Annotated in this window: 57 protein-coding genes and 1 pseudogene (1 of these 58 only partly in view); 18 read left to right on the top strand and 40 right to left on the bottom strand. The window is 42.9% G+C overall.

All coding sequences use genetic code 11. The annotated features are described in order from the left end of the window. Nucleotides 1-159: 159 nt before the first annotated feature. From AB5062_RS02555 to AB5062_RS02470, 18 genes are all read right to left on the bottom strand, one after another. The gene (locus tag AB5062_RS02555; protein ID WP_032953536.1) at nt 160-1,395 is read right to left on the bottom strand and encodes a glycosyltransferase; all 1,236 of its coding nucleotides are present in this window, start codon (nt 1,393-1,395) and stop codon (nt 160-162) included. Nucleotides 1,396-1,404: 9 nt separating this feature from the next. Beyond that, complete coding sequence (locus AB5062_RS02550; RefSeq protein ID WP_050505509.1) at nt 1,405-2,424, bottom strand: glycosyltransferase family 2 protein; 1,020 nt, start codon at nt 2,422-2,424, stop codon at nt 1,405-1,407. 46 nt (nt 2,425-2,470) lie between these two features. Beyond that, entirely contained in the window at nt 2,471-3,478 is a 1,008-nt protein-coding gene (locus AB5062_RS02545) for a glycosyltransferase family 2 protein (protein ID WP_032953537.1), read from the bottom strand. Further along, nucleotides 3,475-4,893 (bottom strand): flippase, encoded by a 1,419-nt coding sequence (locus tag AB5062_RS02540; protein WP_032953538.1) that lies wholly within the window; start codon nt 4,891-4,893, stop codon nt 3,475-3,477. The genes AB5062_RS02545 and AB5062_RS02540 overlap by 4 nt, the downstream gene beginning before the upstream one ends. A 13-nt stretch (nt 4,894-4,906) precedes the next feature. Next, on the bottom strand, nt 4,907-6,190 hold the full coding sequence (locus AB5062_RS02535; RefSeq protein ID WP_117795205.1) for an NAD(P)/FAD-dependent oxidoreductase: 1,284 nt from the start codon (nt 6,188-6,190) through the stop codon (nt 4,907-4,909). Next, the gene (locus AB5062_RS02530; protein ID WP_022508252.1) at nt 6,183-7,094 is read right to left on the bottom strand and encodes an NAD(P)-dependent oxidoreductase; all 912 of its coding nucleotides are present in this window, start codon (nt 7,092-7,094) and stop codon (nt 6,183-6,185) included. The genes AB5062_RS02535 and AB5062_RS02530 overlap by 8 nt, the downstream gene beginning before the upstream one ends. A gap of 13 nt (nt 7,095-7,107) precedes the next feature. Then, a complete protein-coding gene (locus AB5062_RS02525) occupies nt 7,108-7,539 on the bottom strand; it encodes a hypothetical protein (protein WP_022508253.1) in 432 nt (143 codons plus the stop codon). Then, entirely contained in the window at nt 7,539-8,639 is a 1,101-nt protein-coding gene (gene rfbG / locus AB5062_RS02520; protein ID WP_007853875.1) for a CDP-glucose 4,6-dehydratase, read from the bottom strand. Before rfbG ends, AB5062_RS02525 begins: the two co-directional genes overlap by 1 nt. Nucleotides 8,640-8,658: 19 nt before the next feature. Further along, nucleotides 8,659-9,432: a glucose-1-phosphate cytidylyltransferase gene (rfbF, locus tag AB5062_RS02515; protein WP_007850828.1), complete on the bottom strand. Its 774-nt coding sequence runs from the start codon at nt 9,430-9,432 to the stop codon at nt 8,659-8,661. 21 nt (nt 9,433-9,453) lie between these two features. After that, entirely contained in the window at nt 9,454-9,810 is a 357-nt protein-coding gene (locus AB5062_RS02510; RefSeq protein ID WP_257219712.1) for a hypothetical protein, read from the bottom strand. A gap of 240 nt (nt 9,811-10,050) precedes the next feature. Continuing rightward, on the bottom strand, nt 10,051-10,884 hold the full coding sequence (locus tag AB5062_RS02505) for a transcriptional regulator (protein WP_008782608.1): 834 nt from the start codon (nt 10,882-10,884) through the stop codon (nt 10,051-10,053). Nucleotides 10,885-11,502: 618 nt separating this feature from the next. Continuing rightward, nucleotides 11,503-12,705 (bottom strand): site-specific integrase, encoded by a 1,203-nt coding sequence (locus tag AB5062_RS02500; protein WP_005840344.1) that lies wholly within the window; start codon nt 12,703-12,705, stop codon nt 11,503-11,505. 83 nt (nt 12,706-12,788) lie between these two features. Beyond that, nucleotides 12,789-14,654: a ribosomal protection-like ABC-F family protein gene (gene abc-f / locus AB5062_RS02495; protein WP_011965823.1), complete on the bottom strand. Its 1,866-nt coding sequence runs from the start codon at nt 14,652-14,654 to the stop codon at nt 12,789-12,791. Between the two features lie 7 nt (nt 14,655-14,661). Beyond that, on the bottom strand, nt 14,662-15,495 hold the full coding sequence (locus AB5062_RS02490) for a DUF3805 domain-containing protein (RefSeq protein WP_005840339.1): 834 nt from the start codon (nt 15,493-15,495) through the stop codon (nt 14,662-14,664). A gap of 42 nt (nt 15,496-15,537) precedes the next feature. After that, a complete protein-coding gene (locus AB5062_RS02485) occupies nt 15,538-15,915 on the bottom strand; it encodes a VOC family protein (RefSeq protein WP_005840337.1) in 378 nt (125 codons plus the stop codon). Between the two features lie 17 nt (nt 15,916-15,932). Beyond that, nucleotides 15,933-16,724 carry an MBL fold metallo-hydrolase gene (locus tag AB5062_RS02480; RefSeq protein WP_368326900.1) on the bottom strand — a complete coding sequence of 264 codons (792 nt, stop codon included), beginning with the start codon at nt 16,722-16,724 and terminating at the stop codon, nt 15,933-15,935. A gap of 9 nt (nt 16,725-16,733) precedes the next feature. Then, entirely contained in the window at nt 16,734-17,924 is a 1,191-nt protein-coding gene (locus AB5062_RS02475; protein WP_005840329.1) for a hypothetical protein, read from the bottom strand. Nucleotides 17,925-18,086: 162 nt separating this feature from the next. Further along, on the bottom strand, nt 18,087-18,464 hold the full coding sequence (locus AB5062_RS02470; RefSeq protein WP_005840327.1) for a RidA family protein: 378 nt from the start codon (nt 18,462-18,464) through the stop codon (nt 18,087-18,089). Between the two features lie 427 nt (nt 18,465-18,891). Between AB5062_RS02470 and rho the strand changes: the two genes are divergently transcribed. From rho to AB5062_RS02445, 5 genes are all read left to right on the top strand, one after another. Continuing rightward, nucleotides 18,892-20,901: a transcription termination factor Rho gene (rho, locus tag AB5062_RS02465; RefSeq protein ID WP_005840325.1), complete on the top strand. Its 2,010-nt coding sequence runs from the start codon at nt 18,892-18,894 to the stop codon at nt 20,899-20,901. A gap of 223 nt (nt 20,902-21,124) precedes the next feature. Next, the gene (locus AB5062_RS02460) at nt 21,125-23,005 is read left to right on the top strand and encodes a right-handed parallel beta-helix repeat-containing protein (protein ID WP_195666933.1); all 1,881 of its coding nucleotides are present in this window, start codon (nt 21,125-21,127) and stop codon (nt 23,003-23,005) included. Nucleotides 23,006-23,015: 10 nt separating this feature from the next. Further along, complete coding sequence (locus tag AB5062_RS02455; RefSeq protein ID WP_368326899.1) at nt 23,016-25,262, top strand: alpha-xylosidase; 2,247 nt, start codon at nt 23,016-23,018, stop codon at nt 25,260-25,262. Between the two features lie 5 nt (nt 25,263-25,267). Beyond that, entirely contained in the window at nt 25,268-27,070 is a 1,803-nt protein-coding gene (locus tag AB5062_RS02450) for a cobalamin-dependent protein (protein WP_057099120.1), read from the top strand. 33 nt (nt 27,071-27,103) lie between these two features. Then, nucleotides 27,104-28,675: a sodium:solute symporter gene (locus tag AB5062_RS02445; RefSeq protein WP_016270416.1), complete on the top strand. Its 1,572-nt coding sequence runs from the start codon at nt 27,104-27,106 to the stop codon at nt 28,673-28,675. Between the two features lie 291 nt (nt 28,676-28,966). Here the strand turns inward: AB5062_RS02445 and AB5062_RS02440 are convergent, their stop codons facing one another. The 18 genes from AB5062_RS02440 to AB5062_RS02355 all read right to left on the bottom strand — a co-directional run bounded on the left by AB5062_RS02440 (nt 28,967) and on the right by AB5062_RS02355 (nt 65,117). Next, nucleotides 28,967-29,653 (bottom strand): vitamin B12 dependent-methionine synthase activation domain-containing protein, encoded by a 687-nt coding sequence (locus tag AB5062_RS02440; RefSeq protein ID WP_057099119.1) that lies wholly within the window; start codon nt 29,651-29,653, stop codon nt 28,967-28,969. Beyond that, nucleotides 29,646-30,656, bottom strand: a complete 1,011-nt coding sequence (locus AB5062_RS02435) for a uroporphyrinogen decarboxylase family protein (RefSeq protein WP_057099118.1) — start codon at nt 30,654-30,656, stop codon at nt 29,646-29,648. The genes AB5062_RS02440 and AB5062_RS02435 overlap by 8 nt, the downstream gene beginning before the upstream one ends. 149 nt (nt 30,657-30,805) lie before the next feature. Then, nucleotides 30,806-32,086, bottom strand: coding sequence for a histidine-type phosphatase (locus tag AB5062_RS02430; protein ID WP_084830409.1), 1,281 nt, complete (start codon nt 32,084-32,086; stop codon nt 30,806-30,808). 14 nt (nt 32,087-32,100) lie between these two features. Next, a complete protein-coding gene (locus AB5062_RS02425; RefSeq protein WP_032945002.1) occupies nt 32,101-33,876 on the bottom strand; it encodes a RagB/SusD family nutrient uptake outer membrane protein in 1,776 nt (591 codons plus the stop codon). 23 nt (nt 33,877-33,899) lie between these two features. Beyond that, nucleotides 33,900-37,049: a TonB-dependent receptor gene (locus AB5062_RS02420; protein ID WP_154577220.1), complete on the bottom strand. Its 3,150-nt coding sequence runs from the start codon at nt 37,047-37,049 to the stop codon at nt 33,900-33,902. Nucleotides 37,050-37,528: 479 nt separating this feature from the next. Further along, nucleotides 37,529-39,499: a RagB/SusD family nutrient uptake outer membrane protein gene (locus AB5062_RS02415; protein WP_005844668.1), complete on the bottom strand. Its 1,971-nt coding sequence runs from the start codon at nt 39,497-39,499 to the stop codon at nt 37,529-37,531. Between the two features lie 24 nt (nt 39,500-39,523). Then, the gene (locus AB5062_RS02410; protein WP_005844670.1) at nt 39,524-42,724 is read right to left on the bottom strand and encodes a TonB-dependent receptor; all 3,201 of its coding nucleotides are present in this window, start codon (nt 42,722-42,724) and stop codon (nt 39,524-39,526) included. A gap of 34 nt (nt 42,725-42,758) precedes the next feature. Next, complete coding sequence (locus AB5062_RS02405; protein WP_032938975.1) at nt 42,759-43,043, bottom strand: hypothetical protein; 285 nt, start codon at nt 43,041-43,043, stop codon at nt 42,759-42,761. Nucleotides 43,044-43,091: 48 nt separating this feature from the next. Continuing rightward, nucleotides 43,092-43,646, bottom strand: coding sequence for an RNA polymerase sigma factor (locus tag AB5062_RS02400; RefSeq protein WP_005844675.1), 555 nt, complete (start codon nt 43,644-43,646; stop codon nt 43,092-43,094). A 186-nt stretch (nt 43,647-43,832) separates the two neighbouring features. Then, nucleotides 43,833-46,919 (bottom strand): DUF6298 domain-containing protein, encoded by a 3,087-nt coding sequence (locus AB5062_RS02395; protein WP_117885015.1) that lies wholly within the window; start codon nt 46,917-46,919, stop codon nt 43,833-43,835. A 1-nt stretch (nt 46,920) separates the two neighbouring features. Next, complete coding sequence (locus AB5062_RS02390) at nt 46,921-48,603, bottom strand: polysaccharide lyase (RefSeq protein WP_005844680.1); 1,683 nt, start codon at nt 48,601-48,603, stop codon at nt 46,921-46,923. Between the two features lie 199 nt (nt 48,604-48,802). After that, the gene (locus tag AB5062_RS02385; RefSeq protein ID WP_005844681.1) at nt 48,803-49,471 is read right to left on the bottom strand and encodes a DUF3826 domain-containing protein; all 669 of its coding nucleotides are present in this window, start codon (nt 49,469-49,471) and stop codon (nt 48,803-48,805) included. Between the two features lie 24 nt (nt 49,472-49,495). After that, nucleotides 49,496-51,229, bottom strand: a complete 1,734-nt coding sequence (locus AB5062_RS02380; protein WP_005847858.1) for a hypothetical protein — start codon at nt 51,227-51,229, stop codon at nt 49,496-49,498. A gap of 168 nt (nt 51,230-51,397) precedes the next feature. Beyond that, entirely contained in the window at nt 51,398-53,407 is a 2,010-nt protein-coding gene (locus tag AB5062_RS02375) for a RagB/SusD family nutrient uptake outer membrane protein (protein ID WP_008667374.1), read from the bottom strand. A gap of 20 nt (nt 53,408-53,427) precedes the next feature. Beyond that, nucleotides 53,428-56,883: a TonB-dependent receptor gene (locus AB5062_RS02370; protein WP_016270406.1), complete on the bottom strand. Its 3,456-nt coding sequence runs from the start codon at nt 56,881-56,883 to the stop codon at nt 53,428-53,430. A gap of 29 nt (nt 56,884-56,912) precedes the next feature. Beyond that, nucleotides 56,913-57,797 (bottom strand): sugar phosphate isomerase/epimerase, encoded by an 885-nt coding sequence (locus AB5062_RS02365; protein WP_032936718.1) that lies wholly within the window; start codon nt 57,795-57,797, stop codon nt 56,913-56,915. 165 nt (nt 57,798-57,962) lie between these two features. Then, nucleotides 57,963-62,366, bottom strand: a complete 4,404-nt coding sequence (locus AB5062_RS02360) for a two-component regulator propeller domain-containing protein (RefSeq protein ID WP_118292529.1) — start codon at nt 62,364-62,366, stop codon at nt 57,963-57,965. A gap of 126 nt (nt 62,367-62,492) precedes the next feature. After that, nucleotides 62,493-65,117 carry a glycoside hydrolase family 2 protein gene (locus AB5062_RS02355; RefSeq protein ID WP_368326898.1) on the bottom strand — a complete coding sequence of 875 codons (2,625 nt, stop codon included), beginning with the start codon at nt 65,115-65,117 and terminating at the stop codon, nt 62,493-62,495. Between the two features lie 1,262 nt (nt 65,118-66,379). Here AB5062_RS02355 and AB5062_RS02350 point away from each other — a divergent pair. Next, nucleotides 66,380-67,342: an Abi family protein gene (locus AB5062_RS02350; protein ID WP_005844695.1), complete on the top strand. Its 963-nt coding sequence runs from the start codon at nt 66,380-66,382 to the stop codon at nt 67,340-67,342. A 266-nt stretch (nt 67,343-67,608) separates the two neighbouring features. On the opposite strand, the pseudogene AB5062_RS02345 reads toward AB5062_RS02350, so the two are convergent. Further along, nucleotides 67,609-68,452 (bottom strand): annotated as a pseudogene (locus AB5062_RS02345) (PDDEXK nuclease domain-containing protein); the annotation flags it as partial. A gap of 374 nt (nt 68,453-68,826) precedes the next feature. Between AB5062_RS02345 and AB5062_RS02340 the strand changes: the two are divergent. The 4 genes from AB5062_RS02340 to AB5062_RS02325 all read left to right on the top strand — a co-directional run bounded on the left by AB5062_RS02340 (nt 68,827) and on the right by AB5062_RS02325 (nt 75,524). Continuing rightward, nucleotides 68,827-70,956, top strand: a complete 2,130-nt coding sequence (locus tag AB5062_RS02340; RefSeq protein WP_032953576.1) for a Tex family protein — start codon at nt 68,827-68,829, stop codon at nt 70,954-70,956. Between the two features lie 22 nt (nt 70,957-70,978). Continuing rightward, on the top strand, nt 70,979-71,776 hold the full coding sequence (nudC, locus tag AB5062_RS02335; RefSeq protein WP_005844701.1) for an NAD(+) diphosphatase: 798 nt from the start codon (nt 70,979-70,981) through the stop codon (nt 71,774-71,776). Between the two features lie 76 nt (nt 71,777-71,852). After that, nucleotides 71,853-73,514 carry a putative transporter gene (locus AB5062_RS02330; protein ID WP_032938984.1) on the top strand — a complete coding sequence of 554 codons (1,662 nt, stop codon included), beginning with the start codon at nt 71,853-71,855 and terminating at the stop codon, nt 73,512-73,514. Nucleotides 73,515-73,523: 9 nt separating this feature from the next. Further along, a complete protein-coding gene (locus AB5062_RS02325) occupies nt 73,524-75,524 on the top strand; it encodes a fructose-bisphosphatase class III (protein WP_005847875.1) in 2,001 nt (666 codons plus the stop codon). Nucleotides 75,525-75,653: 129 nt separating this feature from the next. Here AB5062_RS02325 and panD read toward each other — a convergent pair whose 3' ends face one another. After that, a complete protein-coding gene (gene panD / locus AB5062_RS02320; protein WP_005843461.1) occupies nt 75,654-76,004 on the bottom strand; it encodes an aspartate 1-decarboxylase in 351 nt (116 codons plus the stop codon). A gap of 21 nt (nt 76,005-76,025) precedes the next feature. After that, nucleotides 76,026-76,874 carry a pantoate--beta-alanine ligase gene (gene panC / locus AB5062_RS02315; protein WP_005843459.1) on the bottom strand — a complete coding sequence of 283 codons (849 nt, stop codon included), beginning with the start codon at nt 76,872-76,874 and terminating at the stop codon, nt 76,026-76,028. A gap of 352 nt (nt 76,875-77,226) precedes the next feature. Between panC and AB5062_RS02310 the strand changes: the two genes are divergently transcribed. Both AB5062_RS02310 and AB5062_RS02305 read left to right on the top strand, forming a co-directional pair. Then, the gene (locus AB5062_RS02310; protein ID WP_005843457.1) at nt 77,227-78,051 is read left to right on the top strand and encodes a glycogen/starch synthase; all 825 of its coding nucleotides are present in this window, start codon (nt 77,227-77,229) and stop codon (nt 78,049-78,051) included. A gap of 19 nt (nt 78,052-78,070) precedes the next feature. Further along, nucleotides 78,071-79,501: a DUF4270 domain-containing protein gene (locus AB5062_RS02305; protein WP_016270391.1), complete on the top strand. Its 1,431-nt coding sequence runs from the start codon at nt 78,071-78,073 to the stop codon at nt 79,499-79,501. A 249-nt stretch (nt 79,502-79,750) separates the two neighbouring features. On the opposite strand, the gene AB5062_RS02300 is transcribed toward AB5062_RS02305, so the two are convergent. Further along, on the bottom strand, nt 79,751-80,128 hold the full coding sequence (locus AB5062_RS02300) for a DUF3127 domain-containing protein (protein ID WP_005843453.1): 378 nt from the start codon (nt 80,126-80,128) through the stop codon (nt 79,751-79,753). 153 nt (nt 80,129-80,281) lie between these two features. Between AB5062_RS02300 and dnaN the strand changes: the two genes are divergently transcribed. The 6 genes from dnaN to AB5062_RS02270 form a co-directional block, all read left to right on the top strand. Further along, nucleotides 80,282-81,406, top strand: coding sequence for a DNA polymerase III subunit beta (gene dnaN / locus AB5062_RS02295; RefSeq protein WP_005843451.1), 1,125 nt, complete (start codon nt 80,282-80,284; stop codon nt 81,404-81,406). Between the two features lie 51 nt (nt 81,407-81,457). Next, entirely contained in the window at nt 81,458-82,234 is a 777-nt protein-coding gene (locus tag AB5062_RS02290) for a 3'-5' exonuclease (RefSeq protein ID WP_005843449.1), read from the top strand. Beyond that, nucleotides 82,231-83,427, top strand: coding sequence for a bifunctional phosphopantothenoylcysteine decarboxylase/phosphopantothenate--cysteine ligase CoaBC (gene coaBC, locus AB5062_RS02285; protein WP_008667349.1), 1,197 nt, complete (start codon nt 82,231-82,233; stop codon nt 83,425-83,427). Before AB5062_RS02290 ends, coaBC begins: the two co-directional genes overlap by 4 nt. 115 nt (nt 83,428-83,542) lie before the next feature. Further along, the gene (gene recN / locus AB5062_RS02280) at nt 83,543-85,204 is read left to right on the top strand and encodes a DNA repair protein RecN (protein ID WP_005843444.1); all 1,662 of its coding nucleotides are present in this window, start codon (nt 83,543-83,545) and stop codon (nt 85,202-85,204) included. Between the two features lie 50 nt (nt 85,205-85,254). Next, a complete protein-coding gene (rlmB, locus tag AB5062_RS02275) occupies nt 85,255-86,022 on the top strand; it encodes a 23S rRNA (guanosine(2251)-2'-O)-methyltransferase RlmB (RefSeq protein WP_005843440.1) in 768 nt (255 codons plus the stop codon). A 36-nt stretch (nt 86,023-86,058) separates the two neighbouring features. Next, nucleotides 86,059-86,671 carry the beginning of a serine protease gene (locus AB5062_RS02270; protein ID WP_005843437.1) on the top strand. The gene runs 1,088 nt beyond the window's last position, so 613 of the gene's 1,701 nt are visible here — the first part of the coding sequence; the start codon lies at nt 86,059-86,061; the stop codon falls past the right edge of the window.

The following is an 86,671-nucleotide window of genomic DNA, read 5'->3' as shown; positions in this document are numbered from 1 at the left end:
GCTATACATAAATCCTAAAATTTTTGTTCGCAGCGAAGATAGAGATTTCAATTATGAGCCAATTTTTGACTGCTTACATTTATTAGTTGGAATATTAATTTTCAGCATCTTAGAACATTATTGAGAACAAGGCTAATCGTAATTTCATTTTCAAAGTATTTATTGTATGTTGCCCAACTCTCGATGAAGTGTAAGTACTTTGCCATAAGAGCAATGATTTACAATAAAATTTCTAGCATTCAAAGTCAATTGATGATAACGGGAAGCATCCTCAAATATCCATTCGATACCTTTTGTCAAGTCCGAACTTTTTTTATATTTTGCCAAATAACCAGTAATTTCATGTTTAATTAAATCTGGAATACCACCAATATCAAATCCGACACAGGGCACTCCACAAGACATGGCTTCTACTATGACATTCGGATAATTATCCGCCAATGAAGAAGATACAAACACATCGGAAGCATTATATACCAATATCATCGAATAATCATCACTCAGATAACTAGTAAAATGAACATCTATATCCAAGCCCTCAAAGGGTTTCTCATCTACATATCCAAAAACTAGGCATTCATATTTGTCCTTGTCCAATTTTCGAATACACTCCTTCAAGTATTCCCATCCTTTATAGGGACTATTCACATTCACAGCACCAAACAGAATTGTTTTTTTATTAGAATTTAATCCAAAAAGTTCTTTGGCGTTTTTTTTATCCAGAGGCTTATATTTATCTGTATCTAGCACATTGGGACATACAAAAACCTCATGCCCACGAAATAAAGTACTATTCCTAGCACAGCTTGCCAACCATTCACTAGGTGTAACGACTTTTAAATTAGAATATTTCGTCCAATGTTTCAATTTCTGCCTAAATTGCTTTTGTGCGATATCTCCCCACTTACAATGTTGCAACGTTTCACAATCAACACATTCTGTTTCGTACTTTGTACATTGAAAAGCATGATGACACCCTCCTGTCAAAGGATACATGTCATGCATATACCAAAAAATTGGTTTCCCTGTTTTTAATAATCTCTCTATTCCATGTATACTCAACGTAGAAGCATTTATCCAATGTAAATATATAGCATCTGCCTGTTGCACCAAAGGATGCTTATCAACCCTATGTCCAAACAGAGCATAACAAAAATCAGCACGTGGTTTAAATCTTCTAATTACAAAAGAATGGAGAAAATTATATAAGTTATCCAAAACTTGGAGTTGTACTCGGTTTTTACGCAATACATAAATTGTATTATCCCGCGTCATTTTCAATACAACAAGCATATTGGAATTAAGCCCTATTCTATTCATTGCTTCATTATGCCGATAGGCGGCTATACCAGCCCCTCCTGACTTATCTGAATAATTTATATGAAGAATTTTCATAAAAGTGCATTATCTTTTAAGACTGTTTTCTAATTTTTGTAGTAATAATAGCAAATGACGAAATCTATTAGGAAAAATAATTCCTTTTCGAAAGTATTTAACATAAGATACCATATACATGGCTTGGTTACTAAATTTTTTATAGAAATCCAAATTATAAGAAAAAATCATTTTGTCAATCTTATTCAATATTTCTATATTACAAAGTTCTTTTCTCTTACTTAAAAGTTCTACCCTATAGATTAATTCAATCTGTACTTGCAATACATTCTCGACATATTTTCTCCTACAAACAGAAATATCATTCTTGTAATCCGTTAACCGAATTAACATCTGCATTACAATATTCTCTATCATTCCTATATTGCGACAAAGAGTACCCCAGTCCATTGTTTGTCCCTCTCTTCCCAATGTATATCGATAAAGAGATAAATTAAAAAAAACGGCAGAATCGGCTTTCAACATGGGATAAAAAATCCATTCTTGATCTGTATAAGAAATACCTTCTGTCTGGATATAATCCATATTTTTAAGAAGGGAACGTTTATAAATAACATTATGCATGCTAAAATATTCGACAACATCGCTATCAATATTTACCACTTGGCCATCTGCATAATTTAAAAAGAAACTTTCTGTTTTTTCATTCCTTACAATAACATAATTAGTTAATATAACATCTGTATCAATATTCATTAATCGCTGAATAACATCCTGTAAAGCTCTAGCATTAAAGCAGTCATCTGCATCCAAAACTTTTATATATTTCCCGGTTGCCTCCTTTAATCCTCTATTTATACAACTTCCATAATTCCCATTTACTTTATCAATTACATAAAATGTATTAGGATATTTATCTTGATATTCGCGTGCTATTTTTGATGAACGATCTTTACTTCCATCATTAATAACAAAAACTTCCAGTTCATCCATTCCCTTATCAATAATTAATGAATCCAAACAATGACGAAGGTATGGTTCCATATTATATGTAGGGATTATTATAGATAATAATTTCGTTTGCATCATGTATATAATATTATTTACGTTTTCAAAGTATAGAACGTTTTTCAATTTATAGTTCTAATTTATAATGCCCAAATTCCAAAAGTCTATTTACTATGATTATTATCAATTTGTCATCGAACCTCATTTTATTAGTTAACGAAACATCTTTCTTTCCCCAAAGAATAGCAAATTTGATTTTAGAAATATTATAATTTGCCTTTACAATCCTATTTAGAACAAAATTGGGAAGACCGATATGTTTTTTCATACAGTTTCTAAAATGCCGATCCACCTCTGCAAACTTATCGTAAACTGTTAATGACTCATTTTCAGCCACACGATAGTTGAATGTAGGAATACAATTATAGACACTACCATAACGAAATGTATAGTGAGCCTGCATGGCATAATCTGACGCCGGATAAAATTCAGGATCATATCCACCTATTTCCAATAAGCATTTTTTAGAGAACAAACATCCCACGCCAAATCCTGCAGAACCAATAAATTGATTAAATAAAGTATAAGGATAACAGTCACATGAAACTAAGATTCCCCATTTACGTTTAGAAAAATATTCGCTTGAGGAAAATATAGTTTCCCTATCATCCATTTTGTTAAATGCTGAAAATATAGCCTTATCACCTGTTTTTTTTTGAAGCTCCATTAATCTAGATAATGCACTCGGTAATAGCATATCATCATCATGGCAATAAGTCACAAAAGGTGCTCTTGCCAATTCAATACCTCTATTCCAATTACCTAACATTCCTATATTTTTTTCATTCTTGTAATACAAGACCTTAGGACTTTTAAATTCTTCTACAATCAATTGGTTACTAGTCGGTCCATCAGTCTGATCATTATTATCAATCACTATAATTTCATAATCACCAGTATAGTCTTGATTAATTGCTGAGCTCAATGATTTCCGAAAATAATCAGGATGATTAAACACCGGCATAATAATAGATACTTTAGGACTCTTACAATAATTTAAATTGCCCCATAACAGATTGCTCTTAATCCCTTTATAGAGGGAAAAATTATCTTTTATTTCTAATATATCTCTCATCGGTTTATTATTTTGAAAATCATTTCTTTCATAAACTCATCTCTCATTAGAAGTAAAGCACCCACATAAACCAAGGCACCTACCATACTCCAAGCTACAACACAAACAATATGATCACCATAAAAAAAGCCCTTATAGACCACTAGAGCCATTACTAGAGTTGAAACAATGGATTTGATAGGAATAAAGTCATGAAATTTTAATTTCATATACCTCATTGCAAAAATATAATGTACCAAAGTAATCACCATTTCAGCACATACCACCGAAATAGCTACACCGATATAAGAATATCTGGGGATTAAAAAGAAATTCAACACTAGATTTACTAATGCTCCAGTAACGACTGCATAATTACCATACTTTTCTTTTCTTATAGGATAAAGTATCTGTAAGCCTAAAAATGACGACCAGGGAATGATGATAAGCAAAAATGACAATATTTGCAGAACTATAACAGAAGGCAGAAATTCTTTACCGCTAAATACCAATATAATCGGTTTTGCCAAAATTACTAAACCTGCTATCATAGGTAACGCTATATAATTTAACAAGTTAATAGTTTTCTTTTGCAATAAAACAGCTTCCTCTTCCTTACCGCTACCTACTAAATAAGACATTCTCGGAATAATTGTAGAAGTCACCGCTGTAATAATAGTCATTACCAGACTCACAACTTTATTGCCTGTTGTAAAAAATCCTACAGCTTCCATTGTTCCCAAAGCACCTACCATAATACTATTTAAATTAGTATAAAGACTGACAGCTATAGTACCTAGAAATAAAGTCGAAGCTCCCCTAGTATGTTTCCAACAATCAACTAAAGAAAAGCGAAGTTTTACATATTTATTAATCCGAATCAGATTTAATATATTATTACCACAAGTTCCTACAATTGAAAGTATAGCATAAGCCAGTAAATCAGACTTGTCATGAACAAAAATAAAAAGCCCAACTATTGAAACAACTTTTATTATCAGACTTCGAACTGTAATATACCTAAAATCTTCTATACCTTGGTAAAACCAGTCAAAACTGATACAGCTCATCAAAACCGATAATCCTATAATAAAATAAAGCAATAAATATTCTCCACTAATCAATAATGCCACCACAGAATATGCTAGATAAACAATAAAGGTTGCTATTACATTAGCAGTAAATATTGAATTTACAATATTGCCAAATTCTTCAGGTTTATCCTTTACATTTGCTATTTCACGTACCCCATATATAGGAAATCCCAATGAGGCAAATAATGTAAAATAGGCTGCAATGGCTGTGACATAATTAAATAGTCCAATAGTGTCTGGACCTAACACACGAGATACATAAGGAAAAGTAACCAAAGGGAAAACTAAGTTACTTCCTACCCGTACAGAATTCCAAAAAATATTTTTTTTTAATGAAGTCATAAAGCAAATACAACTATGCCTTCAAATTTAATCCACTCATCAAACTCTGATCACTCCACAGATATCCCCATTTTCCAAATCTCCCAATCGTTTCAATACCAAGGGAAAAAAGGTAATCACGGACAGTCTTACGGGCTTCATAAATATTATGATCAAAAATGACATTGGCGTATGGTTCGAAACGGATATCAGTAAAAAGGATATCTTCTTGTTTTAAAATGTTTAAAGAAACAAGTTTTCCCACTGAACGTGCCAACAGCTCTTCCCGGGTATATTCATTACGGTTACAATACACTTCCATCTGAAGTGAGGAACAACCTTCGGGAACATTGTCGGGCGACTTCAAGGAAGGTGAGTAGACGCGAGCAGGAAGAATATCCTCATCATAAATGTACCACCAAAGATAAGGAGGGATATTCTTCGTCTTCAGTCCGACCGATATCTGATAACCACAGGTACAGTGTAACCGTGCAACTGCATTGCAAACATCAACAGGAACGTTTTTCAGCATCTTAATTACCTCAGGAAGCGGAAGACTGCTAATCAAACGGTCAAATTGATATTCATCGCCTTTTGATGTACGAAGAAGACGATTCTCTACATCTATCGATATGACCTGTTGGTTATAACGAATATCCTGGTTTTCTACCAAAGCAGACAAAAACTGCTTAAACCCACCTTTTCGTGGATAACGCATCTCCTTACTATAATAGGTTACAGGAGTTTCGGATGTATTGCACCCCTGTATCACTTCTTCAACGGAAGGCTGGTATAAACGGCTTCCTTCCCGGCTGCCCATCCATCTTGTTTCCAAATCCTTTGCCTCAGTCATCCAATATTTCTTAGTATAAGGAATCGGGAAATGTTCTGCAAAAAAATGACCGAATTGAAGCCGTAACCATTGGTCGTAATTTTGTATCTGAGAAGAGTCAATATCTGTCGGACGGGATAAAAAATCTCTTACTACGGCATCCTTCATCTTCTGACTGAGCGGATAAAGATTATTTTGGGCCGGATGCTTTATCCATATTCCCTGATAAAGATTATATGCATTAGGAACATGTCTGAATACATCTCCGGCTCCATCCATAAAGATTCTATTTACTTGTTCATCTTTAGCAAAGGAAAAATGAACAAAACGGTCAAAACGGAAACCGTCAATGGTAAAGTTACCGCAAAGACCTCCATAAGTAGTATCCTTTTCCAAAACTACAGTCTGCTGACCATTGCAAGATAATTTGTATGCAGCTCCAAGACCGGATATTCCAGCACCAAGGATTAGAACGGGATTATTCATTTTCATATGTCTTCATATCTTCATGCAATATCCTGATACCCTCCTTCAAGGAGATGGACGCCTTCCATCCCAGCAAAGTGATGTTCCTATTTATAGGAGCCACGGCATACATGGCATCAGAAGGAGAATACGGGCGGCCGCCCCAATTTGCTTTTACGGGACGGTTCCAGACTGACTCTATCATATCCGCCACTCCGCGTAACGAATGCCCCTCACCTGTTCCAAGATGAAACTGGTAATAGCTGTCTTTCAAGTTATCCAAGGAAAGGATTAATGTATAAAAGAAATCTGCTATATCATCAACATGTATGAAGTCAAGTACCTGGTTACCCGGAGAAAAATCCACGGGCTTTTCCGCCTTTACCGCATCGACCAGATAATCAATCACCTTCTTGCTTGAATTATACCGCCCATAGGGAGAGTAGACTACCACATTAATCCAATTCCAACATGACTGTGCCTGATAATACCTTATAATAGGGCGTACCGCTGTTTTGGTAGCGGAATAAAGATTATTGGGCAAATATTCACCCGCGCCATTTAAAAATTCAGTAAATGTACCTATATTAATGAAGTGGCTACAGGAAGTATGGGAAACTGCTTCAAGCAAGTGGGTGGTAAACAGGATATTTGATCCAATCAGTTTTTCTATGGACATATCATCCCTTCTTGCAGTAAAGAAAGTTGCCATATGGATGACAACATCAGGAGAATAACCGATAACCTGCTTGCACCATTCGCCCTCTGTCGTAGCAATTATTTCCAAGCAAAGACCAGGAAACATGCTTTCTGCTTTCTGTCTGTCCCTTACCAACAGACAAATATCTGTCAATGAATGACTGAACAGATAAGGAATCAGTGTCCTACCTACAAATCCGGTAGCTCCTGTAATCAATATCTTCATAAAGCTACAATGTTTAAAATTTATAGTCTATCGCCTCCAGCTCCATCCGGCTTGCTTCCGAAGGATCATGAGGTTCAGGTATAATATCCATCAGCATGGATATGCCCTCCCCCTCTCCATAAAAAGCCATCCATAGTCCGGGAGCTACAGTAAGCCGCTGATAGCAGCTTTCAGGTGACAGGGTTATTTCTTCAAACTGCCCACAGGTGGGACTGCCCTCACGGTCATCATAAATTACGAACTTGACAGCACCGACGGGCACAACCAGATTCAAAGTCATGCGGTTATGGCGTTTCCAGCCTTTGGCTGCACCGTGTTCTATCTGTGAGAAATAAGCCTCACCAAATCCGACATAACCTTCATCAGTAGATTTTAAAGCATGATAAATATCCCCTTTGGGTACGACAATATGCTTCAGGGGATGAACTGTCACTCCTTCCATCATTATTCCGCCCATTTTAAATGTTGTGCTCCGGCAGCCCTGACATAGGAATCTATCTGGGCAGTGGTCAAGCTGTACATATCCACATTGGCATCTGTATAAAAAGCTTTGTACCAGTCAGCAATAAAATGTACACATTCCTCATAGTGCAATGTAGAATGCCAGTCAAGATAAGCCAGTGCCTTGTCACAATTAAGCTTCAATAAAGTAGCCTCCTCGAAAGGCACATTGCCGGTCAGCCGGGCTGCCGTATTCCTATCCAGCCCCCAAAGTTCGGCCAAGTCCTGAACCAACTGAAACACTGTCTTGGTCTGCTCCGCACGAGGGCCAAAGTTAAACGGTTCTCCATTCTTCACCTTTCCTTCATAAAGGTATTGTCCAAGATTGAGATAACCGCTCAATGGTTCCAATACGTGTTGCCAGGGGCGGGTAGCTTTGGGACTACGTATCTCCACCACCTCATTCCTTGAAAATGCCTTGACACAATCTACGATGATACGGTCTTTCGCCCAGTCACCACCTCCGATAACATTCCCGGCACGGGCCACTCCCAGTTTGATATTGGGCATAGCCTGGATAAAGGATTTCCAATAACACTTGATAGTAAGTTCAGCTGCACCCTTTGAACCGGAATAGACATCCTTTCCGCCTACCGCATCTGTCTCACGATATCCCCAGATCCACTCCACGTTATCGTAAGCCTTGTCACTGGTGATAAGAACACAGGTACAATTCCATGTGATATTACGGATGGCCTCCAGCACGGAAGCCGTACCTACCACATTGGTAGTGATGGTATCAAAAGGCTCCTTGTAGGAAGTAGAAACAATGGCCTGTGCAGCAAGATGAAAGATAAAGTCAGGCTTTACAGCCTGAACATAATCACTCATCTCCTCTTTATTACGGATGTCACCATAATGGTGATGGATTCTGTCGGGTAGGCCAACAACCTCGAACATGGACGGTTGGGTAGGTATACTATTTGAATAGCCGTATACCTCCGCTCCCAGCATGAGTAACCATGCTGACAACCAGCTCCCCTTGAAACCGGTATTACCGGTTATCAATACTTTCTTTCCTCTATATACATTATTGAATGCCATATTTATCCTTTTATTTTTATCATTTCCAATATTTCCAAGGTGCTTTGCCCGAAGCCAAGAGGCTCTCCAGTTTCTCCTTGTCACGCAACGTGTCCATGCACTGCCAAAAGCCATGATGCTTATAGCAGGAAAGCTGCCCCCGGGAGGCAAGCGTTTCAAGAGGTTCACGCTCCCAGGTCGTTGTGTCATTTTCTATATATTCCAATGCTCCCGGCTCCACAACCATGAAACCTCCGTTGATCCATCCCATATCATCCCGACTCTTTTCACGGAAAGACCTTATCATAGAACCGTCAATGTCCATTACTCCGAAACGACCTTCGGGAAGCACACCTGTCAACGTGACCATAGTCCCTGTCTCTTCATGAAACCGGATACATTCATTAATGTCAACATCTGATACACCATCACCGTAAGTCATAAGAAACGGCTCACCAGATATGTAATCTTTAACGCGTTTAAGACGTCCGCCCGTCATGGTATTCAAACCTGTGTCAACCACCGTCACTCTCCAGTCTTCTGTATGATCACTATGTACAGTTACTTTCCCATTGGCAGAAAAGTCGAATGTCATATCACTATTATACATATAGTAGTTGGCAAAATAATTCTTGATAACCTGTTGCTTGTATCCGCAACAGATAATAAACTCATTATGACCAAACTTGGAATACCATTTCATGATATGCCATAGGATAGGTTTGCCACCTATCTCAATCATCGGCTTGGGCTTAAACTGGCTCTCCTCGCTAATACGAGTACCAAAACCTCCGGCTAAAATCACTACTTTCATATAAAAATTATTTCTATTTCATCATGCACTGGCACGCATTATACGTATTAATTCGTCATAGTTCTTACAAATGTCATCAGCCCATTTATGCAGTTCTTTTTTATAAGAAATGAATTTTTCTTCATCTCTTCTTATGAAATCTGATATGATTAATCGGCCAAACTCATTCTCCGTTGTATTCCTCAGAAGATAATCCTTAAAAGATTTGATACTAGACAACAAATCAGATTTGATCTGTTCCAATCGGGGATTATTAAATTTATACTGTGGATTATCTACAATCCACTCAAAATCCATTAAAGCTTTCAAATCATCTACAGAAACAGGTTCTCCAAAATCATGATTTTTCAAATAATCATAAATAAAAGATTCCGGCAAGTCTTTTGTTATAATTTGCTTAAATAACGCTTTATCCTGTATATAAGAAATTCTACCGCATCTAGAGTTTCTCTTCTTGAAAAAAAAAATGGAAAATCACACATAATATTAATAAGATTATACACAAACGAATAGAAAAAATAGACGTTATTATGAAGACTATTACTGCGCTCCACACAGGATCTTTCCATACTTTCTTTATTTTCTCTATCATTTTAGGTTATCAGAGTTAATCTTTTATCACTCCACCTTCTCAAACGGAAAAGCCTGAAGATAACTAATAGCCACCGTCATATTACCAAAAGCAAACACCAGCTTGGTATTCCGATGCAGACGCATGATACACCCCTCCTTCCCTTGAAAAACACCACCCGTAATACGTATCTTCTGCTTTTTCTGAATATACTCCTCAAGAGGCTTATCCATCAGTTCAATGTTATAAGGCATGGATTCATACAGATAAATAAATTCTTCCATCTGTCTATGGGGAATAACAGCCACGCTATAGGAATTGCGGTCTTTTGCAAGATACTGCCGGGGGAACAGATGGGCAAGGATGAGATTCAACTCATCCAACGGGGCACATACAAACAGATAACCATCACCCGTGATTTCCTTTTCATCCGTCAAAGCGTTCAACTTCTGTACAGAGCCTGTCGCGAACGCCTCCTTTACGGCAAAGGCGGACTCCCGACGGGCCGCATATTCTTCCTTGCTATAAGGACACCGTTCAAAACGTCTTTTATGGTCAGCAGAGGTATATGAAAACACTTTGAAGCAGAAATATCTTTCTTCCTTTATGCCAGACCGAGTATTAATCATCACAGCCCTCCTGCCGGTAAAGATTTCGATATAGCGTTTCAGCTCTCTGTTGCGCAGGAACATATAATACCACTTGTGGTTAGGATATTCTTTTTCTTCCCCCGTCTGTGACGTGGTTATCAGATCTGACCCCTGGTCTGGGCAGGAAGCGATTGAACTGCATGGCAGTAACCTAGGCGCTTTACCCGTTATGTTTTGATTCTGCGGAAAGGAGTATTCAGTACCCAAATCCGCATCATTACAGATTTGCATCAAAACATAAATTATTTATCATTTGTACTTCTAAAATGAAGACTTGTTGAAGCTTCATTTTTGGGGTTCTCTTAGTAAGAGATCCCCATTTCTATTTAATTTATTGATAATGTGAAACATACATATCGTAATTCATAACCTTTTACGAACAATTCTCATACATTTCTTGTTAAAAGCATTTTAAAACAACAAAAGATTTCCATTTCTTGGGAATTATAGCTATTTTTGCAGCCGAATGGGGATCTCTTACTAAGAGAACCCCATTTTTTATAAAACAAACCATGCTATCAAACAGCTGATTTTCAGATCTATCACACTTGTTCATGATAAAAAATAAATTATCCCAAATTAGATATCACACGAAGTCACACAGTATTTCCTAATGGCACGATCCTTTAGATCAGCATTCTGTATATTTCTATATCTCCCCATACAAAAGTCATTCAATATTTTGTATCTATCACCAACAAGGCATATTTTGATTACTTTGCCGAATATTGAATATTCTCCCAGCTCTTATGTTAGGATTCTAGAAATATTTCTCCGAAAATGATCTGATTTTATCCAAGCCAATAGAACATTCAGGCTGTCATCCTACAGCCTGAATGAATACTTCCCCTACAACCCCCTTAAAATAATCTGATTGGCTCGGTCTATCTGTGAAGTGGAGATGGATGCCAGATAAATATGAGTGGTCTTTTCATTATCGTGCCCCAACCCTTCGCGGATGATGTCTGTAGACACCTTCCTGTCCTGCGCTATGCTGGCCCAGCTATGGCGCGCCACATAGAAAGTCAACGGCGCCTTTAATTCCAGCCGCAAGCCTATTTTATTCAAACCCCGTCCTATTTGCTTGGCCCTCAGTTTATATTGCTTGCGGTCATTTATGTCACAATACCGCAAAATAGGCAGCAGGTACTCGGAAGTGTCATCCTTGTATTTATCCACAATCTCCTGCATCAGCTCCTCCCACAGAATAGTCAGCCGTTGCCCGGTCTTTTTCCGGCTGTATGTCAGAATTCCATTCTGGAGGTTGCTCTTCTTCAAGTGTGCCATATCAATAAACGACATGCCCCGGGTATAGAAACTGAAAAGGAAAATATCCCGTGCCAGCTCCAACTGGGGTTCGAATGACAAATCAAGTTCCTTGATCATTTTGATGATTTTAAAGGGAACGGCCCGTTTTACGGTCTTGTCTATGCCGGTATAGACATGTTTGAAAGGTTTCTTGTCGGTGGTATAGCCTTGCTCTACAGCCAGATTATACACACTCCGCCAGATTCTCATATAATAGGAAGTACTGTTCTTTACCAAGCCCTTCTCTTTCAGATAGGCTTCATACATCTCCATCAGCTCCGAATCAAAGGCTTCAAAACTCAGATCTTCATTCTTTCTGAATTGGATAAAGCTGTTCATTGTCGAGGTATAGCCTTCTGCCGTCCGTCCCCTTTTCTGCCGCTCCAGTTTATTGATACATCGTTGCATGAAGTTGAACACACTCTCTACAGAAGGGATTTTCCGGAAAGAAGCCACGATATCATCAATGGTGTATTCCACACCGGTCCGCTCCAGATCATTGATAATACCTTGTAACCGCGTCATCTCCCAATTCGTCTGGTCACGTATCAGCAGAAGACGCGCTTTACATTCAGACTGTGTTGAAATAAGCAGACTGCCGGTGGAGTCGTCCCACTCGGAAGGCATGATCCGATAAGAAGTCTTGATGAGCCGTGTCAGTCTGTAATGAATAATTTGATAACTTAATACGCCCTTTTTTCCTTTTACGCTCGATGGGCGGAATTTCAATTTAATGGATGCCATATTTCTTTTCTATATTATGGTTTTGTTATTCAAAACGAATATAGCAATATGGCATCAGGTACACTGTTGCACCTCCGGTTATTCTATCCTTCTATCTCGCTCAGTTCCAACCAGCGCATGGTCTTTTCATCAATCAAATCATTCAGTTCCGGCAATCGTTTGGATTTCTCCGTCAGTTCCTCCACTCCCAGCGTACCGCTGCAAAGGGCGGCTTCTATATCGGCCTTCTCCTGCTCCAGCCCGGCTATTTCTTGTTCCAGCTGCTCGAACTCTTTCTTTTCCTTGAAAGACATTTTCCGCTTGTCATTCAGGCGCACGCGGGCGGTCTTTTCCTCTTTTGGCTTTTCCGCCTCTTTGTCGCGCTGCTCTTTCGCCTCGCGCCAGTCACGATAATCGGAGTAGTTGCCCGGAAAATCACGAATGTCTCCCTGTCCCTTGAATACCAGCAAGTGGTCTACCACCTTGTCCATGAAATAGCGGTCGTGGCTTACTACGATTACACAGCCCTTGAAGTTCTGCAAATATTCTTCCAATACCTGAAGGGTGATGATATCGAGATCGTTGGTAGGCTCATCCAGCACCAGGAAGTTGGGATTACGCATCAATACCGTACACAGGTACAGGCGGCGGCGTTCTCCCCCACTCAGTTTATATACATAACTATGCTGTGTTTCGGGAGTAAACAGAAAATGTTGCAGGAACTGGGATGCGGTCAGTTTCTTGCCATTTCCCAATTCGATGACTTCGGCAATATCCTGCACCACGTCGATGACCTTCATTTGCTCGTCAAACTTCAGGCCGTCCTGAGAATAGTATCCGAAACGGACTGTCTCACCGATATCCAGTGTTCCACTGTCCGGCTTCTGTTCGCCCATCAGTATTTTAATGAACGTGGACTTTCCCGTACCATTGTTTCCCACGATGCCCATCTTCTCATAACGGGCAAAGATATACGAGAAATCTTCCAGAATCTTCAAATCACCGAAACGCTTGTACAGATGATCCGCCTCAAAAATCTTGGAGCCGATGTAAGAGGCTTTCATATCCAGTTTCACATTGCCATCGTTGAAACGCTGCTTCGCCACTTTCTCCAGTTCGTAGAAAGCTTCTTCCCGATAACGCGCTTTATGTCCGCGTGCCTGGGGCATACGGCGCATCCACTCCAGCTCTGTGCGGTACAAGTTATTGGCGCGGGCTATTTCGGCATTGGTAGCCTCGATACGCTCCTGCCTCTTTTCCAAGTAATAGCTGTAGTTCCCTTTATATGAATAGACCTGCTGATTGTCTATCTCGATAATTTCAGAGCAGACGCGGTCCAGGAAATAACGGTCGTGCGTCACCATGAGCAGACTGATGTTTCCCCGGCCGAGATACCCCTCCAGCCACTCCGTCATATCCAGATCAAGATGGTTGGTAGGCTCGTCCAAAATCAGGAAATCGGGCTCGGTTATCAGCACATTCGCCAAAGCCACCCGTTTCAACTGACCTCCGGAAAGATGTTTGATCTGCTGGCTGAAGTCCCGGATTTTTAATTGAGAAAGGATTTGTTTCGCCTTCCGTTCATAATCCCATGCCTTTTCGTGCTCCATCCGTGCCAACAACTCTTCCAGTCCCGGATTGCCTTCGGTTTCCATGCAGCTTTCATATTCTTTGATGAGTTCCACCGTGCTGTTTCCGTGATAGAAACAGGCTTCGAGCACGGTCAGGTCTTCGGGATAATGTGGGTCTTGCTCCAAATAGCCCACCCGCAAATCACGACGAAAGACGATGCTTCCTTCATCATATCCCTCCTTACCGGCTATTATATTAAGTAAGGTAGTCTTGCCTGTACCGTTCTTTGCTATCAGACCGATGCGTTGTCCTTCGGCCACTCCAAATGAAATCTTCCGGAACAATACCAAGTCACCGAATGACTTGGTAAGCCCGTCTACTTGCATATATGGGGTCATTATTTGTCTATTTATTTAAATCATCCAACACTGCCTCCGCCTCTCGCTTAATTTTCCTGAATTCGGATTTCAAGTCGCAGGGAAGTCCCTTTTTAGCTTGTCCCCACACCAGTGCGGCAGGGTCCAGCACCATATCCGAACACATAAACTGCAAGGCGGGATATTCTTTCTGTCCCTCAATGACAGTCACCCATTCCATACCTTCCATCTCATTCACCAGAATGGCTCCGAAGGCAATACCGAAATTCTCCCACGCCATACGCTGCTGGGTCTGGAAACGTCCGCTGTCCATTACCTGCTGTATACTGTCAATATCGCTCTCCGACGCAGTGAAATCCTTGGTGAGTTGCTTTTTAATCGTGGTAGAAGCCCACTCAAAGGCGGTGTTCACCTCCCCGATTTCCAAGACACGGATCGGAATGATCTCACGCGGGTGACTTACACCTTCTTTGCGGATCTGCAAAGACCGGATGATTTCTTCTGCCGGATGCTTGTCACCTCCTTTGGACACGGTAAAAGAACATTCGAAAGAAAGATCCCCCTCTCCTGTCACCCAGATATGAGTGGTGTACCAGGCGCCTTCTTCCTGAAAAGTTTCCGCGCTGTAAGCACAATCCCACTTGCCCACTTTCACCAGGGTGGAAGAAGTATTTTCTTTCAATTCGTATGCGATGCACTGCGGACCATAGTCAGCCGCTTCATCCTTATAGGCCGATATGCGGAAATTACCTGTCCACCGGTCAGGATTATAGAATAAAAAACTCTCTTCTGTATCTTCAAACTCGTGCCAGCCCATCGGGTATTCCAATGAGAACCAGCCACCGGGAGAAATGTATTTCATAGTCTCTATCTTTTTAATTCATTACTAACGGAAACGATCGTCTTACTTTACCGGCAATATCTCAATCCAGTAATCATCAGGATCATTGATGAAATACAAGCCCATAGCGGTGTTCTCGAAGCAAACGCATCCCATTTCCTTATGGAATTTACGGACTTCGTCATAATCACCTTCCACACGCAGACACAGATGGCTTTCGTTCTCACCCAACTCGTATGGCTGGGTATGGTCACGCAACCAGGTCAGTTCCAACAAGAAATTGCTGTGGTCATCGGCCATATACACCAGCACGAAGGAACCGTCCGAAGCTTCCTTACGATGAGACTCATGCAAACCTAACGCTGTTTCATAAAACTTGATACTCTTGTCCAGATCAGTTACATTGATATTGAAATGATCAAATCTTCCTTTTACTTTCATATTGTGTTATTCTTTTGTTATTCAATCTCTATTTTTTGTCCGCGATGTGTCAATGACACAAAACGCACTCCATGCGCTTCGGCAAAGTCGCGGAAAGCATTTGCCTTGGCATACTCCGGTGTGAAATGCATGGGTACAAAGATATGAGTTTTTATCTTTGTTACAAACTGTCCGGCACCCCGCATGTATTCTTTTCCCAAACGGGGGTCAACGGGAAACATCGCCACATCCACTTCGGGCGTATAGGCGTAAAGATCATCCAGCTCATGCAGGAAATTCTTCTCGGCTCCCTTCCACTCCGCCTCGGTACTCTCGTCCATCCAATGCCAGTTATTCAAATCACCGGCATGAAAAATCTTTTTTCCACTTGCCTGAAGCAAAAACGATACTCCCACATCCGTGGAACCGAAAGCACGCACGCTCAATGTTTCATCCTTATATTCCTCTCCTTTTTTCAGCCAGACGGCATCTTCTTTCTGCGCCCTGCGATGACGCAAAATGTCTTTCGAGAAAATATAGATAATATCCGGCCACTGTTCACGCCATTGCAATACCTCTTTATTAAAATGATCCGGATGAAAATGACTGGCCAGCACATACAGTTTTCCGGGTCTCCGCAATAATTCGCTGTGTACGGTTCCTTCCGGCATTCCCGCCTCTTGATTGCTGAAAGTCCCATCCATCAACCGGTTCAAATCCGCCTGCGCCTGTCCATCCTCCGAATCACGGTAATAATCCATGATTACAGTAAAGCCATCGCCTGACAAGGCGAATCCGCTATGATATATATAAGTAAGTTCCATATCCATACAACAAATTTATTTACCGATAGGTTGCACCTGCGCACGGGTCTTTTTATCAATCTCCAGAAACATATAATTCACTTTACCCGAATGTATCAGGGAGTCATTCTCCCGGTATTTCCTCGTAGCGTATTCCTTTGATTTCTCGTAGGTCAGTTTCGACATCTGGTTCTGGGATTTGCCCACCATGGTAGAATCCAGCTTCTCATCCGGAAAGAAATCATCCAGATTCACATCCCCTATCATCGTGGTTTCCAGAAAATTCATATTCTTATGTGATTTGTCCGTGTAATAACCCACAAACATATGTCCCGGAATACGCACCAGGATAGGATTGATATTGATGGCTTTCATCAGTGAGGCCAGCAACACGCTGCCATCCACACAGTTTATCTGCGAGGATTCCAGCGCATCGTCCAAGGTACGGACGCGCTGTGTATAAACCACATTGGACGAAAGACTGGTATTGGTGGTGGAGCTGTACTTAAAGTTCCGCTTTTGCAACACATTCCACAATGCATAGACCTGTTTGTCCACATTCTCCGACTGGTGTGCATTACCTTGATACCCAAGAAAACGATTGACGATACGTGTATCCAAGGCTTCACGCAATAATTTGTCAATCTGAGGATGCTCCTCGTTGACGTAGGCCGCAAAAAACTCTCCCGTATCGTGAAACTTCATTTTATCGTCCACATATCCTAAAGGGCACTCATTGATACTGCGCATCGAGATGGTTTTCAAACGCTGTGGAAGTTCTTTCTTATTCAATTCCGCCTTGACGGAGATGCTAACGGGCACTGCCTGATTATTATCACGCAAAGCCTGATAGTTCCATATAATATCCGGGAAAACCAGATATTCTTTCCCCGCCTTGGGTAAAATAAACTCAGATACAGACTGAGAGAAAAAAGGAGTCTCGGCCACTTCTATACGCAATTTGCTATTGGCATAACTGTTCTTCAGCCGGATGGCGATACACGACTTGGGATTTCCGATATAATCGGAATCGGCAGGTACGATTAAACTGGCATCTGTGGTTGCGGTAGAAAGAATGGTTGCAGGGAAAATATTACCACCCAGCTGGTCGGTAATCTCGAACCCGGATTTAAAAGGCTCATACCGATAAATAAAGACTGAAAATGCCATTACCAGTATAGCAGATAATATTAATGTGGACCATTGCCACTTGTTCAGTTGTTTCATATTCCACTTTTCTACGCTATCTGTTAATCAGTTGTTTTTATGATTCCCCATCCACCATCATTCACTACAGACTACACTGATTGACACAGGTTCCATATCAAGCAATTGCTTTTCAATAGAAATAATCTGCATCAATCCGTGCAATCGGTGGCGAAAAGCTCGTTATCTCACTGCGATACTCTCTATCTCCACAAGCGCTCCTTTCGGCAAAGCCTTAACAGCTACAGCAGAACGGGCAGGGAAATCTCCTTCGAAATACTTGGCATAAACAGCGTTCATTTCAGCAAACAAAGACATATCTGCCAAAAATACGGTTGTTTTTACGATATTAGCGGTAGTCAGACCGGCTTCTGCCAATACATTCTTGATATTCTCAAAAACCTGGGTAGTCTGTTCAGTCACTCCTCCCGGAACAAATTCACCGGTAGCAGGATCAACGGGAATCTGACCTGACAGGAATACCATACCATTCACTTCAACAGCTTGACTGTAAGGACCTATAGCAGCAGGAGCCTTTTCTGTAAAAATCACTTTTTTCATCTTTTCTCTATTTATAATTAAGTAAAAATCAAATTTGACGGGCTAAATTAGTATTTTTTTCGCTATTTCATGCAGACTCTGCTGAACAATCTGACCTATTTTTACGTTCATTTAACATCAGGGTTTTCACAGACAGAAAGGATGTTTCCCCACGTCGTTTTTTTTATTAATTTCATTAAATTCGGCAAAAAATCTTCTGTAATATGCATGAGATTAAAAAAAAATATCTACTTTTGTCCTCGGTAAATACGTCAGTTCCCTATCCGGGAAAGTCTGTTTACTTCCTGATAACAATCAAAACAACATCAATCCCATAATCGTAATTATGAGTGCATTTCCCCCTTCTAACACATTTTTGTGTAGATTGCGCTCCTTAATTATACCATTAAAAGATTATAAAGAAATATATTACTAATAACTATACTCTATGTATAACATTATTCAATTAAACGACAAAGACTTGTCGGAATTACAATCGATTGCCAAAGAGTTGGGTATCAAGAAAACAGACTCTCTAAAAAAAGAGGATCTGGTTTATAAAATTCTGGACGAGCAAGCCATAGTCGGAGCAACCCAAAAAGTAGCGGCAGAAAAAGCCAATGAAAGTCAACCCCGTAAAAGATCACGTATCAACGTTAAAAAAGACGGTGACAAGGTCTATACTGCAACCAAGGACAAGGCACAGAAACTGGAAGCCAATACCCCGCAGCCTGCCGCCGCAGCTGCCGAAACAGTAAAAGAGACTGCTCCTGTAGCGGTAACACCACAAACAGAAGCCGTGGCCGAAACAAGCGCGGAAGAAAAAACACCTAAAAAAAGAGGACGCAAACCGGGTAGTAAGAAAGTAACAGCCAAGACAGAAGAACAACCTGCAACGAAAACGAAAGAAACTGCAAAAGAGGAAGTGAAAGCTGAAGCACCGGCGAAACCGACACCCAAAAAAGCAAAAAAAGAAGAAACACCGGCTATTCCCGAAGAAAAAGAAGTGATTCTTCCCGAACTGGAATTCGGCAGTGAAACCGATGATTTTATTCCCATCGAGGATCTTCCTTCAGAAAAAATAGAACTTCCTACTGAGTTGTTCGGCAAATTTGAGGCTACCAAAGTAGAAACACCGGCTCCGGTACAGACACCTGCCCCCAAATTCCAACCACGCCAGCAGCGCGATCAAAATCAGAAGTACAACAATCCGCGCAACAATAATTACAACAATCCTCGTCAGGCAAACAATAATAACAATACGACGGCTGAGGGAGAAGCGTCTGCCAGCATTCCTCAACAACCGGAACGCAAACAGGTGGAAAAGCCTTACGAATTTGAAGGTATCCTGACCGGTACCGGGGTATTGGAAATCATGCCCGACGGATACGGTTTCCTCCGTTCATCCGATTACAACTATCTTTCCTCACCCGATGATATTTACGTTTCACAATCGCAAATAAAACTGTTCGGTTTGAAGACCGGTGATGTAGTGGAAGGCTCTATCCGTCCGCCCAAAGAAGGAGAAAAATATTTCCCGTTGGTAAAGGTGGAAAAGATAAACGGTCTGGATCCCGGATTGGTACGTGACCGCGTTCCGTTTGATCACCTGACCCCGCTGTTCCCCGATGAAAAGTTCAAACTTTGCAAAGGGGGATATAGTGATAACCTTTCAGCCCGTGTGGTAGATATGTTCTCACCTATCGGTAAAGGACAGCGTGCTTTGATTGTGGCGCAGCCCAAAACCGGTAAGACGATCCTGATGAAAGACATCGCTAACGCAATCGCAGCCAACCATCCGGAAACGTACATGATCATGCTGCTTATTGACGAACGTCCCGAAGAAGTGACAGATATGGCGCGCAGCGTAAATGCCGAAGTGATCGCTTCTACATTTGACGAACCGGCAGAACGTCACGTAAAGATTGCAGGTATCGTACTGGAAAAAGCAAAACGCATGGTAGAATGCGGTCACGATGTGGTAATCTTCCTCGACTCTATCACCCGACTGGCACGTGCATACAATACGGTTTCTCCTGCTTCCGGCAAGGTATTATCCGGTGGTGTGGATGCAAATGCCCTGCATAAGCCCAAACGTTTCTTCGGTGCTGCCCGTAACATTGAAAACGGTGGCTCGCTGACCATTATCGCAACCGCACTGATTGACACCGGTTCCAAGATGGATGAAGTAATCTTCGAAGAATTCAAGGGTACAGGTAACATGGAACTCCAGCTGGACCGCAACTTGAGCAACAAACGTATCTTCCCGGCAGTAAACATCGTGGCATCAAGCACCCGCCGCGACGACTTGCTGCTCGACAAGACTACTTTGGACCGTATGTGGATTCTTCGCAAGTATCTGGCAGATATGAATCCTATCGAAGCCATGGATTTCGTAAAGAGTCGTTTGGAAAATACCAAAGACAACGAAGAATTCCTGATGAGCATGAACTCATAAAAAATAAATCTCTTTTATTAAATGACGCAGGCTATACCTTTTCATTAAGGTATGGCCTGTTTTTTATTATACTTCAATCAATATATCAATGCATCAATTTGCTAATATGCCCATGACCACGCAGAGTAGAATGCAGCAAATTGACACATTGGCAAATTATCCAATGGGTACAAAACCTGATTCCTTCCGTCTGATTAAAAAGACCTTTAAATCCGGAGAACCCATGAAAACAAAAATAATCTGCTTTATCGCATTTGTCAGTTATACCTTTTATTTAACCGCAGGAGATATTTATGTTTCTCCCTACGGTAACGACAATGCTGCCGGTACACGCCAATCTCCCCTCCAGACTCTGGAACAAGCCATCAAGCAAGCGCGCGAATGGAGAAGATTGCAATCACCCGAAACAACCGGAGGCATAAATATCCTATTGGAGGAAGGAATATACCCACAATATAAAAGCCTGTTCATCCGCCCCGAAGATAGCGGGACAACAGACTCTCCCACCCGTATCACCGCTGTTCCCAATGCCCGTGTAGTCTTAAGTGGCGGAGTTCCTGTGACAGATTGGGAACAAGGATGCAAAGATACCAGAATACCAGAAACACTTAGAAATAAAATATGGGTAGCGGAAGCGCCCCGTATGGGAAACAGGATATTGGAAACCCGGCAAATGTGGGTCAACGGAACAAAAGCACAGCGGGCCGCACAGTTTCCCGACGGAGTAATGGAACGCATGATTGATTTTAACCCTGAGGAAGAGACGATCACCATTCCCACTCCACAAACAGCAGGGTTGAATGCCGCTTCACAAGTAGAGATGATCGTTCACCAACGTTGGGCCATCGCCATACTGAGAGTGAAGGAAATGATTACTGAAGGGGCAAATACAATCGTCCGTTTTCATGATCCCGAAAGCCGGTTGGAGTTTGCCCATCCCTGGCCTCAACCTGTCATTGACGGAGAAAAAGGAAACTCCACCTTTTGTCTGGTCAATGCTCTGGAACTATTGGACCAGCCCGGAGAATGGTATCAGGATTACCCTTCCGGACGCATCTATTATTACCCGCGTCCTCACGAAGACATGACGAAGGCGCAAGTCATTATTCCGGTTTTAGAGACTTTACTGACTATAAGCGGAACATTAGAACGCCCGGTAAGGAATATATATTTTCAAAATATATCTTTCGAACATACTTCATGGATGCGCCCCTCTTATCAAGGACACGTTACATTGCAAGGAGGCTTCCATCTGCTGGATGCTTACAGACTACCCATACCGGGGCTGCCCGAAAAAGCGGAACTGGAAAACCAGGCATGGATAGGCAGACCCGAAGCTGCAATACAGATAAAATGCGGCAATAACATAAACTTCAACCACTGCACATTCCAGCATTTAGCAGCCACCGGAGTAGATTATGAACGCGCCGTATCGACTTCTATTGTCGAGAATTGCCATTTCACCGATATTGGTGGCACAGCCTTACTGGTGGGCACCTTTCCCGATGAAGGATTTGAAACCCATGTGCCTTATACACCTTTTCATGAACAGGAATTATGTACGGGAATCACCATACGGAACAACCTAATTGAGGAAGTGACCAATGAAGATTGGGGAGGTGTAGGCATCGGAGCCGGATATGTAAAGAATATCCATATCGTACATAATGAAGTCTGCCACGTCAATTATTCAGGTATCTGTGTGGGCTGGGGATGGACCCTGCAGGAAAGCGGAATGAGCGGCAATCGGATTGAAGCCAATTACGTCCACCACTTTGCCCGGAGGCTGTATGATGCAGGAGGACTTTATACCCTCTCCAACCAACCCGGCTCCGTGATGCGCAATAACCGGATTGAACATTTAATTGACGCGCCCTACGCTACCAACGACCGTGCGTTTTACATCTACTTTGATGAAGCGACGGATGGCTATACCGTAGAAAACAACTGGTGTCCGTCCGAACGTTTCGACTCCAACCGTCCGGGACCTCATAATGTGTGGAAGAAGAATGGTCCGCAAGTAGATGAAAGTATAAAGCAAAAGGCAGGCAGGGTCGCTGTAGATGGGGTATCACAACCAAGAATCATTATAAAAACAAAATAACAAAAAGAGAATGAAACCAACCAATTACCACTTATTCGATTTTCTGGACTTTGATCCCGATCTGTCAAGAGACGAATCATTATGGAAAGCATACAAGCCCACCTCTGTCTATGAAAAAGACGGGGATATCTGTATAAACGTCCCCTTTCAAAAGCAAGTGCTCTCTAACGATATGGCGCCCGATACGACATCGCCCCGTGAAGAGTATACGCTGGTCATCCGTCAGTACACCTCAGGTATCACCCGGCTCTTTATCGGATTCGGTGAAGAAAGCATGACGGATCAGTCGGAAATGCTCCAATTCAGTGACCGGGTAAAGAAACTCCCTTTGCAAGTGACACAAACAGAAGGGGAATGGTTGATCACTACCCAAGACGGAATCCAATGGGCACTTATCCATGTAAAGCCCCCGGTACTGGACCGTTGGAGCGAACTGCTGCCCGATCCTCAAGAGACCTTGGATCTTCGCCTTTACCCCGACGGCAAACGTGAAATCCGACTGGCTGCCTACGACCACTTCTCCCCTCCCCGTTACGATGCACTGCCACTGGCTTTCTGCAAACGAAACGGAGTGAAGGAACGTGCCACCCTTTCCTTTGAATCAAAACCCGATGAATGTTTTGCCGGAACAGGGGAACGCTTTGCCAAAATGGACTTAAGCGGACAAACGTTCTTCTTAAAGAACCAGGACGGACAAGGTGTGAACAACCGCCGTACCTATAAGAATATTCCTTTCTACCTCTCCAGCCGGATGTATGGAACATTCTATCACACCTGTGCCCACAGCAAACTGTCACTGGCCGGGCAATCCACCCGCTCGGTACAGTTCCTGAGCGACCAGGCCATGCTGGATGTTTTCGTCATAGCAGGCGACACGATGGAAGAAATCCTCCGGGGTTATCGGGATCTGACCGGATATCCTTCCATGCCCCCCCTCTGGAGTTTCGGCATCTGGATGAGCCGCATGACCTACTTCAGCGCTGATGAAGTAAATGAGATATGCGACCGGATGCGTGCCGAACATTACCCCTGTGATGTCATCCATCTGGATACCGGCTGGTTCAAGACCGACTGGCTGTGCGAATGGAAATTCAACGAAGAACGCTTTCCCGATCCCAAAGGGCTCATCCAAGGACTGAAGAAAAAAGGATATCGCGTGTCCTTATGGCAACTCCCCTACGTGGCGGAGAACGCCGAACAGATAGACGAAGCACGCAAAAACGATTATATAGCTCCGCTGACAAAGAAACAAGATTCGGAAGGTTCCAATTTCTCCGCTTTGGACTATGCCGGAACCATTGACTTCACTTACCCCAAAGCAACCGAATGGTATAAAGGACTGCTGAAGAATCTGCTGGATATGGGCGTGACCTGCATCAAAACCGATTTTGGAGAAAACATCCACATGGATGCCCTCTATAAAGGCATGAAACCTGAATTGCTGAACAACCTGTATGCATTGCTTTATCAGAAAGCCGCTTATGAAATCACAAAAGACGTAACCGGTGACGGCATCGTATGGGCACGCTCGGCATGGGCGGGATGCCAACGCTATCCGCTGCATTGGGGAGGCGACTCATGCAGTTCATGGGATGGAATGGCAGGCTCGCTGAAAGGCGGCTTGCATTTCGGGCTTTCCGGTTTCGCCTTCTGGAGTCATGATGTCCCCGGATTCCACACATTGCCCAACTTCATGAACTCTATAGTGGACGATGATGTATATATGCGCTGGACACAATTCGGTGTATTCTCCTCCCACATCCGTTATCACGGAACAAACAAACGCGAGCCGTGGCATTATCCCGCTATCGCACCTATGATAAAAAAGTGGTGGAAGTTGCGCTATACGCTTATACCTTATATCGTAGAACAAAGCCGTAAGGCCATCGCAAGCGGAGCACCTCTCTTGCAAGCTCTGATTTTTCATCATCCCGAAGACAAATTGTGCTGGCACATCGACGATGAATACTATTTCGGCAACGACTTCCTGGTAGCCCCGGTCATGAACAGCGAGAACCGCCGGGATGTCTATCTGCCCGAAGGGAAATGGGTGAATTTCTTCACAGGCGAACGCTTGGAAGGGGGACGCTGGCTGAAGAATCTGGATGTCCCTCTGGACGAAATGCCCGTATATGTACGTCAAGGAGCGACCATCCCCGTTTATCCGGATGAAGTGGAATGCACGGACGATATGGATTTAAGCAAAAGCATCGGTCTGCACATAGACCCTCATTTTAAAGGAATATTTAAGAACTGACGAATATGGAAACTTGGAAAACGAATTTAGACGAGACAAAGAAACGATATATAGATTGGTGGAACCATAAAGGAATCATACTGAACATGTGGGAGCACTTTCAGGAAGGTGTGAAACCTCATGCGGATATCCCTGCACCCTCCCCGGCAAAAGACCTGAATCAGAAATGGTTCGATCCGCAATGGCGTGCAGAATACCTGGACTGGTACGTGGCACACAGCAGTCTGAAAGCAGATATCCTGCCGGTAGCCAATACCCAGTTAGGTCCCGGTTCATTGGCAGCCATCTTGGGCGGCGTGTTCGAAGGAGGGGAAGATACCATTTGGATTCATCCCGATCCCGATTTCAACGATGAGATTGTTTTCAATCCCGAGCATCCCAACTGGCTCTTGCATAAAGAATTGCTGAAGGCATGCAAGGCGAAAGCAAACGGTCACTATTACGTAGGAATGCCCGATTTGATGGAAGGGCTGGACGTACTGGCCGCCTTGAAAGGTACAGACAAAGTTTTGCTGGATACCGTGATGCAGCCCGAAGTGCTGGAACAGCAAATGCAACAAATCAATGATATCTATTTCAAAGTCTTTGATGAACTTTACGACATCATCCGTGAAGGGGACGAAATGGCTTTCTGCTATTTTTCTTCATGGGCTCCCGGTAAAATGAGCAAATTACAAAGCGATATTTCTACCATGATCAGCGAAGATGATTATCGTCGTTTTGTACAACCCTTTATCCGCGAACAATGCCAAAAGATAGACTACACCCTGTATCATCTGGACGGTGTGGGCGCCATGCACCATCTGCCCGCCCTTCTTGAAATTGAGGAACTGAATGCCATTCAATGGACTCCGGGCGTAGGTGAGCCACAAGGAGGATCACCCAAATGGTACGACCTTTACAAGAAGATCCTTGCCGGAGGCAAAAGTATCATGGCTTGTTGGGTAACCTTGGACGAACTGAAACCTTTGCTGGACAATATCGGTGCGGACGGTGTGCATCTGGAAATGGATTTCCATAACGAGAGAGAAGTGGAACAAGCGATGCGCATTGTCGAAGAATACTCCTCTTCTTCCTCTGACGTATCCAAAGAAGACCTTTCGAAAGAAGAAGCCGCTGCAACCAAACAAGAAACAATCGTCGTCAAAGACTCTGCGGCAGCCGGGAATGAAGCCTTGAAACCTTTGTTCAATGCCATTGTGGACGGAAAGCTGGAACCGGCCGTAGAAGTAACCAAGAAAGCCATCGCCGAAGGAGTACAGCCCCAGGAAATTATCAACAACTACATGATAAAGGCTATGGGCGAAGTGGGACAACGCTTCCAGGACGGAAAAGCGTTCGTGCCCCAACTGCTGATGGCAGGACGCGCCATGAAGGGAGCTTTGGAACTTCTGAAGCCTTTACTGCAAGGGAGTGCCTCGACCACCATAGGCAAGGTGGTCATTGGAACCGTGAAAGGCGACTTGCATGATATCGGCAAGAACCTGGTGGCTTCCATGCTGGAAGGTTGCGGCTTTGAAGTAATCAACATAGGCATAGATGTATCTTGCGACAAATTTGTGGAAGAAGTCAAGAAAAACAAGGCAGACATCCTGTGCATGAGCGCCTTGCTGACAACAACCATGACTTATATGCAGGAGGTGATCAACGCTTTGGAAGCAGCCGGTATCCGTCATCAGGTAAAAGTGATGATAGGCGGCGCTCCGGTAAGCCAGGGATTTGCCGATGAAATAGGTGCGGACGGGTATAGCGACAATGCCAATACGGCCGTAGCGGTAGCCAAGGAACTGATGGGGCTTCATAAATAAACGGAATATTCATCTTAATCTGATACATGAATTATGCACGCTAATTATTTAGATACGTTAGATTGGGGCATTCTTATTGCCTACTTTCTGATTCTTATAGGCATCGGTATATGGGCCAGCCTGAAACGCAAAAAAGGCAGCAGCCTTTTTCTTGCCGAGCGTTCCCTGAAGTGGCATCACATCGGTTTCTCCATGTGGGGAACCAATGTGGGCCCTTCCATGCTGATAGCCTCTGCCAGTGCCGGGTTCACCACCGGCATCGTTTCGGGCAATTATGCCTGGTATGCGTTTGTTTTCATCTGCTTGCTGGCTTTTGTCTTTGCCCCCCGTTATTTGGGAGCGCGTATCACCACCTTGCCGGAGTTCATGGGGCGGCGTTTCGGACAGTCCACCCGCAACATTCTTGCCTGGTACACCATTGTGACGATCCTTATCTCGTGGCTTGCCCTGACCTTATTCGCCGGAGGTATCCTTATCCGTCAGGTTTTCGATATTCCCATGTGGCAATCGGCATTGATCCTGCTCGTTATCTCCGCATTCTTCACCATGGCCGGAGGGCTGAAAGCGGTAGCCTATACCAATGTGTTCCAGATGCTTCTGCTTATTTTCGTATCGGCCACGCTTACTATAGCAGGGCTTTACAAGGTGGGTGGAGTCAGCGCATTGGCCGAAGCGGTTCCGGCCGATTACTGGAACCTGTTCCGCCCGAATGACGATCCCGCCTTCCCGTGGCTGCCCATCATTCTGGGTTATCCCATCATGGGAGTCTGGTTCTGGTGCACAGACCAATCCATGGTACAGCCTGTATTGGCTGCCAAGAATCTGAAAGAAGGCCAAATGGGTGCCAACTTCACCGGCTGGTTGAAGATACTGGATGTTCCTCTCTATATCCTTCCGGGTATCATCTGTCTGGCACTCTACCCGGGCTTGAAGAACCCCGATGAAGCCTACATGACTATGGTCACTAACTTATTTCCTGTAGGCATGGTGGGGTTGGTACTGGCCGTATTGACCGCCGCACTGATCAGCACTGTCGGCTCTGCCCTGAATGCGCTGAGTACCGTCTTCACGATGGATATTTATGTCAAGAAATTCAGGCCACTTGCCAGCCAGAAAGAGATCATCCGTACGGGGCACGTGGTTACAGTGGCGGGAGCACTGATTTCGGTGATCATCACCATTGCCATAGACAGTATCAAAGGATTGAATCTGTTCAATGTATTCCAATCGGTACTGGGATTTATCGCACCGCCTATGGCGGCTGTTTTCCTGTTCGGCATCTTCTGGAAACGAACTACCACGATGGCTGCCAACATGGCATTGACGCTTGGCACGGCGTTCAGCATGGGAGTGGGCATTCTCTATTTATGGGTATTCCCTGCGGAAGAATATACGACATGGCCTCATTTCATGATGCTGTCCTTCTACTTGTTCGTTATCATCAGCGCAGGCATGATCTTGGTATCCTTATTGGATAAACATCGACAAGAATGTACATTAAATATGAAGAAAGTCATGGAGAAGCCGGCTAAATCCGTTATCCTTGCATGGGCGTTACTGGCTATTGTCATGGTCGGGCTTTATCTATTCTTCAATGGGCATTAAAAGAAGGTGCAGAAGGCTGAAAAGATTGTATTTTTATATGCCTGCATTTGGTATTCCACTTGGGTGGTGAGGCAGTCCCACCCCGGTGAGATTGCAGCTCCACCCCGGTGGAACTGGAGTTTCACCGGGGTGGAATATCAGATGAAAGTGGTTGTTATAACAGATGGAAATGGCTGTTATACCCTGTCTGATAGGACAGGAGATTCATTAAGGTTGCAACAAATTGCAAAATCAGTGAGGTTAATAACAACATCTAGCCATTTTTGGACTCTGATTTTTGTAGTCATCCTATTATCCTCGCTGCTTCCGCCTGTAACATTTATCGTACGTACAGAGACCGCAAGTATATTCCAGCTTACGGACATCCTCCCCCAGCCCTATTACTCCACTGACCGATTTTATAGGAAGCATCAAACTGGAATCTGTCAACCGGATGCCGCAAGGTTCCGCCGAAGGGAATAAGGGAAATAATTTCTTTTGTTCCGACACATGCCAGCCGCAATATCCGGGACTGAAACGGTTGGTATGCTTCCACCCCCTGTTGCGGATGTATTCATCCAAAGCGATTTCCATACAATCCGCAGTCTTCTCGGCTATGATACTTCCTATAGCATCCGCTATATAAATCTTTACCATATCCCCTTCTTGCTGCAACGTATGCTGGAGCCTTTCAAAACCGATTCCGGCAGTCGCGGCAAAGAAAGCGAAGGATTCTGAACCACGCAGCTGCCGGGTGATTATTTTACCTATACTGAAATACGTATCGCCGACAGAAAGCGAGTCTTTCGATTCATCCAACTCTCCACCGGATATGAAAAAACAAAAACGGGGAGAAGTAACTGCCTCCACCCGTTCCAGTACCCCACGGACTTCTTTTTCCACCGCTTCGTCGGGCACAGCATCTGCATATCCCATCGCCTCATAGAGTTCGGACAATGAGATAGGCAGATCAGCAAAAGAAAGTTCTTTTTCAAGCATTATTGAATCCATTTAATGCAGCAAAGAATGCATCAATATTTTCAGATGGCGTATGAGGCGGTGTATCACATCCGCTGGAGAGCACGAAGTTGGGATAGAACTTGGTAGCCTCCAACAGGTCGAGTGTGGCTTTCTTCATCACCTCCGGAGTAGCAGCCTTGAACAAGCTCACCGGATCAAGATTTCCCATTGCAAGGGCATCGGCAGGTACTTCTTTCAGAGCTTCGACCATATCTATTTTATTTCCAAAATGATAAGCGGCAGCTCCTGTAGCTACCATTGCCTTGGTACAATGACCGGTATTTCCACAATTATGCAGAATGACCGTGAAGTGATCGTCCTGCACTTTCTCTACGATCTCCTTAATGAAAACAGACGAGTATTGCGTGCAGTCCTCATCGGACAACAGTCCGGCAGCCGGCTCGGCCATCACTACCCCATTCACTCCTGTGGCCTTCAGTGCCATGCAGTAACGGAGAATGAAATCCGAACATTTCTTCAACAGCGAATTGGCTGCTTCCGGATTGATATAAATAAGCATCATGATTTCAGACATGTCATACAAACGTCCTGCCAATGAGTAAGGGCCGATGCAACCGGCAAAGACGGGCCGGTCCGTAATGGTCTTGGCTGCCAGCATATTTGCTTTCAGATACTGGGGGATTCTTCCTTTATTCAAGGCAGGGATTTCCAGTTTGTCAATAGCTTCTTCATCATTGAGAAGACGCCCCACCACACTGGGAACCTCATTTTCGGGGAAGACAATCTCCGCTCCGAAAGCCTCGGCTTCTACCGTCAAATCCATAATCACGGTTGCGGCGGCTGTGGGATATTTCTCACTCAATGCCTTGATGGCGTTGTAATGCACTTGTCCGTCAGTAACCGCATCGCGCACCGTTTTCCCTATCATCTCTATGCCCGGATGGGTCATGATGGGCATAGCCACCACCTCTTTTTTTTGGATAATTTCGTTTATCCACTCTTTCATATTCAGTTTACTCATGGTCTTTTATTCTTTATTTATTCTGTTATTGCAAAAGTAAGTCTTTTCTTTGATAATCTGCTGTCCCCTTTGCTCTTTCTCATTCAAAAAAGCGGTATAAATCCCGTTACAATACTACAGGGATTTACACCGTTTTTCATCTTATAGACTTATGGCAATTTATGCAAAAGATGACGATAGTATGTTTCAACATCTTTCCAATGGTAGAAAGGAGCAATATCCGTTTCTACAGGGATGGTAACTTCTTTCTCGCAATGCATGAACTTCACCAGTATATCGTCAGAAGCTTTTTTTCTGAAGAAAACCAACTGGACGTTTGCCGCCATCGGAGTGACCTTGAAATTACACCATGCCTGATAGAATTTATCGGGATCCGTTTCGGCTTTCCACATATCGCCCAATTGAAGCAACGCTACCAAGGGAATGATATTTCCATCGTGCCCAAAACGTAATGTCGCCGCATGGGTCCCGGATCTGATCGCCTCATCGGCCGAATCCAATATATTTTCAAGCAATGACCGGGCACTGGCCGTCATTATTCCACCATTGGCAGGCGCAGGTCCGTCACATACATAATTATGATAATTGCAAACTTGCCAAAGATCAAATAATTCATCTTTCTGAAATACATCATAAAGACTCACCTCTATCTCTACATTCTGCAAATCTGAAGCAATCCAATAAAGTCCCCACATCAATTCATCAGGATTCACATTCTTACGGATATAGTCAGGACTATTAAATAAGGAAGTGACCAGACGATCGGGACGGGTATGAGCTTCTTTAAACTTTCTATATTCCTCATACCAAGGTCCCTGATGAGAAACAAACTTCACGGCTTCCGGCGTATGATAATTCATATATTTCATATACCTAGCACAAGCTTCGCGCCGGATCTGCAATGCCGGATTGAGTTCTTTCAACCGTTCACAAAAGGCATCCATACTCAATACACATCGCAACACCACGGTAGAGCGTGCAGACAGAGCAGGAGATCCCTTGAATACCTCGGGATAGTTCTGAAACATTCTTTCGGCTATCCCCCGGTGTTGCCTCACACCCAAAGGAGTCAAATCTCCCCCATGTCCCTCGGCATCTTCCCACACCAACGCCATTCTTTTGCGGACATCTTCTCCCAAAGCGGTCAAAGCTCCGGCTTGATGCGCTTTCTCGAAAATATCAACCACTGTCTTATAATCCTGTTCCGATTGAATCCATCTGGAACCGTGTCGTGCATAATGACTGATATAGAACGGTTTATACCCTTTAGGCGGAGGAGTCGCGATAGCTTCCTTTACAGGATAAGCATAGTACACTCCTCCCGTCCGGGCTATATCTTCCAATATAGCCTCACGGGTGGACTGGGCAAAACCATTCAGGTGAATGCCACACAGACAGAGGAACAGGACACTATATTTAAAAAGCACCAGTGTTTTCATATTCATTAATTATATCCCTCATTCTGACCAAATTCATCCGGATTCAAGATAGAGTCCAGAAACATCTGAGGAATAGGACGCCATGCATGATGCGGTTGGATCAAAGGAATATCCGGATTATGAGCTTTCACATATTCTACCAATTTTCCGGTTCTCTTCAAATCAAACCAGCGCATAAATTCGCCGCAATACTCACGTGCTCTTTCTTCCAAAATAAAGTCGATCGTCATCTTGTCCACTCCTACCTCCATTTCAGCTTCCTTGCCCGGTACAGCCGCACGTCTGCGTATGTCATTGATACGTGCTTTAGCTATCTCCTTATTTCCTCCGGACTTCATGATCTCACATTCGGCAACAATGAAATACATTTCGGGCAAACGCATGGTAATCACATCATTTGCACCTACCTGCGAATTGGTAGGCAATCCTTTGTTTTCAAAATTCGCATCTTCGTACTTCAGCAAGGTCGGGAAGTGAATGTTAAAGTTGGCACTCTTGCTGACACTTCCATCGGCTGCATAGGTATCATCGATATCGACGACAGCGTATGGCAAGTTACGTTTGTCGGCAATCTTCTTCTTGGTGAAAAGCAGCGCTGTTTCTCCCGGCTGAATAACCTGACCAATCATAGATGACGGTTTTTCAAAATAGTCCAACTGATCCTTAGTCCAGGCATAAGCTTTGGGTGTATTCAGTTTATACTCTTCACGGAACCAGGCATTGTAACGGGCATCTATATTCTCATTATACAATTCCAACAAATAACGGGTAGGCATCATCGCCATACTGCCCGACTTGGCATTCTTATCATTTCCATATTCATAATCCTGCACCATACCTGCTCTTGCCGAATAACTGGCATGGAAATACATATGCATACGGTTCGGGTTTTTAGCCTGCATATTCAATGAGGACTCGGTAGAGTGGGTCACAACGAACATAGCCTCTTTATTCGTTTTATTATTATCCGGATCAAAGACTTCGTCAGGCGTATCATACAAAGATACTTTCAACGCATTCTGATTATCAATCACATATTGAGCCGCATCCTCAGCGATTTTATAATATTTGTCTTTGTCTGCCTGACTGTCACAATAGGAAACCCGTGTCAGTGCGATGCGCGCTAATAAACCATAAGCCGCTTTTGAGGTCGCACGACCTACATCTTTAACAGGATAAGGATCAACGGGCAGATTATCCACCGCATTCTGTGCATCGGCCAGCATTAAATCATACAAATCTTCATAGCTGCTGCGATAACAGTTCATTGAAAGACTTTCGGCAGAAGTTTCTTTGGTTCTAAGATCCACGTTACCGTAAATTTCAACCAAATGCCAATAAGCGTAAGCACGCATGAAACTTAATTCACCAAAACGGATATCTCTCAGTTTCTTGTCTTTGAATTCCACTTGGTCAATCCGTTCCAAACCGGCATTACAGTCGTTTATAATTTCATACAGACGATTCCACGTATTCTTAATCTGACCAACCGAAGCTGTCAATTCTTCATATTTGGACATCTGACGGCCATAACCGCAATTGGCAATATTGATCCAAAGGTCGCCACCACCGTTCAGTAATAACACAAAATCTTCACGTCCATAAAACTGACCGCCCCAAAAAGCATAAGCCGAATTGACAAGGGCCTCAAAACCGGCCTGTTCTTTGTACACATTATCCGGGGTACTTCCGGCAGGATTGTATTCCTCCAAATCACATGATTGCATGCCCAACAACAGGGCGGCACATGCTGCAAATAGATATTTCTTATTGTATTTCATGATAGTTATTTCTTTTTTATCTGTTAGAAATCAAGATTCAAACCAAATATAAACTGACGCTGCAACGGAGCTTTAGCCGATCCTCCGCGTTCTGCATCGTAATCCTGAATCAAATGATTCTTGGCAAAAGAGAAGAGGTTATTGGCAGTGACATATGCACGAAGTTTGGACACACCCAATTTGGAAGTCAACGATTTGGGGAATGTATAACCCAGTGATACAGTCTTGATCTTCCAATAAGAACCGTCAATGTAATTCAAAGACTCGTATCCCAGATAGTTATAGAAATTGGTCTGAGCCGGACGCGGAAAATCATTTGACGGGTTTTCCGGTGTCCAATAGTTCAAATATGCGGGGAAGTTTCCTTTTCCCTGAGGATCGTAAGCACCTGCCAGTTCATAGTCAATCATCTGTCCCCAACGAGCTATAATATATACATTCAGATCGAAATTCTTATAACTAAAGTTATTATTGAGTCCTCCCGTCCATTTTGGAGACTGGCTGCCGAGATAAGTCCTGTCATTATCATCAATAATAAAGTTGCCATCCAAATCCTGCAATTTTATATCACCCGGCTTAAAAGACTGTGTCTTCTTTGCATCTTTAAAATATTTGGCAGCTTCCTCTGCTTCATTTTCCTGCCATATTCCCTGATTGATAAAATAATGATAGGAACGCAAAGGACGGCCAATCAGCAAACTACTGGTAATGGATGATTCGGCGCCAATGATATCCTTACCATCAATCAAATCGGTAATTTCCTCATGATTGGCAGCAAAGGTAAGGGTGGAGTTCCACTTAAAGTTTTTGTTATCCACATTGACGGTATTTACCGATACTTCAATACCACGGTTCATGGTTGCACCGATATTTTGATACATCTTGAACGGAGTTGCGTTACTACCACCCATGGAAGTAGGCAAAGTACGGGGCAACAGGATATCAGTAGTCTTTGTCTGGTATAAATCGACAACAGCCGAAATACGGTTATTGAACAAACCGATATCAAAACCTAGATCCCAGGTATTGGACATCTCCCAGCCTACATTCTCATTACCCACATATTCATTGTATATATAATAGGTATAGCCATTATCCTGGAAAGCAGAGTTTGTTTTCGGAGTCAAGCCCGACTGAGTTCCGTAAGCCATGATACCCGAGTTACCTGTCTTACCCCAACTTAAGCGCAACTTCAAGTTGCTAAGGGCTTCCACATTCTTCAAGAATGCTTCATCACTAATGCGCCATGCAGCAGCTACTGAAGGGAAACTTGCCCATTTATTGCCTTTAGACAAACGTGAGTCACCATCCCAACGATTGGAAACCGTCAACATATAGCGGCCTTTATAACTATAGTTGAAGCGCAAAGCATACGAGAAAGTCTGATGCTGTATATAATCCGATCCGATTACATAAGAGCTTTTATCATTGGCTCCCAGATTATGCCATAAATAAGAATCAACCAACTGGCCTTCACCTTGTGCATTCACCGATGTATATTTGGATTGTGTCCACGAAGTCAATGCAGTGGCACCAAAAGTATGATCTTTGACGGTTTTGTTATAACTGATAATATTATCCCAATTCACAAAACTCTTTTCGGAAGATTTGATTTTGGACAGTGACGTTGAATTCTGTCCCAAACGGTCAATAGAACCGGCCCCTTCAAAATCCTGCTTACGATAAAAAGCATAATTGGTTCCTAAATTAGAACGGAAAGTCAATCCTTCAATAGGGGTAAAATCCAGATACCCATTGGCTATCAAATTGGTTTTCAGCACATGATGTCTTGCAGCCACTTCAGATGCCTCATCCACCAACGGACTCACCTGTCCATTCTTTCCTAATGGATATTCCACCACTTTACCGTCTTCATCGTATGCTTTACCAAGAGGTGCATTAGTAGCAGCACGCCATAACACATTCTCGGCACGCTCATCCTGTGCATAATGAGTGATCTGTGTGGTCGCTCCTACTTTCACGGTCTTGCCCAACTTGTGCTCAATGTTCATACGCAAGTTGTACTTATCCATTTTATCATTTTTGAAAGAACCCTTTTCCTGATAATATCCGGCAGACAACATCGCGGTTGTCTTTTCCGTACCGCCCGAAGCTGTAACCTGATGGCTTTGAACAAGCCCTGTATGAAGCACCTCATCTATCCAGTCAGTCCACTCACCGTTCTGAATGGCCTGCCATTCCTCCACAGTGAAAAGTTTCTGGTCATCGGCGGTAGAATTCCACTGACCGCCAGTACGAGCAGCTTCACGACGCACCTGCATATAGTCTTCCCCACTCAGCATATCAGGATATTGCGCCCACCCGTTTACACCAAAATAACCATTATAAGAAAACTTTGTTTTACCTTGCGCACCTTTCTTGGTGGTGATAATGATTACCCCATTAGCACCTTGCGAACCATAAATTGCCGTAGAAGAAGCATCTTTCAGCACTTCGATAGATTCAATATCAGCCGGAGCAATATCCGAGAAATCACCTCCCTGCATACCATCAATGATAAACAGCGGAGCATTGGCAACATTGTTACCAAACTCATCTTTCACATCGGACAGTGAACGCTGTCCACGGATATTAATGGTTACACCCGAAGTAGCCTTACCTGAATTACGTACAATATCCAAACCCGGAACCTGCCCCTGCAATGCTTCCATGGCATTAGATGCCGGTGATTTTACAATATCAGCCGCCTTCACTGAAGCAATAGAACCTGTAAGGTCACGTTTCTTCATCACGCCATAACCCACAACGACCACTTCATCCAAAGCCTGCGTATCGGCCTCCATTTTAATGTTCAGCTGATTGCTTTTTCCTACCGTTATATCCTGCGTTTTATATCCTATATAAGATATGACGAGAATATGCTTACCTGAAGGAACTTCCAAAGAATAATTACCGTCAAAGTCGGTAATCGTACCCACCGTTGTACCTTTCACCAGTACGGATACACCAATTAACGGCTCCCCTGTGTCATCTATGATTTTACCTGTAACAGTACGTCCTTGCTGGACAGACTGAACCAATTCACCGGCAACAGGGTCACTTGCATTTGCATAAGAAAATGCAGACGGCATACATAATGCTGCCGATAACCCTAAAATAATGGGAGTACGTCTGATATTACTTTCCCAATTTTGTTTCGGACTTTTTTTCATGCTTTTTATTTCTATTATAATAGTCAACAAAAGTTTATTTTATTATATCTATTTAAATGACGCATGTAAAAAGCCCCTGTACCCAAACTCAATCATAAAAATACGTTAAAACAAAAGTATAATTTCTTTCATTTAGTATTTATTTTTAACTGAATCGCAAACTTAAATTTATAAATACCTGATTTTAGCCGATAAGATTCTAATACAGGTAGCCCCACGAATTATCTCCCTCCAACTCCCATTCGTGCACAATTTATATCTACCGTAGTGTTACTGTGAGGCTTCAATTCAAAGCCATGCTCCGATTATTTATAAGAACATAAAAGGATTACATAGAAACCACCTCCAATCTTTATATACGAAAAGACAGAACATCCCGATAATCAAAAGACCAAAGACCTCATCATATTAACAAATAAAAAAGGAGGATTTTCCGAAATGGAAATATCCCCCTTTTATGTCACTATCAAAAAATTATATTAATAACCATTAGTACCGTATTCAGCAGAGTTCTCTATCTGATTTAAGAATGTATATGAGATAGGACGTAAATAATTCTTTTGGCTAAAATTTACGGCAGCACGAGGATTATATTTAGGCAATCGAGTTTCAAAAGCTTTATGTCGTTTCAGTAAAGCCCAACGGGTAAACTCACCACACAATTCACGAGCATATTCATCCAACACATCATCCTCTGTAGCAGTAGTCAATTTCATATTAGCTTCGAAATCAGCTTCATTACGACAAGCACGCTTACGAAGAACATTCAAATACTCAGCTGCTTTTGCACCATTTCCCAAACGTTCTTCCGCTTCAGCCGCAATCAGATACACTTCAGCCATACGCATAATAAACATGTCACCAGTTTTGCATTGCAAATTACTTCCATAAAAACCTCCCTCGAAATTAAAATTAAACTTATTCAATGAAGGAAATAAAGTATAGGTATTTGTCTGCTGGGCATCAATAAATGTTTCCTTGTATTTACCATCTGCTGCAAACAAATCATCAATGTTCACACAAATATATCCTCGCTTTGCTTTTTCAGCATCACTCAAATACTCTTTTGATAAATAAACGATAAAACGATCTTCATCCTCTGCTAATGGATAAGGATTCACATAAGGATTCTTCACTTTAACCAATTTATTGACATCACCAGAATATTCTCCTTTAGGCCATACACTGGCAACATATTGATTACCACCATTAGAACCTAGATTAATAGCATTAACATCAACATATGGATATATCTTCTTTCCTACAAATTTAGAATCAATACCATACTTAGTGCACAAATCTTCAGTTAATGTAATTGTTGCATTCTTATCATCGTATGTGCGCCATCCAGCCTGTACCATGGAGAACAGAGAAAAAGCTGTTGTAAATGAGTTTTCCCAACGTTTATCATAACGTGCATCAAAACAGTCCACTAAATATTTAGAAGGCGCATAATAATTATTATTCACACGACCATAGAAGTAATTTTGCTTACTGCCCACAGGATAAATATCACTCAATTTATTAGGATCACAGAATGTGAAAGTAAATAATTTATTCGCTCCATACGAACCATATGTAAAAGCATCAGTTCCTGCCTGGGGTCCCGAAGCTATAAACAAAGCTTCTTTATTGTTACGATTATTACTTTGTGCCCATACATCTTCAACATCATCATACAAATATGCATTATAAGAAGCCATATTGGCAATCAAGTCTTCTGCAACTTCTTTCGCACGCTGCCAATAAGAAACACCATTTTCGCTTAAACCTTCACCTGCTCCCTGCGCATAAGCTCTAGCCAACAAACCTAAAGCAGCTTTCTTTGTTACCCGGGCATAATTACCATCCATAGGAGTTGTATTCAAGTCAGCAGCAGCTTCTTGCAAATCAGTTATAATAAGATTGTAAATTTCCTCCTGTGACGAGCGAGTGGGATTCATTATTTTGGTATCTGTTGACTCTGTAGTTACTAACGTCACATTGCCATAATTGGTCACAAGTACCAAATAATAATAAGCACGCAAACACTTTGCTTCAGCTACTACAACTTTCAGTACATTCTTATCTCCCTCAGTTACATCTGCTGCACGATTTATCACTGCATTACAAGTATTAATACAAGCATAAGCTTGAGAAAACAGTTTGTCTGTAGCATTAGTACTAGTAGTCAACCCTTCATAATAGAACAATTGCTGCAATGTTGTTTTATTATTTTGGGTAAGCCATAAATCTGTACCGGTTTCCGCTACAGCCAAATAATCGGAAGCAGAAAACATTTGGTCATAAAGTGGAGAATAGCAATAAGTACCCAAATTTTTCAAGCCTTCTACAGTTTTCAACTCTCCTTCTCCAGATGTATCGCTAGGATTATATTCATCCAAAGAACATGAGTACATAGCTGCTGCTGTGCAAATGGCTAAAGCCATGTTATATAATGATCTTTTCATTGTCTTTTGTCTTTAATGTTTTTGTTAGAATGAAACATTCACACCAAATACCAGTTGCTTGGATAATGGATACTTCAAAGCACCATTCATTTCAGGATCATAATCTTTCAACAAATGACTTTTAGCAACGGTCAATGGGTTAGTAATAGTAGCATATAAACGGCATTTGCTGATGCCGGCATTTTTCAACAAACGTTCCGGGAAGGTATATCCTAAAGTAATATTCTTTATTTTAAAGAATGAACCATCTACATAATTCAAACTACCATATCCTATATAACTTTTCGTTTCACGATTAGCATTTAATGCCGGGAAATCATTTGAAGGATTAGATTCCGTCCAATAGTTAAAATAAGTAGGGAAATTACCCTTACCTGTTGAATCATACCAACCTAACATTTCATAATTAATCATCTGTCCCCAACGGAAATAGGCATAAATAGTCAAATCAAAATTCTTGTATGTGAATGAATTTTGGAAACCCATCGTCCATTTGGGAGCATTGTGACCTAATACTTGCGAATCAGCGTCACTATAAGTATATTTATTATCTTTAGTATAATAGATAATATCTCCATTCTTGTCAGTCAAAGGCTGACCATCATCCCCTACTTTATAGAACTTACCATCGGCTTCCTTAATCATTCCTGGCACATTGATTTTAATATCACCAGGAGCACAGCCAAATGCTGCTGCATCTGTTTCTTCACCCAACTGCCACATACCATCAATTTTTGGAGCATAGAATGAATTTACAGGATAACCTATAGACAAGTAATAGTCTTCATTCTTAACATGGTCTGCCGTACCGCCTATCAATGATTTTACTTTTTCATTATTCAAAGTGAAAGTCAAAGCAGAAGTCCATGTAAATTCTTTATTAACAATATTACGTGTATTCAATGTTAATTCCAAACCATGATTCTGTGTCTTTGCAATGTTCTTGCTCATATAATATAACTTAGAAGCATTGTACGCACCATTGACAACCGGCAAATTCTGCTTCCAAATTACACCATCCGTATTTGTTATATAATAATCGGCACTTAAATCAATACGGTTATTGAAGAAAGATGCATCCAAACCAATATTCCAGTTATGAGATCTTTCCCAAGTCAAATCAGCATTCGCTACATTCTCTGAAAATTTATAGCTGTTTGTTTTTTGACCGCCCAAACTATAATATCCATCCAATTCTACAGTCGCAACAGAAGAATAGGGATCAATAGATGCTGCACCAGTCACACCATAACCCAAACGCAGTTTCAAATTATTCATCCAGTTACTGGTCCCTTGCATAAATTTCTCGTCCGATATTCTCCATCCTAAAGACACGGCTGGGAAAGTACTCCATTTATTACCTTTTGCCAGTCTTGAAGATCCATCTTGACGAACCGATGCAGAGAATAAATACTTACCTAAATACGAATAATTGATACGTCCTACCAAACCTAGCCCTTTAGACATAGTATAATTGGAATAAACAATTCCCGTACCATCCATGTTATGCCATAAGTACGAATTATTCTTTATATTATCCTGCTTTTGCCAAGACTTATCCGTTTGATTATGATTCCATGAGGTAACTGCTGTTACAGTAAATTCATGGTCTTTCTTGATATTAAAATTATAAGTGAAAATGTTTTCCCATTTATAATTATAGCTTCTGTTCTGATCAATCTGGGCATAAACACTAGCAGAAGTACCAGAAGCATTAGGACCATCTGATGCATAATATTGATAGGAACCGATACCTTGGAAATAATTCTTTTTATCGTACCCTAAACTAGCGTTCAACCGTGACTGGATAGTCATTCCTTTAAAGGGACGAATCTCAATATAAGGATTTAAAAACAGCTTGAAATTTTGATTGTTATCACGGTATACACTTTTATCTTGATTCAATAATAAATTAATAGTATTTCCATCACCCGGAACCGGAGTTACATTGATACTTCCATCTTCATTGTAAACGGTTCCCAAAGGAACAGACACTAATGAATTAATAAATCTGGAATATGCTTTATTTCTATAGACATAAGATCCTTGCATATTCACACCAACACTTAACCATTTTTTTATTTCATGGTCAATACGCATATTGGTAGAATATACTTTATAATCATCACCTGTAAATTGTCCCTGCTCATCTGAGAAGTTTAAAGAGAAATATGCTTTTGTTTTTTCCGTACCTCCTGAAACCGACAAGCTATAATTTTGTGTAACGCCAGTCTGCAACAGTTCATCAGCCCAGTCTATATATTGTCCGTTCAAATGTGCCTTATAAGCTTCGGGGGAAGAAAATAATGCCTCATCCGTAGAATATGTTCCGGCAATTTGGTTTGCTTCACGAAGTACATTGATATAACTGTCACCACTACGCATCTCAGGAACCGTGGCCCATCCGTTGAAACCGACATAGGCATTCAAATTGATATTAATTTTTCCTGCTTTACCACTTTTAGTAGTAATTATAATAACACCATTGGCACCTGCCGCACCATAAACAGCTGTCGAAGAAGCATCTTTCAAAACTTCAATAGACTCAATATCATTAGGATTCAATGTAGAATAATCACCCGGCATACCATCAATAATAAACATAGGATCACCGCTAGCTGTAAATGAACGAGTTCCACGCAATTGCAATTTAGGCCCTTCACCCGGTTGCCCTGAGGCCTGAGTTATATCCAACCCTGCAACACGTCCTTGAAGTGCTTGCATAGGATTAGTAGCAGGTGTCAAAGTTATATCCTCATTTTTAACGGAAGAAACAGCGCCAGTCAAATCCCGTTTCTTAACAGCACCATAACCAATAACTACCACTTCTTCCAAAGCCTGAGTATCCGGTTCCATCTTAATAGTGATCTGGGTGTTCTTACCTATGGTCACAGTCTGAGTTTTATAACCGATATACGATACCTCAAGCATCCCCTTACCTGTAGGAATATCTAAAACGAAATTTCCATCGAAATCAGTAATCGTTCCAACAGTAGCTTGTCCTTTCACTATCACGGACACACCAATCAACGGTTCTCCTGTTTCATCCACTATTGTACCTTTAACTGTATGCGTTTGCAAAACAGACTGCACCGACTCACTATCCATTCTACCACCCACATTTGCATACGAAAAAGCAGCCGGCATACATAATGCAGCTGATAATCCTAACACAACAGGTGTTCGTCTGATTCCGTAACCCAACGGCTTAGGACATTTCTTCATGTCTTTTCTCATTTTTCTATGGTTAACAAATTAATTAATAATCCATATTATTTATCTCTAATGTAGTAAAAATACGATGTTTTAGTTTTCTTTCTTCAGATAAAGTCATTACTTCCATTGCTTCATCAGAAACCAATAATACATTCTTGGCCTCTTCAAATACTTTCAGCAGTTCTGCGTGCTCCTTTAAAAGCTTATCCCAATGAAAAGCTGATTCAGGAGCATCATCCAGAACATACTTGATAAAGTCGTCATCCTTCAAAAAGTCTTCTACCTTGCTATACATCTTTTTTGTATCCACGTTACAATCATTTTTCATTATGACGGATAGTGGTTCAAAGTTGTACTCACCTGAAAACTTAAAATATTATCCTACCAATTCCCTTAATCTTGTAATACCTCTATGCATCAAATTTCGTACCGACTGGTAATTCATATCCATAATGGTACAAATATCTTCATATTTCTTCTCTTCTATATAATATAAGGTAAGTGCCTCACGTTGGCGCGGAGATAATTGAGCCAACAAATGTTTTACTTTTATATTTTCAAAACAACTTTTTTCCTTTTCCAAATATTGATGTTCTACATCATCACCTGCTGCAACGGGATTCAGTTCCTCAACAGCCGTTTCCGACATGAACATCCGTCTGCGAAGTTCATCACATAACTTGTTTTTCAAGGAAATGAGGAGGTATGATTTGAAGTTGTCAATGATACCCAATTCAGCCTTCTTTGTATACAATTTTACAAAGACATCATGAATGCAGTCCTTCAACAATTCTTTGTCAGTAGTTAACTTACATCCATAATTAAATAGAAGATTAATATGCATATCATATAATGTAGAGAATGCACTTACATCTCCCGATTGGAAAGCGGTTACCAAGCAAGCTGTCTTATCATTTAAGTTTTGTTCCATCACAGTATACTAATTATAGGTTGTTTTGATGATGATGCAAAACTAGGGAGGATACGCTACTTTTTTAGGTAATATTTGATTATTGGACCGAAAAAACAGATAACCTGCTGAAAAACATATATGCTAAATAATACAGATTTTCATTAAAAAGGAGAACCAAAATAAGTCCGGTTCTCCTTCCATGTACTAAATTCTATGAAACCAATAAATACAATCTTTGTTTTCCTCTGCTTTAAGCATATATATATCTTTAATATTCAATCGTTTAGCAATCACCGTTATTGCTCCGGTCTTCGGATCAACAGACTTCAATATGTATTTCCCAGGTGATAAATGAACAGGAATATCTGTTGCAGAATGGGAATAAATGATACTTCCAATACCAGATTTTACCAGTTTCTGATACTTATTTGTACCAGTATCCTCCATATCCATAGCAGCCGCATCAGTTAAAAAGCTTTCATCGGCAACCGGAACAACCGGGCAAGAGCCACTTGCCATGAAGACAGCCCAAGCCATATCCGGATAATTCTGCGCATAGTAAGTAACCGCTTTTTCCGGGAACTTCTTACGATATTCACTCACCGCCCGATAAGCTTCATCAAAAGTAACCTTACCTACTTTCATTTTACGGGCATGCTGACGGGGAGCCAGGTTCTTTCCACCTTCGGGAGCATAAAGACCATCCACTTTATAGTGCCAGTAACGAATATCAATAATGTCAACTAATTTCGCACGCTGCGTATCATTCAGAATGGCATCTTGAACATCCTTTGTCGCACTTAACGCCACGGTCGCTTTCTTACCGGTTTCTTTCTCCCACTCTCCTATCACATCCAGCCAGAATTGTACAAAATGCAACGGACCGGTAAACTCCGCACTGATCAGTTGTACCACATTTGCATCATCGGCAAAATTATCCAAGCATTGGCGAATATACTTTCTATGAAACTCACGACGTACCGGATGACTGATATCATAAAACATATCCGCTACAAAGATACGTTTGTCACCGGCAAAAGGAACAGGTTCAGGCATATCGGTCTGATTGATATTATTGGCCGACCGCCAAGGACAGTCTACCCAATGTGCTCCCGCCTCCAAGATATTATGCTGGAAGTAATTCTCATGGAAAAGCAAAAGACCTTTCTCCGCCCCTTTTTCGGCAAACTGCTTCAACCGGTTCCAATACCATGCATTGGGACGGTTCAAATCATACTTGCTCAATCCTTCCCAAGCAGTACCTTCTCCACTGCGGGCAAACGGTTGTTCGTAGAATGGCCCCCACACATCTCCATCACGGCGACGGACACGCTCATGATCGTCACGACGACGCTCATACCACAAACCGTAATTATGATCTAAAACCAAAATCTGATTCTTCACCATATAATTCACCGTAGAATCAATTCTATCCGTCAGCCCAAGTCCTTCGCGTCCCGGCACGAAACGGGTAACATGTGGCTTGGCTTTAGACAAGAAGCTGGTCCTCAGTTTCCCATTCCACCAAGGAACCTCCTGCCTGCCGCCTACCAGTAACCGGCCATCCACCTGCATACGTCCATTAATAATGGCAAACAGATGATCCTCTTTTTCCTTATATATAGGTGTCTTGAACTTCAAATCTTCTAAAGATTTCAGTTTTCCGGAAGACACACTGGCTGTATAAGGTGCTTCCTCAATCCATTTTTGCATAGTAAGACGGGGAGTATAAGCTTCCTTTGCCATCTCCATTGCCGCTTCTACGGTAGGACTGCTGGTTGCGTTGGTAGCCCTGGGAAGAATACGTGCCTGGTCAGAACAATCTTTATTCAAACGTGCCGCCAACTGTGCATAAAACAAGCTGCGGGGATGTACGTGATTATTTGATTCCGCCCATTGGCCGTCACCCGAGAATTGCGCCCAACAACCGTATGCACGGTTTACCGCATCTCTTGCCGGTGAATAACACTCTATCCCGGCAGCTGTACATTGCCAGAAAAGACTGTTGCCTGTATTCCAACCGGCACCATTTTTATCCTGTCCCAAATTCTTAAACACCAAATCATGGCCATCAATGTTTACCACATCAAATAATAACCCGCAAGCCCAGGAATCAATAGAACCGCTGAATCCTAACGACTCTTCCGAATCACACTGTACAAAAGCATTCGGACCTGCCGCACAAAATCCGGCTGAGAAATCATGAATACCCTGTTTAGAATAACAACGCTGAAAAAGTGTCTGCTGCCCCATAGTATAAAATGTACTGCGACGCATTCCACCTATCTCTGAAACAGGTTCTGTGGATACACAATCTTCTACAGTTGTTTTAGAGCCGGTACGCTGTACAATCACAGCACTTCCTGCAAAGTGCTTAAAATTTACCCTGCGCACCCAACAGTTTTCGGCATTTTCTATAGATACCCCCGTCCAGCAATGATCCTCATCTTTAGGATACTTCTTATCATAGTCAGAAGCCAATGTCAGATTCTCCAAACCTGCTTCTGCGATTCTGCCCGGCCAACTATAACGTAACACTTTGACAGTTCCCCATTTATTATCCAAAGCCATTGTCAAAGGAGCATCCAAAGTCAATTGGTTTCCATCCGCCTTACTTACCGACCTATCCCAAACCAAATCCATCTCTCCTTCTTTCCAGCCCAAAGCGGAAATACCTCCGCCAAAAATATCACAACCGACAGAAGCAATCCATTCTTTCGTAGAGGGGCGGACAATCCGGACCCGCTCTCCGGAAACCAGCTGTACATTATTGGTTACCTGAAAAGTACAAGTATTTACAGGAACGTATGATGTCAACACATCCAAGGTATCCGTAACAGCCAAATCATTCCGCCCTTCAATATAAAGCAAAGCTCCTCTGTCCACTCCCTTTTTCAACAATACGGTCTGTTCCCTGTCACTGCCGCGCAGCACGACTCCCGACACAGAAATACGCAAGCTCTCATTCAATTCAAAAGTTCCTTTATCCAGCAAAACAGCCCCACGAAAACCATTTTTATCCAAAGCCAATGAAGATACATAGTCAATGGCGCGCTGAATACGAGAGGAATTATCCCCAGGCTTCCATGAAACAAAAACGGCATTCGCCACATCAGGTATAGGGTATTCCGAGTTACGGTAACCGCAAGAAGAATAATCTAGAATACGGTTTCCGCGTTCATCAGTCACATAAGTCAGTTTTTCTTCCTTCACCTGTAAAGGAAAGGTTTGCGCAGAAATCCGCGCAAACCCCAAACTTAAAAATCCAAATAATAATAACTTATAATTCATTTTACATCAAACTTTTACGTTTTGCCAAAGTATCATGATTGTTCTTTATATCCGTCCAATCCACTTTCTTTGCAGGATCTATGCCATTAATGTATTTTTCAATATTGGTATACCCGTCGCCATTACAATCTTTCACCGCATCACCCGGATCATTAGGATTGAGTCCGTATCTCACCTCCCAGACATCCGGCATACCATCACCATCCGTATCAACCACAGGCGTACCTTTATATTCGGGCAAGCCACCTACCTGACGGGGATCTGTAATGATACCTTGTTTATAAGAGTCAACAGGAAGACGTCTTTTTACATAAGTACTAACGAATTCAGGAGCGTCTTTCACGTAAATAGCTTTCCCTGTCTTCACCGTCTTCATCACACGGGCATCCACCGCATCCCTTTTAGGGAAAGTAGCCCCGGCATTTTCCAATACATAATTATAGGCAGTTTTGGCATCCATAATAGTCACATGGGGCATTGAGAAAGGCTCGTTTACACGAATTTGATCTGTAAACTTCCCTGCGTCCGGCATATCGTACACCTGCACGCCGCCATCCCAATTATTCTTTGTCACACGCGCATTACCTTCCACTACATTTCCGGCTACATACGCTTTACCAAATGTATCCGGTTTCTTCTTGTCACGACTTGATTCGGGTTTCACAATCCGGTGGGCAATCGGCTTATCTTTCGGAGTGATAGGCCCCGGTTTAAAATAATTATTAATAATATTCAAACGGCTGGTTTCATCTCCCCCGTCAACAGAACGGTTCCACCAATTAAAAGTCACATTGTTTACCAGATTAAAATCCTCATTCATGCCAATGGAACAGTTACGGCTGATATTGGATGCGAACAAGTTACGGCAAAACATACTGTTATGCCCACCTATAGTCGCCCCGAAAGCATGATTGTAACAATCCAAAGCTTCCGAAAAAATAGAGTTCTGAATAGTTATGTTGACAGTAGGAAGCTTCAGACCATGCCCTGTGGAATCGCGATTGTATACATGGCGGTAAACAGACATGTTTTCATCCAGTCCCCAACTGGCAGAGCAGTGATCGATAATAACATTACCCACACAGTTACCTCCCAAAGCATCATCCCGGAAGAACACATCCTGCGCCCCCCGACGGAAACGCATATGGCGGATAATAATATCATGCGTATCAAGCAGGAAAGAGGCTCCTGTTACACAAACCCCATCCCCCGGAGCTGTCTGACCTGCAATAGTGATATACGGAGCACGGACGTTTATAGGAGTTTTCAGCCGGATAACGCCCGAAACATTGAACACAACAATACGCGCGCCACCGGTCTCACATGCCTCACGCAATGTTCCGGGCCCACTGTCGGCCAGCGAATTGACCACAATTACTTTTCCTCCACGTCCACCGGGAGTATAGGCCCCTCCCCCTTCTGCCCCGGGAAAGGCAGGTATGTTGCTCTTTATTAAATCCTCCGGTTTGGATGCCCATGGTTTATAAGGACGTCCTTGAGCAGCCTCGGACATTACTACAGGTAATGCTTTCGCCCATGCCTCATCCGATTTCCGGTCTATTTCCTTTTGTTGTTCTTCTCCTCTGATTTTTACCGAATCAGGAATTACAGGATACTGTGCCGCCACAGGCAACACACATGCAGTCAATGCTGCCACTGCAAATAGTTTCTTTAGTTGATTCATTTGGTCGCTAAATTATTATTTTTTCTATAACTTCGTAACATAACACCCTGCTTTTAACATGATTCAAACACACATTGCGAGTATTTCTATATCAAAGACGGAACAGAAAGCCTGTTGTACTCTCTATCCGCACATAAAAAAAGAGCTTGACACCGTTTCACCGGGCAAGCTCCTTTTCCGCTTTTCAATAAACATTAATTTATATCTTTCCTCCACGTGCCTTGATACGTTCATACCAAGCCTTACGTTCTTTCACTAAATCATATCCCCGCTTAGAGAGGTAATTATTAATCCGGCCTTTGTATTTGCCGAAAGCAGCATGTTTCTTATTTGAATTTTCAGCATCCATGGCAAATTCACGGGCTTCAACAAGCCATGCCATAATCTGCGCTTTCTCTTCTTCTTTCAAGGTAGGAATCATGTCAACCGTAGCTTTATAAGTTACCATTACCACACCATAAGTCATGCCATCTTTCACTGCATCTATCTGCTTGGCATCCAAATAGAGCGAAAGATCGGCCGGGAAAGCGAAATGAGTACGGTAAAGCGCCGCATCCTTTTCAGCTTCGGCAGCTTTAACGGCTTCTTGTTTCGCATCGCCCGTCAGGGTTTCTTTTGCCAGCTTCACTTTGGCATCGCGCGTTTCGTATATGTCATTCAGTTTAAAATAACGGTTGGCTATGATAGTTGTCACTTCACGGGCGGCAACGGTATCTGTCAACTCCAGTTTATCTACAATCTTCTGCGAACGTTTCACAATAGATTCCACGTAAGCCGGATCGCGGCCTTCACGGTCCAAATCCACTGCTCCGGCGGTAATGACTACCGCCATGAGCAACAGAAACATTATACCTGACTTTTGTATCATATCCTGTCTTCTTTCCTCCGTTTATTACATCAACTTTCCTTTAGAAGCCAATGTATCATAATTGTTTCTCAAATCAGACCAGTCAATACAATTTCTAGTGCTGATACCATTAATATATTTCTCAATATTTGTATAGCCGTCACCGGTACAGTCCTTATTAGCATCCGAAGGATCATTAGGATTCAAGCCATTTGCCTTTTCCCATTCATCGGGCATACCGTCACCATCCGTATCCACATACGGAGTGCCTTTGTATTCCGGATATCCCCCCATCTGGCGGATATCGGTGATGATACCCTGTTTATAAGAATCTTTCGGCAAGCGGCGATATTTAAACTGTCCGTCTTCTCCCATTGATTTAGGAGCCAGCCCGGTCAAATCACCGTTAGCATCCTTGGCCATCTTCTTATCATAATAAGGAACGCCTGTTCTCACTTCCTCTACAATACGTTCATCCACAATATCACGGCAAGGAATGTTGGCACCTGCATTTTTCAGTACAAAATCGTATGCATCATGTGCAGAAGTAATGCGGATGTACGGCATTTCAAAAGGACGGTTGCTACGCATATTCTCCGTATATCCATCTGTATTCGGCTGAGTTTCAATCTGGATACCACCTGCCCAGTTGTCCTCTGTAATGGCAGGATAGCCTTCCATAATATTACCATCAGCATAAACACGGCCATACACTTTATGATCCAATTTGCTTCGTCCCGCTTCGGGTTTCAGGATGCGATGCCCCACAGGAGTATCTTTCGGAGTGGCCGGTCCCGGTTTATAATAGTTGTTTATCATATTGAACATAGCGGTATAATCGCCACCGTCCGAAGAGCGATGTACCCAGTTGAACACCACATTGTTTACAAAATTGAAAACACCATTCCAACCGACGGAAGGATTACGTCCCGAATTACTTGCCCACAGGTTACGCATAAATGCACAATTCTCACCACCTAAAGTGCTGCCGAATGCATGATTGTAAGTATCCAGCGCTTTTGCCGAGATAGTATTCTGTATGGTAACATTTACGGTAGGCAGTTTCAGATCTTTTGATTCATATTGTCCTTCGCTGGGGTCGTACATATGGCGATAGAAAGAAATGTTCTCATCCAATCCCCAAGTACAAGAGCAATGGTCAATCATGATATTTCCAATCGGGTTGCCTCCGAAAGAATCGTCACGATGCCATACCTTTGTTTCGCCGCGGCGGAAACGCATATGGCGTACCACTACATCATGCGTATTTACCCAAAAAGACTCTCCGGCAATACATACCCCGTCACCCGGAGCTGTCTGTCCTGCAATAGTGACATATGGAGCCCGGACGATAATGGGAGATTCCAATTTAATAATACCTGAAACATTGAAGACAATGATACGTGCTCCACCTGTCTCACAAGCCTCACGGAAAGAACCGGGACCACGGTCATTCAAATTAGTCACGGTAATCACCTTACCGCCACGACCGCCGAAACTGTACATACCTCCTCCTTCAGCACCGGGGAAAGCAGGAATTCGTGCCTGCGGCAAATCGTATGGACGGGAAGCCCACGAAATATACGGACGACCTTCTCTCGCTTCTTTCTGTACAACAGGCAATGCTTTTGCCCAGGCTTCGTCAGAGCGGCGACGTTCTTCACTCATCATTTTCTGGTAGGCTTGCTTCGCTTCCTCAGTCAACTGGGGATACTGGGCCATTGCCACTGGAGCAATAAAAGTAGCCATACACAGTCCTAAAAACATTTTTCTTTTCATACTTTATTCTTAAAAAATTATATCTGTGCTATAAGTAAGTTGGAATTTATATTCCGTTCTCTTTTTCTTAACAATTATCTTTTTCAAGACGCACTTTTCGGGGATATGTACTCAAAAATGCTTGTATCTGTCATAATAAACTAGCAGATATAAAACTATCGTATTAAATTATTTCCTAGCATCCAATGTGCCTTCTGATTCATAATAATCCAACCATCCTTTTGATTGTTCCAACCACGGATTCATATTCAATACATTAGAGGGCAGACCGGACAGGTAATAGTTTTCCTGCCATGAAATTACTGCTTCCTGACCATTCACATTATCTACCGGAGTTTCTCTATCCTGTAAAACAAAATGCTGGCTCCAGAACTCTCCCAACCTATTCATTTCGGCTTGTAAGTCTGCCGCATTATCCACATCTACAGGCTCAAAATCAGCAATGACAGAAACAAGAGGATCTGCCTTTCCGTCATAATCCTTCACTTGTAAATATTTACCCACACGGGCAGTACCATTTAACGGCTCAATACCCAAGGTAGTACAGGTGGTATTGTTATCACTTGCATCATCATTATACAGCATCCAACGCCATAAATCCCAATAACGCTTACCCTCATAAGCTAATTCCACCTGACGCTCACGCAGACAAGCCTTAATAGCTTCATTCTTATCGGTAATCGTTCCCAAGCCATAATTATTGGATGCAGGAATACCTACACGGGCACGAATTTCACCAATTGTTTTCACTGAATTACTTATATCCCCCGTAGCTGCATAACATTCTGCAAGGTTCAACAACAATTCAGCATAACGATATTCGTATACATCAGTGCCATCCCATTGATATGTGTTTGCACTATTTTCAGCCGGATCGGACATTTTACGTACTATCGCCGGACTGCTGCCTTCATTTTCCGTGTAATAATGCAACTGAGAACCATCTTCTTTCGTTTCACTCCAACGATAATTCCAAACTACGGCATCTGCATCCTGATCATATCCCCATTTCGCTCCGGAGAAAGTAAACGTATAATAGAAACGCGGATCACGATTCTTGAAGAATAAAGAACGGTCGTACCCGTTTATCGCCTCACCGTCATCATTTACAGCTTTGGAACCATCCGCCATCGGGAAAATATCCAACATACCCATAGGAACATGATAACCGGAACCACTGCCACCCATTGTTTTCAAACGGATTGTTTTCTGCCATCCACTATGTTCATCATTTTTAGAGGTAGAGCTAGCCAACAGTTTGACCATAATCACCTCCTTACATTCCTGATTGTCAAACTTGTAGAACATTTCATTCCAGTCTTTGGCGGAATTGCCATACAAACCATAACCTTCGCTGCTCAAGAAAGCCTGTGCTTCTAGAGTAATATCCAACGCATCTTTCCAGCGTTTACTGCCTGTATTATTCCAATCTGCATTAAAGATAGGGCTTGCAAATACCAGCGCCACGCGGCTTCTGTATGCCAATGCAGCTTCCTTGGTCAACCGTCCATACTGGTCACTTCCCCATTCTTTACGAGTGGGAAGCAGATTCGCAGCCTCTTTTAAATCACTCAAGATCTGGTTGACACATGTTTCCACACTTTCACGATTATAATCTTTAGCTCCCTCACGGTCGGCCGCCATAAGCACTTTATTTACCACAGGAACAGCTCCGTATACACGTACCAAATCAAACAACTGCATGGCACGGAAGAAATAAGCCTGTCCTTTCGCTTTTTTTATGGCAGCTTCCGACAAGTCCTGACCATATTTATCAACTCCTTCCAGAATTTCATTGCAACTGCGGATACGGCTATATGGATCATTCTTTATATTCGTAGCCAGATTACTGCCAAAATAAGTTTCACAGTCCGTAGCTTTTTTCAAACTTCTGGAAGCGTCAAATTTCTTCTCGATACCCCATTTCTCCTCCGTATAAGTTGAATAGTCATTCCAGTTACCGGACAAGCCGTATGACTGTGGAGGGGTCATACCCGACTTATAAAAATAGTTATAATACACATTCTGAATATATAAGTCCAAATTAGATTCGATGCCGAAAGTCTTTTCCGGTGAATAACTGTCATACGGATTCATATCCTGCAAGAACTGGTCACTGCAACTGCTAAATGCCAATCCGGCTGCCAATAACACAGTATATAATATGCGCTTTTTCATATCAATGATTCTTTTTAATTTTAGAATGATACATTTACTCCCAACGACCACGTTCTCAATGTAGGATACAATGAAGTTGTTCCACAATACATATTACGATAATGATCGGGATACGGGTTATAGAAATCCCATAGATTATTACCTGTCAGACTTAATTTAGCCGACTGGATCTTTAAAGGTGACAACCATGCCTTAGGCAGCGTATAACCGATACTTAAGTTACGGATATAGCAACGGAACGTACTGATAGACCAAAAATCAGACGGTGCAATTACTGATCCTGATATTCTGTTGTCTAAACCTAAATTAGGATATTTCCCCGTCGTATTATTTCTTTCATCAAACATATCTTCCCAGAATGAGTCCGGTGTCCAAAGCATATCCCCACTGGATGTTGTGATTTTATTGACGTCAATCTGGCGATAACCACCCCATGAAGTGGCAATCATCATATTAAAGCTGATACCTTTCCATTCCGCCCCCAGTTTGGTGGTAAAACCATATGTCTTTCCACTCTTATTCAGTTTGGCATAATCCTGGGTCTTGGCAATACGTCCGTCGGGCCCCGACTGCGTACCATCCTCATTCAATACGCCACCCAAATCCTGATAAGCCAACATACCCGGTTTTAACTGACTGGCATCTTTTACGCCCAAATATTCCGGAGAAGTGCCTGCGGCTTCTGCATTGGCCGATAAATAGTTCCAATAATTCTCAATATCATCACTGTTCCGTAAAATACCATCTCCGGAACTTGTACCTCTCCATACTTTATACCCGTATGTAGGGAATATAGTAGAAGCACCCTCTCTTACAGAATTTTCCTGTATATAACTCGGAGCAGACTGGGGCCATTCTCTTACCCTGTTGCCATTAAATCCAAAATTCACTCCGATATTATATTTCACCTGATCTATTTTATCGCGCCAATTCAAAGAGAATTCACTACCAAAAGCATCAATACGCCCAAAGTTCACTTCTGTCAAAGCACCTCCTGCAAAAATAGGAGTACCTATGATACCACCGATATTCTGATTCAAGATGTCAGAGTTTATATCATAGTACACATCCACAGTCGCACTTAAACGGTTATTGAGGAAACGCAAATCAAAACCAAGATTAAATTTATCGGTATTATCCCAATGCGCATCAGGATTAGGAGTCGCTCCCGGCTTGATACCCGTTTGCAGGATACCACCGTTAGAACCGAATCCATATCCTCTACTAGGATCCAATGAATAGAGTTGCTTCCATCCCCATGCTTTGATATTATCTTTACCGGTACGTCCCCATGAGAAACGTACTTTCATGTATTCAAACCATGACGGCAGCAACTTCTTCATAAATTCTTCTTCCGAAGCTACCCACCCCACGGAAACACCCGGGAAGAAGCCCCAATAATTGGCCGGAGCAAATTTAGTGGAAGCATCGCTACGGAATAGGAATTGGAACAAATACTTATCGGCATAATTATAGCTTACACGACCTAAATAAGACAAAGAACCCTGTTTGTATTTATATGTAATAGAATTACCTGTATCCATCGCTCCCGCACTTGGCGAAGTACCCAAATAACCATCCGGGTCAGGGTTATTAAACAACATCCGCTTGGAATGCATATAAGCCTGCATTTTTTCCACTGCAGCCATGGCGGCAATGCTATGCTTGCCAAACTTTCCTTCATAATTCACATAGAAGTTCAATTGCTCGTTTTTAGCCATCTGGTCTGAATATACCACACGAGTGCTTCCCGTAAATTCTTTTAATTGATAATCGGAAACAGACGGATGATCGCTATAAAAACGATTTCCGGGTGTCAATGCATCGCTTGCTTTCAGATAAGCCAACGTAAATGGCATAAATGCCTGCTCACTATCACTGGCACTACGCTTCAACGCATAGCTTCCCTTGAATGAAAGACCTTTGATAAACGGAACGGCATAAGTGACGGAGAAGTTGGCATCATAACTGAAATTATCATTCGTGGAATAAGAACCGTCATTATTCTCCATAGCAAAATAATTCCATGTACTCATTTTATTGCCCGATGTTGCATTACCCGCACTCGAGTAACTATTCAACAAAGGAGATGTATAATAGGTATTACCATCATCCAATGTTATCTCCCATGGCAAATAATTCGGCATATGAGCAAGAACCAAATAATCACCGGATTCACCGGGCTTAGTTCCCCCATAACCGTTCAAATTGCTTAAACCTTTGGTAAAACTCGATGTGGTTTCCTGCTGGTTACCCGCTATGGTTGCAGAAAATTTCAAATCGGAAGTCAATTTGATATCCACACCTGCACGGAAGTTCCATCTATTATAATCCTGTTTTCCAAGATTCGCCCCCTGAGTATAGTAAGAAGCACCCGCAAAATAAGTAGCTTTCTCGCTACCGCCACTTACATTGACCGAATGGTTCATTGTAAAAGCGCCGGACCAGGCTTCATCCAGCCAATTGTAATTCAAGCCATCCATCTCGGCCAGTTCCGCTTCATTATAAATTTTATTCATCCAGTTTCCATCCGGATCCATACTTATCTTATTATTGGCCAAATTAAAGGAATTGGCAAAACGTCCATAAGCTGCTCCTTTTAAGGTTTTAGGATGTCCCACTGCATCATTAAATCCGAATTTACCTGAATAATTGATTTTGGGAGCTCCTGATTTACCTCGTTTGGTCTTTACAATAATAGCACCTTGCGAAGCACGGGAACCGTAAATGGCAGCACTGGCATCACGAAGGACTGAAATACTTTCAATTTCAGAAGGATCAAGGGCATTGAAAGTTTCTAATGTCGGAAGACCGCTGTTGGCATCTATCTGAATCACATCATCGATTATGACCATCGGATTAGTACTACCACCATCTTTAGAATACGAGAAAGATTGACGAATAGACATAGTTGCCCCTTCACCCGGACGGCTGTCACCACCACTGATACTCAAACCAGGTATCTGTCCCGCTAGCGCAGCACCCAAATTCGACACCGGCAAATCTGAAATTTCCGAAGGAGTAATAACCCCGATAGATCCTGTCACATCTTTTGCTTTCTGAGTACCGTAACCGACTACAACCACTTCGTCCAGCATTTTGGAATCTTCCTTCAGCACCACTCTAAAGTCTTTTCCTTGTTTCGGAGCAATCGTTTGCGGCACATACCCCACAAATGAAATGACAACCTTCTTGCCCGAAGGGACTTGCAAAGCAAATCTTCCGTCAAAATCAGTAATGGTACCGTTTGTAGTTCCTTCCACCACCACACTGGCACCAATCACCGGTTCACCAGTTTCATCAACCACCTGTCCGGTGACAGTTTTAGTCTGTTGCACCGACTGGGATATAGGAAATCCTGTCTCAGCGGATACTCCCTGAACAGAAACTCCTGTCAGAAACAGACTGAGACAGACCACTTGTGTCAAGTTGCCAATCTTGTCCAGCTTCTGAAGAAATGCATTTTCTTTCTTCATAGAATCATTTTTAAAATTAAAATATTATCTTATTTTTCTTGTTGAAATATCTGTTTCAGATAAGCGACATTCGTCCCGAAGTTTTTCTTTACATTCCGGACTTCATCCTTATTCCGTGACCGTTCAATGACCAGCCATCCGCTCCACCCCATCTTATCAAGGGTATGCTTTACGGCATTCATATCCAGACGGGTATTATAAGGAAGAGTAACCCCGTCTGTATCCGTACAATGTATCTGACAAATCCGATCCTTTCCCAATTTTTTCAACTCTTTACAGAGGTCGCGTCCATTTTCCAACGCATTTTGAAAACTATAATAAATCTTTATACCTTTCGAATTAATTTCTTTCAACAGTTTTATATCCTCTCCAGCGTCCAAAGAAGTACGGATACCTATCACTACTCCATCTTTCACTGCCATTTCTCCCACTTCGTGCAAACGGCTTACCAACTCCTGACGTGCATCACCCGCTACTGTCCAGTCCTCTTTTATACCACCTAATGGAAGGAAAGCTACTTGGGCCCCCATCACCTTCATCGTATTCAAACAATCCTGCACTAAAGCTTTATAATTATGATGAGTCAAGAAAGATTGTCCAAAGAATCCGGACATCGCCACAGAAGGAACTTCAATATGTTGTTCCTGTGCTGTTTCTTTAAATAATTTACAGAAATGGGGTTGGTGGAACTTATTATCAAAAGTATCCCGTTTTCCCAAGCCTCCCATGTCCATTTCTATGCCATCACCTCCTAGTTCCTTCATTAATTGAAAAGAACCGATCTTCTGGCGTTTTAGCATCATCCAGTCACACGCAGCTATTTTATAGCGTTGTTTTCCCTCTGAATTCTGTGCTCCCAAAGGCAGTAACATAAACAGGAGCATAATTAAACTGATAATTTTTTTCACATTCATCATAATCTAGTTATTGTTTAGAATTAAGACGAATCACAAAAAAGTATGTAATCACTAAATCTTAATAAAGTCCAAAAATAATTTAGTGAATAAACAAGACAATCCCGCAAACACAATGCTCGCTTGCATCTGTTTACGGGATTCCTGCTTTATAAGATCAAGAAATCAACTTTTACGCCATTCATTCATATATTCCCTCGGAGTCTGATCATATTTTTTACGAAAACATTTACTGAAATAACCGGAATCCTTGAAGCCTACGGCAAAAGCTATTTCTGAAATACTCATATCCGAATTTTTAATCAACTCTATTGATTTATTCAGACGAATTTCTTTCACTAAATCCACCGGAGCAAACCCGGTCAGACTCTTTAACTTCTTAAAGAAAGCCGAGCGACTCAGCCCGATAGTTGATGCTATAGTATCTATATTAAAATCACTATTATCCAAATTCTCTTCTATAACCTGATGAATCTTTTCAATGAACTGCACATCTTTCTTCACTAGGAACTGTTCGTATGTATCCTGTTCCTCCTTATGTTCTTCGGGCTGCTGCCATACACGTTCACGGAACAATTTACGTTCATTCAGCAACTGTTCGATACGTGCCACCAAATAGTCTTTGCTGAAAGGTTTGATGATATAGGCATTCGCTCCCATGCTTATCGCTTTGGTCTTCGCTTCATCATTACCTTTCGCCGTCAGGATAATCACCGGAATATGACTGATTTGGAAATCTTTACGGATGCGTTGCAACATCTCTATTCCATCCATATTCGGCATCATCTGGTCGGTGACTACCATGTCGGGATGATAGAGATGTACTTTCTTCAGCCCCTCCACACCATCATTGGCCATATAAATATTGAATTTATCTTCCAATTGCAACTTCAACATATTACATAAATCCTTATTATCTTCTACAATCAGCACGGTAGGCAAAGACGAATCGACAGGCTGTTCTTTCTCCTCCTCGCTTTCCTTGCCGGCAGAAGCAGAAACAGATTCAGTTTCAGGAACACTCACCGTTTCCCCGCCCATATAAAAATCGACTTCCGACGGTTTGTAATGCTCCTTACCCAGTTGCAATTCAATGGTAAAGACTGCCCCTTTCCCTTCAGGGCTCTCTGCATAGATTTCCCCATGATGCAGACTGATAATTTCCTTAGACAAAGCCAATCCGATGCCCGTTCCCTGATAATAAGCGCCACGTGCATTGTCAGCCTGCGAGAAACGCTCGAAGATTTCGGAAAGCTTGCTTTGGGGAATACCCACACCGCTATCTTCCACCCGTACATAACAATGCTTGTCATCATCCGACACTCCCATCGTGACATAAATATTCCCCCCGGCAGGAGTGAACTTGAACGCATTGGAGATTATGTTGCGGATCACGATGGCCACTTTCTCCTTATCCGCCCATACCATGATATCCTCACCGGCCAGCTGGAACGTGAAGCTGACTTCATTTTCTTCGGCCATCACCCTGAATTCTTTCTCAAAAGAGTCTACCATCTCATTCAGGTTGAACAACGACACATGCAGACGCATTTTTCCGTTCTGTATTTTACGGAAATCCAATATCTGATTGACCAGTTGCAGCATCTGTTTGGTATTCTTTTCCATCAGATCCACGTATTGCATTCCTTTCTGAGATAGTTTTTCTTTCTCTTTCAACTCCTGAATAGGCCCTTGGATCAGAGTCAGCGGAGTACGCAACTCATGCGAGATATTGGTAAAGAACTTGATTTTCAATTCGGACAATTTTTGTTCGATATACACATCATTTTTCACCTTAATCATGAAAAGAGATAATTTTATAGCCACCAGCAATAAGGCTACAGCTATAATCATATAGATAACATACGCCCACCAACTGGCCCACCAAGGCGGCAGAATGACAACGGTCAACTCACGGAAAGATTCCAAACCGGGATTTGCCTCATCCAGTGTCTGTACTCTGAAAAGATACTTGCCGGGAGGAACATTGGTATAGGACGCTATACGGTTCTTCCCGTTATAGTGCCATTCTTTTTCATATCCTTCCAAAATATATTTGTAAGACACACGGTTCTGATTATTATAGTTCAACGCCGCAAACTCTAAAGTAAACATGGACTGGTTATGATTCAATGTAATCCTGTCTGTATAGGTAATGGACCGGTCAATAATAGGATGGTCCGTATAGCTGCGTATGTCCCGGTTTGATATCTGACATCCTACAATAAATGTGTTATAATCAAATCTTTGCGTTTCCAGTTTATCGGGAGAAAAGGTCAAGATACCCTCTTTACACCCCAGCCAAAGTTCCCCGTCCAGCGTTTTCAATGTGGTGCTTTCTTCCATCACAACCGGGGGAAAGCCATCGTATTTGTCATAGTTACGCACCTGGCTTGTCGCCCTGTCAAAACAAGAGAGTCCTTTTTCCGTAGCAAGCCAAAGGAAACCGTTATCATCTTCTATAATAGACATCACCACATCATTATTCAATCCGTCTTCCCAGCCATACGATTTAAATGAAAGCTTATGCGTTTCCTCATCATATCCCGACAATTTGCTCAATCCTCCACCAAACACGCATACCCATATCTGAGAGAACTCGTCTTTATAAAGCGCGTACACATCGCTATCGGCATAATTTACCCGGTTGGCACCACGGTAGGTTTCAAAATCAATCTGCTCCACTGAGGCAAAGTTGTTTTTAAAAGACATCAGCCCGTCCATCGTACCTACCCACATACGCCCGTCATTATCCTCTATCATATTCCTCACTTCCATATAAAGGCCATACGTAGGATAATTCTTGAATCCGTTATATTTATTCTTAAAAGTGACTTCCCCATTTTCCTCACAAAGCAGATTCAATCCTCCGTCCAAAGTACCCACCCAGATACGTTTCTTTTCATCCTGATAAGTGAAATACACATCATTCCCGCTGATTGACGACAAATCAGACAAATTATGCAGATAACGTTTAAAACGGAAACCACCTGCAGTTTTCTCATCAGGAACAGCTTTCACCAATCCGTCGCCTTTGGTAGAGAACCAAAGGTTTCCTTTGTCGTCTTCCATGATGTGATATACATTACCTATATGCTCGTCACCTGTCGAAAAAACATGTTTGGTTACACCGTTCCGGTCCATCCGATAAACACTCTGCCAACGGGTGCCCACCCAGATATCGCCACTTTTTGATTGGAAAAGGGCTCTTACCCCTGTCGCATAATTTTCCTGACCGACTGATTGCGGAGACAACGAAAGCAGATTGAATTGCTTCTTGGGGAAATTCATGCAATACACCCCTTCATCGGCAGAGGAAAGCCACAATACCCCGTCATTATCCAACATCAGATGATAAAACTGCTGATTTGCCCTATCATTAGAAAGTTGTTTCAATTTATTGATATAAACCATCTCCGCATGTTCCCTGTCGAACAACCAGGCCTCTCCTGCCGGAGACAGGAAAAAAAGCCCTCTTTCGCCGGCATCTTCCGAATACAGGGTGGTTATCTTGCCGAACATGGTAAACGGAAACCGTTTTGCAGTATGGTTCAACGGATCATAATAAATCAGCGCCTTCTCATTTTCGTGAAACCATATTTTATCATACTGGTCTATGAATGCATGAGTAACCATAGCGTCATTCATTTCAGTATTTATCTTTTGCAACCTGCGCTCAGCCAAATCATATTCGTATGTGCCTTGTCCGGCCACACTGAGATAGACATAACCTGCCGGAGTAACCAGCAAATTGCTGATCGCACCTTTTATTTCGGAAAGTACATACCGGTTTACCAAACCGGTCCTCACATCGATACTGTAAAAAATACCCGCACGATCTCCGACCCATACCTTCCTGCCATCCTCAAAAAAACTGGTAAAACTATCCTTGTCACCGGAATTAATCTTACTGGTTATAAAATCGGCAGGCCGGGATGCCAATTCCGATCCTTTATGCACGGCGGCTACCTTATAATCAATTCCTATCCAACTGATATATTCCTCCGTCTCACACAGGACATGGTGTTTCAGTGTATAATCATGCTTGTTTATCTCGTTCCGAGAGTCGAACAGAATCTTGATAGTTACCTGCCCTTTTTCATCTACCCCGGCCAATAACAGATTTTTATCTTTAGTCAGCAACAACACATCCCCCTCGGCCGTATTTTGTAATTTTATCACCTGGATATTCTCCGAATAGTTCTTCATGTCATCATAAACAGCATGAAAACATTCGGTCACTTTATTGAAGACATATAACTTACGGTCAATGGTCTTTACCCATATATACCCGTTTTTATCCTCGACTATGCGCTGGATCTTACGTGGCGGCACATCCGAATCGTGCTCCTGTTTATTGAATGTTTTAAACTTCACTCCATCGAAACAACATAAGCCATACCAGGTTCCGAACCAGATAAAGCCATCTCTGTCTTTCAAGGTACAGTTTACCGTATTATTAGGAAGCCCTTGATCTACAGAATAATGTTCCACAATCATATTCACATTATATGACCACAGAGGAAAGCTTGTCAGGCAACAAAGTATAATAAGTATATATTTCTTCATAAGTATTTAGTTTTCTTCAAACCGAGGTCAAAGATAAGAAAAAAATCCGTTGGTACTTAAATTGAAATTAGTTAAATACCAATTATTGGTTAGATTGGAACGAGATAAATCCGCGTTCTATCTATATTACTTCTCCGTACCGAATTCAGTTTGCTGTCTCTCCACCTCCATCAATACTTTTTGCCTTTCCTCTTCTGTCAGCACAACTTTCCCCGCCATTCTTTCTGTTCTAACAGGGCTTCCGGCTAGTCCTGCTCCGGCTGATTGGGCATCCGTCTCCTCCTCCGTATAACAGAAAGGCAGTTCTGACGGAATACTTTCTAATTCTATTTCCGTAGCAACCGGCGCATTCGTTCCTTCAAACTGCACATGGGCCTTCACCTTTATTTTGCCGGGCTTGCGGGTAGAACGGATCAAGACGGGAGCAGAGCCAAACTCCACCGTGCGCGGATTGGCATTGATAGAGGCATCCCCTATAATTCGTCCTTCACCTTCTACAGTAAATACGATATTTTCTTTGGCCAGACGGCGCACATTACCGCTATCATCCGTCACTTCGGCCACCACTACGATAAAATCCGAACCGTCTGCCACCAATTGTTTTCCTTCCGTATCCACATACATACGCAACTTCGTGCTGCGACGTGACGGCATCCGCTTATAAGTGCAAACCACTTTACCGTCTATAATTCCCTCTGCCACCATATTTACTTTCTGCCAGTTTTTTTGCTTATAACTATACTCGCGTGCTTCCCAGAAATCCCATACATCCTTGAATATCACCGGGGCATTAGGCATATGTCCCTGCGCATGAACTACCGGAAGCGTCCAGCTCTCAGTATCGTCATAGACAGAGAGACGAACCGAATCACAATTACTGAACACCACCACATCGGCATCCGAGAAAGGAGACATCTCATGGGCGATAAACACCATAGGGCCACATTCCGCTACAGGATGCTTCAATGTCGCGGCAGACTGGCTGCGAAAAGCATAATAAGCGTATTTAGGCTGCCGGAACGCATCATAAATGCCCCCGAAATACGGATCGGGATGATACCCCCGCTGATGATCAAAAGGATGCCATTGCGCCCCACCGATAAACTGTCCTGTAGTGCGGTACATTTCATCATAACTCTTTGATAATGACAACGCCTGCACCAGCAACGGGCGTTCCCCCCAGCTACGGCTGGCACGGTTATTATTATTATGTGCATACCAGTCATCCACATTCTCGCCAAACTCACGAGTAAAAATACATTGTTCCGGACGGTCTGCCTTCTCATCATCTCCCGGCCATCCGTACACCACATCATAGTTTTCCGCCACTCCTTTCGAATGAACATCGGCTGCCGCTACAGGGCGTCCGGGATAAGGAAACTCCTCCCGTGTAATCCGTAATGCCTCCAGTGCGAAATCGCGCGGATAAGGCGTTTCATTCAAAATAGGCTCCCACATCAGCACACTGGGATGATTGCGGTCCCGGCGTATCATCTCACGGGTATTCCGATGTACCAGCTTTGCGAACTCCGGATTTTTATTCCAATATTGCCATCCCGGAGTAGCCACAATAACAAACAGCCCCATTTCGTCACAAGCATCCATGAATGCCGGATCTTGCGGATAATGAGCTACACGGATAATGGTACATCCTGCATCACGCAAGCGTTTGGCATCCCTCCACTGCTGGCTGTTGGGCAGCGCATTACCCACGTATGCAAAATCCTGATGACGGTTCGCGCCGACCAATTGACCAAAAGGCTTGCCATTCAACCAAAAGCCATCCTTACCTTTAAATTCCGCTTTGCGGATCCCCACACGTGTCACTCCCCCATCCAAAACTTCATGTCCGGCTTTGACACGAGATTGTATCCTATACAAATAAGGCGAATCAGGAGACCATAACTTAGGATTGCGAACTGCAAACTGTTGCCGCACCGTCTTCGATTCCCCTGCTTGCAGTTTCACCTGTTGCGAAATCCGTTTTACGGGAACATCGCCGGCATCCGCCAAAACCGTCTCCACGGCTACGGTACGCGTCCGCTTTCCACTGTTATGTACTTCCGTATCCACATACACTTCCGCTTTTTTCCCGCTTATATTGTCAAAATGCACAAAAACTCCGCCTCCGGCCACCTTATCGGCCTCCAAGGCATCTGTAATAGCTACACTTGATTTTCCTATCATCCACACATCCCGGTAAATTCCTCCATGATAAGCGAAATCCAAGGTATATTGACGTTTTCCCGGAGGAAAATTCTTATCATCACTATTATCCGTCATCACCGCCAGCAAGCAACTGTCTCCGGGCTGTACCCCCTGTTCCGTCAGTTGCACAGTGAAAGGAAGGTATCCTCCCAAGTGCTCTTGTACCCTCTTGCCATTTAAATAAATTACCTGTTTTCCCATAGCTCCCTCAAAATGAAGCGACACCTCTTTTCCTTTCATATCTTGAGGAATCACAAAATGTTTCCGGTACCATGCCACACCCTGATAGTTACGGCAACCGCTTGCCTCGGCAGGCATCAGTTCCACAGTATGCGGAACAGACACTACCTGCCAGGATGTATCATCAAAACGTACGGCTTCCGCGCCTTTTATGTCTCCACGATGAAAGCGCCATCCGGGATTGAAATTATATACTATTCTTCCGCTACCGGATAAAGGGATGAATCCGGCTACAGAAGTTTCCATTTGAGCTTGTGCCAACACAGGCAACAGGCACACAAGTAAAATAAACAGTTTCTTCATAATTATTACACTATCTGGGAAAAGAGACGGACCGGCTGTCCGTTTGTACCCGTTCCCTTTGAAAAAAGGTCTTGTTGTTTTTGAAAAAGATCCAGACATTTAAAAAAAAGGTCCTGATGTTTGGCGTCAAAGACAAGGTTCTTTTAAAAAAACGTCAAGGTCTTTTTATACAAAGAACAGGTCTTTTGAAAGGAATTACAAGGTCTTTTCACCAAGCTTTCCAAGGCTCAGGGCTCAAAGGCTCACTTAGGCGGTATTTAAGCCCAAAACAAGCTTCAAGAAACCTAATAACGCACTGATTTTTAATTAATTACAATAAAAAGAAGGGGACAAGACTATATTCTAAAAAATAAAATGAATAATATAATGAGCCCCAGACATACACGAACGCATCCGACATTTACCGGAAAGAAAAATGTATAAATAAAAGAAACTTCTATTGACATCATCACTTGGTCATTCCGGGCATCGTGAAAAATCCGAATGTGCCCATATCCATTGATCCGGCCATTATGAATAAAACCCGGCAAAAAACAAGCCTGGTCAAAGCAAACACAAATTCTATAAAACGACAGACAAAGTCAAGACAATCCTGAACTTTCCAAAGACCAAAGAATAATATTCAACCCGCACGTTTTGTCCCACCAAACAGACTGTAAAGCAAATACTTACACATCTACCAAGGTTTAAAATACCGCATAAGTGAGCCTTGAGCCTTGTGAGCCCTGGAAACGCATCGGAACGACTCTTTTTCTTTGCAGAAAGACACCCGATTTATTTATTCCAAATTTTAATCCCATTTATGTACTGTGAGTCAACACCAGAATAGGATACTAAATGTTCTTTTGAGGCCGATCCATATCTAGACACAACTTCGTTAGCTGCCCCGGATTGAGCTGCTAGATCTATTGACTTTTTTCTTTTTGTCGTAACACTTTCTCCTAAAAAAGAAGTGTGACACTGCCAATAACCACATTTTAAAGTGCAGGTCCTGAGAAAACCTAAATCAACAGATATGGTAAAGCAGCCCACGCTATAACGTGGGAACTACCATGCCTATTCTTGTTGATTTTGTGTTTAGTTTCTCAAGCTTCGCACTTACAAGAGTAGCATAACGCTTCTTTATTTTCAAATGCATGGAAATGGTTACCCAAATCCGAGTACAGAATTACGGAAAAACATTTGAAAAAGAAGCGGTAAGATAAAAATATCTGTTTGATATTTGCTCTATTGTTTGGTAGGTTAGAAATAATTAATTACCTTTGCACCAACAAATCCCGCTCGCTTCCCGTAAGATTAGCGTACCCAGCGGGACATTTTTATTTATGGGAGTCAGGTATACAAATCGAGCCATAACCACGGAACAACAAATTGATATTCTCAAAGAAAGAGGTTTGCTTATTGATGATGTTGAGCGAGCTGTTAAAGCCCTTGACATCATAAGCTATTTTCGTCTTGCTGGTTATTGGCGACATTTTGAAGCTGACCACACTACGCATCAATTTAGAGAAGGTTGTCGTTTTGCAGATATTATCGACCTGTATTCCTTTGATAAGCAACTTAGGGCTTTGCTCTTTACTGCCATTCAAACGATTGAAGTTGCTGTTCGCACAAAAATAATCAAGCACTTTGCTCTTGAATTTGGAGCATTTTGGTTTATGGACGAAAACTTTGCCACCAATGAGGCTCGTTTTGCTACCAATTTAGCTGTTATCCGTAAAGAGGTGGAACGCTCACACGATGATTTTATTACTGAGCATTTCCGCAAATACAACGAACCAGAGCTGCCTCCTGTATGGAAAACATTGGAGGCTATCTCAATGGGAACACTCTCTAAGCTCTATTCCAATTTTTCAAATGCCACGGCAAAACATGCTGTCGCAAGAGAGTTCGGTTTGAATCATCACAAATTTTTGAGAAGCTGGTTAGAGTGTCTTGCGGTGCTTCGTAATTGTTGTGCTCATCATTCACGACTGTCCAACCATGTCTTTCCAGTAAAAACAAAGATGCCAGAACGTATGCCAAATACATGGATTGCTGATTTCTCATTCCGAGAACAAACTCTTTATCCACAATTATGCTGTGTTGTGTATTGGCTCAACTCCATTGTTCTTGAAAATACATTCATTACCGATTTCAAGCAACTCTTGATAAGCCATCCATCAGTGAAAACTCGCTTGTTGGGCTTCCCTCGTAATTGGGAACAAGAGCCTTTGTGGAGGTAATAATATCTACAATAAAATTATTTCCAAAAAACAATAAGTAACAAACAATATCGGATAAAATATTGTACCTTTGTATTGGCTTAGACATTGAGCCCAAATAGAAGTGAAATATCGGAAACGAATTGCACCGAAAAAAAAGAATAAATCGCTCGTATTGACACCGTAGATGAGTTAATAATAACTAAAAGGGTTAAATATCCACCACTTAGAATATACCCTTAAAGGCTACGACCATATTTCCGGCTTACCACCAGTAAACTATTGATTAACTCTATCACCAAATAGCGGTGTAGGAAGGTATTGTACATCAATATGTCAATTATAGTAATCATCTCCTGACACCTCAATATGGTATTGTCGTCCCATGAAAGCAAAACCTGCGCCCATTTCCACAAGGAATTTCTCTACATGTTTCACCAAACCGATTTCTACATCACGCTCATTGTATTGGTCGGTAAAGGTCAGCATATCGAATATATACGGGTCTTTGAGCATTGATTTCACATCGTTTACTTCGGGAACAGGCAGGGTTTCAGTGAAATTGTTTGCCAACGCACCATGCTTGCCATAGTCATCAAGTTTGATAGCTTCTTGCAGATAGCGTGTATTCCAATGCGATGTAATACTTTGCACCATATACCAATACCGTGCGCGAATATCCTTGACTTGTTGTAAGAGTATCAGGTTATGCGTCCAGCCTAGATGTTTGATAGGAAAGGAAAAATTATATTCGCCTAATTGCGCAATCATTGATTGCGCAATTGAAGAATCAGCACCTTTCACCATCGTAAGTTCTTGATTGTATTCGTTGAAGAACTGTATCATACACTGCATGTTGCGCACAGAAAAACCCTTTATTTCGGAATAATCGTTCTTCAAGTCCACGGACAAGCGTTGCAAGGTTTTCTTGCCCCAACCATCTGCATCTTGACTTTGCCGCAACATACCTCCAATATCCCAATACATTCGGAGCATTTCTTCGTTGGCGGCATAAATCGCTCGTTGTTGGGCAACCAATACCCGCTGCTTGATTTTACGAAGCAGTGCCGCATAACCATTGAAATTATCTGCCAAGTTATCAATTGCTTGTTTATCTGTATTTTTAGTCATAATCTTCTTTGACATTTCCACAAAGTTACGCTTTTTATTCGATTGTACATCAAATTCTTACAATATTATTAGTTATACCCATTATGGACTATTTTCTCATTGAGAAACCTCTTTTCTGCTGTTGGTCATAATGTTATCTTACAACCGGTCTTTTCTTTTAGCATTTCTATAAATTCGACCAAGTTATTTTCTTTTCCCATGATAAGTTGTCATCCAATAAACACAATGTTTCCATGACTTCCTGGATCGATGCAGTCATTTTAAAATCAAGAGAATACCGAGCGAACGGATAAGATACACTGTTTTCAACCTCAAATTATACGGAAAAACCCATACCTTTTTTATACCTTTGCCCCCAAAAGAAAACAACAGACATGGAACTATTCAATAAAATGATTGCCGCAGCCCTGAAGGTTTCCGTACATCAAGTAGACAATACATTATCTCTACTGGACGGGGGAGCTACCATCCCTTTCATAAGCCGATACCGGAAAGAGGCAACCGGAGGACTGGACGAAGTACAAATAGGCGAAATTAAAGACAGAAATGACAAGTTGTGTGAACTGGCCAAGCGAAAAGAAACCATTCTTTCTACCATAGAAGAACAGGGCAAACTGACAGAAGAATTGCGCAAACGCATTGAACAGAGTTGGGATGCCACCGAAGTGGAAGACATATATCTGCCCTATAAGCCGAAACGTAAAACCCGCGCCGAAGCGGCACGGCAAAAAGGACTGGAACCGCTTGCCACCTTACTGTTATTGCAACGCGAAAACCATCTGGACAGCCGTCTCCCCGCTTTTGTGAAAGGAGATGTGAAAGACGAAGAGGATGCGCTGAAAGGCGCGCGCGACATCATAGCCGAACAAGTGAGCGAAGACGAGCGCGCCCGCAACCAACTGCGCAACCAATTTTCCCGACAAGCTGTCATCACCTCCAAAGTGGTGAAAGGCAAAGAGGAAGAAGCCGCCAAATACCGCGATTATTTCGATTTCAGCGAACCTTTGAAACGCTGTTCCTCCCACCGTCTGCTGGCTATCCGCCGGGGAGAGTCGGAAGGCCTGTTGAAAGTAAGTATAAGTCCTGATGACGAAGAGTGCGCCGGACGGCTGGAACAAATGTATGTCCGTGGCAACAATGAATGCAGCCGCCAGGTAGGCGAGGCAGTGCGTGATGCGTACAAGCGGCTTCTGAAGCCTTCCATCGAAACCGAATTTTCAGCCTTGAGCAAGGAGAAAGCCGACGAGGAGGCAATCCGCGTCTTCGCCGGAAACCTGAGACAGCTTCTGCTGGCTCCTCCTTTGGGACAGAAACGGGTCATGGGAGTTGATCCCGGCTACCGTACCGGATGTAAAATAGTCTGTCTGGACGCCCAAGGCTCTTTGCTGCACAATGAAACCATTTATTCGCATCCGCCTAAGAATGAATACTCACAGGCAGCCCGCAGCATCGTGAAATTGGTAGAACAATATCAGATAGAGGCAATCGCCATAGGCAATGGCACCGCCAGCCGTGAGACAGAACAATTCATCACTTCACAACGCTATGACCGTGAATTGCAAGTATTTGTAGTAAGCGAGGACGGAGCATCCATTTACTCGGCCTCGAAAACCGCCCGAGACGAGTTCCCTGAATACGACGTGACCGTGCGTGGAGCCGTATCCATAGGCCGCCGGTTGATGGACCCGCTGGCCGAACTGGTGAAAATAGATGCCAAATCTATCGGAGTGGGACAATACCAGCATGATGTGGACCAGACTTTATTGAAGAAGTCATTGGACCAGACAGTGGAAAGTTGTGTGAACCTGGTAGGTGTGAACCTCAATACCGCCAGCCGCCATCTGCTGACTTATATATCGGGACTAGGTCCTGCCTTGGCTCAAAACATTGTGGATTACCGCACCGAGAACGGGCCTTTCAGTTCACGCAAGGAATTATTGAAAGTACCCCGGATGGGAGCGAAAGCGTTTGAGCAATGCGCAGGGTTCCTGCGTATCCCACAAGCGAAGAATCCGCTGGACAACTCGGCCGTGCATCCCGAAAGCTATCCCATAGTGGAGCAGATAGCCAAAGACCTGAACTGCACCGTAGACGAACTGATAAAAAGCAAAGAACTGCGCAGCCGGATTGATATCAAGAAGTATGTCACCCCGACAGTGGGGCTTCCCACCTTGACAGACATCATGCAGGAATTGGACAAGCCGGGACGCGACCCACGGCAACAAATCCAAGTTTTTGAATTTGACAAGAATGTAAAGACCATAGAGGATTTGACTGAAGGAATGGAACTGCCCGGCATTGTGAACAATATTACCAACTTCGGTTGCTTTGTAGATATAGGAATCAAAGAGAAGGGTCTGGTGCACGTATCACAACTGGCCGACAAATTTGTGAGCGACCCCACCACCGTAGTCAGCATCCATCAGCATGTACGGGTGAAAGTGATGAGCATAGACCTAGAGCGCAAGCGCATCCAGCTCACTATGAAAGGATTGAATCAATAATTGCAACAAGGTAAAAAAGAATATGGAAGAAGATATAGAAACCTGCGGCTGGTTCGTTTTTTATAAGGATCAGCTGCTGATAGAGAAAAAGAACGGAATGTACACCATACCTTTCGGAACAGAGCCTCCCATGCCTGTTCCGGTGGGAAGCACTATCCACACCATCGGAGAGATAGAGGGACGCACTGCCAAGACTTTCTCCGTACATGCCCCGGTGCCCGGCAGCGAAAATGACCGCCACCTGATGATGGATCTCCGGAGTTCATACGACGTATTGCCTTGGGAAGAGTACAATGTGGGTGGAAAAGCCTTCCAGATACTGAATTGGGACAAGAACAGCCGCTATTGCCCCATGTGCGGCGTACCTACCGTACAGATTTCTCCTATTGCTAAAAAATGCCCCCAATGTCGTCAGGAAATTTATCCGCGCATCTCTCCTGCCATCATTGTATTGATACGCCGGGAAGACAGCATACTGCTGGTCCACGCCCGCAACTTCCGGGGAACCTTCAACGGTTTGGTAGCCGGTTTTCTTGAACCGGGCGAAACTTTGGAGGAATGTGTGCACCGCGAGGTACTGGAAGAAACAGGACTCCATATCAAAAACCTGAAATATTTCGGCAGCCAGCCGTGGCCTTATCCCAGCGGAATCATGATAGGCTTCACCGCCGATTATGAAAGCGGAAACATCAAACTACAACAAGAAGAACTGAATGCCGGCGCTTTCTATACCAAAGACAACTTGCCGGAGATACCCAAAAAGCTGAGCCTGGCAAGAAAACTGATTGATGCGTGGCTGGAGGAAAAGGATCATTTATAGAACGAGATGAGTCATGTTCCATCCATAAATACCTATTTATCGCTTGCAGAACTTAAAAATGTACTATCTTTGCAATATGGAATGGTTAAATAGCTTATTTTTTGAACACACGCCTTTACAGGCGGTTGTAATCCTCTCGATTATCATTGCCGTGGGGCTCGGTTTAGGTAAAATCCACCTGTTTGGCATTTCATTGGGAGTTACCTTCGTCTTTTTTGCCGGTATTCTGGCCGGACACCTGGGATTCTCAATCGACCCGAATATGCTGAATTACGCCGAGAGTTTCGGTCTTGTGCTTTTTGTATACGAACTGGGCTTGCAGGTAGGTCCCGGCTTTTTCAGTTCATTCCGTAAAGGCGGCGTACAGCTCAATATGCTGGGCATAGGCGTTATTCTGGCAGGTACGGTCATGACGGTGCTTTTCAGCAAACTGGGAGGCATACCGATGAGCGATATGGTAGGCATCCTTTGTGGAGCCACCACCAATACTCCCGCTTTGGGGGCCGCCCAACAGACATTGAAACAAATGGGGGAACCCGCCAGTGGCGCTGCGTTAAGTTGCGCCGTAACCTATCCGCTGGGAGTGGTAGGTGTTATTCTGGCCATGCTGCTGGTACGCAAATTATTTGTCCGTCCCTCAGATATCGACATTCACGAGCACGAGGACACCAATCAAACGTTCATTGCCACCTTCAAAGTGCACAATCCCGCCATTTTCAATAAAAGCATAAAAGAAGTAGCTTTATTAAGCTATCCTAAATTTGTTATCTCCCGTTTATGGCGGGAAGGTACGGTAAGCATCCCCACTTCCGAAAAAATACTGAAAGAGAATGATCGCCTGCTGGTTATCACCACCGAAAAGGACGCTCCCTCGCTCACGATTCTTTTCGGCGAACAGGAAAACCAGGATTGGAATAAAGAAGACATCGACTGGAATGCCATAGACAGCCAATTGATTTCCAAACATATCGTTATCAGCCGCCCCGAAATAAACGGGAAAAAACTAGGCTCTTTACGTCTGCGCAACAGCTATGGCATCAACATCAGCCGTGTGATGCGCAGCGGGGTACAACTGCTTGCCACACCGGGGCTGATCCTCCAACTGGGCGACCGGCTGACCGTAGTGGGAGAAGCCAAAGCCATAGAGAATGTGGAAAAAGTATTGGGCAATGCGGTTAAAACGTTGAAGGACCCTAATCTTGCCGCCATTTTTATAGGTATTGTACTGGGATTGATACTAGGCTCCATCCCTATCGCCATCCCCGGCATCAGCACTCCCGTTAAATTAGGCCTGGCAGGCGGACCTATCGTAGTAGGAATTCTTATCGGATGCTTTGGCCCCCGTTTCCACCTCATCACTTATACCACCCGGAGTGCCAACCTGATGCTGCGCGGTATCGGGTTATCCCTCTATCTGGCTTGCCTGGGACTGGATGCAGGCGCACATTTCTTCGAGACAGTGATGCGCCCCGAAGGAGCCATCTGGATAGCTGTAGGCTTCGCCATCACCTTTATTCCGGTAGTCATTATGGCATTAGTGGCCCTCCGCATAAGCCACCTCGACTTCGGAAGCACCTGTGGCATGCTGTGTGGAAGCATGGCAAACCCTATGGCATTGAACTATGCCAATGACACGTTACCCGGTGATAATCCGGCAGTGAGTTATGCCACCGTATATCCGCTGTCCATGTTCAGCCGGGTCATTATAGCCCAATTAATACTTATGTTTTTTATATAATTTCCAGCTATGAACGCTTATAATTCTATCACACCGGAAACCATACAGGAAGATATGCGATACCTGCAACTGCTGTCGCATAGTTTCCCCACTATAGCCGATGCCAGTACGGAAATAATCAACCTGGAAGCTATTCTGAACCTGCCTAAAGGTACAGAACATTTCCTTGCCGACCTGCACGGAGAGTACGAGGCATTCCAGCATGTATTGCGGAATGCTTCCGGGGCCATCAAAAGAAAAGTAAATGAAATATTCGGCAATACCCTGCGCGAGAATGAAAAAAAAGAACTATGTACGCTGATTTATTATCCGGAACAAAAACTGGATCTGGTAAAAGCAGTGGAAACGGATTTGGACGACTGGTATGTCATCACGTTGAACCAACTGGTACGTGTATGCCAGAATGTATCCTCCAAATATACCCGTTCCAAAGTGCGGAAGTCGCTTCCCAAAGAATTCTCGTATATCATTCAGGAGTTGTTGCACGAAAACTCAATGGTTCCCAACAAACAGGCGTATATTAATGTCATCATCAGCACCATCATTTCTACCCGCCGCGCCGATGACTTTATCATTGCCCTATGCAACCTCATCCAACGGCTCACCATAGACACACTGCATGTGCTGGGTGATATATTCGACCGTGGCCCTGCCCCCCACCGCATTATGGACATATTATGCGATTATCATAATTTCGACGTACAATGGGGAAACCATGACATTTTATGGATGGGAGCCGCAGCCGGCAACGACTGCTGTATGGCAAACGTGCTACGCCTGGCCATGCGTTATGGCAACCTTGCCGCTCTGGAGGACGGATATGGCATCAACCTTCTGCCCCTGGCCACCTTTGCCATGGAAACATACGCTGATGATCCCTGCACCCTGTTCGGACCGAAAGTAGAGAAAGAAGACTGTACGTACAATGCCAAGACGCTGCGCATGATAGGCCAGATGCACAAAGCAATCAGTGTTATCCAGTTCAAGCTGGAAGCGGAGATTATCAGGCGCCGCCCCGATTTCGAGATGGACGACCGTATGCTGCTACACCGTATAGACTTCGAGCGTAAGACCATCACAATGCCCAATGGAAAAGAATATGAGCTGAAAGACAGTTTTCTTCCTACGGTAGATCCTGCCGATCCTTATAAGCTGACAGACGAAGAACGGGAAATTATGAACAAACTCCATCGTTCATTTGTCAGCAGTGAGAAATTGAAAAAACATATCCGCTGCCTGTTCCGTTACGGATGCATGTACACGGTGAGCAACTCAAATCTGCTGTTCCACGCCTCCATTCCCTTGAATGCCGACGGTACGCTGAAAGATGTGTCCATAGCCGGAAAAACGTACAAGGGAAAAGCCTTGCTGGAAAAAGTAGGGCATTTGATCCGTACCGCCTTCTTTGCTGAGGAAGACAACGAGGACAGACCCTTTGCTGTAGACTATGTATGGTACTTGTGGTGTGGCAAAGACTCCCCTGCTTTCGACAAAGACAAAATGGCTACTTTTGAACGTTACTTCTTAAAAGAGAAAGAGTTGCACAAGGAAGTGAAAGGTCACTATTACAGCCTGCGCAATGAAGAAAAAGTATGTGACATGCTGCTGGACGAGTTCGGCGTGATAGGAACACACCGCCATATCATCAACGGGCATGTACCCGTAAAAACCATCCAAGGTGAGAATCCGATAAAAGCAAACGGCAAGATGATGGTCATAGACGGAGGATTCTCTAAAGCGTATCATTCGGAAACCGGAATTGCCGGATATACACTGGTATACCATTCGCGCGGATTCCAACTGGTACAGCACGAACCGTTCACCTCAATGCAAAAAGCCATTGAAGAAGGGCAGGATATCAAATCGAGCACTCAGATAGTAGAAATGAGCACCCAACGCATGATGGTAAAGGACACTGACAAAGGACGGGAACTGGTGACACAGATCAACGATTTAAAGAAATTGCTGATGGCCTACCGGACAGGACTTATCAAGGAGAAATCCATATAAACAGATTATCCGCAATCATACTACCGGATAATAAATGAAAGTTTATTGCCCTATGATTGCGGATAAAAAAATAAAGCCCGTATCAGACTCACGTCTACCGGGCTTTTGGATTACCGAACAAAAATATCGTTATACAATCTTGTTCATCGCCGAATCGGGGAAAACCACCGTCGGCTTGAACGATTTAGCTTCCTCAAAATCCATCATGGCGTATGACATGATAATCACAATGTCACCCACCTGTACTTTCCGGGCAGCAGCCCCATTCAGACAAATACATCCCGAACCGCGCTCACCCTTAATAATATAAGTTTCAAACCTCTCGCCGTTATTATTATCCACAATGTGCACTTTCTCGCCGGCAATCATGTTGGCGGCATCCATCAAGTCCTCGTCAATCGTAATACTACCCATGTAATTCAAATTGGCTTCCGTTACACGGACACAATGCAGTTTCGACTTTAATACCTCAATCATCATAATTCTAATGGTTAACGATCACTATCCCTTATATTTTATATTATCTATCAAACGTACCTCTCCGCAAAATACCGTAATGCAACCTACTGCATAATCCGTATCTTCCCAATCCGTTATTTTCTGAAGCGTAGTGCCGTCTACTATTTCAAAATATTCCAGACGCAAACCCGGAGCGGCAGCAATCGCATCTTCTACAAACTTCTGAGTCTCAGCGACCGGATGAGATTTTGCAAAAGTACAACTCTTAAATAAAGTCTGCGAAATATTCAGCGCATACTCTCTCTCCACCGCAGAAAGCCGTGCATTGCGGCTGCTCAATGCCAGCCCGTCTTCCTCACGCACAATAGGACAACCTACAATTTCCAGTCCGTTGAACCCTATCTGTTTCACCATTTCACGAATAATAGCCAACTGCTGGAAATCTTTCTCGCCGAAATAAGCACGGGTAGGATTTACAATCATAAACAGCTTGCTCACTATCTGGCATACTCCATTGAAATGTCCCGGACGGAAACGGCCTTCCATCACTGTGTCCAACGGCGCATAGCTGAACTGCCGGGTATCAGGCTCAGGATAAATCTCTTCTACAGACGGAGCAAAAACAAAAGCCGCCCCTACTTTTTCCAACAATTCACAATCGGCATCCAATGTACGCGGATATTTTGCCAAGTCATTTTTGTCGTTAAACTGGGTAGGATTCACAAAATCACTTACCACCACTACATCATTTTCTGCAACAGCACGTTTCACCAACGAAGCGTGTCCGGCATGGAGTGCACCCATCGTAGGTACCAGACCTATTGTCTTTCCCTCACTACGCAGGGCATCCAGCTCTGACTGAAGCTCTTTGATTGTTTGAACTAACTTCATCTTTTTATCTCTTTTGTTTGAGTAGTTTCATTTAAAACGGCTGCAAAGTAAACCATTATTTGGGAGATAACGAAGAAAAAAAAGAATTTTAATTAATGATGAGTAATTAGTAATAAGCGGTTAATACCTTGCAGATATGGCGCAATAAGCCCTCTTCAGCCACCGGCGGGCCACTTGTTCTTTCCCGTTTTTCACCTAATTCCGCAAGACATCGGCCATTAACTTCAAATTGCTAACGACTAATTACCAGCCACTTAACATATCATAAGGAATTATTATTCCTCGTTTCTTGCCACTCTCATCTATTTTTTTTATATCTTTGCAAAATGATTATGAGCAACAAAAAGTTAAGATGAAGGCAAATAAAGTTTTATTTATTACACAAGAGATTACCCCTTACGTTCCCGAATCCGAAATGGCAAACATGGGAAGATTTCTTCCTCAGGCTATTCAGGAAAAAGGCAGAGAAATCAGAACTTTTATGCCAAAATGGGGCAATGTCAATGAACGCAGAAACCAATTACACGAAGTCATCCGCCTGTCCGGCATGAATTTAATCATAGACGATACGGACCATCCGCTGATTATCAAGGTAGCATCTATCCAAGCTGCACGTATGCAGGTTTACTTCATTGACAATGACGACTATTTCCAGCACCGCCAAATGGTAGCTGACGAAAACGGTGTAGAATACAAAGACAATGACGAACGTGCTATTTTTTATGCACGCGGCGTATTGGAAACGGTAAAGAAATTACGCTGGTGTCCGGACATTATCCATTGCCAAGGGTGGATGAGTGCATTTGTACCTCTTTATATCAAGAAGGCTTATCAGGATGAACCGTCATTCAGAGACTCAAAAGTAGTATTTTCGGTATTTGAAGATGATTTCAAATCGGACTGCGAAGGTAATCTGACTGAAAAACTCATGCTGAAAGGCATTGAAAAGAATGATGTGGAAAGCATCGTCAAATCTCCGGCAAATTACGAGGAGCTGTGCAAACTGGCCATTGCCTACTCCGACGGTGTGATACAAAACAGCGAAAAAGTGAACGAGAATGTCATGAAATTCGCCCGTGAATCGGGTGTGCCCGTGCTCGACTATCAGCCTGCCGATACCTATGTAGATGCTTTCAATGAGTTCTATGACAAAGTATGGGAGTTTGAAAAGAAATAACTCACTAAGAATAATAAAGATGAAAATCAAATACTTATGCGCATTGTTGTTGGCTGCACTTATTTATAGTTGCGATGATTCAACAACCGGCATCGGGACTGATCTTATCCCCGGTGGAGATAAGATTCCGGCAAATACAGACAGTTATGAGTTTACCACCAAATCTCTGTTGGCCGACTCCGTTTATGCACGTACCAGTACTGCATATTTAGGACGATATACCGATGAGCAATTTGGAGAATTTACTGCCGACTTTATAGCACAGTTCACCTGTATGGACAACTTCAAATTTGAAGAAGAGCTGACCAAAGTCATCGGAGTAAATATAAGTCTGCAATACGGGTCTTTCTTTGGCGACTCACTGAATGCCATGCGCTTACAGGTTGACACATTGGACAAGGTTATTCCTGAAAAAGAACTAAGCACTTTCTATACCAGTGTGGATCCTAAAGATTATTATAACGAAAAAGGAAAGCCTATCGCTGTAAAAGCCTATTCGGCAGTAGGTCCGTCTACAAGCAAAGATGAAACTACAACCACAAGCAGCGGTGTCAAGCAAAGAACAATTATACAGACTATCAAATTGCCCAATTCATTAGGCGATCACATCTTCAACAAATACAAGGAGAACAAAGAGTATTTCAAGACTCCTGAAAGTTTTATCAAGAATGTATTAAAGGGAGTTTACATTCGCTGTACTCATGGCGACGGAACCATTTTATACATTGACGGTTTAAGCCTGAATCTTAATTTTGAAGCCCTGATAGAAAGTTCTTCCGGCAAGCGGGATTCGTTGGTTTACAAATCCTATTTCTTTGGAGCAACCAAGGAAGTGATACAAGCCAACCACTTCAGTAACGGTAACAGATTGGAAGAGTTAGCCCAAGATCCGGACCATACTTACCTCAAAAGTCCGGCAGGTATTTTTACAGAAGCGACTTTCCCCATTGCAGAGATTTACAATGAACATAAAAGAGATACGCTAAATGGTGTAAATGTATCATTCACACGCTACAACGAGAAAGAGTCCAAATACAAAATGGGCATCCCCCAATATGTATTGATGGTCAGAAAGAAAGATATGTTCTCGTTCTTTGAAGAAAACAAGATTATCGATAACAAGACTTCTTTCTTAAGTTCATATAGCAGCAGTAACAATACATACACCTTTACCAACATCGCTCCCTTAATCACTTACTGCATTGAGGAACGGAAAAAAGGCATAACAGCAGCAGGTGGAGATCCTGAAAAGGAAGAAGACGGAAAAGAATGGGACGCTAAAAATCCGGACTGGAACAGAGTTGTCATCATACCTGTCAAAGCAGTATCCAATTCAAACAATGAAATAGTTGAAATATCCAACAGCTTAGGTATGGAAAGCGCTATGTTAAAAGGTGGAACGAATCCTGAGAATAAGCTGAAAATGCAAATCTTCTACACTACATTTTAAGACTTTTTTATTTAACCAAATAAAGAACAGGCGGCAACTACAGCAATATAGTTTCCGCCTGTTTAATTTACTCCACCGTAATCATACCACACCGGATGATAAATGGAAATTCATGGAACGCAAATATCCCATCAACACTTCACACCATGATTGAGAATGACCATAAAAACAGACTATATAAAATAAGCCGGCAAAATCCTTTTCACGGATCCTGCCGGCTTATTTATGTTTATGGGAATCCTCTATCCCCTAGAAAGGCAAATCATCCTTCTCGTCTGTCGCGGCAAAATCTACCGGTGCAGCGGGAGCAGCATTCATGGGAGGAAACGGAGCATCCGGTGCAACAGGTCCCTGGGCACCCACACGCTCTACTTTCCACGCACGGATACTGTTGAACCAACGACCATTCCACTCGCGGGCATCCACATCAAAAAACACATTCAACTCTTCACCTGCCTGAATATTAAATTGCGCTATCTTATCTGCTCCAAATACGTCAAAACACATTTTTTTAGGATATTGATCATGCGTTTCAATTACGTATTCTTGTACTTTCCATTCATTTCCTGTCTTTGAAACTCCTCCTCTCGGTTCGAGGACTGCTATTACTTTTCCTGCTAATTCCATATTACGTTATTTAAATTCGCCACGAAAGTACACTTTTCCTTGCGAGTAAACTAATTTTTTCGCCATTTTTTGCGCTTGAACCATAATCTTTTCGTAACTTTGGCAGTTAAATGAATATAGAGATATAGAATATAAATATAATAATATAAAACTATGAAGTTCATCGTTTCAAGTACTGGATTATTCAGTCATTTACAAGCTATTAGCCGAGTAATCAACTCCAAAAATTCGTTACCTATTCTTGATTGTTTCTTAATGGAACTGACTGACGGAACGTTGTCGCTCACTGCCTCTGACAGCGAAACGACCCTGTCCACTTCTTTGGAAGTAAATGAAAGTGACGGTGACGGACGCTTTGCCGTTTCTTCAAAAACCATACTCGAAGCCCTGAAAGAAATACCCGAACAACCACTGACTTTCCTGGTAAATACAGAGAATCTGGAAATCACCGTACAATATCAGAATGGTAAATACAGCCTGATGGGACAAAATGCCGACGAATATCCGCAGGCTCCCGCATTAGGCGCAAATGCGGTACACGTAACAATGGGCGCTCCGGTGATGCTGGCAGGTATCAACCGTTCTTTGTTCGCTACTGCCGATGACGAGTTACGTCCGGTAATGAATGGTATTTATTTTGATATCACTACCGAAGACATCACTTTCGTAGCCTCAGACGGGCACAAATTAGTACGCAATAAAACATTTGTGGCACACGGCGATGAAAAAGCCGCTTTCATTCTGCCCAAGAAACCGGCAACCCTGCTGAAGAACCTGTTGCCGAAAGAACAAGGAGATGTGCAAATTGATTTTGACGACCGTAACGCTACGTTTACATTAGAAAACTACAGCATGATATGCCGTCTTATCGAAGGACGCTATCCCAATTATAATTCAGTAATTCCGCAGGATAATCCGCACAAGGCCACCATTGACCGCATGATGCTGATCAGTGCGCTCCGCCGTGTATCTGTATTCTCATCACAAGCAAGCAGTTTGATAAAACTCCGCCTCAGTGAAAATCAGATCCAGATCTCCGCACAAGACATAGATTTCTCCACCTCAGCAGAAGAAACACTGACTTGCCAATATACAGGAAGCCCCATGAGCATCGGCTTTAAATCAACATTCCTGATCGATATTTTAAACAATATCTCGGCACAGGAAATACTTTTCGAACTGGCTGATCCTTCACGTGCGGGTGTTATTGTTCCTGTAGAACAGGAAGAAAAAGAAGACCTGCTGATGCTGCTGATGCCTATGATGCTGAACGACTAAAAACGACACGCCACCATGTGGCGGAAAAACAATATATAATACAAGCTGAAAATGAAATTGAACTTGAAGAATCCTATTGTTTTTTTCGATTTGGAAACAACGGGAACAAATATAAACACAGACAGAATAGTGGAAATATGCTATCTGAAGGTGTATCCAAACGGCAACGAAGAAACGAAGACCATGCGTATCAATCCGGAAATGCATATTCCCGAACAATCTTCTGCCATCCACGGTATTTATGACGCAGATGTGGCGGACTGCCCTACTTTCAAGGAAGTGGCAAAAGAGATAGCCCGGGACATTGAGGGATGTGACCTTGCCGGTTTCAATTCCAATCGTTTCGACATTCCGGTTTTGGCCGAGGAGTTCCTGCGCGCAGGAGTAGACATTGACATGATGAAACGAAAATTCATTGACGTGCAGGTGATTTATCACAAACTGGAACAGCGCACCCTGTCTGCCGCCTATAAATTCTATTGCGGAAAGAATCTGGAAGATGCCCATACAGCCGAAGCCGACACACGTGCCACATACGAAGTACTGAAATCCCAATTGGACCGCTATCCGGAAGAATTGCAAAACGATATGGCATTTCTAGCCGAATATTCAAGTTTCAACAAGAACGTAGATTTCGCCGGACGCATTGTTTATGATGACAAAGGCGTGGAAGTCTTTAATTTTGGGAAATACAAAGGAATGTCGGTCAGCGAAGTATTACAAAAAGATCCGGGCTACTACAGCTGGATACTGAACGGTGACTTTACGCTGAACACGAAAAACGTACTGACAAAAATCAGACTACGTGAATCAGGAATGATGAAATGAGTATGAAAGGAAAAAAAATCGTACTAGGTATAACCGGAAGTATAGCCGCCTATAAAGCGGCTATACTCATTCGCGGACTTATTAAGAAGGGAGCGGAAGTACAAGTCGTGATTACCCCCGCAGGCAAAGAATTCATCACACCTATCACTTTGTCTGCATTAACAAGCAAACCTGTTATCAGCGAGTTTTTTGCCCAGCGTGACGGGACATGGAACAGCCACGTTGATTTGGGACTATGGGCGGATGCCATGATTATCGCTCCGGCTACCGCATCCACTATTGGTAAAATGGCCAACGGAATAGCGGACAATATGCTGATCACGACTTATCTGTCAATGAAAGCTCCCGTATTCGTAGCTCCGGCAATGGATCTGGATATGTTCGCACACCCTTCCACCCGGAAGAATCTGGACACGCTCCGTTCTTACGGAAATCATATTATAGAACCGGCAGAAGGGGAACTGGCAAGCCATCTGGTAGGAAAAGGCAGAATGGAAGAACCGGAAAAAATAGTGGAAATTCTGGAAGCTTTCTTTGCCAAACAACAAGACATGGCCGGAAAGAAAGTAGTCATTACCGCCGGTCCAACCTACGAGAAAATAGATCCGGTACGCTTTATCGGCAATTATTCTTCAGGAAAAATGGGATTCGCACTTGCCGAGGAATGCGCTTCACGTGGAGCGGAAGTATCGCTAATCAGCGGACCGGTAACGATTCAGGCCCATCACCCTAACATCCGCCGCATAGATGTGGAAAGTGCCGGAGAAATGTACGAAGCCGCCATCCGCGAGTTTCCTACAGCTTCGGCCGGCATCCTGTGTGCGGCAGTGGCCGACTTTACCCCGGAAACCGTAGCCGGTCATAAAATCAAAAGAGAGAAAGATAATTTAACACTGCAACTGAAACCCACACAAGACATTGCCGCCGCACTGGGAAACCGGAAAAAAGACGGACAGACATTAGTGGGATTTGCCTTGGAAACAAATGATGAAACAAAAAATGCACAAAGAAAACTGGAACGTAAGAACCTTGATTTCATTGTACTGAACTCATTGAACGACCAAGGAGCCGGGTTTCGTTGTGACACCAACAAAATAACGATTATAGACCGTCAGGGAGCAACTCCTTATCCGCTGAAAAGCAAACAGGAAGTAGCAAGGGATATTATTGACAGACTGGTAAATAATAAATAATTTCTTAATTTGCCACGTTACCAATGTGCTAATGCGCTAATTACCATGCGGAATACAACAGCGCAGCAAATTAGCAAATTGACAAATCAGCAAATTATTAAAAAGGAGCAAGAATATGCTGCAATCTATCTATATACAGAATTATGCATTGATTGATACATTGGATATCAGTTTCACCCCCGGCTTCTCTGTCATCACCGGAGAGACCGGCGCCGGTAAATCGATTATTCTAGGCGCTATCGGCTTGTTACTGGGACAACGGGCCGATATCAAAGCGATCAAGAAAGGCGCCAATAAATGTATTGTAGAAGCACGTTTCAACATCTCCGCCTATCAGATGGAGCCTTTCTTTACCCAAAGAGATTTGGAATATGATCCGGATGAATGTATTATCCGCCGCGAGTTATATGCATCAGGTAAAAGCCGCGCATTCATAAACGATACTCCGGCCTCATTGGCGCAGATGAAGGAACTGGGCGAGAAACTGATAGATGTACATAGCCAGCATCAAAACCTGTTGCTCAACAGTGAGGGATTCCAATTGAATGTATTGGATATCCTGGCACAAGATGACAACGAACTTTCAGCATACAAGGATATTTATACCGAGTACAGAAACGTATGCAAACAGCTGGCCGACTTCATAACGCAAGCCGAGCAAAGCCGGAAGGATGAAGATTACATCCGGTTCCAACTGGAACAGCTGGATGATGCAAACCTTCAGGAAGGAGAACAAACCGAACTGGAACAGGAAGCCGAAACCTTGAATCATGCCGAAGAGATAAAAGCGGGTTTGTACAAAGTGGACCAAATAATGGCTTCGGAAGATGCCAGCCTGTTATCCGCTACCAAAGAATGTATGCAAACCCTGCATAACATAGCGAGAGTGTACACACGTGCCCAGGAATGGATAGGGCGTTTAGACAGTTGTTACATAGAACTGAAAGATCTGTCGCATGAAATAGCAGGCGCACAGGAGGAAGTGGAGTTCAACCCCACCCGTCTGGATTATGTAAATGAACGCCTGAACTTAATCTACTCTTTGCAACAGAAGCATCACGTACAAACAATAGAGGAATTGATAGCCGTGCAAACCGACTATCATGAGAAGCTGAACGCCATCACTTCTTTTGATGACCGTATAGCAGAACTTACCGCCCAAAAAGAAACGCTATATGACAAAGTGATAAAGCAAGCTGCTGTGTTGACAAAACTCCGTTCCCAATCGGGCAAGCACATTGAAAGACAGATGCAAAGCCTGCTGGTTCCTCTCGGTATGCCCAATGTGCGCTTTGTGGTGGAACTGAATCCGCGCAAGGAACCGGACAGTAAAGGGATGGACAGTGTGACATTCCTGTTTTCGGCCAACAAGAATGGAACATTACAAAATGTAGCTTCCGTAGCATCGGGTGGTGAGATTGCCCGTGTCATGCTTTCGCTGAAAGCCATGATAGCCGGAGCTGTGAAACTGCCTACTATCATCTTTGATGAAATAGACACCGGAGTTTCCGGTTCCATCGCCGAGAAAATGGCGCTCATCATGCAGGAGATGGGAAAACAAAACCGTCAGGTCATCAGCATCACCCACCTGCCCCAGATTGCAGCACGCGGCATCACTCATTATAAAGTATATAAGGAAGATACGGAAACAGGCACCAACAGCCACATCCGCCGCCTGACTGATGAAGAAAGAGTAAAAGAAATTGCCAATATGCTAAGTGGGGCTACCTTGACAGAGGCAGCCCTGAACAATGCAAAGGCGCTGATAAGTGGCTAGTGCCAATTACCACTAACCACCTGTCACTAACCATTAACCACTTATTAAATATGTTAGAAAAGAATGAAATGATTTTCGGTGTACGCGCTGTTATTGAAGCCATACAAGCCGGAAGAGAGATAGATAAAGTATTGGTGAAGAAAGATATACAGAGCGAACTGTCCAAAGAACTGTTTACCTGCTTGAAAAATACCCTCATCCCTGTTCAGCGTGTACCCGTGGAGCGTATTAACCGTATTACCCGGAAAAACCATCAGGGAGTTGTAGCATTCATCTCCTCTGTCACCTACCAGAAAACAGAAGATCTGGTACCTTTCCTGTTTGAAGAAGGAAAAACACCCCTATTCGTCATGCTGGATGGAATTACCGATGTACGTAACTTCGGAGCCATTGCCCGTACCTGCGAATGTGCCGGTGCAGATGCCATTATTATTCCCTCGAAAAACAGTGTCAGTGTCAATGCCGACGCAATGAAAACATCAGCAGGAGCTCTGCACACTCTTCCCGTATGCCGCGAACAAAATCTGACTAATACCATCAAGTATCTGAAAGACTGCGGATTCAAGATTGTAGCAGCCACGGAAAAAGGTGATTATGATTACACCAAAGCAAACTATAAAGATCCTGTATGTATCATTATGGGAGCCGAGGACACAGGTGTTCCCTACGAACACCTTTCCCTGTGCGATGAATGGATCAAAATACCGTTAATGGGTAAAATAGAATCATTGAACGTATCGGTTGCCGCAGGTATTCTGATTTATGAAGCTGTAAAGCAACGCGGCTTCACAGAAGACAAAACGGCATCCGCTTTATAAATACCGTATCATCGTTAACAAACAACTAACTATATCATGAAGAAAGTACTTTTGATACTGGCATGCGGCATAGCCGCCCAGCTAAGCTATGCACAAGCAACCCCAAAGTGGGCCGGCAAAGCTAAAAAAGCCGTTTTTTCCATCGTTACATACGATAAAGATAACAAAATCAAGAATACAGGAAATGGATTCTATATCAATGAAAATGGAACGGCATTATCCGATTATACCCTGTTTGAAGGAGCCGAACGTGCAGTAATCATTAATGCGGACAGTAAAGAATTGCCTGTATTGCGTATCTTGGGAGCCAACTCCATGTATGACATCGTAAAATTTAATACTGAAACCGATAAAAAGACCATAGCATTAAAATCGGCATCACAGCCGGCATCGGTAGGTGAAACAGTCTATCTGCTACCCTACTCGACTCAAAAAGCGGCAACCTGCCAGACAGGGACCGTCACCAAAGTAGACACCATCGGCGACAAGGCATATTACTATACACTGGCAATGACAACCAACGAAAAAACAGTAAGTTGCCCTATTATGAATGCCAATGGAGAAGTATTAGGTTTAATCCAAAAAAACGCATCGGATGAAGCCAAGGAAAGTTATGCCATCGGAGCTACATACGGTGCCTCGCTGAGCA

It is taken from the genome of Phocaeicola sp. RTP21359st1_B8_RTP21360_211022 (genome assembly GCF_040911965.1).
Classification (GTDB): Bacteria; Bacteroidota; Bacteroidia; order Bacteroidales; family Bacteroidaceae; genus Phocaeicola; species Phocaeicola vulgatus.
Note: the sequence above shows the minus strand (reverse complement) of the source record. Positions and strands in the feature narration are given on the sequence as shown.

Excerpts from the sequence above, each read along its gene's own strand:
- AB5062_RS02305 (WP_016270391.1), top strand. The coding sequence starts at position 78,071 with ATGAAAATCAAATACTTATGCGCATTGTTGTTGGCTGCACTTATTTAT.
- AB5062_RS02365 (WP_032936718.1), bottom strand. The coding sequence starts at position 57,797 with ATGAATGTGAAAAAAATTATCAGTTTAATTATGCTCCTGTTTATGTTA.
- AB5062_RS02375 (WP_008667374.1), bottom strand. The coding sequence starts at position 53,407 with ATGAAAAAGCGCATATTATATACTGTGTTATTGGCAGCCGGATTGGCA.
- AB5062_RS02470 (WP_005840327.1), bottom strand. The coding sequence starts at position 18,464 with ATGAAAAAAGTGATTTTTACAGAAAAGGCTCCTGCTGCTATAGGTCCT.
- panC (WP_005843459.1), bottom strand. The coding sequence starts at position 76,874 with ATGAAGTTAGTTCAAACAATCAAAGAGCTTCAGTCAGAGCTGGATGCC.
- AB5062_RS02455 (WP_368326899.1), top strand. The coding sequence starts at position 23,016 with ATGAAACCAACCAATTACCACTTATTCGATTTTCTGGACTTTGATCCC.
- AB5062_RS02480 (WP_368326900.1), bottom strand. The coding sequence starts at position 16,724 with ATGGATATGGAACTTACTTATATATATCATAGCGGATTCGCCTTGTCA.
- AB5062_RS02300 (WP_005843453.1), bottom strand. The coding sequence starts at position 80,128 with ATGGAATTAGCAGGAAAAGTAATAGCAGTCCTCGAACCGAGAGGAGGA.
- AB5062_RS02310 (WP_005843457.1), top strand. The coding sequence starts at position 77,227 with ATGAAGGCAAATAAAGTTTTATTTATTACACAAGAGATTACCCCTTAC.
- rho (WP_005840325.1), top strand. The coding sequence starts at position 18,892 with ATGTATAACATTATTCAATTAAACGACAAAGACTTGTCGGAATTACAA.
- AB5062_RS02545 (WP_032953537.1), bottom strand. The coding sequence starts at position 3,478 with ATGAGAGATATATTAGAAATAAAAGATAATTTTTCCCTCTATAAAGGG.
- rlmB (WP_005843440.1), top strand. The coding sequence starts at position 85,255 with ATGTTAGAAAAGAATGAAATGATTTTCGGTGTACGCGCTGTTATTGAA.
- AB5062_RS02425 (WP_032945002.1), bottom strand. The coding sequence starts at position 33,876 with ATGAAATACAATAAGAAATATCTATTTGCAGCATGTGCCGCCCTGTTG.
- coaBC (WP_008667349.1), top strand. The coding sequence starts at position 82,231 with ATGAGTATGAAAGGAAAAAAAATCGTACTAGGTATAACCGGAAGTATA.
- AB5062_RS02490 (WP_005840339.1), bottom strand. The coding sequence starts at position 15,495 with ATGAAATACATTTCTCCCGGTGGCTGGTTCTCATTGGAATACCCGATG.
- AB5062_RS02530 (WP_022508252.1), bottom strand. The coding sequence starts at position 7,094 with ATGAAGATATTGATTACAGGAGCTACCGGATTTGTAGGTAGGACACTG.
- AB5062_RS02500 (WP_005840344.1), bottom strand. The coding sequence starts at position 12,705 with ATGGCATCCATTAAATTGAAATTCCGCCCATCGAGCGTAAAAGGAAAA.
- AB5062_RS02415 (WP_005844668.1), bottom strand. The coding sequence starts at position 39,499 with ATGAAAAGATCATTATATAACATGGCTTTAGCCATTTGCACAGCAGCA.
- AB5062_RS02440 (WP_057099119.1), bottom strand. The coding sequence starts at position 29,653 with ATGCTTGAAAAAGAACTTTCTTTTGCTGATCTGCCTATCTCATTGTCC.
- abc-f (WP_011965823.1), bottom strand. The coding sequence starts at position 14,654 with ATGACCCCATATATGCAAGTAGACGGGCTTACCAAGTCATTCGGTGAC.
- AB5062_RS02290 (WP_005843449.1), top strand. The coding sequence starts at position 81,458 with ATGAAATTGAACTTGAAGAATCCTATTGTTTTTTTCGATTTGGAAACA.
- AB5062_RS02550 (WP_050505509.1), bottom strand. The coding sequence starts at position 2,424 with ATGATGCAAACGAAATTATTATCTATAATAATCCCTACATATAATATG.
- AB5062_RS02505 (WP_008782608.1), bottom strand. The coding sequence starts at position 10,884 with ATGCAAATCTGTAATGATGCGGATTTGGGTACTGAATACTCCTTTCCG.
- AB5062_RS02475 (WP_005840329.1), bottom strand. The coding sequence starts at position 17,924 with ATGAAACAACTGAACAAGTGGCAATGGTCCACATTAATATTATCTGCT.
- AB5062_RS02555 (WP_032953536.1), bottom strand. The coding sequence starts at position 1,395 with ATGAAAATTCTTCATATAAATTATTCAGATAAGTCAGGAGGGGCTGGT.
- AB5062_RS02485 (WP_005840337.1), bottom strand. The coding sequence starts at position 15,915 with ATGAAAGTAAAAGGAAGATTTGATCATTTCAATATCAATGTAACTGAT.
- AB5062_RS02405 (WP_032938975.1), bottom strand. The coding sequence starts at position 43,043 with ATGAAAAATGATTGTAACGTGGATACAAAAAAGATGTATAGCAAGGTA.
- AB5062_RS02410 (WP_005844670.1), bottom strand. The coding sequence starts at position 42,724 with ATGAAGAAATGTCCTAAGCCGTTGGGTTACGGAATCAGACGAACACCT.
- AB5062_RS02395 (WP_117885015.1), bottom strand. The coding sequence starts at position 46,919 with ATGAATTATAAGTTATTATTATTTGGATTTTTAAGTTTGGGGTTTGCG.
- AB5062_RS02385 (WP_005844681.1), bottom strand. The coding sequence starts at position 49,471 with ATGATACAAAAGTCAGGTATAATGTTTCTGTTGCTCATGGCGGTAGTC.
- AB5062_RS02325 (WP_005847875.1), top strand. The coding sequence starts at position 73,524 with ATGAACGCTTATAATTCTATCACACCGGAAACCATACAGGAAGATATG.
- AB5062_RS02330 (WP_032938984.1), top strand. The coding sequence starts at position 71,853 with ATGGAATGGTTAAATAGCTTATTTTTTGAACACACGCCTTTACAGGCG.
- AB5062_RS02420 (WP_154577220.1), bottom strand. The coding sequence starts at position 37,049 with ATGAAAAAAAGTCCGAAACAAAATTGGGAAAGTAATATCAGACGTACT.
- recN (WP_005843444.1), top strand. The coding sequence starts at position 83,543 with ATGCTGCAATCTATCTATATACAGAATTATGCATTGATTGATACATTG.
- panD (WP_005843461.1), bottom strand. The coding sequence starts at position 76,004 with ATGATGATTGAGGTATTAAAGTCGAAACTGCATTGTGTCCGTGTAACG.
- AB5062_RS02450 (WP_057099120.1), top strand. The coding sequence starts at position 25,268 with ATGGAAACTTGGAAAACGAATTTAGACGAGACAAAGAAACGATATATA.
- AB5062_RS02390 (WP_005844680.1), bottom strand. The coding sequence starts at position 48,603 with ATGAATCAACTAAAGAAACTATTTGCAGTGGCAGCATTGACTGCATGT.
- AB5062_RS02355 (WP_368326898.1), bottom strand. The coding sequence starts at position 65,117 with ATGAAGAAACTGTTTATTTTACTTGTGTGCCTGTTGCCTGTGTTGGCA.
- AB5062_RS02340 (WP_032953576.1), top strand. The coding sequence starts at position 68,827 with ATGGAACTATTCAATAAAATGATTGCCGCAGCCCTGAAGGTTTCCGTA.
- nudC (WP_005844701.1), top strand. The coding sequence starts at position 70,979 with ATGGAAGAAGATATAGAAACCTGCGGCTGGTTCGTTTTTTATAAGGAT.
- AB5062_RS02370 (WP_016270406.1), bottom strand. The coding sequence starts at position 56,883 with ATGAAGAAAGAAAATGCATTTCTTCAGAAGCTGGACAAGATTGGCAAC.
- AB5062_RS02535 (WP_117795205.1), bottom strand. The coding sequence starts at position 6,190 with ATGAATAATCCCGTTCTAATCCTTGGTGCTGGAATATCCGGTCTTGGA.
- AB5062_RS02400 (WP_005844675.1), bottom strand. The coding sequence starts at position 43,646 with ATGGAACAAAACTTAAATGATAAGACAGCTTGCTTGGTAACCGCTTTC.
- AB5062_RS02435 (WP_057099118.1), bottom strand. The coding sequence starts at position 30,656 with ATGAGTAAACTGAATATGAAAGAGTGGATAAACGAAATTATCCAAAAA.
- AB5062_RS02445 (WP_016270416.1), top strand. The coding sequence starts at position 27,104 with ATGCACGCTAATTATTTAGATACGTTAGATTGGGGCATTCTTATTGCC.
- AB5062_RS02525 (WP_022508253.1), bottom strand. The coding sequence starts at position 7,539 with ATGATGGAAGGAGTGACAGTTCATCCCCTGAAGCATATTGTCGTACCC.
- AB5062_RS02540 (WP_032953538.1), bottom strand. The coding sequence starts at position 4,893 with ATGACTTCATTAAAAAAAAATATTTTTTGGAATTCTGTACGGGTAGGA.
- rfbG (WP_007853875.1), bottom strand. The coding sequence starts at position 8,639 with ATGGCATTCAATAATGTATATAGAGGAAAGAAAGTATTGATAACCGGT.
- AB5062_RS02360 (WP_118292529.1), bottom strand. The coding sequence starts at position 62,366 with ATGAAGAAATATATACTTATTATACTTTGTTGCCTGACAAGCTTTCCT.
- dnaN (WP_005843451.1), top strand. The coding sequence starts at position 80,282 with ATGAAGTTCATCGTTTCAAGTACTGGATTATTCAGTCATTTACAAGCT.
- rfbF (WP_007850828.1), bottom strand. The coding sequence starts at position 9,432 with ATGAAAGTAGTGATTTTAGCCGGAGGTTTTGGTACTCGTATTAGCGAG.
- AB5062_RS02380 (WP_005847858.1), bottom strand. The coding sequence starts at position 51,229 with ATGAAAAGAAAAATGTTTTTAGGACTGTGTATGGCTACTTTTATTGCT.
- AB5062_RS02460 (WP_195666933.1), top strand. The coding sequence starts at position 21,125 with ATGAAAACAAAAATAATCTGCTTTATCGCATTTGTCAGTTATACCTTT.